The organism is Cupriavidus sp. 96C5-1, assembly GCF_057798855.1.
Window position 1 is genome coordinate 114,763 of record NZ_JBYOJU010000008.1, and the last position, 92,215, is coordinate 206,977.

Sequence of the window (92,215 nt, forward strand, 5' to 3'; positions counted from 1 at the left end):
TTCACCGCCTGCACGATGCATGGCAGGTTGGGGCGCGGATCGAGCAGCCACATCTGCGACTTCATCGCGAACGCGTGGCTGCGCTCCTGCATGATCGAGGAACCTTCGCCGTAGTCTTCGCCGACGATAATCAGCGCGCCGCCGGTGACGCCGCCCGAAGCCAGGTTGGCCAGCGCGTCTGATGCCACGTTGGTGCCCACGGTGGCCTTGAACGTTACCGCGCCGCGCAGCGGGTAGTTGACCGAGGCGGCCAGCGACGCAGCCGCGGTGGCTTCGCTCGCGCTGTTCTCGAAGCGGATGCCATGCTCGGCAAGGATGTCCTGCGCATCGGCCAGCACGTCCATCAGGTGCGAGATCGGCGAGCCCTGGTAGCCAGCCACGTAGGCGACGCCAGATTCCAGCAGCGCCTTGGTGACCGCGAGGATGCCCTCGCCGCTGAATACCTCGCCGGAACCCTGGCGCAACTTCTTGACTTCTTCGGCAAAGGAACGCTCAGCCATGGCTCATCTTCCTGACGTTCACGTTGAGGCGAGACGAATATAGTTTTGGCATAAACAACTCCATAGTCATATGCATGCGCGGAACTCGAGATCACGGGGACGGCTTCCGTTTCCCCCTCAGGCGATTTATACGTTGCTCTGTTGGCCAGCGCGGGCAACGACGATTGGTTCCCGTGCAGATGGCAGCAGCGCCACAGCCAGCGCAGCTGGCAAAGCCAGCAATGGGAACGTAATGCAGTTCCAACTGAAGATCAGGCTTGAGCCGGGCACGTAATCGCCGACGAGCGGGTCGCTCACGGGGCCGAATCGCGTGAAGCTCAGAGCCTGTCCTGTTGCCACGGCCATGCGTATGCAGGGTAGTAACCGGCCACGTATCCGGTGAAGATCAGGGATACCGAGACGCTGCCCACGCCTGCCAACGCGACCAGAAGATAGCTGACGGCAACGGAGTTACGGAACATCGGCATGCCGATGGCGAGAGCACCGATCAGGTAAGGGCGAGTTCCAGTATCACGCCTCGATCAAAGCAAGTACCCGGCACGGGCTACCCGAACCGCGCTGGATCTTGAGCGGCGGGGTGACCAGGACCGCGCCGATCGGCGGCAATTTATCCAGATTGACGAGGCTTGCCAGACCGAACTTGTTGTTGCCGTGCATACTGGAATGACATGGGAACGGTTCCTTGAACGCATAAGCCTGTCCCGCATCGGTACCGATGGCTTCCGTTCCCCAGCCGATTACATCGCGTTCCCTGGCGAGAAAGGCGGGCAAATCAGGATGCCCGCCAGGCGTGTGCCCGCCGTCCTCCCGGATATTCAGGAACTCGGCCGGATCCGCGCGCAGTGACCAATCAGTGCGCATCAGCACCCAAGAACCTGCCTGGATGCGGCCATGCTGCGCTTCCCATTGCTCAACGCGTTCGATGGTCAGCAGGTAATCGGGATTCTCGCGGACTTCTGCGGAAACATCGATTACGCACGCAGGCGCAATGAACTTCTGCACGTCGATGGTATCCGTCGCGTTGTTCGGAAAGTACTTCCCGGTGATCCAGTGTATCGGCGCGTCGAAATGCGTGCCGGTATGCTCGCCACACGAAATGTTGTTCCAGTACCAAGCCGGCCCGCGTTCGTCGAAGTGCGAGATCTCTTCCAGGCGGAAGGGCGCGCTCTGCCCGAACTCAGGCGGCAGCGGAATGATAGGGGTACGTGCATGCAACGTCTGGCTCAGGTCGATCACGCGAATCGCACCGCTCTGCAGTGCTTCTGCAAACTCTACTAGCATCTCGCTACATCCTCCCTCGGTTGACAACGAACAGCGTTTTGGTTCCCTCGACGGCCTTCATGTGAGTTCAAAGCTCGCGACATGCCCGACTCATCTGGTCCGCACTCGCACTGGCACTACGTCGACGCTCCCGTGCTCCGGATGTGCCCGGCATGGGCGAGAACGCGCATAGCGTCATCCAGCTCCAGCGAGACCGCGTCACCAACTTGCATGGCGCTATCGAGACGGGCAATCACCACCGGCCCGGCCGTCGACCTAACCGTGGCCAAGTGCACGTCTTCACCGTGCTGCGCGCCGACGCGATGGCGCACAACCGTTACTTCCTCGACCGTGCCGCCTTCCGCGACCTGCTCTTCCCAGTCCGACGCCCCGCAGTGCGGACAGCTATAGCGCACGGGGAACAGCACCGTGCCACATTGCCGGCAATGAACAACGATAAGGTTCATCTTGCTTCCTTGTCCACCCGATCGAGCACCACAGCGTTCGCGCACATGCCGTAGCGATACTCGACCATGCCATAGCCGCTCACGGCTGCTAGGCGTGCGCCGGCCACCTGTCGTGCACCGGCTTGCCCGCGCAATTGGATAACCGCTTCGACCAACCCATGCATGCCCCCGGCGGCGCCCGCCTGGCCGGCGGACAACTGGCCACCAGACGTATTCATCGGTAAATCATGCGAGGCGATGCGTGCAATCAGGCCACGTAGATCCCCATCCGGCGCAAAGCCGAGATCGGCCAGTTGCACCAGCGCCATGACCGGGTAATCGTCATACACCGATACCAGATCCATGTCCTGCGGGCCGGCGCCGGCCTGCCGCCACAGATCATCCGCCAGCGCGACCAGCCCGGTCTGCAATCCGTCACCGGCCTGTTGATCGAGGTTATAGCGGCATTGCAGCGCCCGCACGCGTACGGCAACCCCGGCGCGGCGGGCCAGATCGGCTCGGGCCACAATTACCGCATTTGCGCCGCAGACCACGGGCACGCAATCGAAGCGGCCCAACGGATCCGCGACCATCGGTGCCGAAAGGTATTCGTCGAGCGTCAGCGGCGCGCGGTATACCGCGCCTGGATTGAGCGCCGCCCAGGCGCGCTGCGCTACGCACAAGGCTCCGTAGTCGTGCCGGGTCAATCCGTGACGACGCGCATGCCGTTGGGTCAGCATGGCGAACAGGCTATTCGGCCCTCCGTGTTCGAGAGGCCTCAGATACGTCCTGGTCGTCACGTTGTAGTTCTCGATCAGTTGCTTGAAATCGGCCGGTGTAAAACGATCGCCGCTGAGCAGAACGATCACCGTTGCGTCGCCGCACTGTATCGCTCGCACGGCATGCTGCAACAGATTGATGGCGCTGGCGCCACCATGACAGTCGTCCATGGACCATCGGGGACTGAGGCCAAGCCGCCAGGCCATATCGATCGCATGATCGGGAGCCAGCGTGAATGACGCCACGCCGAGGCCGTCCACCTCGCTCGCGGTGAGCCCTGATTGGACGAGCGCGGCATTGAACGCCTGCGCCAGCAGATCTGCGGTGCTCCCCTGCGGTGCCTGGCGGCGATATGGCACTTCCACGCCTGCGGCCAACACCACGTCGTCATATTCACTGATCGTCATTCGATGAGTTTGTTGTGTCGCTGCCTGGTCGATCGTCCATAGCGCTCATGCGATGCGAGCGCACTACCACCAATCGAGTTCATGAGCGCTTGAGCCGGTAACCCGAAGCATCCAGATCCCAGGTCTGTTCGGTTATGCCGCGCTCACGCAATTTGTACTTTTGAATCTTTCCGTTTTCGGTTTTTGGCAGGTCAGGCGCAAATTCCAGATACCTCGGCACGGCAAAATAGGGTAACCGCGGTTCACAGAACTGGATCAACTCCATCGGATCGAGCAGCGCATCGCGGCGCAGTACGACCATAGCCATGACCTCATCTTCCGCCAGCGCGGAGTGCACCGCAAATACGGCGGCAGTCTCGACCGCGGGATGGCTGAGAATGACCTGCTCCACCTCGTATGACGAAATGTTCTCGCCGCGGCGGCGAATGGCATCTTTTTGCCGGTCCACGAAGCGGAAATAACCATCCGCTTCGCGCACCACGCGGTCGCCCGTGTGAAACCAGAGGTTGCGCCACGCCTCTACTGTCTTTTCCGGCATGCCGAAGTATCCGGCGGCGAACGCGAACGGTTGCTCGGCGCGCAGAATCAGTTCGCCCGGCTCGCCGTCCGCTACCTGCTGATCACTGTCATTCACCACGCGCGCCTCGAACCCGGCGACCACCTGACCCATATAGCTTGGGCGTTGCTGCTGAATGTCGCCGCCAATCGCGAAATTGGTCTCGGTGGACCCATAGCCATCCAATAGGTGAATGCCGGAGCGCGCCGTGAAGTCCTCCTGGAATTTCCCGGGTACGCCGGGCGCCAGCGCAATGCGTACGGTATGGGCGCGCTCGGCAGTCGCAATCGGGCGCCCCAGCAGAATCGGAACCATGGCGCCGAGCACGAAAGTCACCGTGGCGCGCGTCTCTACGAGGTTATCGAAGAAACGGCTGGCGGAAAACCGACGGTCCGCCACCAGCGTGGCGTCGTGGATCAATGCTTGATAGAAGCTGTTCAGCGCATTCGTATGGAACAGCGGCAGGCACGTGTAAAGGACATCCCCAGCCACCACACCGAGATGACGCCCCGTATAGTGGGCCCACCAATAGAACTGGGCGTGCGGGCAAATCACGCCCTTCGACGGCCCTGAAGTGCCCGAGGTGTACAGGATGGCCAGTGGGTCACCATCCGTCAGCGCAGCAGAAGGGACTGCGGTGCCGAGCGGCGGCATTGGCATGGATTCCCACTGCGATGGCAGCGGAGCTTCGGCCGACACGTCGCCGATCAACCAGATCCGTTCGAGCGCCAGACCAGGGGCATCCAGCGCAGTGACAGCCCCAACCAGATGGGATTCCGCTACCAGCAGACGCGCACCGGAATTCCGCAGAATGTGTTCGAGCTGCAGACCCCGTGAGGCGGTGTTGATAGGTACCACAACCGCACCCAGCCAGGCGCAGCCGAGCACGACCTCCATGAATTCGACGCGGTTGGAACATAGCAAAGCTACGCGGTCGCCGCGCGTGATCCCCAGACTGGCAAGACTGCCCGCCCGCCGGGCTGCAATCGTGCATGCGTCGTTTCCCGTCCACTGCGTAGTGCGATCCGAGAAGAGGGGCGCATCGCCGATACGCGCCGCTCGTGCAGTCAGCAGGGCTGGCAACGTGTACTCTGTCGCGACATCAGGTATGGAATCGAGTGAAACATCCGTAGATTTAATCTGCATTCTCACCTGCGCGCTCTATCAATTTTAATAACTTCGATTGGAAACCTGATGCAGCATCAAAAGCGCATACGGATACCCGTGGCAACGATGCTTGCATTGTCGCCAGGTTGAATCAAGGCAACACCGGCGAGCGAACCGATCGCGTTTTTTTGGTTCAGCACATAGCCAAGGCGGGCATACAGGGCTGTGGTCTTCGACATGTTGTAGTCGTAGCCCAATCCAATCGCGAGCGAATCGCCACTGGCTTTGCCTGCGACGTTGCGATAGACCGCAGAGAACTTGATGACACCGGGCCCCTTTGGAACGCTGAGACCGACCATATGACTGGTCGCGATGAAGTATCCGGCGCGGTCAGGGTTCGTCATGTTGAACTCGTAAGTGGCATTGGTACCGCCAGGGAAGGAATACATCCCGCCGGCACCCAACCACCTGTTCCTCACCGAGGACACGGTCGCGGTAGGATCCGTATTGATAATGTTATAAAACACCCCGAGGTAGAGAGGTCCACTCGCGTACTCAAGTTGAGCCCCGTGGAAGCTGGATTTGGGATATCCTGGCGTGGTCACGCCGCGCGGCGCATGCAGATATTCGAACTGGAAGCCGCCGAGGATCGGAGTGGTGTAGGAGATGGCGTCGCTAATGCGGGAATCGCCGATGGTGGCACCCTTTCCCAGATCGGAACTCAAGCTGACCAGCGATGCAAGGGGCGAGAAGGCCCCAACGCCAAGGAACGGATCGATCGCGATCGACAGCTGGGTTGGATACTGGCGTCCCAACTTGACTCTGCCCCACTGCCGGGAGATCAGCGAGATGTTGGCTTCCCGATTGAAGAGACTGGATTCGCCCTGTGCAGTTGTAGCCCCTGCGCTCCCATTCTTCAACTTGAGCGCGCTCTCCAGGTTGAAAGCCACGGACAGTCCGTTACCCAGGTGTTCAACACCAAGCAGCCCGAAGCGCGAAGTTGCGCCTGCACCGCTCTCTGACTGCAGCAAGCGATTAGTCCCCGCACGCGAATACTGGATGCCTGCATCGGCGACACCATAGAGACTGAGTCCGCCCGATCCCGGCATCGGATCGGGTTTCAGGATTTGGAAAGATTCTGCCGCGGACACGGTAGTTGCAAAGCAAACTGGAAATGCAGCCAAATATCTGGGTATCTGCTTGATCAAGGACACTTCTTCCTCCGGTTTTTATTATCGAATCTTGAGCAGGACGCGACCCCTTCGCGCCCGGCGTGCTGCTGATTTATCTACGAATGCCTGAGCTCTGAGTCCCACGCGGCCGGTGGCGGCGGAATGCCTCGGAGAGTCGGGAATTTGTGAAGTCGCGAACTCGCTTCGACGATATCTGCTGCAATGCTCCGCTGCGGATCACAAGCAGGAACAGAGTCGCATTCGCCCCGGAAACCCGGGAATGCATTTGAGTCCGTAACAGCGGAAATACTCCTTGGGTGCCTGGCTTCCGCTATTCGGGTAACCCAGATCGCATCGTTATGCGAGACCGACGACCGGTACCCTCAGTTGCCAACAATAGTCTTGTACCTCTGGGTCTCGATCTTGATGAGCTCGATGGCGTCTTCGTCGTCACGGGCGGGAACGCCAATCGCATCGTCAAGGTGCCGACGGAACTGCGGGCTGTGTAGCGCGATTTTCAGCGTCGACTTCAGCTTCTCAACCACGGGATCGGGGAGGTTCTTCGGGCCGGCGAGAACAAACCACCCCGTCACATCGTAGCCCTTCAGCAAGGGGTGCTCGGCCACCGCAGGGACGTTCGGGAATTTGGCGGACCTCTCTTTTGTCGTCACCGCGATGGGTACGACCTTACCCGCATCAATCAGGGCCTTCGCCGAAGCGATCCCCATCACGCCAACCTCGATGTTGTTCCCAGCGAGATCAGTACCCAACGGCGAGACGCCACGATAAGGAACGTGGGTCATACGGGTATTGGTTCTTTGCATCAGGGACTCCATTGCATAGTGCAGCATCGAGCCGATACCTGACGTGCCATAACTCAGTGCTCCAGGCGCGCTCCTCATGCGCTTGATAAGATCATCGGTCGTTCGGATACCACTTTTCGGGGAGGCCAGGATCATCGCACCCTGATGCTCCACTACGCCGATGTAGGTGAAATCCTTTGACCCGTCATACGCTTGCTGCGGATTGAACAACTTGGTCGCGACCAACTCGTTCGTGGAACCAAGCAGCAGCGTGTAGCCGTCCGGCGCGGCGCGTGCCACCTTTTGCGCGGCAATCGCTCCCGTTGCGCCACCAAGATTCTCGACAACAACAGTTGCCCCAAGCGCTGTGGAAAGCGCTTGCGCCAGCGCTCTGGCGGCAGCATCGGAAGAGCCCCCCGGGGGGTACCCCACGACGAGCGAGATGGGCTTTGCCGGGTACACACTTTGTCCTTGCGCCATGCCAAAAAGTGAACAAATTCCCAGCATTGCGATGGTGTTAAGAATCGTCTTGAGCTTCATCGGCTTCTCGTGAAATGATCAGAAAGTCTCGGCTTGCGTTCACTGGCTGGACTAGCCGCGTGCGGGGGGAGGCATGACCTCGGGCGGGATCGGGCACACATAGGGACGCTGGCCTCTCTTGCGTTCTAGTTCCTGCCTGGCTTCGCGCAAGGTGTCGGGCGTTCCGGCAAGATCGATCGCCGTGGCGGCCAACGTTTTCGCTGCCAGCAGCATGCCCTTGTGGGCAAGGGATAGCTTCCCCTGGGCCACCATTTGCCATGAATGAAAGCCGGTTCCCCACGCATAGCAGGCGGTCAGGCATTGTGTTGTCGGGACGACCCAGCTGACATCGCCGACATCCGTCGAACCGGTGACGGGGCGCTTGACGTCGGGATGATAGGGAAGGACTTCGGCAATGATGGGTCTTGGATCGCGCAAGGCGGCGGCAAAATGGCGCGAGCTGTTGGCCAGGTCGTCCGCATTCACCGTGTTCTGCATTTTGGCAGCAAAGTCGGTTTCGCTTGCATTGACTTCCAGTCCGCCAATCGCCCGCATGTTGCGATCCAGGATCGCATCGAGCGTGTCATTGTGAAGGATGTTCGAGCAGGCCTTATCGAAGACGATTTCCACGCGCGTGCCCGTCATCAATGCGGCACCTGCGGCAATATCCTTGACGCGTTTGAAGAGATCGATCGCTTCTTCACTGCGTGGCGCACGGATGGTGTATAGAACCTCGGCGAGGACGGGGATGACATTGGTGGACACTCCGCCCGAATTGATGTAGGCAAAATGCACTCGCGCCTCATCAGGCATGTGCTCGCGGAGATAATTGACCCCGATGTTCATCAGTTCCGCCGCGTCCAGCGCACTTCGCCCGAGGTGCGGAGCCAATGCCGCATGGGACGATTTTCCGTGGAATCGGAAATAGGCCTGCACATTGGCCAGGGTGGCATTCATGAACACGGAGTTGGCGACGGACGGATGCCAGCTCAGGGCCACGTCCAGGTCATCGAACAGGCCGTCGCGGGCCATGAAGGTCTTGCCGGCGGCTGCCTCCTCGGCCGGGCACCCGTAGAAGCGGACCGTGGCGTCAATGTTGTTTGCTGCAAAATAGTCTCTTGCGACCACCGCAGCCAGATGCGCCGCAGACCCGAGGAGATGGTGGCCGCAGCCATGGCCGTTACTCGTGGCCGCCCCCGCGGCGGGCATGCAGGTCAGCGCGCCGCTTTCCTGACTCAATCCGGCAAGTGCATCGTACTCCCCGAGAAATCCGATCACGGGTCCTCCCGAGCCGGCTTCGGCGACGAAAGCCGTTGGCATGTTAGCCACGCCACGATTGACCCTGAAGCCCGCCTCCTCGATTAGCGAGGCGTGCAACTCGGCTGAGCGAAACTCCGCATAGCGCATTTCGGCTAGCGACCAAATTTCGTTGGCCAGGGAGATGTATCGGTCTTGCTTCTCTTCGACAAGGTCCACGACACTTGCTATATGCTTCATATACATTCCAGGTGATCTACGGGGCGCATGCCACGGCTCGAAGGGGATGCTGCTTTCTTGGGCGATGCCATATCACCGGGCAAAGCTTATTTGGTTAGGCGGAGGGGCGGTAGGCAGCTATTTGTGTCGCCGTTCACCGTTGGTTGCCCTTGGCTCTCACCCCAATTTTTTGCTCGATATGAAGCTTCATCAACTCCGCGCACTAGTTGCGATCGCCGACAGCGGAAGCATCCGGAATGCGGCCAGGGCCACCTCCCACTCACCGGCCGCTATCACCAAAGCGGTCCGTGAACTGGAAGACGAAGTCGGGGTGACCTTGATCATTCGCGAAACGACGGGCATCACTTTGACCCCCGCCGGGCAGGTTCTTCTGGAACACGCGCGCCTCATGGTAGGTGTGCTGGCGCGCGCCCGGCAGGAAATGGACGTCTTTGCCGGCAAACGGAAGGGGACCCTGGCGGTGGGTATCCCGGCCTGGCTGGGCATGACCTTGCTTGGCGAAATCACCGGCCGCTTCCAGCTTCAGATGCCGGACACCCGGCTCGAGTTCTTCGAGAGCCTGCTTACGGTAACGGTGCCAAAGCTTCGCGATGGCACGCTTGATCTCTCAATAGGGCGAATGTACTTGTCCCAGTCGGAGGAGTTCGTCCAGCTGCCACTCTTCTCGACCGGATACGCCGTGGTGGCGCGAGCTGGCCATCCAATGGTCGAGTGCCGGACGCTACAGGAGCTTAAAGAGGCCACCTGGATTCTGAATCGTGATTTCACGGGAGAATCCGATGGAGTGGTCCAGAGCGCATTCAGCGACTACTGCAGCCGTTACTCTCCCCGGATCCATATCTCGCACTCAAGCGTGATAGCCACGAACCTTATCGCAAGGACGGACTTTCTCAGTCTCATGCCTTGGCCCTTGGCGGAATTATTGGTGGCAAAAGATGGGCTTTGCGTGTTGCCGATCAGAGACGCGTTGCCAGATGCCGGGATCAGCATAACGTATAGGCGTGCAGTGCCATTGGGCGCAGCGGCCAAGTGTTTTATCGACGCAACCATGGCCGTGATACGGGAGTCAGCGAACTCAACGGATCCAGCTAAACGACGCTTCTTTCGCGCGATTGAGTGTTTGCTCGATGACGGCAAGTCAATATGACATAAAGGGCCGCTGGTACTGTTAACCGCGAGGCGAACCTGTTAACCTCGTCCTTTGCGACAACAGGACAGAGGGGATGGGCGAGCCGATCATTGAAGGTAACGGTCCGGTGAAGAGTTCACCGGCTTTCAATTACCCGTAAGTGAGTTGCTTGGGATCTACTAATGACCAACATCTCATATCCACGGAGTGGGGATGATGTTCGTTTTCTTGCCTACGACAACTCCAAGACCAGTCGATGGCAAGACAATCGAGACCGAGTATTCCTGGGAGAACAAGAGTCAGCAAGCATGGTGCACGAGGCAATCCGTGGAAAGTCACGGAAACAACCTTTGCAATCGTTATCACTGGCTAGCGCCGCCTGCCCTATGCTAATCCCGCTGTTGGTTGCAGGCCTGAAAGAAGGGCTTGGTCTGCCACTACAGTGGGTCGTGGCCGACCTTCTTCCGCTGCGCCAGTTTGCGCCCCGCGGCTCGCGTAGCTTCACCCCACCCGGAAATGCTCTGCCGACCGCCCCGCGTTAACGGCCCGCTGCAGCCAGGCTGGCATCTCGCCCTGCCCGTCCCACTTCTGCCCTTCGGCATTGCGGTAGGTGCGCGCCAGCTCGGGCGGCGGCGGCGCCTTCTCGGCGAAGCAGCCCGCCGCCTGCAGGTCGGTCAAGCTCAGGCTGTGCCATCTGCATACGGATCCACACCGTGGCCGCGGCGCGCTCAATCTCAAGAGACATAGGTATAACGTTTTGGGAGTCGGAAGGGTGCAACGACTTGGGCCGCACGATCAGTCGACCTTGCCGGCCGTCCACACCGCCTGCATCGCCTCCATCCGCCGCGCGGCCTCGATGGTCACGTAACGGGTGGTGAGCGACGCGTGGCCGGCGTTCTGCTGCACCACCTCGAGCGGCGCGCCGGCCGCCAGCGCATGGATAAATTGGGTATGACGCAGCCAGTGCGTGCTGGCCGCCTCCAGCCGGGCCGCACCGCACGGATCGGCGAGGCGCAGAGTGCCGGCGCAGTCTGCGAAGAGTCCCTTGATCTGCTTGGCGAGCGTGACGATACCGATGCGGGCGACAACCTCGACGAGGCTAGCGAGCGTGCGCCGGCCCACGGCGCACGCTCGCCCAGGTCAGTGGCATGCCCGAGCAGCGCCACGCCGCCCGAGACCCGGTTGGCGCCCGGAGCGGCCGGGTGGCCGCAAGCGGCCAGGTACGCCCCCAGCCGCGCGATCACCGCCGGCGCCACCGCGCGCTCGGCCTCGGTTTGCTCCTCGATCAACTGGGCTTCGTTAAAAAGGCAAGGCGCGCACCTACGCGCCCATGAGTGCACCCAGCCTAGCCGACTGGGAGCGCTTCGGTTGCAATCATGCGTGATGCCGCCACTGCGGCGGCAAGGAAGAACTGGTCGGGCCACTCGCCCAGCGCCGATCACTCAGGCCGAGGGCGGCCTGCTTGATGCGGTATGCTTGCTCTCACCCATGACTCAGGGACCGCCAGATGCTGATCCGCGAACAAGGCAATCTCGTCAAGCTGATACGCACCGGACGTGACCTCAGCTCGCGCCGGGCACAGCAGACCGTCGTCGGGACGTTCCGGCACAGTGACGGCCCCACCAAGGCGCTGCTTGCCCTGCTCGACGAGGACGAGCAGTCTGCCTTGGCGCGTTGGCTCTCCGCCCAGCACGATCGGCAAGAACAAGCGCAGCACCATCTCGTGCTCGACTCCGCGCATCGCCGTTTGGCCGAGCTCGTCCAGTCCATCGATGCTGCCGCCGAGCGTCTCTCTCCAGACGAGGCGGCCGCGATATGGCACAACCTGAACGAAGTCTCCCGTGCCCTGAACCGGGCAGGCTTTCCTGAACCCAAGCGCAAACGCAAGCCCGCGGCCAACGCTTCCGGGCAAGGCGACCTGCTTGCGCCCCTGTTCTAAACCGGCACGACGACGCCCCCCTCATCGGTAGATCTCACGCCGGTTCCCCAGCCACACCACCGTGATTGAAATGCGGGCAGGATCCCCGTACCATCGGCGAGGCACTCAAAGGCAGAGCCTTTCCGTTCAATACTCAACTGAGGACTTGCGCGGAAGCGGGAACCGCCGCCCCGGGCCTAATGCAGTGGCCTCGTCCGCAATGCGTGGGAGCTACGCTGCCAACCTGCGTAGCGCTTCCGGATGTAGCTCTTGTCCGTTGCCCAATGGGGACTCCAAAACCGCCAGTGGTTCGTCGTGGCGGTCCCGGCAAAGGGTGTACGAGAGTGTGCGCATCATCATCGTTGCTTCTCCCATCAGAGTCGACCATGCGCGCTCTGGTCAGCCTTTGACAACTCATCGTTTCGCAACGCGATGTCCCGTCTCTGCTGGCCAAGCGAAAAGCGGAGTCCGCGGACCTCGGTAGCTATGTAACAAGTCAGGGGGCACAGGATCATGCAATTCTCTGGGCGCGGCGATACGTCGATGTTCTGATCGCGTCCATTGGTCAATAGGAGGCGGCGCCCAGCCATTTGTGCCAGCCGGCCTTGTACACAGTGGTGTCGCCGGGAACCGCTTCCTCCGCGCCTGACTGCGAATCCACTGCGCCCGCGTGCCAATCGACCCTAGCGATCTCCCCGACAACATTGAAGCCCAGAAGGCTTTGGGGCCCCGGCCAGGCCGCCCGGCTTGTCCGGAATGCTCGCGACTCAGACTTCCGCTTGATCCACGAGCAGTTCCATCGCCGTTTCTCCTTGCTCAACTTGTTCGGTGCAAGAGGCCGCTCCCCATATCGGCTTAGTATCCTGCCGTGGCGCACCGTCCATTGGATGAGTGCTCAACCAGAAACGTCTTCTTACGGCAAACGGCGGACGTGCCTTGATGCCATGGCTTTAGTGGTAGACCAGCACGGGGATCTTGCTATGGGTCAGCACCTTCAGCGTCTCGCTGCCGATCAGCAAGCCTTGTACGCCGCGCCGTCCATGCGACGCCATCACGATCAGGTCGCAGCCTTTGTCTTCGGCCGCTTTGATGATGGCCTCGTATGGGTGATCGTTGACTACATAGGTCGTCTCGCAAGGTACACCGGCGGCGCCGGCCTCCCGTGCAATGCCCTTCAGGTATCGCGTCGCTTCTTCCCACGCCGCATTGACATATTCCTCGCGGGTGTCGGTCAGCATTTCCACCTGATAGGTCAGCACGTGGTAATCCGGACAGACTCGTACTGCGGTGGCGCGGGCATTCATGTCGCGCGCCAATACGAGTGCCTTGTGGAAAGCCGCTTCGGCCAACGCAGATCCATCAACCGTCAGCAGAAGATGCTTGAACATTTTGCCCTCCTTGCTCTGTACGCTCACGCTTGGTGCCCATTCGCCGCCCTGTGCACAAGGCGCCTAACAGGCGCCAAGGCATTCTTGATGGCTATCAAATACCCATCATCTAATTGGAGTATAGGTGCCGAAAGCCTCACGTCAACTGAGGGGGCGGGACATAATCGGTCACAAGCCCGAAGGCGATCGGGGATGTCGCCAAGACGACATTGCCGCTGACGTCGGACATCACGCTCGACCTGCGCACGACGGACCAGGTGGTGGAACAGGCCGAAGCTGATTGACGTGGCCTTGTGCAGGCGTCATACGCGATTTGGCGCTTCGATACGCAACTGAGCGCTGTTCAGGGTAATCATGGCGAAGTGAATCAGTACCGGCAAAGAACCGGGCCTTCGTCAAGGCACGCTTCGGACCACCGCCGACGCGACACCGGCCTTTTCGTCAAATTCCCAGCCCGGTGTCACTTGCGCTCACACGAGTCAGCTGCAATCAGGGGGGCCGCCCACGCGCAAATCGCCCATACTGTGAGTGGGCCGCCGACCCGCGGCGGCTGCAAGCGCGGCCCGGCCATGACCCCGGGGACGCAAAGGAGCACAGATCGACATGCCTACCTATGAAGAAGGACGCCTGGCGGCCATCGCAGTCAGGCTGGCGCTGTCCTCGGGACTTCCTCCTGTGAACGCAAAAGCCGCACTGGATCTGGCAAGCAGAATGATCGGCGACCAGTTGACCACGCCTCCTGCTCAAAACAAGGAGCCTTGCGTATCGTCCGTAGCCCGCGGACCTCTCTGCGGGCGCCCGGGAAAGCTGGCATCGTAGTCCTTACCGCCGCGCATCACGGTTCGTTACGCGCTCGACCTATCCAGGAATGCGCCTGCAACTACACTTCAAGCGGGCGCACTTCCCAGGACAATCGCACCGATGTAGTTCGTGTAGACTGCGCCGGCTTTGTGCGCGGCCCCTAGTACCCGCTCCAGATCCGGCCCCGAAATCGTGCACTGAAAAAGGCCGGAGCTCTTCGAGCCGCAAGCGCTCAAATGCAGGCGCAGCAGATCCCATGCGAGCCTCACCCGCTTGACGAACCGGTTGCCACGGGCGACATATCGACACTTGTTGAACAAGCTGCTCTAGAGGAAGGCGCCGGGTTACTGGTAATTGGCACACACGGCCGTCGCGGTATGCTTCAATTGCTGCTTGCAGCGTCGCCAAGGACTGGTCCGACATTCCAATCTCCCTCCACTTCTGTCTACAACGATCAAATGGTGGTCATCGGGTGCGCAGCAAGTCACGGTGAGACGCGTGGCGACTGGCTCTCACAGTGTCTATGAAGATAGCGAGTCTTCGCCCTTGATCGTGGAATTCGAGAGCGATCTCGAATGCGGCCTGTTCAGCCGAGTGTCGGCATAACAGCGCTGTGAAGCAAAGACAGGTAGAAGCTCTGGTTGGCGCGGCATGCCTGAATCTCACGTCACCAGCGGTGCCCCATGGGCAGACAGCCAGTCGCGAGCGCATACACATGCTCACACGGATAACGGATGCTGCCGGCCACGGGCTGCGGCGGGCAGTCCCGCTCTGCCCTGCGGCTGCCGCACCTCGCCGGAGGAGATTCATCGGACCAAGGCTCTCAATGGCCCGTATCTGCGCCTCATCCCGGACAAACAACGAGCCAGCGAACCCCAGGGCATTGACCGAAATACCTTCAACGCATTCCCTGGATCAAGCAGCCCTGCGGACATGACCAGCAGGTTGTACGGCGCAGACTGGCGTAGTCCGCGGTCGACATCGACCGCCCGCACGCCAACCGCATCGAGCAGTGCGCGGTAGCGCTTGCGCGGCGTGCACGCCATCTCGTGCACGAGCGCCGCAAACAGAACCAGTGGCGCCAACGCAAGCGCAAATGCCAAGTCGGGGACGGCGCCCGGCGATCCGCGCCGACTCCAGCAAGAGGCCGATCGGCAGCGCCAGGCAACTCTCGGCGAACAGCTGCACGAATTGCAGATGTTTGTGGACCTGGCTCGCTCCCGCGGCTGCTCCGCCGTTGCCCCGCGGCAAGCTTCAGCCCTTGCTCAGGATCGTCATTGCCTTGTTCGCATCGTCGAGCGAGTCCACCGACACGTACGCGACAAACTGCGCCCCAATGACGGAGGCAGAGAATCCGCGTAGATTGATTTCGCCTTTCGCAAGCTTGCGGGTCAGCTCGGCCACAATGCCGGGCCGGTCCCCGCCCATGATACGCACCGAATGCAGGCTGTGCGTGACATTAAACCCAGCCTGGGCAGCTGCACGGATTTCCCTGTCGTTCTGCAGCGGTGTCACGAACACGACACCCTTGCCGGGGTCCTCCGGCGTGCGGCGCGCAATCGCGAACTGCAGGTCCGCGCCGGCATCGCGCAAGGTCTCCAGTACCTCCGCAAGGCCGCCGGGCCGGTCCGGTATGGTTGCCGCCCACACGTCCACGCGTTCCACGAGAAGATCGTTGGTCATTGCTCATTCTCCAAAGGTCACCACTACGAATCTAGCGCATGGCGGCCGACAGGCAAGCTCTGGGCTCGGTGGACAGCGGCAGGCCGATTTCCTGGCAACTCCCCGTGCCCGAACTTAATATGGAGTAGTCGTTTCAGGCAGTTATCGCAGGATAGTGGTACCGACACTACCCGGACGGATGCCATGGAAAGTGAAGGGGAATCGTCATGTCTGAAGGCAAATCGCCACGCCATGCTGCAGAGCAGGAATCGGCCGATGTGTCCGAGGCCGAAATTGCGGTCCATTGGCCCGAGGAGGACTACGTCCTGCCGGCCGGCCAGTTCATTGCGCAGGCCTATCTGACCGACCCGGGCGTTTTCGAACGCTTCTCCCTCGATCGTTTCCCCGAGTGCTTCAAGGAGTTCGCAGACCTGCTGGACTGGTACAAATACTGGGAAACGACCGTGGATACCAGCGCCCCGCCGTTCTGGCGCTGGTTCGTCGGCGGCAGGATCAACGCCTGCCACAACTGCGTGGATCGCCACCTCGCCGCGTACAGGAACAAGACCGCGATTCATTTTGTGCCGGAGCCGGAGCATGAGGCGGTGCATCACCTCACCTACCAGGAGCTCTTTGTTCGCGTCAATGAGCTGGCCGCCCTGCTGCGCGAGTTCTGCGACCTGAAGGCCGGCGACCGCGTCACGCTGCATATGCCCATGGTGGCCGAACTGCCCATCACCATGCTCGCATGCGCGCGCATTGGCGTGATTCATTCGCAGGTATTCAGCGGCTTCAGTGGAACGGCCTGCGCCGAGCGCATCGCGGACTCCGAGAGCCGGCTGCTGATCACCATGGACGCCTATCACCGCAGCGGTGAATTGCTCGATCACAAGGAAAAGGCCGACATTGCCGTGGCAGAGGCCGCCAGCGCCGGCCAGCAGGTAGAGAAGGTCCTGATCTGGCAACGCTACCCGGGCAAGTATTCCAGTGCCGCCAGACTGGTAAAGGGCCGCGACGTCATTCTCAATGACGTGCTCGCCGGGTTCCGCGGCAGGCGTGTCGAGCCCGAGCCGATGCCGGCGGAGGCACCGCTGTTCCTGATGTACACGAGCGGCACCACGGGCCGGCCCAAGGGCTGCCAGCATTCCACCGGCGGCTATCTTTCCTACGTGGCATGGACCTCGAAGTACATCCAGGATATCCACCCCGAGGACGTCTACTGGTGCATGGCCGATATTGGCTGGATCACCGGGCATTCCTACATCGTCTATGGCCCGCTCGCGCTCGCCGCCTCGTCTGTCGTCTACGAGGGCGTGCCGACCTGGCCCGACGCAGGCCGGCCCTGGCGTATTGCAGAAAGCCTTGGCGTCAATATCTTCCACACTTCGCCCACCGCAATCCGCGCGCTGCGACGCAACGGGCCCGACGAGCCGGCGAAGTACAACTACCATTTCAAGCACATGACCACGGTCGGCGAGCCGATCGAGCCCGAAGTCTGGAAGTGGTACCACCGTGAAGTAGGCAAGGGCGAGGCGGTCATCGTGGACACCTGGTGGCAAACCGAGAATGGCGGCTTCCTCTGCAGCACGCTGCCGGGCATCCATCCGATGAAGCCCGGCAGCACGGGCCCGGGAATTCCGGGCATTCATCCGGTGATCTTTGACGAGGAAGGCAAGGAGATCCCGGCCGGCTCGGGCAAAGCGGGCAATATCTGCATCCGCAATCCCTGGCCGGGCATATTCCAGACCGTCTGGAAGGATCCGGACCGCTACGTGCGCCAGTACTATGCGCGCTATTGCAAGAATCCCGACAGCAAGGACTGGCGCGACTGGCCGTATATGGCGGGCGATGGCGCAATGCAGGCGGCGGACGGCTACTTTCGCATCCTTGGCCGCATCGACGACGTGATCAACGTTTCCGGCCATCGCCTCGGCACCAAGGAGATCGAATCGGCAGCACTGCTGGTGTCCGAGGTCGCCGAGGCAGCGGTGGTGCCGGTGGCCGACGAGGTCAAGGGCAAGGTGCCTGATCTCTATGTGTCACTCAAGCCGGGACTGTTGCCATCCACGAAGATCGCGAACAAGGTCTCGGCCGCCGTGGTATCCCAGATTGGCGCGATTGCGCGTCCGCATCGGGTCGTGATTGTTCCCGACATGCCCAAGACACGCTCGGGCAAGATCATGCGCCGCGTGCTGGCGGCGATCTCCAACCGGCAGGAGCCTGGCGACGTGTCCACGCTTGCCAATCCAGAGGTCGTCGAGAGGATCAGGGCGCTGGCAACATAGGACGACTACGGCCGTCAATGTCTGACAGCATTGTCAGGTGCGGGCTCGGTCGCGTAAGATGAAACTCTGAGGAAGATTATCGTAATAGTGTTGCAAACTTGATGGGCGCAGCCATGCTGGAGATCCCGCAATCTAGGCGCGCGTGGTCGTCATCCATCTTCCCCCTTATCGAGGCCACGGCGCAAACCGAGGCCCCAATTTTTCTTATCTTATGCGTGGCTCGCTTGCTGATGCAAGGCCGTTCCCAAATAGCTGGACAGAGGCCGCAGCAACGCAAGTTCCGAGTTATTGATCGGGCGGTGGCGTAGGATCGGTGAAGGTCTGCTCGACGAAGTAGCGCAATTGGCCCAGATCAGTTTTCGCGTATGCCGCTGTGGTCTGCACCGAGGCATGGCCGAGCAGCGCCTGTGCGGCGGGCAGCGGTACCTGGTTGGCGACCACCGGCGTGCGGGCGTGAGCGTGGCCAGTGCGTGCTGGCCGCCGCCAGCCGCGCCGCACCGCGCGGGTCGGCGAAGCGCAGCATGCCGGCGCACGCAGCGAAGAATCCCTTGACCTGCTTGGCGAGCGTGACGGTACCGATGCCGGCAGCAACCTCGACGAGGCTAGCGAGCGTGCGCCGGCCCACGGCGCACGCTCGCCCAGGTCAGTGGCATGCACGAGCAGCGCCACGCCGCCCGAGACCCGGTTGGCGCCCGGATCGGCCGGGTGGCCGCAAGCGGCCAAGTACGCCCCCAGCCGCGCGATCACCGCCGGCGGCCCCGGCACCCGGCGCAGCTTGTTGCCCTTGGCCACCACTTCCGGCCACCAGCCCTCGATCCGCGCCATGGTGCCGGGGCGCTCTTCAGCTCGTGGATGCCCTGCCAGGGAGTACCGAATAGCACTACTTATCGGTGAGGCAGCGGTACAGGTCCGCCAACACGCCGCCAGCGTACGATTGGGCGCGCGAATTGAGCGCCCCTCGACTGGGCGCCCAAACCGACTCCATGGAGTTGACCCGTTTTCTTGGACACCCCCTATCTTGAACCGAAGGAGGTGCCCGCCATGCACATGCATCGAATGCCGTATGCCGCGGCGTTCCGGCAACAGATGATTGACCTCGTCCAGGCCGACCATACGCCGGAAGACCTGGCCAAGAAACTTGAACCCGCCGCGCAGACCATTTACAACTGAGTCGCGCAAGCAATCGCGATGCGGCAAGCGTCACAATGGCATCACCACGGTCGAGCGCGAGGAACAGACGCGGGTGCGCCGCAACGTCAAACAGCTCGAGGTGGAGAAAAATGATACTGGCAAAAATCGCGGCCTGGTTTGCCCGGGAGACCGGAACAGTCCCCGAACGAAAATGGCCGCACAAAAATAGTCATGGCAACCGCTTTTGGTTTTGTATAATGAAATCTATTTCATTGAGCGAAATCATTGTATGGAGAATCTTGCGGAGACGAAACTGGCGGCGCATGTTACCGCCCTGCAACTCGCCCCCCTTGCGCAGACCACCCGGGACCGCCTCGCTCAAGCCTTGCTCGACTGGTTCACGGCCGGCTGGTCGGCGAGCCCGATGCCACTGGCGGCGACCATGCGCACGCTGGCCCAGGATTGCACGCCTGGCGAGGGGCATGCCGCGGTGTTCGGCGGGTGCGGCATGGCGGCGCCCGGCGCGGCGTTCGCCAACGCCGCAATCGCGCATCTTCGCGAAATCGACGATGCCCATCGGGCGGCCATGTTGCATCCGGGTGTTATCGCCATTTCGCCGGTGCTGGCGCTGGCTGCCGGGCGTGGCCTGAGCCAACGCCGCGTGGCCGACGCCATCGTGGCCGGCTATGAGGTATCGCTGCGTGTAGGCGAAGCGCTTGGCCCCCGGCATGCGGCCAGCTTCCACGCCACCGCCACCGCCGGCGCGGTGGGTGCCGCGGCAGCGGCCGGCGTGGCGCTAGGTTTGACGACGAAACAGTTGCACCACGCCATGGGCATCGGCGCCACGCAGGCGGCCGGCCTCTGGCAATTGGTCGATGACGACGCCCACGAGTCAAAGTCGCTCCACCCGGCCTTCGCGGTGCGCAACGGTATCCATGCCGCGTTTGCTGCGTGCGCCGGGCTGCCCGGTGCGCGGGCCTTCATGACAGGCAAGCGTGGGCTCTACGCGCTACTGGCCGGCGATGGGCCGCTGGAGGCGCTGGACGGGGACCTGGACGCGCCCGAGCGCATCAACACGGCGACCATTAAGGCATGGCCATGCTGCGCGCAGCTCTTTACGCCGCTGGATGCCACCCGGGCGCTGATGGACGCGCACGCGTTCATGCCGGAGGATATCACCTCGGTCGAGGTGGCGATCTTTCCCCACGCACTCAAGATCGCCGGAGTGATCTGGCCCACCAAGCCCGCCGAGACCTGCTTTAGCCTGCGCTACTTGCTTGCCACGCTATTGCTCAAGGGCAACGTGGGCATCGAGGAGATGGAAACCCCGGAGTTGGGATCGCCGACGCTGCTCGCGCTGGCGAACAGGATCCAGGTCACGACCAACGACGATTTCCAGCTTGCGTTCCCGCACAAGCGTCCCGCCCGCGTCACCATCGTGCTGCGCGATGGCCGGCGCGTTAGCGCGCTGCGCGAGTTGCGGCGCGGCGATCCGGAAGACCCCTTCGACTGGGCCGCGCTGCAGACCCGCATGCGCGCCTTCGCGCCCGCCATGGACGATGCCACGGCTTCCCGCATCGCCGGCTGGTGCGCCGGTTTTGCCGATGCGGGTAGGGACCAAGCATCCTGCACGGTGGCGCCAGCGCTATTTGGAGCGGCCGTGCAGCGCTGAGTCGCTCAGTGGCCGGCGGAAGGCCTGGTGTTGAAACCCTGCAGCGCCAGTTCGCGGCGCACTATGTCTACGGCCTTCAACTGGGCTTCCTCGCTATGGCGCGAGGCGAGCCCGATCACCACCAGCGCGCCCAGGAAAGTGCCGTCGCTCTCAAATACCGGCAGCGCCACCGAGGCCATCTCGGCCACGCGCTCGGAACGCGTCATCGCATAGCCCTTCTCGTGGATGGCTTTCGCCTGCGGTGTGTCGCCGCCGGTGAAAGCATTAAGCACGTGCGCCGAGGACCCGCCGTCGGCCAAGCGGATACGCGTGCCGACCTCCACATGATGTCGCACTTCCTTCGACGTGTTTTCACGGAATAGGCAGACGCGCTCGTTGCCGCTGCGCACATAGAAGGCCACCGTTTCGCCGGTTTCCCGCATGGTGTTGTGCAACACCGGCTGCATGCGCGTGCCGAGATCGAAGGTGCTGCGGTAGAGCATGCCCATATGCAGCAGGGCCGGTCCTGGCGCATAGCTGCCGCTGTCGAAACGGTGCACCATGCGCGCGCGCGTCAGCACGCCGAGCAGGCGCAGCAGCGTGGCCTTGTCCAGCCCTGTGCATTCGGCGAGCTCCCGCAGCGACAGGCGCAAGCGCTCCTCGCTGAAGCATTCGAGGATGGCGATGCCGCGCTCCAGCACGCCGGCCGGCGGCTTGGGCGTGTCTGCAACGCCGCCGTCTTGTTCGCTTTCGGTAACGTCGACTGACTCAGTGGCAGCCAATGCCTTGGCCTTGGCGCCCGCGGACGTTTTGGTGTGTGAAGTCTTCATGTTTTCGGCGCATGTTGGCCACGAAATCCGCGCTTGACACGGGTTTCCTGACTCTCTATAGTTTTGTTCATTAAAACATATTTCATTCAATGAAACAACAAGCGGCGACCAGGCAAGGCGTTGGCCCGAGCGTTTCAGGCATGTCGGACAGCAAGGAGCCTTACCTCCGCTGCAGACTATTGTCGCTGATCGCAAGCCGCTCCCCTGGCAGGCGCAGCGACATTTACCTGAGGCTTCCAGTCCATGCAATCCGGGAGTGATTCCTTTCTCGCTTTGCTGTCCGGCATCGTCGGCACAGCCAACGTCCTCACGCGGGATGTAGATATGGCGCGCTATGTCTCAGACTGGCGCCGCAACTATCCGGGTGCCGCGCGCGCCGTGGTACGGCCAGCTAGCACCAGCGAGGTCGTCCGTGTGGTGGCGGCGTGCGGCTTGCACGGCGTGCCGCTGGTGCCGCAGGGCGGCAATACCGGGCTGGTCGGCGGTTCCACGCCAGATGCTTCGCGCACGGAAGTGGTCTTGAGCCTTGGCCGCATGACCGCAGTGCGCGGCGTCGATCCGCTCAACAACACCATGACGCTGGAAGCGGGCTGCACCGTGCTGGCGGCGCAGGAAGCCGCCGCCGCGCAGGGCCGGCTGTTCCCGTTGTCGCTGGCCTCGGAAGGCAGCGCCACCGTGGGCGGCGTTTTGTCGACCAATGCCGGCGGCGAGCAGGTGCTGCGCTATGGCAATACGCGCGAACTGACCCTTGGCGTTGAAGTGGTGCTGGCAGACGGCCAGGTGCTCGACAGCTTGGCGGGCCTGCGCAAGGACAATACCGGCTACGACCTCAAGCAGCTCTTCATCGGCAGCGAGGGCACGCTGGGCGTGGTGACGGCCGTCACCTTCAAGCTGTTCCCGCCGCCCCGTACTGTCATCACCGCCTGGATGGCGGTGCGCGATCCGCAAGCCGCAGTGGAGATGCTGAGCCGCCTGACCGGCGCCGTGGGCGAGCGGGTCACCGCCTTCGAGCTGATCGGCCGCGAGGCGCTGTCGCAGGTGCTCGCGCACCCGCTGGCGGGCATGCGCGACCCGCTGCCGGACAACTGTGCCTGGGCGGTGCTGTTCGATGTGTCCGAGACCTCGCCGCGGCTCGATCCGCGTCCGGCGGTGGAAGACGTACTGGGCGAGGCCATGGAAGACGGCCTGGTTGCCGACGCCGTGATCGCCGCGTCCGAGCGGCAGGCCCACGAACTGTGGGCGCTGCGCGATCACGTGCCCGAAGCCCAACGCCTGTGCGGTCCGTCGATCAAGCACGACATCTGCGTGGCAACCTCGCTGATTCCCGTCTTTATTGCCGAAGCCGGCGCCGCGCTGGAGCAGGCGATGCCCGGCATCCGCCCGGTGTGCTTCGGCCATGTGGGCGACGGCAACCTGCACTACAACCAGAGCAAGCCCGCCGGCATGGCCGACGATGCCTTCCGTGCGCGCGAGGACGAGGTGCACGAGTTGGTCCACGCCGTGGTTGCGCGCTTGCATGGCTCGATTTCCGCCGAGCACGGCATCGGCCGCCTCAAGCAAGCCGCGCTGCTGCGGTACAAGTCGCCGGTGGCGCTCGACCTGATGGCGCGCGTCAAGACCGCGCTGGATCCCCTGAACACCTTCAACCCCGGGCGCGTGCTGCCGCGCGAGCGCGTGTCCCCGGCCACGTCTTCCTCTCACCGCTAGGACTCCCCATGCCCGTTTCCGTATTCGATATGCAATCGCTCCAGCATCTGTGGGGCACCGAGGAACTGCGCGCCATCTTCTCCGAGGACAACCGCGTGCAGAAGTGGCTGGACTTCGAGGCCGCGCTGGCCGCCGCGCAGGCGGAGCTTGGCATCATCCCGGAGACTGCGGCCAGGGATATCGCCGCGCAGGCAAAGATCGAGAATATCGACCTGGCGCAGATGTCCGCCGAGATCCGCCGCATCAAGCATTCGCTGGTGCCTGCGCTCAAGCAGCTGCAGGCGCGCTGCTCGCGCGAGAATGGCGAGTGGGTGCACTTCGGCGCCACCACGCAGGACGTGGTCGACACGGGCGTGGCGCTGCAGCTCAAGGAGTTCCATGCGGTGGTGATGCGCGACATGAAGGCAGTCGGCACCGAACTGTCGCGTCTGGCCGGCGCCCACCGCGACACGCCCATGGCAGGCCGCACCCATGGCGTGCAAGCGCTGCCGATCACCTTTGGCCACAAGTGCGCGATCTGGCTCGACGAACTCGGGCGCCACCACCAGCGCCTGAAGGAATGCGAAGCGCGCGTGCTGGTCGGCATGGTGGCTGGCGCGGTTGGCAGCCAGGCGTCGCTCGGCGAGCAGGCGGCAGAAGTCGAACGCCGCACGCTAGCCAAGCTCGGCCTCGGCACGCCGGCGATCAGCTGGGCCCCGGCGCGCGACCGTTTCACCGAATACGCGCTGCTGCTGGCCATGATCGGCTCCACGCTGTCGAAGATCGGCAACGAGCTGTTCAATATGCAGCGCAACGAATTCTCCGAAGTGGAAGAGGCCTTCTCCGATGGCAAGCTGGGTTCCTCCACCATGCCGCACAAGCGCAACCCCACCTCGGCCGAGAACCTGGCGGGCCTGTCGCGGCCACTGCGCTACAGCGCCGCCATGATGCTCGAAGGCATGGTGCAGGAAGGCGAGCGCGACGGCATTGCCTGGAAGATGGAATGGAAGGCGCTGCCGGAGTGCTGCATGATCGCCGGCGCCATGCTGTTCCAGGCCAGGAACCTGCTGGCCGGCCTGCGCGTGGATGCCGCCAGCATGGCCACCAACCTCGACCGCATGCGCGGCTACCTGCTGTCCGAGCACGTCATGATCGAGCTTGGCGCCCGCGTGGGCAAGCAGACCGCGCACGAGTGGATCTACGAAGCGTCGATGCATGGCATCAGCCACAAGCTCGACTTTGCCGAGGCCATGCGCGGCCACAAGCACCTGGCCGAAGTGCTCGGCGAAGCGGAAATCGTACGCCTGACCGACCCCGCCGGCTACCTGGGGCAGTGCGCTGCCGCGGTTGACCGCGTGATCGCGCAGCAGCAAAGCGGCTGGCTCGGCCACTGAGCCGGCACGGCACGCATCCCATAACAGGCGGAGGCGACAGACACCATGGCAAGTTCTTTTCCCGGCGCGCGCGGGCTGTGCCGCGCGGCGCTGGCCCTGCTGCTCGGCGCAGCGGGCTTCGCGCAAACCGCGCAGGCCGCGTATCCCGACCAGCCCATCAAGCTGGTGGTCGGCTTTCCGCCGGGCGGTGGCGGCGATCTCTACGGCCGCCTGATCGCCAACGCCATGAGCAAGTCGCTGGGGCAGACCGTGGTGGTGGAGAACCGGGCCGGCGCGGGCGGCAACATCGCCGCCGACGTGGTCGCCAAGTCCAGGCCGGACGGCTACACCATCCTGCTGGCGATGAGCGGCAACCTGGCCGTATCCCCCGCGCTGAAGCCGTCCACGCTGCCGTACAAGGTGCCCGACGACTTCACGCCGATCGGGCTGATCCTCGAGGCGCCGCACGGCCTGTTCGTGGCCGGCAATTCGAAGTTCCCCGATGCCAGGACGGTGCTGGCCACCGCGAGGAAGCGCACGCTCAGCTTTGCCTCCACCGGCACCGGCGCCGCCGCGCATATCGGCATGGAGATGGTCAAGCAGCGCGCCGGCGTCGACATGCTGCACGTGCCCTACAAGGGCTCTGGCCCCGCCATCACGGACCTGATCGGCGGCCAGGTAGACATGTTCTTCGCCACGGCGTCGCCGCTGATGGGACAGGTCAGGCAGGGCCAGTTGCGCGTGCTCGCTCTGACCGGCGCGCAGCGCAGCCCCGCGCTGCCCGAGGTGCCCACCTTCAAGGAGCTCGGCGTCGACGTGGTGGTGACGCAGTGGTACGGCCTGGCCGCGCCGGCGGGCACGCCGCAGGCCGTGGTGAAGACGCTGTCCGAGCATCTTTCCCGCGCGCTGGAGCAGCCGGACGTGCAGCAGGCCATCCGCAAGGACGCGGCCATGGAACGCAAGCTGCCGCTGGATGCTTTCCGCCGCTACATCGTCGAAGACATCGCGCGCTACAAGAGCGCCGCCACGCCTGAACTGCTCACGCAGATCGCGCAATAACGGATTGCGGATCCCCTGCCTGTCTCGAAAATGGATGTCGATAAAGGATGCCACCATGCTGCAGAACTGGACTGAAACGCTCTCCAACAACCGCAAGGCCGCCGGCCAGCTGGCGGCGCACAACCCGCAGATGCTGACCGCCTTCCGCGCACTGAACGAAGCGCAGGGCGCCACCGGCACGCTGGACGCCAAGACCCGCGAACTGATCGCGCTGGCGGTCGCCGTCACCACCCGCTGCGACGGCTGCATAGCCGCTCACGCGGCGGCGGCGCGCAAGGCCGGCGTCACGGAGGCGGAATTGGCCGAGGCGCTGGGCACCGCCATCGCGCTGAACGCGGGCGCCGCCTACGTCTACTCCCTGCGCGCGATGGACGCGCTGGATACTTTCAAGGAATAAGCAGAGCACATGCCCATGACCTACCAGACCCTGATTTCCGCCAATGCACTGGCGCGCGAGCTCGACGGCGCGCAGCCGGGCTCCCTGCTGGTGCTCGACTGCAGCTTCGAGTTGACCGATGCGCAGGCTGGCCGGCGCGCCTACGACGCCGGTCATATTCCAGGGGCCCGCTACGTGCACCTGGAAGACACGCTGAGTGCGCCAAAGAACGGCCGCAACGGCCGCCATCCGCTTCCCGCGCCAGAAGCCTTCGTGCGCGCGCTGGCAGCCCTCGGCGCCGGCGACCATACCCAGGTGGTGGCCTACGACAACGCCGGCGGCATGTACGCTGCGCGCCTGTGGTGGATGTTGCGCTGGATCGGCCACGGCACCGTGGCCGTCCTGGATGGCGGCCTGGCCGCCTGGAATGCGGCGGGCCTGCCCCTCGCCGGCGAAGCGCCGCCGCCGCCAGTGGCCGGCACCCTGAGCCTGCGTGCGCCACTGGCCGGCACGGTCTCCTACGGGACGCTGTGCGCCAACCTGGACAGCGGCGAACGGCTGGTGCTCGACGCGCGCGCGCCAGACCGCTTCCGCGGCGAGAACGAGACCATGGATCCCGTCGGCGGCCATATTCCCGGCGCGCGCAACCGCCTGTTCCGCGACAACCTCGACGCCAGCGGCAACTTCAAGCCCGCCGCCCGGCTGCGCGAGGAACTCCTGGCGCTGGTGGACGGACGCCAGCCCGCCGAACTCGTCAGCCAGTGCGGTTCGGGCGTGACCGCTTGCCACAACCTGCTGGCGCTGGAGATCGCAGGCTTGCCCGGCGCCGTGCTGTACCCCGGCTCGTGGAGTGAATGGTGCGCCCAGCCCGGCGCGCGTATCGCCACAGGCGCGGCCACCTGAGGCGAACGGCCCTGTGCGCGGCAGGCATGACTCTGCCGATAGCCGAGCCGGCCGCGCGCCGCTGAATTCCGCATCCGGACCCGCTTACCGACGATAGATCGCACCGGCCGGATGTCGCCAGACAAGACAGACATCGTGAGGAGACAACCCGAGATGCATTGCCCTGATTCCCTGTTTCGCCGCGTCAGCCGTCATGCCGCGAGCTTGGCAGCGTGCTGCGCCGTGGCCGCCGTGCTGGGCACCCTTGGCGCCGGCAGCGCACTGGCCGCGTATCCCGACCAGCCGATCCGCCTGGTGATCGGCTTTCCGCCCGGCGGCGGTGGCGACCTGTACGGCCGCACGCTGGCCAACGAACTGTCCCGCCAGATCGGCCAGACGGTAGTGGTGGACAACAAGCCCGGCGCCGGCGGCAATATCGCCGCCGAAAGCGTGGCGCGTGCCAAGCCCGACGGCTACACGCTGCTGCTGGCGATGAGCGGCAACCTGGGCAGCGCGCCGGCCATCCGCGCCAACCTGCCTTACCGTGTGCCAGAGGATTTCGTGCTGATCAGCCAACTGGTGGAAACGCCGTTCGGCCTGCTGGTGAGCGCCAATTCCAGGTTCAAGACGATCCAGGACTATGTGGCGCAGGCGCGCAAGGGCAAGACCACCTATGCCTCCACCGGTACCGGCGGCGCGGCGCAGATCACCATGGAAATGGTCAAGCAGCAGGCCAATCTCGACATCCTGCATATCCCGTACAAAGGCTCGGGGCCGGCTGTGACCGACCTGATCGGTGGTCAGGTCGACAGCCTGTTCGCACCCTATACCCCGCTGATGGGCCAGGTCTCCGCTGGCAAGCTGCGCCTGCTGGCGATCAGCGCGGCCAAGCGCATTCCCGCGATGCCGGATGTGCCGACGCTCAAGGAGTCCGGCATCGACGTGACGATGACGCAGTGGTACGGCCTGGCCGCGCCCGCGGGCACGCCCAAGGAGGTGGTCGACACGCTGGCGCGCCATGTCAAGACCGCGCTCCAGCAGCCGGACCTGCTGCGCGTCTACCGCGCCGACGGCGCACAGGAGTCCACGCTCAGCGGCGACGCGTTCCGCAAGTTCGTCGTGGGCGACATCGCCAGGTACCGCCGCGCGGTCGAACGTGGCCACCTGACGGCGGAGTAGGACGCCCATGGACCGGGTCGATTGCGCAGTCGTCGGCGCGGGGGTGGTGGGCCTGGCGGTGGCGCGGGCGCTGGCGATCGCAGGCCGCGAAGTGGTGATCGTGGAAAGCGAGGGCGCGTTCGGCACCGAGACCAGCTCGCGTAACTCCGAAGTCATCCACGCCGGCCTGGGCTATCCGGCCGGTTCGCACAAGGCCCGGCTCTGCGTGCGCGGGCGCGCGCTGCTGTACCGCTATGCCGAAGCGCGCGGCATCGGCCATCGCCGCATCGGCAAGCTGATCGTCGCTGCGGACGAGGACGAACTGCCGGGGCTGGAGAAGTACGAGAAGCTCGGCGCGGCAGCCGGTGTGGCCGACCTGCAGCGGCTCAGCGCGGATGAGGTCAGGCAGCGCGAGCCTGCGGTGCGCGCCATTGCCGGGCTGTGGTCACCCTCCACGGGGATCGTCGACAGCCATGGGCTGATGCTGTCGTACCTGGGCGATGCCGAGGCCCACGGTGCCGTGCTGGCGCTGCGCTCGCCGGTCGAGGGCGGCATCGCCACCGGGGATGGCATCGTGCTGCGCGTCGGCGGCGACAACCCTGCCGAGTTGCTGTGCGGCACCGTGGTCAATGCCGCGGGACTCGGCGCGCAGCAATTCGCGCACCGGCTCGAAGGCATGCCGGGGGCCCTGGTGCCGCCGCTGCACTACGCGATCGGCCACTACTTCACGCTTAGCGGTGCCTCGCCTTTCCGCCATCTGGTCTATCCGGTCTCGCGCGACGCGTCGGCACGAGTGCATGCCACGCTGGATCTCGCCGGCGCCTGCCGCTTCGGCCCCGACCATGCGTGGATCGACAGCAAGGACTATCGATTCGACGAACGCCGTGCGAAGGCCTTCTATCGCGGTATCCGACGCTATTGGCCGTCGCTCCCCGATGGCGCGCTGGTGCCCGGCTATACCGGCATCCGACCGCGCATCGCCGGCCCCGATGCGCCGCTGACCACCGCGGCTGCGGACTTCGTCTTCCAGGGCGAGGCCGTCCACGGCGTACGCGGCCTCGTCAACTTGTTCGGCATCGAGTCGCCGGGGCTGACCTCGTCGCTCGCGATCGGCGAGTATGTGGCTTCGCTGGTTGCCTGAGTAAGCCGTACGCTGAATCTTCTTATCCCCTGTCATCCGCTGTTATTCCGCTGTTATTCCGCTGCCATTCCGCTGCTATTCCGCCACCGCATGAGCCTAAAACCTATGTCCGCATCTCTTTCCGCTTCCAGCATCGCGTCCGGATCCGAAGCCCGCCCCGCCATGCGCCCGCACAGCGCGCATTGGGGCGTCTTCTCCGCGAGCTGGCAGGATGGCGCCCTGGTGGTACGGCCGCATCCGGACGACCCCGATCCCAATCCGCTGATCGGCAACTTCACCAATGCGTTGCGCCATCCGGCGCGGGTGACCATGCCGATGGTAAGGCGAGGCTGGCTGGAGCGCGGCCCCGGGCCCGATCCCCTGCGCGGCCTGGACACCTTCGTGCCGATGCAGTGGGACGAAGTGCTGGACCGGCTCGCCGCCGAACTGCAGCGCGTCAAGCAGCGCCATGGCGCCCAGGCGGTGTTCGGCGGCTCCTACGGCTGGTCCAGCGCCGGCCGCTTTCATCATGCGCAGAGCCAGGTGCACCGCTTCCTCAATACCTCGCTGGGCGGCTACGTGCGCTCGGTGAACAGCTACAGTGCTGGCGCCTCCGCGGTGATTCTGCCGCATATCCTCGGTAGCATGGACGACGTGGCCCGGCGCAACGTGACCTGGGAACAGATCGTCGAGCATACCGACGTGGTGCTGGCCTTCGGCGGCATGGCGCTGAAGAATTCGCGCGTGGCGAGCGGCGGCATCAGCCGGCATATCGAGCGGGACTCGATGCGCGCGGCCGCGGCGCGCGGCTGCCGCTTCGTCTCGGTCAGCCCGCTGCGCACCGATTTTCCGCCCGAAGCCAAGGCCGATTGGCTCGCGGCCAAGCCCGGCACCGATACGGCCCTGATGCTGGGCCTGCTGCACGAATTGGTGAGCAGCGGCCTGCACGACCGCGACTTCCTCGCCCGCTATTGCGAAGGCTGGCCGGAATTCGAGGACTACCTGATGGGCCGCGCCGACGGCACGCCGAAAACCGCCGCCTGGGCCGCCAGCATTTGCGGCCTGCCCGGGCGCGCCATCGCCGAACTGGCGGCGGCTTTGCCCGGCAAGCGCGTGCTGGTGGTGGTGGCGCACTCGCTGCAACGCGCCGAGCACGGCGAGCAACCGGTATGGATGGCCGCCGTACTGGCCGCGGCACTCGGCCAGCTTGGCCTGCCTGGCGGTGGCTACAACTACGCGCTGGGTACGCTGGCGCACTACGGCAAGCGGACCAATGCCGTGCCAGTAGCCGCACTGCCGCAAGGCACCAACGGCGTGAAGGACTTTATCCCGGTCGCGCGCATCGCAGACATGCTGCTGCACCCTGGCGAGGCGTTCGACTACAACGGGCAGCGCCGCATCTACCCGCACATCCGGATGGCCTATTGGGCCGGCGGCAATCCTTTCCACCATCACCAGGACCTGAACCGGCTGCGCGAAGCTTTCCGCCGGCTCGATACCTTCGTCGTCCATGAGATCGCCTGGACCGCGACAGCGCGGCATGCCGATATCGTGCTGCCCTGTACGCTGACACTGGAGCGAGAGGATATCGGTGCGGCGCCGACCGATCCGCTAATGGTTGCCATGCACCGCATCGCCGAGCCGCATGGACTCGCGCGCGATGACTACGACATCTTCGCCGATCTTGCCGAACGCCTGGGCACACGCGAGGCGTTCACCGAAGGCCGCACCAGTGGGCAGTGGCTACGCCACCTTTACGAGCGCACCCGTACCGCGCTGGCCGCACAGGAACTGGAAGCGCCGGATTTCGATACGTTCTGGGAGCGCGGCGAGATGTTGCTGCCGCAGCAGGCGGACGATGGCGGCATCCTGCGCGCCTTCCGCGAGGATCCTTCTCGCCATCCCCTACCTACTCCGAGTGGCAAGGTGCAGATATCCTCCCCCACTATCGCCGGCTTCGGCTATGCCGACTGCCCCGGCCATCCGGCATGGCTGCCCCCAGAGGATGGTCCCACCACGTCGCATCCCCTCACATTGATCTCCAATCAGCCCGCCACGCGGCTGCACAGCCAACTGGACTTCGGCACACACAGCGCAAGCCAGAAACGCGACGGACGTGAGGTTTGCACCATAAACTCAGCCGATGCCGCCGCGCGCGGCATCGCCGACGGCGATTTCGTGCGGCTATATAACGGTCGCGGCGCATGTCTGGCAAGCGCCGCGCTCTCCGATTCCGTGATGCCGGGCGTGGTCCAGTTACCGACTGGCGCCTGGTATGATCCGGCAATCGATGCGAGCGGACGCCAAATATGCACGCATGGCAACCCTAATGTGCTGACACGCGACAAAGGCACGTCGTCCCTGGCGCAAGGCTGTACCGGCCAGCTCACTGCTATCCAGGTGGAGCGCTTGAATGAAACGCCACCGCCGATGCGCGCCTTTGAGCCACCAGAGGTTAGCTGAGGTGATGGTGGCTACAGCGACCTGCAGATGGACCTGGGTAAGGCCGCGCGGGCAGGCTCAGGATGCGGTCCAAGTGATAGATCGCGTGCGTTCAATCGCCATGGATTAGGTGAACAAGTTTGCGGAAGCGAAGGAACATCAAAATACAGACCTCGCGGTAAAGCGCGCGGGTTTCCGGAAACTACGTCGTGATTCCCGACGCGTTGGGTCAGTGTGGATTCGAAGGCCCCGCACTCGATGACAGGGGAAGCCCAGTGCGCCCGTCATCATGAGAACCGACACGCTCATCACGTGCCGGACAAACATATCCGACAGTAAGGCCGCGTCTTGCAACCGGGGACGGCGGTTCATGATGCAGCGCTCAGCCGGCTCGAAGGCCTTTGAGCGGGAACGTCAACGCGAAACGGATGGCAGCGATCACCACCAACGCTTCACCGCCGTTGGTGGGCCTCATGAACAGACATCGGCGCCCTTCAAGGCTTGGGCAGCGTTTACTTCATCGCCGGTCATCGCCACCACCAGGCCATCACTCCGGAGCGCCAGAACCTGAGGTAGCAGCCAGCTGCCGCCCACCGTGGTGGTGGCGCTGACCTATTGACCGAGGCCCTGGGAGACGCGGTCCATGAGCACTGGACGCTCACTCGCCTCAAGCGCCGACACAGCTCACTGGGCCCTGCGCCAAGGCCGCCCGGCCGGCCGTGGCTCCCGCCGCCAAAGCTGTGACTGTGACCAACCCAGCGAACAGAAATCGGCGCTCGTGCCATGCGATCCCCGCCGCGTGTGGGAATACCCCGTCGTCTCGCTTGCGCATGGCCATAGCTTGCTCCACCATCGTTAGTGAACGGCAGCGCCATGGGAAGCGTCGAATTCGACTCGATATCTCAAACAGGATGCGGCTCACGCTGCCCACCACGGTCACCGATGATTCCCGGACCAGGCTCAGAAACGGGCTCACACCGATGACGGGCCGGTCATCGCGGCGCTGCCGTTCCCTTTATAGTGCAGAACCGTTCCTTCGCGAACGCCGGGCGCATCCATGGGATTGGGAGACTCAGAACTTCAAGGTCTCACCTGCCGCGATGCGGATCCGGTCAGCCGATTGCCGGGCGCGGCGCATGATGTCGCGCGTGTCGTAGGCCTCCAGCCTCCCGTTGCGCTTCACGATGCGCCCGTCGACCATCACGGTGTCGACGTTGGCGGCACTGCCGCTCTGCACGATCGCCGTCTCGATGTTGCCGATCGGTCCCATGTTCAGGTCCTGGGTGCGCACCAGGATGATGTCGGCGCGCTTGCCTTCGGTGATCGAGCCGGTGACGTCGCCGAGCCCCATGGCGACGGCGCCGTTGATCGTTGCCATCTCGATCACCTCCGGCACGCTGACTGCCTTCGATCGCTCGCTCGGCGTTCCGGCCCAGGGCACGCCGAGATTCCAGGTGAAGCGCATCGCTTCGAACATGTCCGGCGGTGCGATGGAGGTCGCATCGCTCGACAGCGAGATGGTCAGGCCTGCACTGCGCATCGCGAAGAGGGCGGCACGCGCATCGCCGGTGCTGCTGAGGCGTAGCTCGGAGTGCGTGGCAAAGGACAGTGGCGTCTTCGTGCGTGCCATCGCTCCCAGGTCGGCCGCGCTGGCGGGCACGTAGTGGGCGATCATGAAATCCGGTCCCAGATAGCCGCGCCGCTCGTAGTCGACGGCATCGACGTTGTTTGGCGCCTCCTGCGGCGCATGGATCGCAACAGGCAGCCCGATTGCCTTGGCGAACTTCATCTCCTCGTGGAAGACCACGTCGGTGCTCTGCTGCGGACCCCGCAGGTTCAGCCCCAAGTGCACCAGCCCGTCGAAGGGCGAGCGCTCGCCGAACCATTCGCGCCGCACGCGCGCCAGGTCTTCGTAGCGGTTGACCTCGTCGACAGACAGCTTGTCGACGTGGCCGTAAGAGTAGCGCGCCCGCAGCAGCGAATGCTGGTGCGCGCGCAGTTCGGCGTCGGCGTGTGCAGGCGAGCGCGTGTTGTGCGACCAGTTGTGCACGGTGGTAGTCCCGCCGTTCGCCAGTTCGGCGCAGCCCAGCAGCACGCTGTTGTAGAAGTCCTCGGGCGTGTACAGGCCCGAGGTCGCGATCTTGGCGGGGTAGTAGGAGAAGCCGCCATCAAGGGCGGTGAAGCTGCGGCCGAGCGCGCTCCACATGTGATAGTGGGAATTAACGAAGCCTGGCATGACGATGCGATCCGTGGCATCGATGATCTCGGCGCCGGAGGTGCTCAACCCACGGCCGATCTTCTCGATCACGCCGTTGCGCACCAGGACGTCCGCGCGCGGTAGCACGCCCGTGGCGCGGTCGACCGTGATGACAGCGCCGTTGCGGATCAGGTAGGTGCGCCGGCGTGCACCGGGCGATCCGACCGGATGTGCCGAGCCGGCCGACACGGAAGCCGAGCCGACGAGCGCCGGCGCACCGGTGGCGGCGACCATCGTGGCTCCGAGGAACCGGATGAAGTCTCTCTTGGTTGTTTTCATGTCTTGGCCCATGTGCAGGAGGTTGAAGGAAGGAAAGGAACGAAGGAATGCCCGGTCAGCGCGCGTTGAGAAAGAAGGCGCCGGTCATCGCGAGCCCCGTCAGCACGACGAAGCCGCGCACCATGCCCGGCTTCAACCGCCGCGCTGCGGTGCCGCCGACATAGCCGCCGAGCGTGGCGCCGGCCGCCATCCACAGCGCATGCGTCCAGACGATCGCGCCGCTGGCCGCGTAAATGGCGACGGCGATCAGCGTCAGGATCGCGGAGACGAAGTTCTTGATGCCGTTCATGCGGCCCATGTCCGTTTGCCCCAGCGTGCCGAGGACCGCCAGCAGCAGGATGCCAAGGCCGCCGTTGAAGTAGCCGCCGTAGATCGCCACCGCGACGATGCCCAGGTCCGCGATCCACAGGCGCCGCTGTTTCGCCGTGTCGGCCCGGCGGCGTACCAGCTTCGGTCCGATCACGAAGAGTTGCGTCGCGGCCAGCAGCAGCCACGGCACGATGCGGCCGAAGACCTGGTTGGAGGTCGATAGCAGCAACGCTGCGCCGGCCGCACCGCCTAGCACCGAGAGCACGCCCAGCCGGACGAGCGACGGCGACATCGGCTCCGACAGTTCTCGGCGCAGTGCCCAGGCGCCGGCCAGGTAACCCGGCAGCAGCGCAGCGGTCCCAGTGGCGTTGGCCGATACCAGCGGCACGCCCATCAGCGCCAGCGCCGGCAGGGTCAAGAAGCTGCCGCCGCCCGCCACGGAATTGAGCGCGCCAGCCAATGCCGCGGCGCCGCCGAGCAACGCCCAGTCGAGCAGCGTCACGGCTTGCGCGCCGGAAGCGACATGCGTTCGATGCGCAGCAGCATCGTGAGCACCACGCCGATGGTCGCAAGCAGCGTGATCTGCGCCAATCCGGCGATGTTCCAGCCGAAGCGCGCGGCGATGCCACCGATGATGTAGCCCGCGAAGGCGCCCGCGCCGTACAGCGTGGTGACGAACACGCCTGTGGCGCGGTTCGTGAGCGAGGCGCGCACCGCCTTGATGTGATAGCCGGCCAGGTTCACGTACAACACGCCACTCACCACCAGGCCCCACGCGAAGGACAGGGCGGACTGCACCAGAATTCCGGTGGGCCCCGAGAACAGCAGGAAGCCCAGCAGCCCGGTACCCGCGAAGCTCAGCGAAAGCACCAGCTTGGGATGGAAGCGGTCGCCCAGCCAGCCGCCGAAGATGGAGGCGAACACGCCGAAGCCGAAGATGCTCATGACGCGGCCCGCGTCCGAGGGCGTGTAGTGCAAGTGCTCGCGCAGGAAGGTTGGGTACATGCCGAGGTAGCCATAGATGCAAAGCCCGCCGATCACGCTCATCGCGGTCAGCAGCACGGTATTGCGGTTCCACATGGTGGTCGCGCCGCGCTGGTCGTTGCGCGCATCCGCAGCCGACGCATTCTCGGTCATTCGCTTGCTCAAGGTGATGGCGATCAGCGCCATGGCCGCGAAGCCAGCCACCCCGAACACCACCAGGGGCATGCGCCAGTCGCGCTGCGCGCCGATCAGGTGCCCACCGAGCAGCGGCCCCACGATCGAGCCGATACCGAAGGAGAAGTTGATGGCCCCCACCGCGGTCGAGCGGTAGCGTGCGAAGTAGCTCGCCGCGACCGCGATCACCACCGTGAGCTGCATCGCCTCGCCGATGCCCGTGGCGGCGCGGTAGGCGATCATGTCGGCGAAGCTGTGCGAGTAGGCCGTGAGCAAGGTTCCCAGCGAGAAGATCGCGATGCCGATCTGCAGCACCGTCTTGCGTGACAGCCGCGCCAGCAGGTAGCCGGTGGGCACACCAGCCACCGCCATGCCAAGCGTGAATATGGTCGACAGCAAGCCGGTTTCGGCCAGGCCGAAGCCAAACTCCTTGCGCACGTCCGCGGCGATCAGCGGAAAGATCTGCCGGTCCATCGCGTTGAGCGCATAGGATCCGAGCAGCACCAGGAACATCCCAATCTCCAGCGCGGTAATGGGCGCCTCGCAGCGCGCATCGCCGGCCAGGGGAATAGCCGAGGTTGAGGAATGCACGATGTGTCTCCTTCTCGTCGAGCGAGAAATTGTTCTGAAGTTCTTTCCCCGGCGTTGCGCCCGGGGGACGTCATGCGGCAGTACCTGCCGCGCCGTACCAGTCGAGAATCTGCTCGCCAGTGAAGAAGGCGACGTCGTCGCGTGCGTGGATGTGCGCCAGCGCCTCGCGGAAGTAACGCAGGCGGTGCGGCGCGCCCATGATGTACGGGTGCACCACCAGCGCCATGACTCTGGCCGAATCCTTCGCGTCGGCATAGAGCTGTTCGAACTGGTCGATGGCGCGGTCGCGATACTCGCTGGCCTTGTGGTGCTGGATCAGCATCATCGCCACGTCGTTGCATTCCTGGGTGTAGGGCACGTTCACGATCGACCCGCCGTCGCGCGTCTTCAGCCGAACCGGCTGGTCGTCGAGCACCCAGTCGCAGACGTACTCGTAGCCCTGCTCCGCCAGGATGTCGGGTGTGTGCCAAGTCTCGGTGAGGCCCGGGCCCAGCCAGCCGCGCGGTCGCTTGCCGGTGTAGGCGCGGATCGCCTCGGTGGTCTTGGCGATGTCCTCGGCCTCGTCTGAAACCTTCTGCATGTTGCGTTGGCCAAAGCCGTGGCCGATAAACTCCCACTGGCGCGCCTTCGCCGCCTTGGCGATAGGCTCGTAGGCCGCGATGGCCGAGCCGTTGATGGCAAGCGTCGCGCCGATGCCGAGCGCGTCGATCACCTCCAGCATGCGCCAGAAGCCGACCCGGTTGCCGTACTCGTGCCAGGCCCAGTTCGGGATGTCTGGCATCGGCGAACCTCCCGCCGGTGGCGTGAGCACGGTGCGGGGCATAGTCTCGTTGATGTCCCATTCCTCGACATTGACGATGACCCAGACGCCCAGGCGTTTGCCGGCAGGCAGCTTGAGTGCGGGACGGTCCGCGATGGCCGAGTACGAGATGCGTTCGAGTGGTTTCATGGTGTCTCCTGTGTGCTTTGCGGGGCTCAGACGATCTCGACCTGCAGGGGGGCGAGTCCTTCGATGCGCCCGACGAGCCTGTCGCCGCGTTGCACCGGGCCGACCCCTTCGGGCGTGCCGGTGAAAATCAGGTCACCGGGCAGCAGACGGTACTGCTTCGACAACTCGCTGACGATCTCGTGGACATTCCAGATCATCTTTTCGAGTACCGAGTCCTGCCGCACAGCGCCGTTCACTGAGAGATTGAGCGCCCCCGACCGGATGTGCCCGACCTTCGCCACGGGATGGATCGGGCCGCAGGGTGCCGAGTGATCGAAGGACTTGCCCTGCTCCCACGGCAGGCCACGCTTGTTGCACTCGCGCTGGCGGTCGCGGCGCGTCATGTCGAGCCCGGCGGCGTAGCCGAAGACATGGTCCAGTGCCGTGTCCGGTGACACGGCCGACGCCTCGCTGCCGATGGCCACGACGAGTTCGAACTCGAACTGGAAGTCGTCCGTCAGCGTCGGATAGGGCACGCGGCTGTCGGTCATCACGGCGTCGGTCGGCTTCTGGAAGAAGAACGGCGGATCGCGCTCATCGCCCTCCTTCATCTCGCGGATGTGGGCGAGGTAGTTACGCCCCACACAATAGATGCGCCGCACCGGAAACTGTCGGCCGCTGCCGACGATGTCGATGAAGACAGGGGTGACCTGCAGGGCTTCTGCCGCCAAGGCCGTGCTGGCCGTACTGTTGCGTGGCATGGGATTTGTCTCTCCGAAAGGTTTGAAAAGGAGTGGTTAGAGTCTACAAACGGGCCCGCCCGGCCTCAACGCACAGGCTTGCGCAAAGATGTGCAATCCTTGCGATCTTGCCTGTCTACGCGGTTGCAACGGTTGAGGCCGCCCAGGCGGCGCTGTTGGCCTTCGAGCAAAACGACTGGAGCAAACGCTACCTCCCGATTACAACCTCCTGGCATCGCGACTGGGACCGCGTGATTCCATTCTTTGCGTTCCCACCGGCCATCCGCAAGATCATCTACATCACGAATGCCATCGAGAGCATCAACGCGCAACTGCGCAAGATCATCAAGACCCGCAGACACCCCTCGAGCAATGAAGGGGCCACTAAGCTCCTATGGCTAGTCTTGCGCAACATCACCTGCAAGTGGGGCAGCGCCACGCACGACCGGAAAGCCGCCATGAACCAGTTCGAGATCCTCTACGAGGATCGCTTCACACAACCCCATCGCTGAGATAGGATATAACGATATGCCGGGCTGACTGCCCGGCAAGCCTATTAGCCTTGCACACAGATACCCAGACGCCCCCGTGTCCACCCCGCCATGCAACCAGCGCCCCCTTTCGACGATCCGCTAACAGTGCCGCTCACGCGCCGCGCTGGTGCGACGCGTGCTGCCATCATCAACTACACGATGGCGGCCCGGGCGCAGCGCGCCTACTTCGGCATCCACAACCAGAGCAACTGCCTGCCGAACCCTGTGCCGCACCGCCACGAGTACTTCCAGATCTACGTCAACACCCGGGGCGAAACCATGCATTACATCGGCGGCGCCCAGCGCCCTATCGGCCCCGGCACGCTGAGTTTCGTTCTGCCCTTCCAGGTCCACTACATCCCGAATACCGCCGACGGCGTGTTCCACGTGATCAACATCAGCAAGGACTACCTGCTGCCGTCGCTGGATCTCGACGTCTTCGAATTGTCGGAAGTGCCGCTCGCGCGCGCGCCGGAACTCGCGCCCTTCCGCTTCCAGCATTGCCTGGACTTCCGCTTTGACGAGACCGAGACCCAATACCTGCACGAACTGTGCGAGCGCATGGCGCAGGAGGCCCAGCAGCCGTCGGGAGAAGACACTGCCAGCCACCTTCTGATCCGCAGCCATCTACTGAATCTCATCGGCATGGTGTGGCGCCGCTACGGCGACGAGTTCCGCCTCTGCGAGTCGCAGGGAAAGGTCCTGCAGTCGTATAAGCCGGCCGTGCTGCGCTGCATCCGCTACATCACCCAGAACCTCTCGCAGGAGTTGATCCTAGGTGATGCGGCGCAGGCCAGCCATGTGTCGGCCACGCACTTGGCTCACCTGCTGAAGAACGAGACTGGCAAGACCTTCCTGGAACTCGTGACTGAACGGAGGATAGAGCAAGCAAAGACTCTTTTGGTTTTCACTTCTGACTCGGCTGCTGAAATCGGGGAAAGCACAGGGTTCGGTGAACCAGCGCATTTCGCACGTCGTTTTCGACAGATCGTGGGTTCGACACCTACAGCCTATCGGCGGCGATTCCAGCAGGAGGGTATGCAGACTTGGGTCGAGTAGCCTAGGGTTTCACTCCGCACTTCACAACGCAGCCTTTTCTCGATGCATCGAGATCGAAGTTCAATCGTCTGTGATGATCAAAGGGCAGGCATAGCGAAGGAGAAATGTCAGGGGCGCCGAAATTGGACACCCGAGACTAGCCCGAAGGTGACAAGAACTGAAGTGGTCATCGCTATTCCAAGGGCAACGCTTGATGGCAAGCAGGAGGCCGTAAGCGCCAATGCCGAGCAGAATCCAGCGAGACTCACTGTGCCGAGTATTGCTGAGTGCAACAGTGCAGTGACACTGGCCGCGCCATACTTCTGATGCACAGTCAACGCCACCAAGGCGTAACCAATGGGGAATGCAAGCAGAAGGCCAGCTCCTACTGCCCCAAGCCAGCCGGCTGCAGTGGTTATGAGCGCGACGAGCACGCCGGCGAACATACCTCGCATTGCGAGCAGCGCAATTCCTGCCTTCCTCTTCAGCGGTGCCTGATGCGTAGCGAACTTCGCTCCGAGGCGAAAGCAGACGCCGGTAGCAGCAATGAACAGAATGACGCCAATCAATGGCCGCGCCGGAAAGAGCTGAAACGAGAATGCGGCCAACAACCACGTGGCCATGGCACAGCCGAGGGCGATCCAGGGCGACGCTCTGCCTGCTACAACGATGTAGGCCAGCAGAAAGAACTGCGTGGCACACAGCGAGAGCAACGCATACGACGCTGCCTGCGCGACGAATGCCTCGGATGCTTGCGCAGCCAGGAAGTAGAAGCCCGGCCCGAGAATGACAGGCAGCCCGGCCAAGGCGCCCCCGACAAGCGGCCCGAATACGCCCACCGCCCAAGAGACGGCAATCACCACGACCGCCGTGGCGATCATTCTTACTGCCAGTGCTTCAAGCGGGATTTGGGAAAAAATTGATGCCAGCATCGTCATCTCTGTCTCTGTGACGCCTTCCACAACTCGATGATGAGCGATCCAATTGTTCTTGACGCTCCAGAGCCGACATCGTACATTATCTGGAATGATCATTCCAGTATGACGGTTTGCCATGCGTACCAAAGAATTCGAACCTGATGAAATCGCCGATGCCGCCATGCGCGTGTTCTGGGAGCGTGGTTATGCCGCAACCTCGATGCAGGATCTTGTCGAAGGCACCGGTCTGTCTCGCAGCAGCATTTACAGCACCTTCGAGAACAAACAAGGGCTCTATCAGCAGGCACTGCGCCGCTACCAGGCCGTGACCACGGCCAACGTGGAGTTGTTGGCTGGTCCTGGCTCCGTCAGGGATTTGGTCCGGCAGTTGCTGATGCGCATCTTGGAGGATGAGTTGGGCGATCCGCAGCGGCGGGGCTGCCTCGTTGCCAATGCGACACTAGAACTGGCAGGCCATGATGAGGCAGTCGCCGAACTGGTGGCACACAATTTCCAGCGTCTGCAGAAGGCACTGGAAAAGCTGATCGTCCGGGGGCAGCAATCAGGCGAGGTCGCCGCCGAGAAGAACCCGCGTGCGCTGGCCCGTTTCTTCGTCAACACCATGCAGGGGCTGCGGGTATTGAGCAAAGGCAGTCCCGCGCAGCAACGTCGCCATTGCCTACTGGATGTGATCGACGTGGCGCTCGACACGCTGTAGCCCCCACCTGGCATCCCGGCACATCGGTGCGCGCCGGGATGCCGGGTTTTTGTTTGGCCAAAATTGGAATGATCGTTCCCATTAGAAGTTCTTCATCCACCATCAAAAGGAGTTCACATGAGCACCAACCAAAGCATCACCATCGCTGTCCTCGGCACCGGCCTGATCGGCGCCCCCGTTGCGCGCAACCTGCACAAGCAGGGGTTCAGAGTGCATGCCTGGAATCGCACTGCCGCCAAGGCAAAGGCTTTGGTGGCCGATGGCATCCTGGCATTCGACAGCCCGGCCGATGCGCTACGCGGTGCCGACATCATCGTGACCGTGCTCAAGGACGGCCCCAGCATCCAGGAAGCCCTGCAAGCCGCCGCACCGGCCTTGAACAAGGGAGTCATCTGGCTGCAACTGAGCACGGTTGGCATCGAGAGCATCGAAACCCTGTCGGCATTGGCCGAACAGCATGGGCTGGTGTTCTATGACGCCCCCGTGCAAGGCACCCGCCAGCCGGCCGAACTGGCGCAACTCATCATTCTGGCGTCCGGCCCGGTCGAGCAGCGTGCAGCCGCGCAGTCCGTCTTCGACGCCATCGGCAAGCGCACGCTGTGGGTATCGGAGCAAACGGGTGCCAGCAGCCGCCTGAAGCTCGCGCTCAACAACTGGGCCTTTGCGCTGACCCACGGCCTTGCTGAGAGCCTGGCGCTTGCCAAGGGGCTGGGCGTCGATCCGGCGCTGGTGGTGGATGTGGTCACGGGCGGGCCGATGGACAGCGGCTATTTCCAGGCCAAGGCCGCCGCCATCCTGGCCGAGAACTACACCGCCAGTTTCTCCATCGTCAATGCGGTGAAGGACGCCCGACTGGTGGTCGATGCCGCCGCCCAGGCCGGCGTGCAGGTGGATGCGGCGCAGGCCGGTCTACAGCGCTTCGAGCGTGCGCTGGAAGCCGGGCACGGTGACAAGGACATGGCGGCGTCCTATCTCGCCTGACCTGCACGGGAACGACAACAGCATGCGCATCCAAAATCATGAAACGTTCACAGCAACACCTGCTGCAACCGCTGAGGGGCTACCCGTCTGGAACCTGCTGGCGTTCACGATGGCAGGCTTCCTCGCCATCATGACTGAGACCATGCCGGCGGGCCTACTGCCGCAGATCGGCCAGGGCCTGGGCGTTACCGAAGCCCTGGCAGGCCAGTTGGTAACGCTCTATGCGCTTGGGTCGGTGCTGGCGGCGATCCCGGTCATCGCCGCCACGCGCAGCTGGAACCGCAGGCCATTGTTCCTGCTGGCCATCGGCGGCCTGATGGTGTTCAACACCATCACGGCCTTGTCCGCCCACTACGGGCTGACCTTGGCCGCGCGCTTCGTCGCGGGCATGGCTGCCGGCGTGGTGTGGGGACTGCTGGCCGGCTATGCGCGGCGCATGGTGCCCCCGCATCTGCAGGGGCGCGCGCTGGCGGTGGCCGGTGTCGGCCAGCCCATCGCCTTGTCCATCGGCGTGCCGTTGGGAACATGGCTGGGCACTATGTTCGACTGGCGCGGCGTGTTCTGGATCATGTCGGCGCTTTCGCTGCTGCTGTTCGTCTGGGTGCGGCTGGTGGTGCCGGATTTCGCGGGCCAATCCGCGAGACAGCGCCTGCCGATCCGGCGCATCTTCCTGATGCCCGGTATCCGCCCGGTACTGCTAGCGCTGTTCGCCTGGATATTGGCGCACAACATTCTCTACACCTACATCGCGCCCTTCTTGGCGTCCGTGGGGCTAGGGCATCGCGTGGATGCCGTACTGCTGCTGTTCGGTGTGACGTCCATCGTGGGGATATGGATCACCGGCCTGCTGGTGGATCGCTGGCTGCGCATGCTGACTCTGTTCAGCTTGGGCGTGTTTACCGTGGCAGCGCTGGTGCTCGTTTTCTCCGGCGGTTCGGCGCTGGCTGTGCTGCTGGGCATTGCGACGTGGGGGCTGACGTTTGGCGGCGCACCGACGCTGCTGCAAACCGCACTGGCCGATACAGCGGGCGATGGCGCCGACGTGGCGCAATCCATGCTGGTAACGATCTTCAACCTCGCAGTGGCCGGTGGTGGTGTCGTGGGCGGTGTGCTGCTCGAACGCCTGGGACCGGCGTCATTCCCGTGGACGATGGCGGTACTGGCGCTGCTGGGCCTGTCGGTGGTCTGGTCGGCCAGTGTGCACGGCTTCCGGCCAGGCGGTCGCGTCGCAGCATCTTGATCGAGTGCATTCCATGGCGACGACCGCAATGAACACGTGGCGCGATGTGGCGCTGATCGCTCTCTCGCCGGCGATCTGAGGATCAAGCAATCTGGTGCCTTCGGAAGGGTTGCCTCCGGATCAGCCCTTCACGACAGCGCTCATCCGTGCTCCGCCAGCTTGCTGCGCACGCGCTAGGTGCCAGCCCTTCAAGACTGGCTGCGCCTGCTGGTACTAGGCGCACTTCTTTCAGGCAGCTGGCGAGTGTCTTCGCCGTGCAGTAAACGATTGCGCGGACCCGACAGTGACAGCGCTATTTCATTCGACGTCATTCTATTTCAAAAGGTATTTTCATGACCAATCCCATTCAACGTGCCATCGAATCTCGCACGTCCGTCAATCACTATCAACTCGGCCGCCCCCTGAGCGATGAGGTCATCGCGTCATTGGTCGCCCAGGCAACTCAGGCACCTTCTGCCTACAACATGCAGAACTGGCGATTCATCGCAGTGCGATCGGAGGACGCCAAGATCCGCTTGACATCGGCGGCCTACGGGCAGCAGAAGGTGGTGGATGCTTCCGTCGCATTCATCGTTTGTGGATCGCTGGCCGCACATACACAACTGGCTGCCGCGCTCCAGCCCAGCGTGGATGCAGGCATCATGGCACAACACATGGTCGATGGATGGGTGGTCCAAGCCAGTGCTTCACATGAGCGCGATCCCGTTTTGCAGCGCGATGAAGCCATCCGCTCGGCTTCGCTGGCGGCGATGACATTGATGTTGGCTGCGCAAGGTATGGCGTTAGGCTCATGCGCGATGGTGGGCTTCGATGCAGCAGAAGTAAGCCGGGAATTCAATCTCGATGCCACCGAACTTCCCGTCGTCATCGTGACGGTCGGCTATCCGGCGGCTGGCAACTGGCCGCAGAAGCCGCGCAAGCCATTGTCCGAAGTCCTCAACATCGTTTGAGGATTCGGAGATGGACAAAGTCGACGAGAACCACTGCCCTCTTAGACAATCGCCCCCCCAGGGAATGTTTGCTCTATGAATCTTAAGCCATGCGACCGGCCTAGCCACCTGCAGCATGCAAAGACTTACGCCCCTGACGGCACGCCCGAACGCGTTTCGGAAACGATTTGATGAAAGCACTTTTGGCTGTTGGCCACAGGTCGACCTCCGTCTAGCGCGTGGCTCAGCGCGCGTCCATCGGAGTCAGTTCGCTCGCACAGTCATGGAAGTGCGCTTGATCAGCCAGTGCCGTGGGGCGTAGCCGGCCTCGCTTCGGCGCACGCGCGGACAGCCATGGTCCATGGCACTCGCTCCGCCTGATCGGCCGCGTAACGTCAACCCACCCGGGAATGCTCCGCCGACTGCCCCGCATTGACAGCCCGCTGCAACCAGGCCGGCATCTCACGCTGCCCGTCCCATTTCTGCCCTTCGGCGTTGCGGTAGATGCCGGCTCCCGAGCCGGCGGCGGTGGCACCACGACGGCAAAGCAGCCGGCTGCCTGCAGGTCGGCCAAGGTCAGGCCGTACCTGGCCATCTGCACACGGACCCACACCGTGGCTGCGGCGCGCTCAATCTCAAGGGACATAGGTATAACGTCTTGGGAGTAGGAAAGGTGCAATGATTTGGGACGCACAATCAGTCGGCCTTGCCGGCGTTCCACACCGCCTGCATCGCTTCCATCCGACGCGCCGCCTCGGTAGTCACGTAGCGCGTGGTGGTGGCCTACGTCCTTGCTCGTCTCAAGCACGGCATCACAGTCCTGTAGGGGCTTCTTATCGGCGCTCTTTAGGGGTGCCTCACGTTAGTTTTCGAGTTCAGCTTTGGGCGCTACGTTCAGCACAAGCCGTGGGCCGAATAGCTCGAAGCGTACACCTTCAAAGGAGGCAACATCTGGTCTGTTGTCCTTCTCGTCACCTTTCTAGCGCCTTCCGCAGCAGTTCTGCTTCATGCAAAGTCGATGCATGCAAAGAGCGGCGCCTGATCCTCGGGGTTGGGACCAGAGTCATGGGCATCTCCACGAATCACATCGTCCAGACCGAATACGAGCATGATGGGAAGCGAGCGTGAAAGGCCGCCTTAGCGCAAGTGGCTTGGCTCACTGCACAATCTGTTTCAGTCCTGCAACAACCTGGCTCGGGAACTGACGAAATAGGCACGCCGCAAACACTGCTGCCTCCCTCGAGTGGCGGGGGCGCGTTGGTTTGACCTGTCTCTGGCCGGGAGGCCGCTGTAAAAGGAATCCCCCGAGGCTATTACTCGGGGGAGATGCTTGGTTTGTGGCTGTGGGTGCTGAGCGCAGACCATGTGTTCTTTGGCGGACCCTTCTGTCGTTCCTTACATGCTGTGCTGAACCAGTCCATCGCGGTTGGTGATTCTCGCGCCATCGGTGAATACGTCTCGTCTATCTGTGACTCTCGCCCCATCTGAATAGACGTCAAACTTTGCGCTCTTCCCCCCGTCTGAATATGGGTCTCGCGGCCCCACCACGCTAGCGCCGTCCGTGTATACATCTCGCGCCCCGTTGCCGGCATAGGCTACTCCGGCGCCAAGCGCTGCGCCCGCCGCAGCGAGCAGTAAGACTGTCTTTACCATTTTTCCTCACCTCCTGTCAGGTGGTTGCAAGAACACCGACACGAACTCTCTTCGCTTCGGCGCCGCAGCTTTGTACGACTCCAATGTATGCCCTGACGGTAAGGGTATGAATAAGGTCTTTTTCCGAAAAGAGGCTAGGGGATTGCCCTATTGGATGGGCAGGACGGACTCCGTCCTATTGGGCACGGCTGCCAAGGTCGACAATGTCAGGCAAGCCCGTGCATTGCTGCACGGCGAGGTTAAGCGACCCGATCGCTCACGCGCAACTGCATGCGCTATCTGGCCTGAGCAATCTGTGGATGATGCGCCATCGACCGCTGCCGGGTGCCAAGGACCAACTGCGCCAGGCTTCTGGCTGAAGGCCCGACGCCAGGCACGACAATGCTCGCGCTCGTGCGGAATCTGGTCCAACCCGGGCCGTATAGCTCATCGAACCCATCGGCTACGCTTACCGCACAGGGGAGTTCTGACGTAGATTCATAGTAATCCCATGGCACCGTGGATTCTCGGAGCTTCGTCTAGCACCGATTCGGTGCAAACTCGTGATTTGCCACGGGTGCATCGGAGGCTTTCGCAAGCGTATTGTCATTGCGGCTAACGAGAAGATGACTGGATGTAGCAGGGGCTGTGCCCAGAACTTGAAGCGAACCATGTTCATCATTCCGCGCAACTCGAGGCTTCGCCTCTTCGTTCACACCGGATTTGTCGCATTGGCGTACTACGCAGGTGCAAAGCTGGGGCTTGGTTATGCGGTAGTGGGCGGTGCAGTGTCTCTGGTGTGGCCTTCCAGCGGCATCGCCCTCGTTGCGCTGCTCGTTATGGGCTTCGCAGTTGCCCCCGGAATTGCCATTGGCTCCGTTTTGGCCAACATATCGGTGGGCGTGCCCCTACCAGTGGCCATGGTGATTGGCCTGGGTGCGACGGCTGCAGCCTTGACGGCTACATTATTGTTAAAGCGGGTAGCCCGATTCCAGATCGCCCTTGACCGCGTCAAGGACGTGTTAGCTTTCATCGCCTTGGCTGCGACGGTCAGCACCGCAGTGAGTGCGCTGATCGGTGCGACCGCCCTCTTTGCAGGGGGCCTGGTGTCAGTCACCGAGTACGGGGCAGCCGTTCTGAAATGGTGGCTCGGCGACATGATGGGGGTGCTCGTGGTGGCCCCGCCGCTACTCAGCTTGCTCACGATTCCGAGCCTCATCCGCTCCGCAAAGCAGGCCGTGGAAGCGTGCGGACTGACCGTTGCGATCTTCTGGGTGAGTTACGTCATCTTCGGCACCACCGAACTTGCCGGGCACAGCTACTATCCGGCAGCCTTGGCGATCTTTCCATTCATTATCTGGGCGGCTCTCCGCTTCGATCACTTGGGCACCAGCCTCTCAACCTTGCTGGTTTCAATCGTGGCCATCTGGGGCACCACGAACGGCACCGGTCCCTTCGCCGCCGAATCTCCGGTGGATAGCCTCGTGAGATGGTGCGCCTTCGCCAATGTCTTGGCAGTAACCGGACTGCTGCTGGTGGCGGCACATGCTCAGGAAAAGCGCATCCATAGCCTCCTGCTGGCATCCCATGTCGAGTTGGAACGGCGCGTGCAAGAGCGAACCCGAGACTTAGAGCTAGCAAACAATGAACTGAAACAGGAAATGGTGCGACGTCGTCTGCTGGAGACAGAACTGGTCCGAATCGGCGATCAGCGGCAGAGACTCATCGGCCAAGAACTGCATGACGGCCTCGGGCAGCACCTCACCAGCTTGGGCTTCTACTGCGCCACCTTGAATCAAGAACTACAGAAGCATAGCCACCCAGCCGCCGCGAAGGCGGCTACCATCGTCGAATTGGTGAAGCAGGCGTCCTTGATGACTCGCAAGATAGCCCATGGCCTGGACCCGGTTGCCATGGAATCTGGTGGCCTTACGGTCGCCTTGCAAGGGTTGGCACGGACGACCCGCGCGCTGAATGGCATAAGCTGCACGCTCCGCATCGAGTCAAATGTGGACTTACTGGATCCGCCGATGCAGATTAACCTTTACCGTGCAGCACAGGAAGCCGTCAATAACGCGCTGAAATATAGCCAGGGCCGTCACATTTGGATTGACTTGGAGCGCGAAGGCGGAATGCAGAGGCTTTCCATCAGTGACGACGGGATGGGGGTCGACCTGGAACAAATGGAGCGTGCCTCGGGACTGGGACTTCACAACCTGCGCCACCGGGCGAGCCTCCTGGGCGGCTCTTGCATGGTCACCCGCAATGCTTTGGGTGGTACCACGGTTGCCATCAGCTATCCGATACCGGAGAGTCCAGGACATGACAGGGAAGCCATCTAGCCTGGGCCGCGCGACTCAGATCCTGATCGTGGATGACCACCCCATCATCCGGGAGGGATTAACCCACTTGCTGAATCTGCATGAGGATCTTCACGTCTGCAGTGCGGCCGGCAGTGCTGAAGACGCTCTGGCGGCGATGGCCTGCCCGCCTGACATGGCCATTGTGGACCTCAGTCTGCACTCGAACTCCGGCCTGGATCTTGTCAAAACGCTCCGGCAACACTATCCAAAGCTGGCAATCCTCGTCCTCAGCATGCATGACGAAACCTTGTTTGCCGAACGCGCACTGCGGGCTGGAGCAAACGGGTATCTGATGAAACTCGAGGCCACTGAGCATATTATGAACGCCATCCGCGAGGTGTTGGCTGGTAACATTTACCTGAGCGCAGCAATGCATGAAAAGTTGGCGCGGGCTCTGACGGTTCCCCAAAAAATTCCGGCGGGCTCAATCGCGAGCCTTTCAGAACGGGAGTTTGAGGTCCTGCACCTGATCGGACTCGGCTTCAGCACCCGCGAGATCGCCGAGAAACTGAGTCGGAGTATCAAGACCATCGAGGCACATCAGGCCAACATTAAGGAAAAGTTGAATATTCCTAACGGTAAGGAACTGATGCGCTTCGCCATTCAGTGGATCGAGATCCAATAGGGCCGAGTCCACCGGAAATTTGGCGGCAAAGGGACTGGTACCATTCGTTGTGCCCCAGATGGCCACGATTGAGACCAGCAAGGGGCGACCAGTACAGCTGGCAAGGTCAGCACGCAGCAGGTCAATATGACGCTATCCGATGCGATCCAGAGCTTTGCATTCTGACGCGCAGGGCGCCGGCAATGGCGGCACTCTGAATCAATAAGAGGGAAAAAATGATCGCACTGGCCGCCACGCTCGTGAGTGGCTGCACTGTTTACACTCCAGGTGTGGCCGTGGGGGCACCCGCCGCCGTGGTCACTCAGGGGCTGCGTAACACCAACGGCCCTGACGCGGTGGACCGCGACAAGGGGCGTGCGTGCGCCGGAGACCGTGCCGCAATGCGCTCGGGTCCCCGCCACAGCAAGGCCCATTCGCACCGCAGCAAGCATTAGTCAACCGGCGCCCCGTGCAACGCACCAGCGGTCCGTCGACGCGCCAGATGCAGTTGTCCGGGGACTAGCGCTAGCGGCTCCCAGGTTGGCTGTGCAACAGGCACTGCGCAGCCAACCTCCCAAGGACACGCGGTTCCCTAGCCCTCGCGATCTTTTCATGCATCCTTTGATGACTGTCGTCGCTACATCTCGGCCGGCATGCACATGCATGACATGGGCCAATCGAGTCCGGCCGGTCGCGTAACGTCAACCCACCGGGATGCTCCGCCGACTGCCCCGCGTTGACCGCCCGCTGCAACCAGGCCGGCATCTCTCCCTGCCCGTCCCATTGCTGCCCTTCGGCGTTGCGGTAGGTGCGCGCCGGCTCGGAAGCCGGCGGCGGTGGCGCCACGACGGCAAAACAGCCGGCTGCCTGCAGGTCGGCCAAGGTCAGGCCGTGCCTGGCCATCTGCACACGGATTCACACCGTGGCCGCAGCGCGCTCAATCTCAAGAGACATAAGTATCAGATTTTGGGAGTCGGAAAGGTGCAACGATTTGGGCCGCACAATCAGTCGGCCTTGCCGGCGTTCCATCGTCCTGCTGGCTTCAGCGCCGCCTCACGGGCCGTTTTGGTCGGATCATACTAATTACCCTTCATTCCGATCCGTCTGTATTACCATTCTTCCCGGTGCGCCGCGACTCCAGTTCTCGCCGCGTCTTGGCTAGCTCCTTAGCTAGCAGTTTTTCATCAGGCAGCACGGTCTGGTACTCGGCAGCTAGCACCTTATTGGGCAGACCTTCCAATGCATAGTGGGCCTCTGATGCACCTTTTTCGGCGCAAAGGATCAACCCCACCGGTGGGTTTTCTCCAGGCTTCATCCAGTGTTCGCGCGCATAATTGAGATACAGGTGCATCTGCCCTGCGTCTGCGTAGCTGAACTTGCCCACCTTGAGGTCGATCACCAATAGGCACTTGAGTCTACGGTGAAAGAAAAGGAGATCGACGCGAAACCAACTGTCGTCAATGCGCAGCCGGCGCTGGCGCCCGATGAAGGCAAAGTCATCGCCCAGTTCGAGCAGGAAGTCAGCCAGATGTCGGATCAATGCGTCTTCGAGGTCGGATTCGGAATACTCGTCCTTTAGGTCGAGAAACTCCAGAACGAACGGGTCTTTGATGGCCTCCTCTGGCGTGATCGCATCACTAGCTTCGGCCAGCTCACCTTTTTCCAGCATGCTAGCCTTGTTGCGCGACAGGGCGGTACGTTCATAGAACTGGGTGCTGATTTGCCGATCAAGTTGCCGTACCGACCAGCCCCCACGCAAGGTTTCGGTTTCATAGAAATGGCGCGCTTGCTCATTTTTGACCGACAACAGACGCACATAGGCCGACCAAGGCAAGGGAAAGGCCTTGGCAAGGGCGGCTAGATCAATCGCATTGCGCCGCAGTGAGTCCGAAAGCACGGTACCCACTGAAATCGCAGACAGCGTCTGCGACTTTCGAGCGCGCGGCAATTTCGCAGACGCTGTCTGCGAAATCCGCTCAGGGGGCCACTCCTGGTAAAAGGAACGCATCTGCTCCAAGTTGCGCTCGGAAAAACCTCGCCCAAATCGGGTCGACAAGTCGGCAGACAGCCGCTTGAGCAGTGCTTGCCCATAGGCGGCTCGATCTTGCCCGCCTTGCTCGAACTCGACGATACGGCGACCGATTTCCCAGTAGGTTGCTGTCATCAGTGCATTGATACTGCGCGCGGCGACACGACGAGCGCTCTCCAGCAAGGCGACGATGTCGCCGTGGATGCCGCTGTAGGCGGGACTGGTGGATACGAGGTCGGTCATGCCTCGACCTCGTTCAGAAGCACCTCGATTTTGCACGGCAGGTGCATCACCTCAACCTCGAGGCCTCGCAGGTCCGTGAGGAGCGCGTCGGGCAACTTACCACGGGCCACGCAGGAATCCGTCCAGCGAGCCTTTACAAGGTCCGTGCCAAGATGGACGCTCATTGCACGATTCGGTTTCTCCACAAACGCTCCAGTTACCTCTAGTTCGAGTACGACGATTTGTGCACATGGCACTGTGCGCACATTGTAACGGCGGTTAGCGCGCCGCCCCACGCGCTGGGTCGGCAGTCGCCCGGTGAGGTAGCGGCCTATCCCGTGGCGCGGTAGACAAATCCCCCACTCTCGTCCTCAGGCCGGCCCGGGCTTGAACTTGGTTTTCGTCACCGGCGCCCGGCGCCTGGGCGATACCAGGCGCCGGGCCGCGGTGGCTTCCGCATCGGCCCGCTCGGCGCGCCGGACTGCCATCTCCAGTTCCGCCTCCAGCCTGCCCTGCACCGCCTGCCCCTCCGCCAGCGCCTGTTGCGCCTGCGCCAGTTGCCGGCTGAGCGTGTCGCGCTCGGCCTGCTGCCTTGCCCGTTCCTCGGCACTGGCCACGGCGGCGTCCTGCGCCCGCGCTTGCACCGCCGCCAACTCAGCGCGCAGGTCCGCGAACGCCTGCTCGGCCTTCTGGCGCAGCGTGCGTTCCTGGTCGATCTCGCGCAGCGCGCGGCGCTCAGTGGCCTCCGCCCGTTCCTGCGCCACGACCACCTGCTCGCGGGTGCGCTCCAGCTCCGTCGAGAATTGGCTACGCAGCTCCCCCAGTTGCCGCTCGAGCGCCTCGATCTGGCGCCGGCCCTCCTCCTGGCGCGCCCGCGCGGCCGCGTGGGCCTGGCGCTCGGCCTCCAATTCGCCTTGCAGCCGATCCACGATACCGCCTATCCCGCGCTGCCGGCTGAGCCTACCGCCGGCGAACTGGAGGCTGCGTTCACGCCAACACCGACCGAGATCCGCTTCGCGCGCAGCCAGTCTCGTCGGGCCTCAACGTCTGTCCTGATTCTCGTGCAGCTCAAACTGCTGCAGCGCCTTGGCTACTTCCCCATGCTGGCTGATGTGCCACCTATCGTGATCGATCACGTCCGCGCCGCACTGCGAGCCCCTGCCCTGTCCCGCGCAACAGTCAAGCTCTACGATGCCTCTGGCACACGCTCCCGGCATCAGAAGTTGCTACGCGGGTACCTCCACATTCGGCCGGCCGAGGCCAACACGCTGAAATGGCTGGAGGCGCTCGCAACCGATGCGGTGCACACCAAGGTCGAATTGCCCGACATCGTCAACGTGCTGATCGAAGAGCTGATCCGGGTACGGTGCGAACTGCCGCCACTTGCCAGCCTGCACCGAATGGCGACACAGGCCCGCAGCCGGTGCAATGACGCCATCTATCGCGCCATTTCGGATTCGCTCTGATCGCCCGGATTGAGGCGTTGTTTAACGGTCAGGTCGGCAAATCCGTGGGAGCAGCTCAAACGCGAGCCCAAGCGCCCTGCCGCGCGCGAAATCGCAAGCTTCCTCAAACACATCCAGTCCCTGCGGACCCTTGCCGAGGGTCTGCCGCAGGCGCCGGCCTCGCTTTCCGTGAGCAAACGGACGCAACTGGTGACGGAGGCCCGGGCGCTTGACATTGCTGAGTTCAGGTCGCTCAAGCCAGCCAAACGATACACGTTGGCAGTGCTCTTCATTCACGCGCAGTTGCAGAAGGCGCTCGATGATGTTGCGGAAATCTTCATCAAGGTCATGCGCAAGCTCGAGTCCCTCGCCAGGACCCGGCTGCAGCAAAATCAGCTCGCGCATGCGGACACATTGGAAGACCTGGTCCGCCAGTTCCGTGATGTGCTGCAGGTCCTGGTGGATGACGGCATTGCCGACATTTTCCGGCTGGATAAGGTGCGTGAAGTGCTCGGCAACGATGCAGCGGGCGCGCTTGCCCACTGCAATGAGCATATCGCGTACGCTGGCAACTTCGATCTACCATTCATGCTGGATTGGGGCGTGCTGATATGTCTGCGTATGACCTACATCCGTTGGCGATACCGAGTCATGGGTGGCAGCCATTGCGCCTCCTGCAATAAAAGAAAGGACTAGTACGAGATTTACGGTCCCACGCATGGTTTGCATTCGATAAGATCAGTGGACAGCACGCAGCGACTTGAACCCCAGCCGCGGCCATGGGCCTACGCCAGACGCTGCGAGAATTGCAGAAGCCTCGTCTGCAGATGCAATCAGTATGTCTGTGAGCATGTCTTGTTGACTCAATTGGAAGCTGGCATATGACCGCTCCCGGCAAGCGGCGGCTCGCCGCCCGATTCATGGAGTGAGCGCACACCAAGCTTGAAAGCTTGGTACGCTACTTTGATCCCAAAGTAGATGATGCCCTCGAATTACGATCCGTTCAGTCCTAGCTCGCATGAAAAAGCCGCCCGGGCCGGCGCCAGACCTTTGCGATGCCTCAATAGGCCCGCTCGACCTCGATCTTGCCGGCCCCGAACGTACTTGCCGTCCTCCTGGATGACCTTGGCCTGTGGCATTAGGCATAGTGGTACTCAAAGTGGAAGCGTGCCTGGCGCCATTTGCCGCCACTGCAGAACTCGAACACCGTGTTTTGATCTTCGTAGCCCTCGAACTCCCTTGCCAGCTGGCCTTGTTCGATAACGCCCATGACGACTTGCTCCTGGATGCCCGGCGTGGACAGTACACCGATGATACGGATCTAGCACTTTCTCTTGCTACCATACGGAGGGGGCGTTCTAGATCTTTCAATCACGCTCACTCCAGCAGCGCTGGTATCCGCCCCCCGCACGCATCCGCCAGGTCCGCTCGCTGGCGTACGCCTGGAAGTGGCGCTGGATCTGCGGGCACAGCGTGGTGTCGCCAGCCACGCCTGCGCACCCGAGCGGGCAGCCTTATTACCCAGCCCCCTCTTGGCCCGGTGGTTCGCTTGGCGTCACCCCACCCGGAAATGCTCCGCCGACTGCCCCGCATTGACCGCCCGCCGCAGCCAATCGGGCATCTCGCCCTGCCCATCCCAGCTCATTCCCTGGGCGTTTCGGTAGCAGACCGGCGGCGGAGGGGGCGGGAGTGGCGGCGGATCGAAGCACCCCGCCGCCTCCAGCTCTTCCATCGTCAGCCCATAGTCAGCCATCTGGGCCTGGACCCAGCGGATCGCATCCGCCCGCTCATTGTCAATTGCCGTCGTTGCCATCGCTGCCGTCATCCGGGTTCAGGGCGGCCGTAGGCGTACCCTGTTCTTCGCCCTGCTTTTTGCTATGTGCTTGCTTCTCGGTCGGCGCCGGACCGCCGGTCTTGCGCCGCCGCCCGCCAGCACCCTCTCCCCGCTCGCGTGGGGCCCCCTCAATTCTGCCAGCAACTGGCGCGCCAGCGCCGCCTCAGCTTCGGCGCGCTCGGCCCAGCGCTGCACTGCGGCGAGGTCGGCCATGCCTCTCCATCATGCTGGCGAGCGGGCACTACGCGATGCTCGAAGATGGCAAGGGGCTCTCGCTGGTGCCGTGAAAGCCGGTGGTAGAGCAGCGGCTAGGGCGGCAGCTTGCCGCCACAGTGAGCGGAGGTGGAGCGTCGTGGGAAGTGGGGCAACAGCTCGGACAATCAATCGCTTGAGTGCTGAAGTTCTACGGAATCGGTGGCTTACCGCCTATATGGGAATACGCGTCACAGCCTTGATTTCCCGCAACGCCAGACTGGATTGGATGGACGCGACGCCTGACTGGCGGCGAAGCACATCTTCAATGAAGCGACCGTAGCTCTCGAGATCCGTTGCGAGCACCGTCAATACATAGTCCGCTTCCCTAGATAGCCGCGCTGCAAACGACGGACTCTAACTAAACGTAACGTCCTGAGCCCACCGCTGACACGCTCTTTCCGCAGCGTCGCGCCAGCACACATTATGACGCCAGGGGCCGAAACCTCAAGCGCGCCGCCACGGGGCGAAGTCCCCTCAGTGTCCAGCCACTTCGCCGAGTCAACCATGCGGCTGTCCCTCTGCCATGAGCACCCAACATGCCTAAGACTGCTTTGGTGGAGCCGTTCTGGTGCGGCACAGAAAACGAAATCTGAGTATCGAAAATTGCGACCTGGATGGGAGAGCCAGCCGCCGCTACCAAGCCTTGCGTCACGTTGGGAATTCAATTCATCAGTCCCGGCGCGCCCACCCACCATGGTCCACTGCGTGGGCAGCGTGGAGTGGTCCACGACGGTGCTCTCACTCTGAATTTTTGGGAGATCGTTGGCCGCACTACGTTCGAATGCCAGGGTTGCGCTGTGCTTCGGCAACGATCGGGGTCGAACAAGCTTGGCCACAGTCCGGCCAGTCGCGCGACGTCACCCCACCCGAAAATGCTCCGCCGACTGTCCCGCGTTGACGGCCCGCTGCAACCAGGCCGGCATCTCGCCCTGCCCGTCCCATTTCTGCCCTTCGGCGTTGCGGTAGGTGCGCGTTGGCTCTGGAACCACCGGCCGGCACGACGGCAATGCACCCTGCTGCCTGCAGGTCGGTCAAGGTCAGGCCGTGCCTGGCCATCTGCGCACGGATCCACACCGTGGCCGCGGCGCGCTCAATCTCAAGAAACATAGGTATAACGTTTTGGAAGTCAGAAAGGTGCAATGATTTGGGGGCGGGCGATCATTCGCCCTTGCCGACAGGCCTCGCGCAGCAGCGTGGGCGTTTTTAGGGCGGGCAGCTGGCGCCAGGCATGCGCTCGAGGCTGCCTGAGCCTATTCCCAGCCATTTGACGCCCCCAAGATTCCATGGCTAACTCTCATCACCCCATGTCTAAGAAGAGAGCCCACCATGACCCTTCACACATGGCTGGCCTTTATCGGCGCCAGCATCATCATCCTGCTCATCCCCGGCCCGACCATCCTGCTTGTGATTGGTGATTCGCTGGCCAACCGCGGCCGCTCGGCCTGGAGCACGGTCGCGGGCGTGGCAGCTGGCGATACGACCGCGATGGCAGTCTCGTTGGCCGGTGCGGGCGCCCTGCTGGCAGCCTCGGCCGCGGCGTTTGCGGCGCTCAAGCTCGTCGGCGGCTCGTACCTCGTATATCTGGGCATCAAGTCCATCGTGAGCGCCCGCCGCTTGCGCGACAACGCGCCCGAAGCCGCCATCCCCATGCAGCAGAGATCCGCGCGCCGCCGCTTCCTGTCGGCGTGGACGGTAACCGCGCTGAACCCCAAGAGCATCGTCTTCTTTGTCGCCTTCGTGCCGCAGTTCATGTCGGCCGATCAGGCCTTCCTGTCGCAAAGCGTGATCCTGCTGCCGACCTTCGTGTGCCTAGCCGCCGCCAACGCGTCGATGTATGCGCTGGCCGCCAAGCTGCTCGCCAAGCGACTGACCAGCGTGGCCGCGCAGCGCCGCTTCGGCTACACCGGCGGCGCGGTCATGGTGAGCGCGGGCACGCTCACGCTGGGCATGCAATCGGCCTGATCGCATCGCGGGCCGAGGCCAGCACGATGGCCCGCAGCCACCTCCACGCCGCGCCCGCCAGCTTGCACGGCCATCACCGCGTCACCAACGTAGCCGTCCAGTCATTGATGAGCTAGCTTATCAATGACTGGAATTCCATGTCGGCACGGGACAGCACAGATCCCAACTCAGGTGCTGAGTATAGTCAGCGTTTCAACGCGGCCCTGCTGGCGCATTTGGCGTGAGGAACCCAGGACATTTGTGATGCTCGCCATTCCTCTCGAGCAAATGTTTGAGCCGATATGACGCTCGAATGGAGTTGATTGGCAGTACCGAGTGCACTGTTCTATCGGGTGCAACAAGTTTTGCGGCATGGATCTGCGCAAGCGCAGAGAACATCTAATTCGAAATATCCGAAATTGCGACCGCACTGAGCCGAGAAAGTCCTAGTTTGGAAGTCCTTCCTATGATCAGCGTCCCTCGATGGCTATAAGTGACGTATGAGGCACTATTTGTTCTGAGTGAGAGGGATGGTGCGATTTTCACATATGAAAGTTACGAGTCGATACTCTCGAAAATGCGCCTATTGCGGCACGTACGAGGGATCGAATGGCCGAATACAGGATTCGATACAACGGGCGAGCGGCCGCTCGGAAGCATCCGCAGATTCTTTACTGTGCATCGCCTCGCGCGACGCTCGAAGCGGGTGCGCAGACGCCGAAATGCTTGTAGTCAGGCATGGGTGCGCTCTACCACCCAGCGAACCCTGCCGAGACCGCTGCCATGTGGTTGACCACGCCGGCCGATCGAGGTTGGAATGCCAGCGGCGTGCAGCGGCCGGCGGTATTTGTCGTGGTCGTAGACGCGATCGGCGTAGATTCGACCGGGCTTACGCAGGGCGCGGCCTCGGCATCCCCGGATAGCGGGAATCGCTTCAATGAGGGGCAAGAGTTGGGTGATGTCGTTACGGTTCGCCCCGGTCAGGATGACCGCGCTCGGCGTGCCGTTGGCGTCAGTGGCGACGTGGTGTCTGGAACCTAGTCGCGCGCGGTCGGTGGGGTTCGGTCCTGTTCTTGGCCAGCCCCAACCGCACGAACTGAAGAGGAGTCGATGATGACGCGCGAGAAATCGATGCGATCGGCCGCACGCAGCTTTGCCAGCAGGATCTCGTGCAGGCGATCCCATACCCCCGCACTTTGCCAATCGCGTAGCCGGCGCCAGCAACTGACTCCAGAACCGCAATCCATTCCGCTGGGCAGTTCGTTCCAGCGGATGCCGCTTCTCAGCACAAGCAGGATGCCGGTCAATGCGGCCCGATCCGACACCGGCATAATCAATAACTTAGGCGTGAGCCCCCGCGTCGCTGCCGGGCTTGCGAACCGTCGCATATTGCATCGAAATCAAAGCTTCCCTTGTAGTGCAAGATTGTCCGCTTTCTGAAGCGCCCCCCTAAAGGCTGGTTCTAGACAGTGCGGGCAACTTGTTCGGCACGATCACCGCAAGCAACCTTGGCACGGTAATCGAACGTTGCGTGCCTTGCTCCCAACAATTATTGAAATACTATGTACCGTGCGTGATATCCGACGCGCACACTGGCCCCTTTTTCTTTGGGTGGCTCTGTCGGCGCTGCGCCCCCACCGGTGAAAACGCGCTGGATATACTTCGCATTACTGAGGATGCCGCGGCCCTCTGTGGTAGTCACTTTGAAGAGTACCCAGCGAGCGTCTTGTCTCTCAGGCGCGGGAACAGTCTTCTCAATTGTTCCGCGCGCCATACTGCCATCCGAAGCGCGCCAGGCAGGGCCAGACAAGAGTTCTACGCGTACGGGGTCTGCCTGCGGGCCGCGACCTGCAACAGGTTTGAGAATAGCCGTGGTCCCCGTCGACTGCCACGCCAAGGCTCCCGTCTCAGCGCTTTCGACTGTTTCGTACGTCTCGGTTGCTTCGCCCTCCAGGACTGCCGCCTGTACAAGCCCCTGCGGCGGCGCGAGCGCGTTCAGAGCCATCCTTGGCAATGCGCGAACGCTTTCCTCGTCTTCATAGCGTTGCGCCAGGAGAGGCTCTCCCACCTGTGGCTGAGGCTGAAAAGGTCGCTTCTTATGGAGCTTGAGTCCAAGTTCATATGCCCTTAGCTCTCCGGCTCCGGTCGCGACAAAGACTTTGCCGTCGCCGATGGTGGGCGGAACCCAATGGCTGCTAGCAGGAAAGTCAGTATCCCAAAGCGGCTGCAAGGTCTCCGCGTGGAGTGCGTAAAGGTGGCCGGTAGTCATCCTCACGGTGCCGACAGGCAAAGCAGCCCAGACGACACCACTGTTTGCCGCGTTGCCGTTGGCCGAAACCGACATCATCCCTCCCGGCATAAGTGCCTGAAGGGCCAGGACAGTGCCCTGTCGAAAATTGGGCTCCTCGACTCTTTGTGTGGCAGTATTGAAGCGATAGAGTCGCAAGTAATCTTTCTCGCCCCAGACGTAGAGGTAGCCGTACTTCGGATCCGGCCCGCGCCAGTAAGTCGGCGACCCATGGAGATGCGGTCCGCTGTCAAACGTTTGGTCGCGTTGTGTGGGGTCATATTGATTGGTTGCCGCCGTGATCCGTTGGATCAGGCTCATGGAGCTCCGATTCATCAGGTACAGATAGCCGGTCTTTCCGCCTCCAATGACGAGATTGAACCCCGGAAGGGTCATTGCTCCTCCCGAGCCGAGGTCGGCGTCGTTTGCTTCCAGCGTCGTCGCATTCTGTGGCACAAACACCGAGGGCACGAGCGAATTTCCCGAAGGCGTCAGCTTAACAAAAGTGTCGCCGAACTTGTAATGAAGGGGGTCGGCGGCAGCATTGCCGATAAGGAAGTAGGTGTTTCCGTCGGGGTCGGCTGCCAACCCTCCTCCAGCTTGCCAAATCCCAGCACCTTCGGCTCGGTGCGACGTGAAGGGATTCGTCGGCACAGTCGCATCTCTCGAAGTGTTGAAGGCGCCTTGGAAGGCGAGGTCGCCTGCGCGATAGCGGAGTACCCAGCCGTGGTACTCAACGATCTCCTCGCGAAAGCGCATACCAAAGCCAAGATAAACTGAGCCGTGATCTAACAGCAGCGCGACACGATCCACCTGGTTCTTGGGTGTGAAGGTCACCGATGTGCCGTCGCTGCGATAGAGTGACGCCTCCACGGGCACCCTGGCGAGTTCGCTGCCGTCGCGATAATCGAGTACTACAAGCCAGTAGGCCACATCCAGTTTGGCCAACTCGTCCTCATAGGTCATGCAAGCGGGATCGGGATGATTGCTGTCGGGGCAATTTGCCGTATCCTGCGCCTGATTCTTTGTGCTGAAGAGCACATACATGCGGTGTCCGCCGACGTCGATGACGGGCGTAGCGCTGATGAACCGCGCCAGGGGCCGCTGGCCGGGATTGCTGTCGAGCAACACTTTGGACCACTTTTCCGTGCCGGTATCGGCGTCGAGCGCATAGACCATGTTTGAAGTGGTCGCAAGAAACAAGCCGTTGGCGCGGCCATTCTTGAAATCCACGCTTCGCACATACAGCGGTTGTGCGAGGATACCGCCATTTACCGAGTGCGTGTACTTGAGCCGCATGCCTCGGGTACTGACCTGGGATGGTGTCAAGGTCGTTTCGTGAAGGTAAGCCCCGGTACGGTAGTTGTCGTTATGCTGCGTGACAACGTTTTCAGCGCCATCGCAGCCCACCGTCAATTGATTTGACGGTGGGCTGATGATGTTGCCAACGTATTGAATCGCCGCGAGGACATCACCCGCGTTCAGGTTTATCCCGCTTCCCACCGCCAGCTTTAGATTGCCCGGTACTGCACCGCCATACCCAATCACCGACCCGCCACGCAGGAGGACGACGTTGGCATTTGGGACGGTGTTGTCGACCGATACAAAGTGACTTCCCTCGCAGATGGGTGCGCCGAGAACGGGCGCCGGCAGGTCGTTCGTAGGATCGACCGGGCTGGATGGCGGGCTGGTCGAACACAGCTTTTGTCTCCCCGTGACCCCAGGCGGAGCGGGTTTGATGGTAGGAGCGACGTGAGTCCAGTTATCGGCGGCCGTCGCGAGGCCATCAGCGATTGGCGCACCTTGTTGGATCAGGACTTCAGCCCCGACAAAAAGCTTGTGCATCACTACGATGTCGCTGCCAATCACAGGCGCGTCAACCGCGGGAATCGTAAGCGGACTCGGCTCGGGTTTGACGATCACGGGCTGCGAACCGTTACTGGTGACGGTCTTGGCGGGATCGTTGGGACAGGCGATCTGGACGGCCGTACTGTGGTGACCCGAAACCAAACTGTTGGTACCGATTGGTTCCCAGCCGCCGGTGGCTTCCCCCTCGCCGATTACCTTGCCAGTCTCCACATCCTTGACTTCCACGTGCGTGCTTGGCACCAAGTTGCCGACTGGCACCTCGCGCCCGCAAGCATACAGGTCCGGGCCGACTACCGGCGTGGTCAAAGCCGGGTACGAACTAACCTTCGCGGGATCGTACGAGGGGCTGCTACTGACTCCGCCTACGGTCTGGGTCGCCATAATGAGCTCGCCGAGTGCCAAGGGTCGATTTAGTTTGATCTCGGCATAGCCGACGTCAGGTATATCCTGGCCGACAAGATGAGGCTGGCCGCTGGCGAATACCCTTACCGTTGCGCCTGGAACAAACCCATACACGTAAATCTTCAGCGCGCATTCGTGAATCTCGGCCTGAACGCTGGGCGGCGAGAGGCTCGCGTTGTTGCGTACGGGAAACTTCGGGTTGATCGTTGGACCCTCCGCGTAAGCTCCTGCCGCGAGTAAGGTGACGCAAGCCCACAGCACGAGAGCCCATGGAACGAACCTTCTCCGAATCCTGTTTGCCTCACCACCCTGATCCTGCGCCATCCGACTGCGCAGCAGGTTCCAGTTGACACTGTGCCGGTAGGCTATAGCAGAAAAACGGGCCCTCCTCCCCGGCCTGAATGCGGGATCAGGGGGCAGCGTTGCAAGGGGATCAGTGTCGACCAGCATGTTCACCACCCGTTTTGTCCTTCGTTATAGACGATAGACGCGAACTTGCATCGGTGACCGTCGAGAGTTCGTCGGCAGGTGGAGTCTCCTCGATCACTGTGACGCTATTTTCAACACCGATTTGTGATTTTTACTAAGCCCATGAAAATATTGTCTTTTAGCACGAGCCGCCAACGTGGGTGGCAAATCGAGTGTATCAAAAATGAAGCAATTTAAATTCCATTTAAATCAGATGTAATAATTATTCATCAAGACAATTTCATCTGATTTCTATCATATCGATACGAAGAAAAATGGATGGAGCCATAACAATGAATCATTATTGGCTCCACTTACTTAGCATTAAGGTCAAATTAACTCAATTTCATACCAGAGAGGTGTGTCTTAATTTGTCGGTCGAGCCTGGACATGCGCCACTGCCGTCGGTGCGGCATTGATGCGCAGCAGGCTGCGAGGAGCGCTATTCCGATGATTGGACAATCGCGCGCCTTTCTGGACACCCTCCGACTGGTTGACAGGATTGCCCGCTGCGACGCACCGGTGCTGATCGAGGGCGAGACCGGCACGGGCAAGGAACTGGCAGCCCGCGCCATCCACTATGGCGGAAGCAAGCGCGATGGACCTTTTGTCCCCGTCAATTGCGGCGCAATCCCGGAAATGCTGGTCGAGAACGAGTTGTTCGGCCACAAGCGCGGAGCCTTTACTGATGCGCACGTGGACCAAACCGGACTTGTCGCGCTTGCGCGCAGCGGTACCCTGTTTCTCGACGAAGTGGACGCCTTGCCACAGAAGGCGCAAGTATCCCTCCTGCGGTTTCTTCAGGACCGCGAGTACCGGCCGCTCGGGGCGTCGGAGAGCCGTCGTGCCGATGTGCGCGTGATCGCTGCCACCAATGCGGATCTCGATGCGCGGGTGGAAGCTGGACTCTTCCGCCTCGACCTCCTGTTCCGACTGCGCATTATGGTGCTGGCCTTGCCGCCCCTGCGCGCACGTGAGGGGGATGTCGAACTGCTGTCAGCTGATTTTCTGCGAGTGTGTGCGGAGCGCTATGGTGGCGGCGTCAAGACGCTCCATCCCGCAACCCTTGCCTGGATGAGTGGCTACCGCTGGCCGGGAAATATACGCGAGTTGGAGAACTTCATTTGCCGTGAGTATTTGCTGGCGGATGGCCCTACGATCTTCTTCTCCGCTCCGAATGGCTTCGAACCGCGGATATTCCGCGATCCCGGGCAGGGCCGGCCAGTAGCCGGCTACGAGGACTTCAAGACTGCCAAAAGCCGGGTAATCACCGAGTTCGAGTTGCGCTACCTGACGCAGACCCTGCATGCGGCCGACGGCAACGTCACAAGGGCGGCAAAGCTGGCAGGCAAGGAGCGGCGCGCCTTCGGCAAGCTGCTTAAGAAGCATGGCATTGCTCCTGCCCGGCCCTCGCTTGGATACCTGGGTCAGGAATGACCCGCTGCCGGGTCAACTCCGCGCCTCGGCAGCGTTTTGGCGTGGAGCCATGTCTGACCGGCGCAAGCAGGGACTCCATGCCGTCTCCGACTGCGCCCTTGCGGGTCAACGTTGCCCCGCCCGCCGCCTAGCGCCTTGCCGCATCGCCTTGACAGAGCGCGCCTGGTCGGGAATGCGGACGCTGGAACGCCGTTTGCTTTGACCTAACAGCGAATATTGGATGCCCAGTGGAAAGCGAAGAGGCGCGTCTCGCGCGAGTCCGTGCGTCGATCCTGTCTTACCTTGCGCGCCACCCCGATGCCGCGGACACCGTCGAGGGCATCCTGAACTGGTGGTTGCACGGCGAGCAGGCGAGCGTGCAAAGGAACGACGTGGAGCGTGCGCTGATGCGGTTGGTAGCGGAAGGAAAGGTGACGATCCGACGACTGGCGGACCAGGCGGTCCTGTTCAGCAGCACGCAAGGATCGCTTCGGACCTGATGCCTATGGAGCGAGGGGCAGACGAAGGCGGGCATCCTGATGCCCCAGGGGATCGATGCCACGAATCTTCCGGACTGCCACGCCTGCTGGCGCCAGGCCCGCCCTGTTTCGGCGACTGTGAGCAGACGGCAAGCAGCTAGACCATTGGACCTACAGGAATCACCACTTCCTACGTTGCTGAAATCGCATCGCCCGAGGAGTCTTCCATGCCAGCAGTTAGTACGAGTTACCCGAATTTGCGCGCCAGTCTTCATGCCGATTTCGAGCATGTGCCAGACCAGCGCATCGAGGCGATACTGGCGACGCATGGTATCGACGCGGAGATGGCCGAAGGTTTCTTCAGCGATCTCGGAAAGGTGGTATCCAGCGTTGGCAAGGCAGCGCTTGGTGCAGCGCCAACAATACTGCCTATCGCCGGCACCGTGCTTGGCACTGCGGTAGGTGGCCCACTCGGGGCGTCCCTCGGTGGAGCGCTTGGGCGCGCGGCGGGCGGCGCCATTGGGGCGGCGACGCGACCCAGTGGCGGCGGCGCCATCGGCGGCGTCCTGGGTGCGCTCGCCGGTGCAGGCGGCTCGCCGGCGGCGGGGAAGTTGCTGCAGACGGTTCTGCGCCCTGAAACGCTTGGGGCGCTGATGTCGATGGCCATGGGTTCTGCGGGCAGGCGCAGCGTTCCCGTGGGTGGTATGCCAGTGCCCGTTGGCGCCTTCACCAATCTGCTTGGCGTGCTCGCGAACCAGGCTGCGGCAGAGTACAACACGGCGATTGCCAGCGCCAGCGACAGCGTGCCGATGTATATGCGCGACTATGCCGGAGAGAGCGTCGGCGACCCTGCAGTGCCGGCGCATCGAGCCGAGGCGCTGTATGAGCTCCTCGAGAGCACGCCGCTCGAGCCGGATAGCCGGCCAGCCGGCCGGCCGTGGCGCAGCGGAACGGATGCGACCGAAGCCTCCGAAGCGGCGGAGGCCGCTGAATCCGCGGAAGCCGAGATGTGGGAGATGCTCGAACTGATCGATAGTTTCGAATCCGATTAGTTTGGAGTGACTGGTATGGACTGGAGTGGCCATGGACATCCGATCGCTATTACTCACCATGTACGCGTCGCAGATGGGGACTGAGGCAAACCCGCAGGCCGCCCAGTTGCTGGCTGCGCTGGGCGGAGGCAATGGCCCGTCCGCGCCACCTCTACACGAGTTGCTCGACAACCTCGCGGAGCAGAATCCTTTGGCTCGCCTCCTTTCGCAGCAGCTGCGCGAGACTGATGCGATGCGGCAGGGCGGCGCGTCCACGGTGCTTGACGGGCTGGTGACGCCGGTAGACGAGGAGCCCGCAGCGGGGCCCCGGCTGGAGGCCATACGGGAGTTGCAGGAACGGCTCGAGGGCGTGCTTGCCGAAACGCGGCGGCTACGCGAGCGCAACGAGGCGCTCGCATGGGCACTGGGCGCTTGTCCACTCTGCTGGGGAGACGACCAGGAATGCCGGTCGTGCCGAGGACGGGGCAGGTCGGGATTCTCAATGCCGGACCCCGATGCTTTCCTCGACTATGTACTGCCTGCCGCGCGGATGTGGCGGCAGCAGAAGTCCGGAGATGGGGGGGCGGCGATGCGCACGCGTGTATCGCCAGACACACCAACGGGAACAGATGCTGAAAGGAGGTAAAGATGCCGTACGAATCTGAAGTAGCCGAATTGCTGGAGGGCTTCGAGTCCGAGGGGATAAGCGAATGGGGCGAGGCGGCCCGCCGTACCAGCGCCCCGCGTACCGCATCCGGGCGTGGTCTCGCTCCGCCGCCGCCGCCGTCAAAGAACTATGTGGCCATGAGTGACCTGCGTGCGGCGCTCGAGAAAGTAGGCACACAGATCAAGACCAACTCCGATGCGATCGCCTCTGTCAGCGCGAAGCTGAATGCGACCACGGTCACGCTCAAGAAGGAGTTTGAAGCGCGCAAGAAGGAAGGCGAAACGGCGCGCAAGGATACGAATCAAAAGGTATCGATGCTCGCGTTGCTTCCGCTGCTGATCCAACCGCCGACCTACACCATTCCACAGGGTTCGGTTAGTGCCAACGTTCCACCCGCTCCGGTGCAACTGCCACCGCCAGCAACGAGCATGATGAATGCGCTGCTGCCAGTGCTGCTGGTTGGCGGCCTGGGTACCGGTGGGCCTGGTGGGAGCGAAGGTGGCATGGATAACACAATGCTGCTAGTGCTGGCCCTCGTGCTGGCGAATCCTGCACGCTCGTGAGTTCGGGAGGCACCGGCCATGCGCTTCAATCCAGTAGGCTTCGCCGTCGGCATCGCGGTCGCCCGGCGGTACAACGCGCCTCAGGCGGCCGCCATGCCAATTGCCCTGTTCACCGGGATCACGGGCTTCACGCCCATGGGTATCGTGCTTGCGTTTGCATTGGCACAAAGAAGTGCGGCGCCCACGGTGGCGCCTGTGGCCACTTCGCCGGCGGCCGGTACACCGGCAGCCGGTTCGCCTGCGGCTGCGCCGCAGCTATCGGTGCCTGCCCTGCAGCCACCGAACGACGTGAAAGCCGTTATGGAAAGGCGCGACGGTCGACACGTTGTGAAGATTGTCTGGAGCCCCATTCCCGCGGCATCTGGCTACAAAGTGATTGCCTATGTTCAGTCGCGAGGCGGACAACTGACTGCCATTGAAGAGATAAGGTTGCTTGATACGCAAGAGGCCACCGTCGGCAATCAACTGGTAGTTGAACGGCCTGTGCCGCCGGATATTGACCCCAAGCAGATCGTGGCGACCCACAAGTACGCGGTTGCCGTCATGAATTCGGTTGGGGATTTCGGCCAGGAGAGCACGCCCGTGGGGGTGGGGTAGCACAAAAGGGGATAAGCACACCTAACGGACGGTCTGGCGGCCTGCCAGGCGGGCGTGCCGGGTAGCGTGCCATTTGCGCACCCGTACTCATGTCAAGGAGAGCCTGGCATGGATCCGGATCTCTGGGAACTGTTTGAAGACGGCGAGGCAGGCGACGAAGTGGCTGCCATCATCAGACTGGGCAGCCATGCGGTGTTTCCACCAGGCGTGCGGGTCCTGACGCAGTTCGGGGATATCGTCACGGTCCGCATGGCTCGTGGCGATATCCCGCGACTGAACGATGCCGCCGAAGTGGCCGATATGGTTGCCGGCGACAGCTACTTCGGACCGGATGTCGAGCTGGACGCTGATGGCGAATCCGGACCGGTCTCCACTGAGATGCGCAGTACCGACCAGCGACGGCCCTCGGGCCTGGAAGCGACAGGCCGGGGCGTGGTCGTAGGGGTGGTGGACTGGGGCTTCGATTTCGCGCACCCCGATTTCCGGCATCCGGATGGCAGCACGCGCATCATCGCCTTGTGGGACCAGCGCGCTTCCGGCTTGCCCACGCCGCCACAGCCGTTCGGCTATGGCAGGCTTCACGACCGCGAGGCGATCGACGCCGCGCTGCGCGAGAAGAATCCCTATGCCGCGCTTGGCTACCACCCGGCCGACGCGGATACCGGACGCGGCTGCCACGGTACCCATGTTGCCAGCATTGCCGCAGGCAGCGGCGGTGAGGGCCGGCCTGCGGGGATCGCACCCGAGGCCGAACTTGTCTTCGTCCACAATGCACCTTGGGGCGAGAACACCTCCGAAAAACTCGGGGATTCCGTTACGCTGCTGGAGGCCATCGACTTCATTGCGCGCGTAGCGGGCGATCGTCCCTGGGTGGTCAACCTGAGCATGGGCCGGCATGGCGAGCAGCATGACGGCACCACGGGGACGGAACATGGCCTTGACGCCGCAGTACGGGGTGCGCCCGGGCGTGCCATCTGCATGAGCGCCGGCAACTACTTCGACAAGCGGATTCATGCCTCGGGGCAGTTGCGCCCGACCGAGCAGCGGCAATTCGTGTGGGAGATCAATGAAGGCGATCCCACCAACAATGAGCTCGAGGTCTGGTACTCATGGCGCGACGCGCTCGTCGTGGAAATCCGGGCGCCGCAGGGTCTGCTTACACGCGCTGCCCCAGGTGAACGCGCCACGCTGCATGTGGCAGGCAAGGAGGTGGGCAATATCTACCACCGGGCGCGGGAGCCCAACAGTCTTGACAATCACATCGACATCTTCCTGTATGCGGCAGCACCGGCCGGGCCATGGAGCGTGACGCTGATCGCCACGGATGTTGTGGATGGCCGCTTCCATGCCTGGATCGAGCGCGACGCAGGCTGTGCCAGGTGCCAGTCCCGCTTTCGCGCGGAAGACGCGGTACCGACTTCGACCACCGGCACCATCTGCAATGGCCTGCGCACAATCGCGGTGGGAGCCTATGATCGCCACGACCCGGAATTGCGTGTGGCGCATTTCAGCAGTGTTGGCCCGACGCGGGATGGCCGCCTGAAGCCGGACCTTTGCGCCCCGGGCGTTGCCGTCCTGGCTGCGCGCTCGGCGCCCCGTGAAGGCGGCGACGACGTGCCGAAGGTCACGCTGATGTCGGGAACCAGCATGGCCGCGCCGCACGTCACCGGGACGGTGGCGCTGATGTTCCAGGCCTCGCCGCGCCGCCTGCGCATCGACGAGACGCGCAACCTGCTCCTTGAAAGCGCGGCGAAGGTTTCGGTACCGGAGGACTTTCCAGACCGTGTCGGCATCGGCTACCTCGATGTGGAGGCTGCGGTCGAAGCCGCCCGCAAGCTCCGCGATAGGAGCCTGACATCCACCTCGGCGGCAGAGCCCGTGGTTGCCAGCGTGGGGCGTGCGCCGGCGGCTGGCACGCCACATCTCGATGCTCCGATAGCCGGTGAACTGGCGCCGCTGCTGGAAGCCATCGCCGTACGGACCAGCCCTGCCTACATCCGCTGGGTCCAGTCGTCACTCAATACCGTCGATGGCGCAGGCCTTGCCATAGATGGTATCCTGGGACCGCGCACCGGCGCGGCCATCAGGCGGTTCCAGGCCGAACACCCTCCGCTGGCCATCGACGGACTGGTGGGGCCGGCAACTCAAGCCGCGCTCGTCTCGGCAGGCGTGGCGCCGCCTCCAGAGGGGGCCGACCAGCCGCCAGTGGCGCCGCAGCCCACATCAGTGCCAGTGCCATGCGGCACACTGACCGTATGGATCAACGCCTTCATTCCGCGCGACGTGCCTGGCTACACCTTCACGGTCCCCGCCGGTCCCCATGCGGGTAAGACAGCTATCCCTTGTCCGGTAATTGCGCTGCCCCTCAATCCGCACTGCCTAAGCCGGGGATACCTGACTGACCAACGCGGCTTCGACGACAACGCGGGCGCCAGTGCACGCATGCGTTCGATGGCTGAAATCAGACTGATGCCGCCCACGCTCATTCGCCATCCTTCGAATGTGGAGCACGCCACGTCCGGGACAACAGAGATCGACAAGACGAGCGGTGCGGTGACGTGTCGAATGCTGGCAGACATGTCCCGCTGCAGCTTCAGCGATCTTCACGTCGAACCCGACCTGTCAGCACCGTTTTCCGCGAATTTCTTCATCAGGTTGCGCATAAAGGGTGCGGCTTCCGATCCCTGTGTGAACGCGGCGGCGGATATTGATTACGTGGGCGAGATCACCATCTTCTGCGCGCCGCGCGCCAATTTGGTCGAGGTGGCGTTCTCGGGCAAAATCGATAGCTTCCCGGCATTCGAGATGTATGCGAGCTTGAACGGCGTGACAAAGATGCTGTTTCGCGTGCCGCCACCGCCGGGTAACACCGTCGAGAACCTGTTGTTCGGGCCGAGCACGCCCGTCAGCGGACGCGTGCGTTTCGAGAACTGCCGGCCGGTTGGGGCCGATGGTCCGAGTATCCAGTCCGCCGAGACGGCTTCGGAACAGATCGATCCTCTGAGTCTTGTGCTGGGCGCCAATATTGCTGCATTTTCCGCACGGCCCGCCGTGGTGCCGGCGCCTGCGCCTGAGACTTATCATACGGAGGTGGCCGGCGAGGTGTCGGTCGTCGCCGACGCGGCAACCTTGCCAGGGGCGGACGCGCAGGTCGAGACGGTAACGGAAGGCACTCCGAGAGAGCGCAACGCGGACGTGCCGTTGGTGAGCGCGGGCTGCCGTTGCGGGGACAAGGCATTGGTAGCAGGCCATGCCAGTACGGAGGCAGGCTTCGCAAGCATGGGGACCGATACCGAATTGTGGGGCATGGAAGCGCTCGAGGCGGTTGACGCTGCCGCAACTTTGCGTCAGGCAGGCATCGTCGAGCCGGTGGCGCTGACAGCCAGCAGTCCTCTGAACATGATCGGCGGCGGCGTCACGCCAAGCATTGCCGCCATCGCGCGCGGTGAGATACCAGCTGCGACCGTGTTCGATGCCATAATAGGCGGCAACGTCATTCTCCGCCAGACGATCGAACATGCGTTGATGACCATCGCCGGGCCGAACGAATTACTGTCTGTGCCGCTGCAGGCTGGCGACCTCGTGATACGTAGGGCGCTGGGTGAAGGTCCAGTCGCCCATATCTTCGCTGTGGTGGACTCGACCCTGCGCGGCGCGCATGAGCTAGGCGCGCTTGGCTTGATGGGTGAAGTGCCTGGCGATGGCTGGTTTGTCCATGTGGCGGAAAACGGCTGGCGTCCGCGCCCTACCGCCGATGGCTTCGCTCGACGTATCTTGAATGCGGATCGCCGCGTGCCATTCGACGAGGTGATCCTGCGGCAGCGCGTAGGCAGCATCACCGGCGCAGGAGGTGTTGGCGAGAGGGAGGGCGATACCCCTGGCGTGGACTGCTCAGGCATTACCGTGACTTGCGGGAACACGCAGCCCGCATCTGACAGGGTTCGTTCCAAGGGGCTGCCGGACGGCGATTTTCTCGATCGCACCGAGGGCGATCGGGCTGTCAACTTGGCACTCCAGTTGATCGACTACGATGTCAATGCTTACCTGCCACGCAAGGTGCGCCATGCCGAAGCGCTGACGAGGATTCGCGAGTTCATCGTCGACCGTTCGGTTGCGACATCGCAGGATATTGCCGTCACCATTACTGGTATGGCCAGCAGGACGGGGACTCGGCAATACAACCTTGAATTGTCGTGCCGAAGAGCCCTGTGTGTGGCGGAGAATCTCCGCGCCTCGCTTGGATTCTTCAAGGGTGTGCTGGAGCGCGTGCAAATCAACCCGTCCGGCCAGGGCTTCACCCGCGCGACCTGTCGCGATGGCGACTGCGAACTGGGGGAATGGCGCTCTGTGCTGGTCCAGGTTCACGCGCCCGGTAAAGCGCCTCGCCCGATACCACCGGTCGATCCCGGATGGGACAAGTACAGCATCCGCTGCTGTGCGTTTCACACAAAGGGCCTGCTCGAGGATACGCTGGACAATCTGCTCAGAAAGGGCATGCCGAATGTGCCTGCTCCACTTAAGGGTCCCCTCGAAGCATTGCTCAAGAAGGGGCTGAGCAAACTGGCCGATCTCATCCTGAAAGAACTTCCGAAAGTGAAACTCTTGAGCGAAAGCCTCAGTGAGTTCCTGCTGCTGTTCCCCGGCGAACTGATCAGCGAGGCAGGCGTTTTCGAGATCCAGGAGCGTGAACGAGACAATCCGCGGAAGCTGACGCTATGCTATGCGGGCATCGGCCTGAGAATCAAGCTTCCGGACAAGCTCGATGATGATCTGCTGGATAGCTTGATAGGAAATGCTGGCGTCCTGCGCTTGCTGCCAGATGCAGTGAAGAAGGTGCTTAAGGACATTATCCGGAAGCTGGCATCGCAAGGCTTGCGACCCATCGAAAGCGATACCCCGGGTACTCCCTCGACCTTCGACCTCACCCACCCGCGCCAGATTGGCATGTTCAAGGGCAAAGTGCAGGTTGGCAAAGCCGTCGTGCCGTTGGGGCAGGTCGATGTGGAGTTTGCTTCAGCGGCCTGGATGCGCCCCGACCCACTCCAACGGCCGCACATTGCACGATGCAGCACGTCGTGCAGCAGTAGCGGGCTGTTCGTCAAGGTTGGGGACGGCACTGGGTTTGAGATCCTCTCGGTCTCGAGCGGGGAATTGGGCCCCGGCATGTGCGAGTGCGGATCGGATGCATGAAACTGATCAGATAAAACCTGTCACGCATTGGACATCTGCGAGGAGGCCCGCCATGATAAATGCTGGGCGCAGGCGATCGAGCTCTCGACCGGCGCTGCGGTCCCGGTCCGCACAACCCTTTTAAGACGATAATTTCAATCAAATCCGCAGAGGCCGTCGGTCGCCCCCCCGCGCAGCTTGTTCACAGGCTTATCCCGTGGCGCGGTCGAAAATCCTCGCCCCCTCCTCCTCAGGCCGGCCCGGGCTTAAGCTCGGTGCGCGTCACCGACGCCCGGCGCCTATCTGGCGGCGTGTCGTGGTGGCTTCTGCATCGGCCCGCTCGGCGCACCGTACGCTCGCGGGTGCGCTCCAGCTCCGACGAGTTTGGGTACGCAGCTCCAGCAACTCGAGCGCCTTCCTCCTGGGGCTCGTCGCACTTTTTTGCGCAAAATCCGGCGGTTTTGGTCAGGAAATCCGTAGGGATCAAGGACTTGTCAAATTGCCTGCCTCGCGAAAGAGGCGGGCCTGCGGAGCCTTGCTGCATGCGACCCTCTGCGAAATTACCGCGAGATTTTGCGCAAGAAGTACGGATACCCCAATGAAGGTCGCGGCTGGAGGAGCTTCATCACCATGTCACCCTGTATATTGTTGCCTATGACTCCCTCGTCGCTATGCGCCTCAGTCAGAGCAACTCGGGGCCATCGTACTTCCCGAGCACTTTCTGGCGGTACGCACAGGGAATGCTTATCTATCAAGAACTTACAAACACTCCGGCAGCGTGTGATTCATTGCGCCGAAAAACCTTGCTACAGGCGGGGCTGCGGTCCGCTACCGCCATTTTTTTCACGGAAAGTACGATGACCCCTTGGAGGGCCATTCTGACGGCGGCGCTACCCGGCTCCCGACAGGTCACGCGGGCGAATTCTTGGGGTGTGTGAAGAGGTAACGTGCCTGGATAGCGCGCAACGCAACCTGACTCCGATCGGGCCCTAGCGCAGACGCGACTTATCGTGCACACAAGATCATTCGGCGAGTGTGACGCGATGCCTTACTTTGAGCAAACAAGTTTGTCAGCTCTATGTGACCTATCCGATGTACCAGGCCTGACATTATTCACATCACTCGGTCTGCTCGACGCGGAAATGTTCCACCGTCTGACCCGCATTGACCGCCCGCCGCAGCCAGTCCGGCATCTCGTCCGTCCCGTCCCAGCTCAGCCCCTCGGCATTGCGGTAGCAGACCGGGCGCGGGCTCGGTGGCGGCGCAAAGCACCTGCCCGCCCCCAACGTTTCCATCGTCAGCCCGTACTCGAGCATCTACGCCCGGATCCAGCGGATCGCGTCCGCCCGCTCAATTTCCGTTGCTATCGTTGCCGTCGCGTGGGTTGAGGGGGAGCGCCGGCGCAGCCGATTCTTCATTCGCGATCGGCCCTTGGGCACCGGCCTTCCGCCGTGCGCCCCTCCGCTCGCGCGGCACCACGCGCAATTCTGCCAGTAGCTGGCGCGCCAGCGCCGCTTCGGCTCCGGCCCGCTCGGCCCGGCGCTGCCCGCCCAGCCTCCAGCCGCGCCTGGGTCGCGGCATGCGCTTGCCGCTCGGCATGACGCGCCACTGATGTTCACCTTGTACCCCCTACGGTGAGCGCCCTTGGGGAGGATATTCACCAAGGCTGGGCGCGTGCGAAGGGCACTTGCGGGGAGGTCCCGGCCCAGCCGCATGCCGGCCACATACGCGCCGACCGTGATTCCGGAGTTAAATAGTCGCACGGAGCGTGAACTGTAGACTGCTTAGGTTCACTGCGAGCTCAGGACTCCATACACCGGGCACGCGGCGCCTCGTCAGGATCCGCAGCGTCTTCGGAAACAGCTCGATTCTGCAGCCGACTGTGCATCGCCTCGCATCGGATCAACATCGTTGCCGCAGGATCCTCTTTACCGCCGGCACCGCCAGCTTCCGCAGTGACCCGCAGATATACTTGCCGGGAAACGAGGGCGACAATCACAATGATGGCGCCGACGCCGAAGGCTCGGACTGCAACTTGGAGGTATTGCCCCATGGCTAAATCGGACCGCATAGCAGGAGGTGACGGGCAGTGAGACTACACGAGGATGTCTCGGGACGGTGCCACGCCGTTGCAGGATTGACAGAATACGTTTCGCCGCGACTGGGTTGAATAGCACGTTGAGTGACAGCGCATGGCGGTACTGAAGAGAATGTCCCGAAAATCGATCACGGCCTTACCGAACGGCCACTACTGGGCCACGCCACACGCGCCCTTCCCGCTGGACGGTCCCAACGGCCATGAGGAGGTTTTTCCTGGCGCCCAATGCGTCAGTGACGGCAAATGGGTCACCTTCTATAAGGACGGGGAAGAAGTATGGGCGTGCAATGCCGTGTATGCTGCCGCCCACTTCGACTTTGCACCGGTTCCCACCCACCGTTCGCCGACGGACAACTGAGGGTCGGACCGTTCCCCAGGCCGTGGGGTACGTTTCGACAAACAGTCGAGTTCATTTTTCACGGACCGGGCGTTATGTTAAACCGATCCATCGCCCTCCCTCATTCGCGGACGCGTTGGTTTGCATAAATTTGTTTCTGCTACCGGAATCGGGCGCCCACGGCCGTCAAGCTGGGTGGCCTACTCCTTCGGTGGGGGAAGCGCGCTAGCGATTCCTCCGTAAACTACGGCTGGTATAAAGTGATGATATATGCCTAAATAGTCACAATACAAGAGCGCATCATGCCTAGGGTCATTCTTCGCATCGCTATCTTCTTTGGGATAGCGCTTTCGGTTGCTCAGCCAACTCTCGCATCGGACATCGTCTGTGAGACGAATTTCCGGTCGAACCCAGCTCAGTGCGCTGACGTGGCGTCAGGCAGTGCGGACTGTTACGCAAATGGCGGCGTCAGGTCGAAAGGCGAGCGCCTCATTTGCGACTACGCCATGCTCGCCAACGGCTATGAGCGCATTTACGAAGACCAGCAAAAGCTACTTCGCCAAGGAAAAATCTCCGAGTCCGAAGTCGCAGCTTGGCGCGCAAAACGAGATGCCTGTGACTCAGTGAGCTGCTTGGATGGCGTCTTTGCTGAGTGGGGTCAGCGCTCAGACCGTCGGAACATCGTTCAAATTGCGCCCACGACAATTTCTAGCGCGCCCCCCGCCGCACAGAAGGCGCCGGAAGCGGAAACGTTCCCTGTCCGGCGATTCGATGCGTCTCCTTCCGGACAGCTTCCCGCTAACACAGGGCCACAAGCTGAGGCGCCGCCGGTCACCGTTGAGATTGCGGCTGTTCCAGAGACAGACACCATTGAGGCCGCGAGCTCCATTCAATCGGCAACTGCACCGTCCACCAAAAGTGATTCCAGCCCGCTGGCAAATCTCATGTGGCTGGGATTCATCGGCATAGTTATCGCCCAGGCCCTGACGCCGAAGCGCGATCGAAGATTCAAGACCGGATACAAGAACAACAGGACCGTGCCCACCGCAGTCCCCATTCTCTATGGTTTGTCGGTAGTGGCGCTTCTACTTGGCTTCCTTGTGAAGTAGCATGCAACGAACCATTCCGCTACGAGCCGCAGACATGTTGAACTCGAAACAAGGTAAATATCATGACTGACCAAATCTCATTCGGCACCGACAGTTTTGCAGACAACCCGGAACCGCGTTGCCCCTGCCTTCTGCTGCTGGATGTTTCGGGCTCCATGTCGGGCCGACCGATCGATGAATTGAATGCGGGTCTGACCACGTTCAAGGACGAATTGGCAGCTGACTCGCTGGCGATGAAACGCGTCGAAGTTGGCATCATCACCTTCGGTCCGGTCCGCACCGAGGCACATTTCCAGACTGCCGCATCCTTCTACCCCCCGAATCTGACGTCACAAGGTGACACTCCGATGGGCGAAGCGATCCGCCAAGGCATCGCAATGGTCAACGAACGGAAGGCGGAGTACCGCCGCAATGGCATCGCCTACTATCGTCCATGGATTTGGCTGATTACCGACGGCGGCCCGACCGACGAGTGGCAATCTGCAGCCGCCCAAATTCGGGAAGGTGAAGCTTCGAAGAACTTCGCTTTCTTCGCTGTCGGCGTGCAGGGCGCGAACATGGACGTTCTTCGCCAGATTAGCGTTCGCGAGCCTCTGTCGCTTCAAGGCCTGAAGTTCCGCGAGCTCTTTACGTGGCTGTCCAGTTCCATGCGCTCCGTTTCCCAGTCAACGCCGGGTACGGAAGTCAAACTTGACTCCCCCGCAGGCTGGGCTTCGGTGTGACCTGGGCAACCGTATACGCCTCCGTCATCGGAACATCTCACGTAGCGGCCGGCACTCCTTGTGAGGATAGCTGCTACGCGAATGTCGAAAGCGACTTCCACGGACGGCCGGTCCTAGTAGCTCTGGTAGCAGATGGCGCGGGAAGCGCTGCCCACGGTGGCACCGGGGCTGAACGCGCCATCGAGAGCGCAGCCTCGGCCATTCTGAAGCAGATTCAGCAGATCGAGTACTGCTTAAACGAAGAGTTCGCGACCAATTGTGTCATCGCAGTTCGCGAGCGACTTTATGCCGATGCGAATGCCGAGGGAAACGTTGCACGCGACTACGCCTGCACGTTCCTGGGTCTAGTATCCAATGGTTCAATCACTGTGTTGTTCCAGATAGGCGACGGCGGCATAGTCGTCGACATCGGTGAAGGACTTACTTTGGCGGTAGAGCCCATGTCCGGCGAATACGCGAATCAGACCTACTTCGTCACAGACATGGATGCGCTGGATCATCTCTCCGTGAAGGTTCTGCCTGGTAGCGTCCAGTACGCAGCTGCATTCAGCGATGGCATCCAGCGGCTTGCTTTGAACCTCGAGGTTAACGAGCCGCACGCACCATTCTTCGCTCCGTTTTTCGGAACAATGGACAAGATGTCGATGGACAAAGTGCCGGACTTGGAGGGGCCCTTGCGAGATTTTCTGGGCAGCCAGGCCGTGAACGAGCGGACAGATGACGACAAGACACTGGTTCTTGTTGCGGCCAAGCAGTAGTAGCAATGACTAAGACGTTGTTTGATGCCAAGGGCAATTCTATCCGTCTGGGACGTGAGATTGGACGCGGCGGGGAAGGATCCGTTTTCGACGTTGACGGCCACCCTGGCCTGGTTGCCAAGGTTTATCACAGCGCATTGAGCTCTGGCAGACAGTCAAAGCTCGCACACATGGTCTCGACTGTCGACAAATCGATTCTCGGGTATGCAGCCTGGCCTCAGGAAACTCTGCATGTACAGCGCAATGGCGCGATAAACGGATTCCTGATGGACAAGGTTGTGAATCGCCAGCCGATTCACATGCTGTACTCCCCTGCGCACCGCAAGCAAGAGTACCCTCGGGCCGCGTGGGATTTTCTGGTGTTCGCTGCGCGAAATACTGCCGCGGCATTTTCCACAATCCATTCACATGGTCATGTGATTGGCGATGTCAATCAGGGCAATGTCGTCGTTGGAGGCGACAGCAAGGTCTCGCTCATCGACTGCGACTCGTTCCAGGTCAACGCGAATGGAAAGCTGCATCTCTGCGAGGTAGGTGTTCCACACTACACGCCGCCGGAGCTCCAGGGCACGACTGCGTTCGACAAGGTTCCACGCACCGCGAATCACGATAACTTCGGGCTCGCGCTACTTGTCTTTCATCTGCTGTTCGGCGGGCGACACCCCTTTTCCGGCGTGCCGCTCCGCAATGATGTCGGAAATCAGCTTGAGGCGGATATCAAGGCATTCCGCTTCGCATACAGTCACAACTCACGCGCCCGAGGGCTCGAGCCGCCACCCAGGTCTGTAACGCTAGCGCTAGTACCTCCGACGTTTGGAAATTTATTCGAGCGCGCCTTTACAGAACCTGGGGCATCGGGAGCTGGACGACCAACTGCCTCCGAATGGGTAAGCGCTCTCGACCAGCTTCGTGCTGGAACGAAGAAGTGCAGTGCATCCTCGATGCATATTTACCCTACTGCCCTCAAGACATGCCCATGGTGCGACCTGGATTCGAAGGGGGTGGTGTACTTCATCGATACGCAGGTTCATCAGCACGCAGGTAGCTCGGACTTCCATTTGGCTCGGGTATGGGCAGCGATTGAAGCAATTCCGGCGCCCGTGGCAATCGCGATGCCGACGTCGAGTTTCCAGGCAGTACCCCAACCGCTACCCGCCGAATGCCAATCGGCGCGGAACAGTGCCCTGTTCGCCCGGACCGTCATTATTGCGCTGGGGATCATCGCCACCATCGCTAAGCCAGCGCTCCTCATTATCGCGCTGATGCTCGGTGGTCTCGCATGGATGCTCTTCGGCAAGATTAACTATGGTCCCGAACGAGATCGCCGCGCTCAGCAGTTAATCGCCGCCGAACGGCGTTGGAACTCCGTCACCGGGCGGTGGGACGCCGAAACAGGCCCAGGGGGCTTTGCAAAGACGAAGTCGGAGCTTTCTCGCCTGAAAGCCGAGTACGAGTCGCTCGGAGCTAAGGAGCAGCAGGGCATCGAAGAGCTCAAGAGGACCGCAGAGCACCGGCAGAAACAGCGTTACTTGGAGCGCTTCTTCATCTCGGACGCAGGAATCTCTGGAGTGGGGCCGGGACGCACTGCGACCCTCGCATCGCACGGCATCGAAACCGCTGCAGATGTCACCGCGTCGCGCATCAAGAATATCAAGGGCTTCGGTGAAAGCCTCACTCGCTCCCTTGTTGACTGGAAGAAGCAGAAGGAACTCGGGTTCCGGTTCAACGCTAGTGCAGCCGTCACGCCAGCTGACATTGCTACCGTACGGAACAAGTTCATGGTAGCGAAGGTTCAGATTGAGAAATCGCTTAGCGCAGGACCGGAGCAGCTTAAGCGATACAGAACGGAGCAGCAGAACCGAGCCGCATCGCTCCAAAATGCGGTTCTGGAAGCGGCAGCCGACCTGGCGCAGGCACGCGCAGACCTCGCAGCACTGTAGCGCGATTACCCCTGGCCTTCAACTCTCAGCCCCAGCAGATACGTTAGTAACTCTCATGAACACAATGGTGGCAATCCTTAGCACTGCGTTCGCAGCCCTCTTCATCGGACTGGTCCTTGGGTACTTCGCGGCGCGAAGCCGCGCGACGGCCATGTCACAGCTTGCTGCCGCGGAGGCGAAGGCTTCGATGCAAGTTGAGATAGCCTCGCTGACGGAGAAGTTGAACTCGGTATCGACGACCCTTCAGGATGAGAAGCTACAGCATTCCTCGTTCCGTGACACTGCCGAAACGTGGCGAAAGTCGCTCGACCAGGCTACCAACGACATGGCAACTCTATCTGAACGCGCTAGCCGCGTGCCAATGCTTGAAGGACGGATGGCCACGCAAGCTTCCACTATCGACGGTCTCGAAGCTGAGCTGCGCAAGCTCTCATCGGAAAACGGACAGCAAGCTGAGAAGGCTGTCCAGTTGGCAGCACAACTGATGGACGAGCGAAGCGTACATAGCAAGCTGCAAGCCCGGAACGATGAACTCTCCACTGAACTTCGTCGCTCAGAAGAATTGAGGGCGGCTTTCGAACAAACTGCGATCCGCGTCCCAAATCTGGAAACTCAGCTTGAGGCTACGCGCGCGGAGCTCGAGTCGACAAAGGACGCCAGTGCGGCGGCGAAGAAGTCGTCCAGCAGCGAGATCTCTCGGCTAGCCGCCCAGCTCGCCGCGGAGCAAGAAATCTCGACGCGGCGGAATGTTCAGCTGTCGGACACTCAGACTGCAAAAGCGATGCTTGATAGCAAGGTCATCTCGCTATCCACAGACCTCAGCGAGTTGCGCACCCGAACGGATGATGAGCGACAGCATGCTGCTGAGAAGCTCCAGCTTCTAGTCGAAGCGAAAGAGCAGCTCTCGAATCAATTCAAGACCTTGGCAAATGACATATTGGAGGAGAAGGCGAAGCGTTTCTCGGAGCAAAACCAAGCGACGATTGGCCAGCTTCTGGAACCGTTGAAGACACAACTTACCGAGTTCAAGGGGAAGGTCGAGGAGGTCTATGTCCAGGAGGGCAAGGATCGCTCAGCGCTGTCCGAGCAGGTGAAACAGCTCTTCAATATGAATCAGACGTTGAGCCAGGAAGCGAAGAACCTCACGTCGGCACTGAAAGGCCAAGCCAAGACTCAGGGTAACTGGGGCGAACTTATCCTCGAACGGGTCTTGGAGGCATCTGGTCTTCGTAAGGGCCAAGAGTACAGGGTTCAAGATACGCAGGTGCGCGAAGACGGAACTCGTGCGCAGCCAGACGTTATCATTGAGCTGCCCGAAGACCGGAAGCTCGTCGTCGATGCGAAGGTCTCCTTGGTCGCCTATGAGAGATTTTTTTCCGCAGAGACCGACGAACAGCGAGCTATTGCGCTCCGTCAGCATCTGGATTCCGTTCGTTCCCACATCAAGGGTCTGTCCGAGAAACGATATCAGGCCCTGTATGGGATTCAGTCTCTAGACTTCGTTCTGGCGTTCGTACCCATCGAGCCGGCATTCATGGTCGCGGTAACCAACGACAGCGAACTCTTCATGGACGCTTGGCAGAAGAGCGTTCTGCTTGTCAGCCCGTCTACGCTGCTCTTCGTCGTTAGAACCGTTGCTCACCTTTGGCGCCAGGAGTATCAGAGCAGAAATGCGCAGGACATCGCGAAGCGTGGCGCCGAGCTGTACGACAAGCTATGCGGATTTGTTGGCGATCTGCAAAAGGTTGGCGAGAAGCTGGGGCAGGCAAAGGCAGCGTATGACGATGCCCATAGCAAGCTGGCCACCGGCAAGGGAAATGCGATTCGGCAAGCTGAGTGTTGCGTGCCTTGGGGGTGAAGCCGGGGAAGAACTTGCCTTCCGCGTTGGTTGAGGGCGCTCGCGCCGATGACGAGATCATTGTGCCGCCCTTTGCGGAACTTCCTTCGGCGTCGCCTAGCGAGCCCAATAATTTGGCTGGGAACGCCTAATTTCGATGCCTCAGAATATCCGCCCAGTCCCAAACACGACCTTCTGCCTTGTGTGCAGACATCGCCAGCAACTCATGCTGGCACCACAACCGATTTCCTGGGGCAGGTACAAGGCGGACCGGCGGCGCAGATACGACCATATCGAGCGGCTGTGCCGCCGGTCCATCGACTGGGACCTGATCCAACGACACTATCCCGACATGATGCGCGTTGCCGTCTCGATCAAGGCCGGCAAGATGACGCCGTCGACCATCCTACGCCGGCTGGGTTCAGAGAGCACGAAGAACAAGCTTTACTTTGTGTTCCGGGAACTGGGCCGCGTCATCCGTACGCTGTTCTTGCTGAAGTACCTGAACGACTCGGAGCTCCGGCGCACCATTCATGCTGCGACGAACAAGAGTGAGCAGTTCAATGACTTCGCGCAGTGATGTTTGGTGGCGACGGGATCATCGCCGAAAATCTGCGGCACGAACAGCGCAAGGTGATCAAGTACAACCAACTGGTCGCCAACATGGTCGTCCTCCACAACGTTCAGTGGATGTCACGCAAGCTGAAGGATTTGCAGGAACGCGGGCACCCGGTGAATGCCGAAGTGCTGAAGGCGCTGTCGCCATACCGCCGCGAGCATGTCAACCGGTTCGGCGATTACCTACTCGACTTGCAGCGGCGCGTGCTGCCGCTCGATCCATCGATCGATTTCCTATTCAAATCAGCAGCTTAGCAGAAATGTGGCGGATTTTTTGCGAATCCCGGCCATCCCTCATGCCATGGTGGAAAATGGCACGGCGTTGGCTTACACCACTGTGTTCATGCAGGCGTGCCAAATGCGATTTCATAGAGCCAAGCCCGTCCGACACCGCGACTTGTCTCCTTGGCGTACTGGCTCGCGAACGGAAAAATGATGCTCGCAGGCGTCCCTATCAGATGATTCAGGTAGAACATTGCAAATCCAACCGCCTGGGGCTTCGTGGCAAGAGGGCTCAGGTAAACATTCGAGATGCGTTGCTGTCGCGCGCCAATTTTAGCTAGGGCTTCGCTTAGCACAATGTAGGTAATAAATGGGTCGTTGGCACTCGCATATGCTAGCTGTTCATCAGGCACACGGAGCGGGGCATCCGCGACCTTATGAAGTCGGATCAAGCTCTCCTGATACATGTCTGCACTAAGCGACGGCAGGCTTAACAGCTGGACCAATCGTGCATTACTTTTGTTGGCGATCACATGGCTAATCAGGTCGTGGTCATAGCCTGCCCCCACGATCAGAACGTCATCAGCCATATCCACAGAATGGACGCCCTCGTATCCATTGATCTGGCGGACCTCAACGACATCAGAGGAGAATATCGTATCTGCCTTGCGCATGTACTGCGAAGGTTCCGTGTAGACCAGATCAAACTTCGTGACCCCTGAAGCCTTCAAGTAGTTCATCAGGAATATAAGATGCGGCCGCATGAACCCGGTAATGTCTATACAGAGGCTGATTCCCGCCTGAAGAGGTGGATCGATCTGGCTCAACGCGTCTAGGACGAAATCTGCTTCCGAAATCGCGGCTGACGTGAGCATGGGCGCACTGACAGGAAGCTCCGAATCATTGAATCGGTACTCATTGTGAATGATCCAGTATTTGCGCGTTGCCTCGATTCGATTGAAGGTATTGGCGATGCGTTCACTGAGATTGAAGGCTGAAACCAAAATATCGTATTTCCGACCCTCAGGCAGAAGGCGCTTTCCAGGGCCGGCAAGATAGAGCGCAACATTAGAGACCATCGAAAAGCCCCGTCTGCCGCTTGTCGCCGCCCGAACTGATGCAGTCAAGTAATTTTGGAAGATTCATAGTCTCGACCCTGGCATTAATCGCCTGCTGTGTCTTTGCGTTATCCAGTTCCGCAAGCACAAACTCAGCGAAATCGCCCTTCAATTCTATTGTTCCTCTTCGTGACTCCGATATGCCCCAGCGCGCTGCCAGCATAGGATTGACCTGGAACTTCCAAAGCACTCGATCATCGTTCTTAGCACTTGAGCTGCCACTGACCCGCACAAAGAAGGACCAGTTTTCAGCCATCTTCAATGCCCTAACCGCGCCATCAGATAGTGCCTCCGGATTTACGAGGAAGCAGCATAGATCGCATTCCGACGGATTGTCGCTATAGCGGATCGAGCGAAGCAAGGTTGCCAGATGTTCGACAGCGTTGCGCACAAGGGAACCGTGTGCATCAGGCTGTGCGTCCTCCCAAAACCATTCCGCGGCATCCTGAATACCTTGAACCTGAGCCCCAACGGATATCGGGCCCCGAACGAACGGCTCTTCACCTGCAAACCTTGACCTTCGGTAGATATGCTTGAGCAAGCTCAGCAGGTTTCTCGGCACGCCCTGGGAAAGCCGCACTAGCGTCTTGAATCCAGCATAGATCGGCTTGCGCCCATAGTCGCGGAAGAGCTGCGAAAGAAGATCCGAAGAAAAATGACTATACAGTTCGTAATAGCTAGGGGCAGCCTGAGGACCTTGGTCAAGTAGGGCCGCCGACTCAGCACGGATAGCCTTTGCGAGTGCCAGCACGTCGCAACCTCTGGAGAGTCGCTTATAGAACGCGAGTAGGTTGACCTTCTCCAGTAACGGATGGGAGCGGAGTTCAAGCTGCTCGACGAGCGCTTGCGCGATTTTTTCGTCTCCGATGATGCGGGTAGCAGCCGTCCGAAAGCGCGCCATGTGTGGCCGCTCTATACCGGCCGCATCCCTAGCTGCGACTATGTCCAAAGCCACTTCTTGGTAATAGTTCTCGGAGGAAAGTTCAGCAAACTGAAGCGGGAGCGAGTCCTCTTTTAGTGCTGGAGAGGAGTGGACAGCCTCGAGGCGCTTCAGCACCAGTCTTGCAGCCAATGTCTCGTACTGAACAAGGTCCTCCCTGAGGCGGGCGTCTAGTACAACTGCCTCATACTCGGCCTCCCGCTTGATTGGCTCACCAGAACCCAAGGTCTTGTAAGTCTTGATGCCGTAAAGCCGAGCACCGATTCTTAGCGTGACGTTACCTTTGCGGTACCTCACCAAGGTATTCAGGAAACACTGTTGCTGCTCAGTGAAATTCTCTACTTCATCAATGAGATAGACAAAAGCAGTGTTCTCCGCTAACGGACATAGCTCAGCTACGATCCTTGGGACACCAAACACAAGATCCCCCGGATTGAAGGTCACTTCAATTCCACTCAGCTGCCTCGTGATGGCGGTGTTGTTCACAACCAAGTCTACATTGCTGCGTAGTGAACTTAAGTAGGAAATGAGGTCGTCATATCCGGTGATGGATATCGCTGGGGTGACGTGCATCAGAGCTAGCGCCCTATCAACGAATGCTTGGTTCCATTCCGGGGACAGTAGCTCGCCGTCGGCCAATGCCGGACGTAATGAAGCCAGCAAACAACCGACAAGCCACAGCTCAAACGAGTAGGCAAACACTGCCTCCCACACATCATCGCTCTGCCCCTTACCAGAAAAACGATGGACATTTAGCCCGTCGGCATTTGTATAAATACCTAGGTACTTCTCTTCCGCGATTGCGGCTCGAAGATTCGAATGACGCAACTCTTGTACGGTTGAAGAGCAATAGCGCAGCAGGTGTGTCTTACCACTACCTTTCCCCCCCAACAGCAACATCGGCATTAGCGATGTTGGCTTAAGAAAGTCAACCAAACTGTGCTTCTCGCTCGCCACATCCACCCAGTACTCTTTGACCTGTCGGTCCGAATAGTCGGATGCCTTAGTGAGATCAAAGGGGTTTTCGCGTTGATGGTCGCTTGATATGTTTCTCATATTTTTGGATACCTGCGGAATATAGGGTACCAAGGTTCACGCGAGCCGTTCTGTTGGTCGCACCAGATAACCGGCAAAGTGTTATCGGGCGTGTTATGGAAGAAGCCAAGCAGTAGCTGACTTCCCAAATAGCCCAGAGGATGGCCTGGCATGATCGTCTCGCCATAGACAGAAGCCACTGCGACCAGCAAATCGGCATCGAGGCCGGATGGTAGGCCCAACAGGTATCGCGAACCGGGTGAGGCCCACTTATAGCTCTCATCCAATTCATACACTGCGCCGCATCGCTGACCGAATACAGTCTCGGTTCTGACCCGTTCAAGGCCCGCGGTAGTGGCGAAAAGTGAAAAATAGAAAAGCTCGACGTCAAGCTTCTCGGCAATAAGGTCAGGCAGCAAGTCTTTTGAATAGCGTACTGCAGTCTCGCCGCTACCGCACATGTCGTCGAGGAAGATATACCGCTTCACATCGGCATGTCTTGCCACTCTCTTGCGACCCGAATCCTCGGCAGCGGTCTTATAGATCTGGGCTGAGTCCAAAAAGGCTTCCTTGCCAAGCAAGTTCTCCTGCCGGAAATAGTACAAGAGATGCACGCCGCTCTCCGACGGATTGCCAACCCCAAGAAAGCGTGTGGCCGCCCGCTCCTCGGCCATCCGCCTCAAAAACTCGGCTTCGCTCGCCACTTGTGCCCGGACTTCTTGAGCTAGCGGTAGCAGGAAAAGCTCTCGGTACAGCGCCTTCAGCAGTACTCGAATCTCACGGGCCCCGAAATACATAAACTGCGATAGGAGGTACATAGCATGCAATCGCTCAAGATCCGCGCTTGCCCCTGTGCGACCAACGAAATTCCCCAGCCAATTTTCTACTGCAGGGCCGTTGGCATTTCCTTCCCAAACTCGCTCGTCTAACGTAACGAGGCGGGTTCCAAGCGCCTCCCACAGCGCCATTTGATCATTATTTAGTGTCGGCGGTGCTGTTAGCATCTCAGATCATTTCTGGAAAACTAGAACCCACTCGCGGGTAATTACGCTGGCCGTCTTGTTTCGTTTGGTCATGAGCCCACGTGACTTGATCTCATCTACCATCTTGATATCCAAACGAAACCCTAGCGCCAGGAGGATCGAACAGAGGTATTCGGAAGACAGGAACTTCTCACCGCATACTTCATTGTTGCCAATGACCAGGACAAGCCGTCCGCCAGGCTTTAGCACCGTGTGCAGTTGCGCCAGTACGCCCTCCATCTCATTGATGTAGGTCGCGCAAATAGCCGCACGTGTAGGATTCTTCTTCCGGACCCGTGCAATGACGCGATTAGCAGCGGGGACAGATGTTATAGGAGCCGCATCAACGTGACTTTTAGGCAGGTGCTCCCTTCCGATCGTCACATTCTCGAGTGGCTTCAACTCGCCGTCTTGCGCAATACCGAGCCAGCCGAGGCACAGGCTTGACGCTCTGATATATTTTTGAGCGCCTGCATAGGGTGGCGACGTAATCACAAGGTCGACAGAGTCTGGTGCGAGTGCGCCGCCCGAATCAGACGTGAGGCAGCGCGCGTCGGGACCAGCAATGTGCAACTGCGGTTGCACGGGAGCAAGCGCGGCGAGTTCCCTAATACGCTTTGTGTTCGCTGAAAACTGGTCACAGAAGCGCTGCCAAACATTCTCAGGCGCCTTTTCGGCGAACCCTCGTTTCGCCAAGACCGGCACGGAGAGTCGAGGATCGGCGTTGCTAACTCGCCGAACTGTCGCAGAGAAGGTCACCTCAAACAGCCGCCGCAATTCCGCAGATGACTCACCTTCGATCGCTGCTTTCAGGCGAGAGAGGCCACGAATGACTTCTGGCCGGAACCATTTGTCCACGTTTACAACCGCGGGGTGTTGGAGAGTTCGCGAACGTCGGAAGCGTGATATGAGACTTGCCAGGGCCGAGTCAAATTCCCGGACAGGGGGAACGCAGACCTTCGCTTCTGCAATTAAACGTGCAAGCGGGTTGGTATCCGCGTAAGCGGCCGAACGACCGGATAGACAGGATTCCAGTGCGACGGTACCCGATCCACCAAAGGGATCGAGAACAAGCCCACCCGCCTTGCACATGGATTCAGACGCCAAAAAAAAGTGAGCGATATGCGGCAGCAACTTTGCCGGATAGGGATGCAGATAGTGAGTGGCACGCTCGCCGACTTTCAACCAAGGAACGAGTTCGCGGAACGAGACAGGGATCGTCCTCCGTGTCCGCTGGTATCTATTAATCAAGGCCTCAATCTTGGCACCCGTATCAACTGGAAAGGCGACTCGCTGTGGATTCCGTTCCCGCGTTCGATAGGACGCGAGCTCGCCGTCAAGCTCATCCAGTACAGAAGGTCGGTCTTTTTCTAGATGCACGCGCAATTATTCCATCACCTCTGTTGGCTTCCATGGTCCTCGAAGACTCGATGCCCGCGCATCGGGGACAGCGATATTGGCTCAGCGGAGCGAGCCCCTCTCTCCCCGGCGCACCATTATAGACTGAGCGACATGAAGCCCATATGGATCGCTTGGGCAATCATGGCTAGGCCTTCTTGAGGGTCGCCCGGAATTCGCAAAAACCCGCCACATCTCTCAGCAACCCTCTGATTTTGCTGAATTCCCCAGCACTCTGGCACCCCAATTTGGGCTTGAAGGCTCTTATCGGACCCGGAAGAACTCCACACTCTGCCCCGCATTGACCGCCCGCTTGAGCCACGACGGCATCTCGCCCTGCCCGTCCCAGCTCAGCCCCTCGGCGTTGCGATAGCAGACCGGACGCGTGATCGGTGGCGACGGCGGCGGATCAAAGCACCCCGCTGCCTCCAGTTCCCCCATCGTCAGCCCATAGTTGGCCATCTGGGCCTGGATCCGGCGGATCGCGTCGACCCACTCTCGTTTAGTTGCCATCGTTGCCGTCATCGGGTGCAGGCGCGCCCTGTTCTTCGTCCTGTCCTTCCTTCGCGGTCGCTGCCGCCCCCCGGCCTTGCGCCGCCGTCCACCACCCCCGTCCCGCTCGCGCGGCGCCACGCGCAATTCTGCCAGCAGCTGGCGCGCCAGCGCCGCCTCTGCAGCGTCTGACGGTAGGCATCGGGGCCAGCGCGCGCGGTCTTCAACTCTTCCTCCAGGAATGCGCGCGGCCAGCGAGCGCGTCGCGATCAGCCCGGTAGGCCTGCCGGATGCACCGAAATCCGCAAGCTGGGCAGCCTATTGGGCAAACTGCAGGCACTTTCGCCTTGTTCATCAAGGCGAACGCAGCGACGCAAATCTGCTGTGTTGGCGCGACCGTTCGCAGCATGGGTGCCGCAACTACCAGCGAAAATGCCGCGGCTATAGGCGCACCAAAAGGCATAATGCGCGTCTGTCCATACGTGCCCATATGATCGAGCCCACCCTTATCCGCGTCGGAGAAACGTTTTACGACATCTCGCACCTGGCGCCAACCCAGCATACCGTCTATGTGCTGGTGCGTAACAACATTGCCAAAGTGCCGGTGAGGGTCTCGTACACTAACCACTGCTATAGCAGGACGCCGCGCCTTGACGAGCACATTCCCGCCGGGCATGAAATATACGATGGCAGGAAGCTCCGGATGTTCTGCAAGCGGCGCCATCGGCTGTCGGCGTATTTGCCGAAGATCATGATTGATCTGCTTCAAGGCGAGACCGATCTATGGGTCGCCGCTGGCGGCAATTTCCTGCAGATCGAACTGGTGGACGATGTTGAAGGCGAGCCGCCGACCACGATTGAGTACAACATCATCCTGCGCATGGAGCGGTACAAGCCAGACGGTGATCAGAAGCACGTCATGGTGCGCGTTGAGACGGCCTTTCCCGAAGACATCAACTATGAGAAGCCGTTCCTGAAGAAGTCCTACAAGGTCGCCCGTATCTTGGCTGCCAAGTGGGAAGACCGCGACTATCGCGAGCCGGAACCGAAGCCCGGCAAGGGGAGAGGGAAAAGCAAGAAGAAGCGCTAGAAAAGCAAACGCCCCCTGCGGTGAGGGGGCGTTCAGGAATAGGTCGCGGGGGCCTCTCTTGGATATCCCACTCCCGGTGGGACCTTGATGGAGAGCACCAAGGCGGCGCTTAGCTTTTGAGGCTGGACACCCCGCTATCGACTAAGCCTTTCCGGTCCTCTCGGACTGGACCTCCCGCGGGCTTTCGGCTTTCACCTCAGCAGGGGGGAGGATTTAGGAAACTGCTCGGAAATGCACACCGAATCACATAGCGAATTCCGTTAGCAACTCCAATGGCTTGATCATAATTGATCAAGCGTCTCATTGCAATGCAATCGCCCAAAACTATCGTGCAATGCAACCACTTTTGACGCTGGGAATCTCCGCCTAGATGCCACGGCGCCTGGGTTCAAGCACCATCTCTGATCGCAAAATGCAAAACGGCCGCTTGCGCCATAAAGTGTCCTAAAAGCCACTCAGCGAACCTGTTACGTTTGCGCCCTCGCAAACCTGCCGGGGGCGTAGCGCCAGGGCGTTTCACCCTTGATCCAGCTTGGGCTCGAGCCTTCTATATAGAGCCTCTCGCGGCGTTTCCCGACCATGCCTTCAAGCCCCAATGAGAGAACTTACTGATAGGGTCACTCCCCATCCTCCGCATAGCCATAAAAGATAACATTTAGGCACTTTTTGAGAGGTGCCCCAGACGCTCTTTGCGTGCAACAAACGGCTCACCTCGGACATTCTTTCCGCTCGCATAAAGCACATCGGCCACGCAATAGACCATGCGATCGGCGCCCTCAAACCAGCTTCGCCGGCGGACTCTTGTATGAAGGCAGTTGAAATCGCTTCGCCCAATCGCGCCCAGCACGCAAACCTGGCGGCCTGCGCTTGCTAACGCAAACGCAGAACCCAAAGCCCTACTCGGGCACAGCGCAGAAAGGCGCGGCCGAGAGCTCATTCTCCTTCCACTTGCTAGTCGCCAGCGCGGACGAAGTATTTCGGGAAGAACCGCCGGGTCTCACCTAGAGGGTTGGCCACTATTCGTCAAAAAATCCGCCGCACCTCCGGCTAACCATTTGATTTCAAATCGGAACTCCCCTTGACGGCGGGCCCCGTGACTCCCGCGACGGGCACGCGGAAATGTCCCCCAATCCCCCCGGCGTTGACTGCCCGCTGCAACCAGTCCGGCATGGCACCGCGGCCGTCCCAGCTCTGCCCCTGTGCGTTGCGGTAGCGCACCGCTCCTTGCGCTGGGATCGGCGGCGGCTCGGCAAAGCAGCCCGCCGCTTGCAGGTCGGTCAAAGTCAGGCCGTGCTGGGCCATCTGGATGCGGATCCTGGTAATCGCTTGCGCGCGCTCGATTTCGATCGACATGGTGTAGGTGAATGGATTTAGGGGCGGCGCCGGATCCCGCGTGATGCCGTCTGGCGGCAGCGCTGGATTTCGGGGTTGTTCCAGGTGATGGCTGCAGCGGGAATCCGCGCTGGCGGGAGGACGTGGCCGTCGCGCTCACTGCTTAAATTTTAGTCAAACCCGCTGATGCCGTCGGCACTCGGCCCCCGCGCGGCTTGTCCACAGGCTTATCCCAGCGAGCGGTGGACAATTTCTATCCCGCTCCTGTTCTCAGGCCGGCCCGGGCTTGAACTTGGTTTTCGTCACCGGCGCCCGGCGCCTGGGCGATACCAGGCGCCGGGCCGCGGTGGCTTCCGCATCGGCCCGCTCGGCGCGCCGGACTGCCATCTCCAGTTCCGCCTCCAGCCTGCCCTGCACCGCCTGCCCCTCCGCCAGCGCCTGTTGCGCCTGTGCCAGTTGCCGGCTGAGCGTGTCGCGCTCGGCCTGCTGCCTTGCCCGTTCCTCGGCACTGGCCACGGCGGCGTCCTGCGCCCGCGCTTGCACCGCCGCCAACTCAGCGCGCAGGTCCGCGAACGCCTGCTCGGCCTTCTGGCGCAGCGTGCGTTCCTGGTCGATCTCGCGCAGCGCGCGGCGCTCGGTGGCCTCGGCGCGTTCCTGCGCCACGGCCACCTGCTCGCGGGTGCGCTCCAGATCCGCCGAGAATTGGCTACGCATCTCCCTCAGTTGCCGCTCGAGCGCCTCGATCTGGCGCCGGCCCTCCTCCTGGCGCGCCCGCGCGGCCGCGTGGGCCTGGCGCTCGGCGTCCAGTTCCCCCTGTAGCGCCGCCCGCCCTTGCTGGGCGGCATCGAAGTCCGCCTGTACGGCGGCGGTCTCCTGCTCGGCCACGACCACCGCGGCGCGCGCCTGGTCGCGCTGCGCCTCCGCCTCGCTCGCCTGCAGCCGCGCTTCGGCCCGCAAGGCGGCCAACTCACTGCTAGCGGCCGCGTTGGCGGCCTGCCAGATCGACTGCACGGCGTCGGCGGCGATCGACTTGAGCGCATCCGGCAGCCCGGGCTGGTCGATGGTCACGCGCATCTTGCCGCGCAGGTCCGCCCAGAACTGCGCCAGCACCTCGGTGGGCGTGCCCATGCTGCCCTTGCGCACGAGTCCGTAGAGCTTGTTGGCGGTGGGCGTGATGCCATAGCGGAAGAACAGCAAGGCGCAGACCTCGCGGTAGAGCGCGCGGGTCTCGGGGAACTGCGCGCGCAGGGTCGCCACGTCGGCGGCGAGCGTGGCCTGCAAGGCGGCGTCGGACGATGGGGATTCAGGGCTGGCGGTCATGTTTGGGCGGCACACAAGATCAGTTTACTTAAATATTACTACGTAATACGTTAATTTATTGAATAATTTTACAAATCTTTAGACATAACTGCGCTTCTGTCTATAATTACGCCTGAACTCATCTCTACACCGTGCCGCCCCTTGGAACTCGTCGCTAGCCCCCTCGCCGCCCTGCCCGCCACCCCACTCGAGCGCCTGGCCCTGCCTGCCGACCTCTCCGGCGCCGCCGGCAGCAACCGGGCCCGCGGCGGCACCCCGCAGATCGCGGCCGCCGATGATCTGGCCGCCGTCACCGCCTGGCTGGCCCGCTACACCGATACCCCGGCGACCCTGCAGACCTACCGGCGCGAGACCGAGCGGCTGCTGCTGTGGGCCGTGCTCCAGCGCGGCAAGCCGCTGTCGTCGCTGACCCATGAGGATCTCCTGTTGTACGAGCGCTTTCTGGCTGACCCGCAGCCGGCCTGGCGCTGGGTCATGGCATCGCGCAAGAAACTCGCGCGCAGCCATCCGGACTGGCGCCCCTTCGCCGGCGCCCTGTCCTCACTCAGCACGCGGCACGCCATGGTGATCCTCAATGCCCTGTTCGCCTGGCTAGTCGAGGCCGGCTACCTGGCCGGCAACCCGTTGTCGCTGGCGCGCCGCCGCCGCGGGCAGGCCAAGCCCCGCATCACGCGCTACCTCAGTCACGAACTGTGGCAGGCGGTCAAGGACACCATCGAGGCCATGCCGGGTGCGAGCGACACCGCCACCGAGCGCGAGCGCCTGCACGCGGCGCGCTGCCGCTGGCTCTTTTCCGTGCTCTATCTCGGTGGGCTACGGGCGGCGGAGGTGGCCGAGACGCGCATGGGGGCATTTTTTTGCCGGCGCGATGTCCACGGGGTGGAGCGCTGGTGGCTGGAGGTGACCGGCAAGGGCAATAAGACGCGGCTGGTGCCGGCCACCGACGAGCTGGTGGCAGAACTGGCGCGCTACCGCCGCGCCCACGGCCTGCCGCCCAG

71 protein-coding genes and 10 pseudogenes (1 of these 81 cut by a window edge) are annotated in these 92,215 nt (G+C 61.9%); 40 read left to right on the plus strand and 41 right to left on the minus strand.

The window, feature by feature from the left end; all coding sequences use genetic code 11:
* From AC3FOF_RS12335 to AC3FOF_RS12375, 9 genes are all read right to left on the minus strand, one after another.
* Nucleotides 1-500: the 5' end (the start) of a thiamine pyrophosphate-dependent enzyme gene (locus AC3FOF_RS12335; protein WP_488726747.1), read on the minus strand. The gene continues 1,705 nt to the left of window position 1, outside the view; 500 of the gene's 2,205 nt are visible here — the first part of the coding sequence; the start codon lies at nt 498-500; its stop codon lies off the left edge, out of view.
* Nucleotides 501-817: 317 nt separating this feature from the next.
* Nucleotides 818-961, minus strand: coding sequence for a hypothetical protein (locus AC3FOF_RS12340; RefSeq protein WP_488726748.1), 144 nt, complete (start codon nt 959-961; stop codon nt 818-820).
* A gap of 49 nt (nt 962-1,010) precedes the next feature.
* A complete protein-coding gene (locus AC3FOF_RS12345; RefSeq protein ID WP_488726749.1) occupies nt 1,011-1,781 on the minus strand; it encodes a cyclase family protein in 771 nt (256 codons plus the stop codon).
* Between the two features lie 116 nt (nt 1,782-1,897).
* On the minus strand, nt 1,898-2,227 hold the full coding sequence (locus tag AC3FOF_RS12350; RefSeq protein ID WP_488726750.1) for a Zn-ribbon domain-containing OB-fold protein: 330 nt from the start codon (nt 2,225-2,227) through the stop codon (nt 1,898-1,900).
* The gene (locus AC3FOF_RS12355) at nt 2,224-3,393 is read right to left on the minus strand and encodes a thiolase family protein (protein ID WP_488726751.1); all 1,170 of its coding nucleotides are present in this window, start codon (nt 3,391-3,393) and stop codon (nt 2,224-2,226) included. The genes AC3FOF_RS12350 and AC3FOF_RS12355 overlap by 4 nt, the downstream gene beginning before the upstream one ends.
* 79 nt (nt 3,394-3,472) lie before the next feature.
* Nucleotides 3,473-5,095, minus strand: coding sequence for an ATP-dependent acyl-CoA ligase (locus AC3FOF_RS12360; RefSeq protein WP_488726752.1), 1,623 nt, complete (start codon nt 5,093-5,095; stop codon nt 3,473-3,475).
* Nucleotides 5,096-5,151: 56 nt separating this feature from the next.
* Complete coding sequence (locus AC3FOF_RS12365; RefSeq protein WP_488726753.1) at nt 5,152-6,264, minus strand: porin; 1,113 nt, start codon at nt 6,262-6,264, stop codon at nt 5,152-5,154.
* A gap of 347 nt (nt 6,265-6,611) precedes the next feature.
* Entirely contained in the window at nt 6,612-7,571 is a 960-nt protein-coding gene (locus AC3FOF_RS12370) for a Bug family tripartite tricarboxylate transporter substrate binding protein (RefSeq protein WP_488726754.1), read from the minus strand.
* Nucleotides 7,572-7,622: 51 nt separating this feature from the next.
* Entirely contained in the window at nt 7,623-9,047 is a 1,425-nt protein-coding gene (locus AC3FOF_RS12375; RefSeq protein ID WP_488726755.1) for an amidohydrolase, read from the minus strand.
* Between the two features lie 178 nt (nt 9,048-9,225).
* Between AC3FOF_RS12375 and AC3FOF_RS12380 the strand changes: the two genes are divergently transcribed.
* Nucleotides 9,226-10,194, plus strand: a complete 969-nt coding sequence (locus AC3FOF_RS12380) for a LysR family transcriptional regulator (RefSeq protein ID WP_488726756.1) — start codon at nt 9,226-9,228, stop codon at nt 10,192-10,194.
* Nucleotides 10,195-10,677: 483 nt separating this feature from the next.
* Here AC3FOF_RS12380 and AC3FOF_RS12385 read toward each other — a convergent pair.
* Both AC3FOF_RS12385 and AC3FOF_RS12390 read right to left on the minus strand, forming a co-directional pair.
* Nucleotides 10,678-10,921, minus strand: a pseudogene (locus tag AC3FOF_RS12385) (H-NS family nucleoid-associated regulatory protein).
* 50 nt (nt 10,922-10,971) lie between these two features.
* Nucleotides 10,972-11,298, minus strand: coding sequence for a hypothetical protein (locus AC3FOF_RS12390; protein ID WP_488726757.1), 327 nt, complete (start codon nt 11,296-11,298; stop codon nt 10,972-10,974).
* A gap of 385 nt (nt 11,299-11,683) precedes the next feature.
* Here AC3FOF_RS12390 and AC3FOF_RS12395 point away from each other — a divergent pair, with 385 nt between their 5' ends.
* Entirely contained in the window at nt 11,684-12,115 is a 432-nt protein-coding gene (locus AC3FOF_RS12395) for a hypothetical protein (RefSeq protein WP_488726758.1), read from the plus strand.
* 929 nt (nt 12,116-13,044) lie between these two features.
* Here the strand turns inward: AC3FOF_RS12395 and AC3FOF_RS12400 are convergent.
* From AC3FOF_RS12400 to AC3FOF_RS12415, 4 genes are all read right to left on the minus strand, one after another.
* Complete coding sequence (locus AC3FOF_RS12400; RefSeq protein ID WP_488726759.1) at nt 13,045-13,482, minus strand: universal stress protein; 438 nt, start codon at nt 13,480-13,482, stop codon at nt 13,045-13,047.
* A gap of 1,266 nt (nt 13,483-14,748) precedes the next feature.
* Nucleotides 14,749-15,177: a hypothetical protein gene (locus AC3FOF_RS12405; protein WP_488726811.1), complete on the minus strand. Its 429-nt coding sequence runs from the start codon at nt 15,175-15,177 to the stop codon at nt 14,749-14,751.
* A gap of 21 nt (nt 15,178-15,198) precedes the next feature.
* On the minus strand, nt 15,199-15,534 hold the full coding sequence (locus tag AC3FOF_RS12410) for a hypothetical protein (protein ID WP_488726760.1): 336 nt from the start codon (nt 15,532-15,534) through the stop codon (nt 15,199-15,201).
* Between the two features lie 3 nt (nt 15,535-15,537).
* Complete coding sequence (locus tag AC3FOF_RS12415) at nt 15,538-15,966, minus strand: ACT domain-containing protein (RefSeq protein ID WP_488726761.1); 429 nt, start codon at nt 15,964-15,966, stop codon at nt 15,538-15,540.
* Between the two features lie 206 nt (nt 15,967-16,172).
* On the opposite strand from AC3FOF_RS12415, the gene acs reads away from it, so the two are divergent.
* Nucleotides 16,173-18,230, plus strand: coding sequence for an acetate--CoA ligase (acs, locus tag AC3FOF_RS12420; protein WP_488726762.1), 2,058 nt, complete (start codon nt 16,173-16,175; stop codon nt 18,228-18,230).
* 285 nt (nt 18,231-18,515) lie between these two features.
* Here the strand turns inward: acs and AC3FOF_RS12425 are convergent, their stop codons facing one another.
* Nucleotides 18,516-19,055 (minus strand): hypothetical protein, encoded by a 540-nt coding sequence (locus tag AC3FOF_RS12425; RefSeq protein WP_488726763.1) that lies wholly within the window; start codon nt 19,053-19,055, stop codon nt 18,516-18,518.
* Nucleotides 19,056-19,232: 177 nt separating this feature from the next.
* On the opposite strand from AC3FOF_RS12425, the gene AC3FOF_RS12430 reads away from it, so the two are divergent.
* Nucleotides 19,233-19,400 carry a hypothetical protein gene (locus AC3FOF_RS12430; protein WP_488726764.1) on the plus strand — a complete coding sequence of 56 codons (168 nt, stop codon included), beginning with the start codon at nt 19,233-19,235 and terminating at the stop codon, nt 19,398-19,400.
* 250 nt (nt 19,401-19,650) lie between these two features.
* Entirely contained in the window at nt 19,651-21,033 is a 1,383-nt protein-coding gene (locus AC3FOF_RS12435; RefSeq protein WP_488726765.1) for an MmgE/PrpD family protein, read from the plus strand.
* Nucleotides 21,034-21,038: 5 nt separating this feature from the next.
* On the opposite strand, the gene AC3FOF_RS12440 is transcribed toward AC3FOF_RS12435, so the two are convergent.
* Nucleotides 21,039-21,842, minus strand: coding sequence for an IclR family transcriptional regulator (locus AC3FOF_RS12440; protein ID WP_276267952.1), 804 nt, complete (start codon nt 21,840-21,842; stop codon nt 21,039-21,041).
* Between the two features lie 243 nt (nt 21,843-22,085).
* On the opposite strand from AC3FOF_RS12440, the gene AC3FOF_RS12445 reads away from it, so the two are divergent.
* From AC3FOF_RS12445 to AC3FOF_RS12480, 8 genes are all read left to right on the plus strand, one after another.
* On the plus strand, nt 22,086-23,549 hold the full coding sequence (locus AC3FOF_RS12445; RefSeq protein WP_488726766.1) for an FAD-binding oxidoreductase: 1,464 nt from the start codon (nt 22,086-22,088) through the stop codon (nt 23,547-23,549).
* Nucleotides 23,550-23,557: 8 nt separating this feature from the next.
* Nucleotides 23,558-24,922, plus strand: a complete 1,365-nt coding sequence (gene purB, locus AC3FOF_RS12450; RefSeq protein ID WP_488726767.1) for an adenylosuccinate lyase — start codon at nt 23,558-23,560, stop codon at nt 24,920-24,922.
* Between the two features lie 45 nt (nt 24,923-24,967).
* Nucleotides 24,968-25,960: a Bug family tripartite tricarboxylate transporter substrate binding protein gene (locus AC3FOF_RS12455; RefSeq protein WP_488726768.1), complete on the plus strand. Its 993-nt coding sequence runs from the start codon at nt 24,968-24,970 to the stop codon at nt 25,958-25,960.
* A 55-nt stretch (nt 25,961-26,015) separates the two neighbouring features.
* On the plus strand, nt 26,016-26,357 hold the full coding sequence (locus AC3FOF_RS12460) for a carboxymuconolactone decarboxylase family protein (protein WP_035815155.1): 342 nt from the start codon (nt 26,016-26,018) through the stop codon (nt 26,355-26,357).
* A gap of 9 nt (nt 26,358-26,366) precedes the next feature.
* Nucleotides 26,367-27,239, plus strand: a complete 873-nt coding sequence (locus AC3FOF_RS12465) for a sulfurtransferase (protein ID WP_488726769.1) — start codon at nt 26,367-26,369, stop codon at nt 27,237-27,239.
* Between the two features lie 153 nt (nt 27,240-27,392).
* Nucleotides 27,393-28,397, plus strand: a complete 1,005-nt coding sequence (locus AC3FOF_RS12470) for a Bug family tripartite tricarboxylate transporter substrate binding protein (RefSeq protein ID WP_276267947.1) — start codon at nt 27,393-27,395, stop codon at nt 28,395-28,397.
* A 7-nt stretch (nt 28,398-28,404) separates the two neighbouring features.
* Nucleotides 28,405-29,517, plus strand: a complete 1,113-nt coding sequence (locus AC3FOF_RS12475; RefSeq protein WP_488726770.1) for an NAD(P)/FAD-dependent oxidoreductase — start codon at nt 28,405-28,407, stop codon at nt 29,515-29,517.
* 105 nt (nt 29,518-29,622) lie between these two features.
* The gene (locus AC3FOF_RS12480) at nt 29,623-31,959 is read left to right on the plus strand and encodes a molybdopterin guanine dinucleotide-containing S/N-oxide reductase (RefSeq protein WP_488726771.1); all 2,337 of its coding nucleotides are present in this window, start codon (nt 29,623-29,625) and stop codon (nt 31,957-31,959) included.
* Between the two features lie 1,051 nt (nt 31,960-33,010).
* Here the strand turns inward: AC3FOF_RS12480 and AC3FOF_RS12485 are convergent.
* The 5 genes from AC3FOF_RS12485 to AC3FOF_RS12505 form a co-directional block, all read right to left on the minus strand.
* Nucleotides 33,011-34,474: an amidohydrolase family protein gene (locus AC3FOF_RS12485; protein ID WP_488726772.1), complete on the minus strand. Its 1,464-nt coding sequence runs from the start codon at nt 34,472-34,474 to the stop codon at nt 33,011-33,013.
* Nucleotides 34,475-34,529: 55 nt separating this feature from the next.
* Nucleotides 34,530-35,279, minus strand: a complete 750-nt coding sequence (locus tag AC3FOF_RS12490) for a sulfite exporter TauE/SafE family protein (RefSeq protein WP_488726812.1) — start codon at nt 35,277-35,279, stop codon at nt 34,530-34,532.
* Between the two features lie 2 nt (nt 35,280-35,281).
* The gene (locus tag AC3FOF_RS12495) at nt 35,282-36,532 is read right to left on the minus strand and encodes an MFS transporter (RefSeq protein WP_488726773.1); all 1,251 of its coding nucleotides are present in this window, start codon (nt 36,530-36,532) and stop codon (nt 35,282-35,284) included.
* A 70-nt stretch (nt 36,533-36,602) separates the two neighbouring features.
* Nucleotides 36,603-37,481: a polysaccharide deacetylase family protein gene (locus tag AC3FOF_RS12500; RefSeq protein WP_276267942.1), complete on the minus strand. Its 879-nt coding sequence runs from the start codon at nt 37,479-37,481 to the stop codon at nt 36,603-36,605.
* A 26-nt stretch (nt 37,482-37,507) separates the two neighbouring features.
* Nucleotides 37,508-38,221 (minus strand): fumarylacetoacetate hydrolase family protein, encoded by a 714-nt coding sequence (locus AC3FOF_RS12505; protein ID WP_488726774.1) that lies wholly within the window; start codon nt 38,219-38,221, stop codon nt 37,508-37,510.
* 101 nt (nt 38,222-38,322) lie between these two features.
* Here AC3FOF_RS12505 and AC3FOF_RS12510 point away from each other — a divergent pair.
* Nucleotides 38,323-38,712, plus strand: a pseudogene (locus AC3FOF_RS12510) (transposase); the annotation flags it as partial.
* A 90-nt stretch (nt 38,713-38,802) separates the two neighbouring features.
* On the plus strand, nt 38,803-39,792 hold the full coding sequence (locus tag AC3FOF_RS12515) for a helix-turn-helix transcriptional regulator (RefSeq protein WP_488726775.1): 990 nt from the start codon (nt 38,803-38,805) through the stop codon (nt 39,790-39,792).
* Nucleotides 39,793-39,899: 107 nt separating this feature from the next.
* On the opposite strand, the gene AC3FOF_RS12520 is transcribed toward AC3FOF_RS12515, so the two are convergent.
* Nucleotides 39,900-40,805 (minus strand): hypothetical protein, encoded by a 906-nt coding sequence (locus AC3FOF_RS12520; protein WP_488726776.1) that lies wholly within the window; start codon nt 40,803-40,805, stop codon nt 39,900-39,902.
* Between the two features lie 19 nt (nt 40,806-40,824).
* On the opposite strand from AC3FOF_RS12520, the gene AC3FOF_RS12525 reads away from it, so the two are divergent.
* From AC3FOF_RS12525 to AC3FOF_RS12540, 4 genes are all read left to right on the plus strand, one after another.
* A complete protein-coding gene (locus AC3FOF_RS12525; RefSeq protein ID WP_488726777.1) occupies nt 40,825-41,406 on the plus strand; it encodes a TetR/AcrR family transcriptional regulator in 582 nt (193 codons plus the stop codon).
* Nucleotides 41,407-41,523: 117 nt separating this feature from the next.
* Nucleotides 41,524-42,387, plus strand: coding sequence for an NAD(P)-dependent oxidoreductase (locus AC3FOF_RS12530; RefSeq protein ID WP_488726778.1), 864 nt, complete (start codon nt 41,524-41,526; stop codon nt 42,385-42,387).
* 109 nt (nt 42,388-42,496) lie between these two features.
* Nucleotides 42,497-43,627: an MFS transporter gene (locus tag AC3FOF_RS12535; protein WP_488726779.1), complete on the plus strand. Its 1,131-nt coding sequence runs from the start codon at nt 42,497-42,499 to the stop codon at nt 43,625-43,627.
* Between the two features lie 332 nt (nt 43,628-43,959).
* Nucleotides 43,960-44,577, plus strand: a complete 618-nt coding sequence (locus tag AC3FOF_RS12540) for a nitroreductase family protein (protein ID WP_276267935.1) — start codon at nt 43,960-43,962, stop codon at nt 44,575-44,577.
* Nucleotides 44,578-44,951: 374 nt separating this feature from the next.
* Here AC3FOF_RS12540 and AC3FOF_RS12545 read toward each other — a convergent pair.
* Nucleotides 44,952-45,202: pseudogene (locus tag AC3FOF_RS12545) on the minus strand (H-NS histone family protein).
* 1,657 nt (nt 45,203-46,859) lie between these two features.
* On the opposite strand from AC3FOF_RS12545, the gene AC3FOF_RS12550 reads away from it, so the two are divergent.
* Nucleotides 46,860-48,530, plus strand: coding sequence for an MASE1 domain-containing protein (locus AC3FOF_RS12550; protein WP_488726780.1), 1,671 nt, complete (start codon nt 46,860-46,862; stop codon nt 48,528-48,530).
* The gene (locus AC3FOF_RS12555; RefSeq protein ID WP_017229377.1) at nt 48,511-49,176 is read left to right on the plus strand and encodes a response regulator; all 666 of its coding nucleotides are present in this window, start codon (nt 48,511-48,513) and stop codon (nt 49,174-49,176) included. Before AC3FOF_RS12550 ends, AC3FOF_RS12555 begins: the two co-directional genes overlap by 20 nt.
* 696 nt (nt 49,177-49,872) lie before the next feature.
* Here AC3FOF_RS12555 and AC3FOF_RS12560 read toward each other — a convergent pair.
* The 3 genes and pseudogenes from AC3FOF_RS12560 to AC3FOF_RS12570 form a co-directional block, all read right to left on the minus strand.
* Nucleotides 49,873-50,058, minus strand: a pseudogene (locus tag AC3FOF_RS12560) (H-NS family nucleoid-associated regulatory protein); the annotation flags it as partial.
* A gap of 187 nt (nt 50,059-50,245) precedes the next feature.
* Nucleotides 50,246-51,427, minus strand: a complete 1,182-nt coding sequence (locus AC3FOF_RS12565) for a DUF1016 domain-containing protein (protein ID WP_017229375.1) — start codon at nt 51,425-51,427, stop codon at nt 50,246-50,248.
* Nucleotides 51,428-51,777: 350 nt separating this feature from the next.
* Nucleotides 51,778-52,335 carry a hypothetical protein gene (locus AC3FOF_RS12570; protein WP_488726781.1) on the minus strand — a complete coding sequence of 186 codons (558 nt, stop codon included), beginning with the start codon at nt 52,333-52,335 and terminating at the stop codon, nt 51,778-51,780.
* Here AC3FOF_RS12570 and AC3FOF_RS12575 point away from each other — a divergent pair.
* Nucleotides 52,321-53,445: pseudogene (locus AC3FOF_RS12575) on the plus strand (DUF4158 domain-containing protein); the annotation flags it as partial. The gene AC3FOF_RS12570 and the pseudogene AC3FOF_RS12575 sit on opposite strands and share 15 nt — an antisense overlap.
* A gap of 544 nt (nt 53,446-53,989) precedes the next feature.
* On the opposite strand, the gene AC3FOF_RS12580 reads toward AC3FOF_RS12575, so the two are convergent.
* A complete protein-coding gene (locus AC3FOF_RS12580; protein WP_488726693.1) occupies nt 53,990-54,121 on the minus strand; it encodes a hypothetical protein in 132 nt (43 codons plus the stop codon).
* Between the two features lie 285 nt (nt 54,122-54,406).
* Nucleotides 54,407-54,664, minus strand: a complete 258-nt coding sequence (locus AC3FOF_RS12585) for an H-NS family nucleoid-associated regulatory protein (protein ID WP_488726782.1) — start codon at nt 54,662-54,664, stop codon at nt 54,407-54,409.
* Between the two features lie 239 nt (nt 54,665-54,903).
* Between AC3FOF_RS12585 and AC3FOF_RS12590 the strand changes: the two are divergent.
* Nucleotides 54,904-55,077 (plus strand): annotated as a pseudogene (locus AC3FOF_RS12590) (DUF3363 domain-containing protein); the annotation flags it as partial.
* Nucleotides 55,078-55,111: 34 nt separating this feature from the next.
* Here the strand turns inward: AC3FOF_RS12590 and AC3FOF_RS12595 are convergent.
* Nucleotides 55,112-55,264 (minus strand): annotated as a pseudogene (locus AC3FOF_RS12595) (Lrp/AsnC ligand binding domain-containing protein); the annotation flags it as partial.
* A gap of 533 nt (nt 55,265-55,797) precedes the next feature.
* Nucleotides 55,798-56,047, minus strand: a pseudogene (locus AC3FOF_RS12600) (H-NS family nucleoid-associated regulatory protein).
* 219 nt (nt 56,048-56,266) lie between these two features.
* Here AC3FOF_RS12600 and AC3FOF_RS12605 point away from each other — a divergent pair.
* Nucleotides 56,267-56,902: a LysE family translocator gene (locus AC3FOF_RS12605; protein WP_488726783.1), complete on the plus strand. Its 636-nt coding sequence runs from the start codon at nt 56,267-56,269 to the stop codon at nt 56,900-56,902.
* Between the two features lie 714 nt (nt 56,903-57,616).
* Here AC3FOF_RS12605 and AC3FOF_RS12610 read toward each other — a convergent pair.
* Nucleotides 57,617-58,209 (minus strand): annotated as a pseudogene (locus AC3FOF_RS12610) (IS5 family transposase); the annotation flags it as partial.
* Nucleotides 58,210-58,430: 221 nt separating this feature from the next.
* Entirely contained in the window at nt 58,431-61,889 is a 3,459-nt protein-coding gene (locus AC3FOF_RS12615; protein WP_488726813.1) for a DUF3455 domain-containing protein, read from the minus strand.
* Nucleotides 61,890-62,357: 468 nt separating this feature from the next.
* Between AC3FOF_RS12615 and AC3FOF_RS12620 the strand changes: the two genes are divergently transcribed.
* From AC3FOF_RS12620 to AC3FOF_RS12650, 7 genes are all read left to right on the plus strand, one after another.
* A complete protein-coding gene (locus AC3FOF_RS12620; RefSeq protein WP_488726784.1) occupies nt 62,358-63,344 on the plus strand; it encodes a sigma 54-interacting transcriptional regulator in 987 nt (328 codons plus the stop codon).
* A gap of 227 nt (nt 63,345-63,571) precedes the next feature.
* Complete coding sequence (locus AC3FOF_RS12625; protein ID WP_488726785.1) at nt 63,572-63,823, plus strand: hypothetical protein; 252 nt, start codon at nt 63,572-63,574, stop codon at nt 63,821-63,823.
* A 206-nt stretch (nt 63,824-64,029) separates the two neighbouring features.
* A complete protein-coding gene (locus AC3FOF_RS12630) occupies nt 64,030-64,854 on the plus strand; it encodes a hypothetical protein (RefSeq protein WP_488726786.1) in 825 nt (274 codons plus the stop codon).
* A 31-nt stretch (nt 64,855-64,885) separates the two neighbouring features.
* On the plus strand, nt 64,886-65,479 hold the full coding sequence (locus AC3FOF_RS12635) for a hypothetical protein (RefSeq protein WP_488726787.1): 594 nt from the start codon (nt 64,886-64,888) through the stop codon (nt 65,477-65,479).
* Nucleotides 65,480-65,481: 2 nt separating this feature from the next.
* Complete coding sequence (locus AC3FOF_RS12640; protein ID WP_488726788.1) at nt 65,482-66,063, plus strand: hypothetical protein; 582 nt, start codon at nt 65,482-65,484, stop codon at nt 66,061-66,063.
* Between the two features lie 18 nt (nt 66,064-66,081).
* Entirely contained in the window at nt 66,082-66,660 is a 579-nt protein-coding gene (locus AC3FOF_RS12645) for a hypothetical protein (RefSeq protein ID WP_488726789.1), read from the plus strand.
* A 108-nt stretch (nt 66,661-66,768) separates the two neighbouring features.
* On the plus strand, nt 66,769-71,850 hold the full coding sequence (locus AC3FOF_RS12650; protein ID WP_488726790.1) for a S8 family serine peptidase: 5,082 nt from the start codon (nt 66,769-66,771) through the stop codon (nt 71,848-71,850).
* Nucleotides 71,851-72,947: 1,097 nt separating this feature from the next.
* On the opposite strand, the gene AC3FOF_RS12655 is transcribed toward AC3FOF_RS12650, so the two are convergent.
* Complete coding sequence (locus AC3FOF_RS12655) at nt 72,948-73,145, minus strand: H-NS histone family protein (RefSeq protein ID WP_488726791.1); 198 nt, start codon at nt 73,143-73,145, stop codon at nt 72,948-72,950.
* A gap of 876 nt (nt 73,146-74,021) precedes the next feature.
* Between AC3FOF_RS12655 and AC3FOF_RS12660 the strand changes: the two genes are divergently transcribed.
* The 7 genes and pseudogenes from AC3FOF_RS12660 to AC3FOF_RS12690 all read left to right on the plus strand — a co-directional run.
* Nucleotides 74,022-74,285, plus strand: coding sequence for a hypothetical protein (locus AC3FOF_RS12660; RefSeq protein WP_488726792.1), 264 nt, complete (start codon nt 74,022-74,024; stop codon nt 74,283-74,285).
* Between the two features lie 281 nt (nt 74,286-74,566).
* Nucleotides 74,567-75,373 (plus strand): hypothetical protein, encoded by an 807-nt coding sequence (locus tag AC3FOF_RS12665; RefSeq protein ID WP_488726793.1) that lies wholly within the window; start codon nt 74,567-74,569, stop codon nt 75,371-75,373.
* A gap of 62 nt (nt 75,374-75,435) precedes the next feature.
* The gene (locus tag AC3FOF_RS12670; RefSeq protein ID WP_488726794.1) at nt 75,436-76,095 is read left to right on the plus strand and encodes a vWA domain-containing protein; all 660 of its coding nucleotides are present in this window, start codon (nt 75,436-75,438) and stop codon (nt 76,093-76,095) included.
* A complete protein-coding gene (locus AC3FOF_RS12675) occupies nt 76,092-76,853 on the plus strand; it encodes a PP2C family serine/threonine-protein phosphatase (protein ID WP_488726795.1) in 762 nt (253 codons plus the stop codon). The genes AC3FOF_RS12670 and AC3FOF_RS12675 overlap by 4 nt, the downstream gene beginning before the upstream one ends.
* A 5-nt stretch (nt 76,854-76,858) precedes the next feature.
* Nucleotides 76,859-78,793, plus strand: a complete 1,935-nt coding sequence (locus tag AC3FOF_RS12680) for a helix-hairpin-helix domain-containing protein (protein WP_488726796.1) — start codon at nt 76,859-76,861, stop codon at nt 78,791-78,793.
* Between the two features lie 55 nt (nt 78,794-78,848).
* The gene (locus tag AC3FOF_RS12685; RefSeq protein ID WP_488726797.1) at nt 78,849-80,651 is read left to right on the plus strand and encodes a DNA recombination protein RmuC; all 1,803 of its coding nucleotides are present in this window, start codon (nt 78,849-78,851) and stop codon (nt 80,649-80,651) included.
* A gap of 256 nt (nt 80,652-80,907) precedes the next feature.
* Nucleotides 80,908-81,503 (plus strand): annotated as a pseudogene (locus AC3FOF_RS12690) (Tn3 family transposase); the annotation flags it as partial.
* A gap of 86 nt (nt 81,504-81,589) precedes the next feature.
* Here the strand turns inward: AC3FOF_RS12690 and AC3FOF_RS12695 are convergent.
* From AC3FOF_RS12695 to AC3FOF_RS12715, 5 genes are all read right to left on the minus strand, one after another.
* The gene (locus AC3FOF_RS12695) at nt 81,590-82,549 is read right to left on the minus strand and encodes a hypothetical protein (RefSeq protein ID WP_488726798.1); all 960 of its coding nucleotides are present in this window, start codon (nt 82,547-82,549) and stop codon (nt 81,590-81,592) included.
* Nucleotides 82,539-84,584, minus strand: a complete 2,046-nt coding sequence (locus AC3FOF_RS12700; protein ID WP_488726799.1) for an ORC-CDC6 family AAA ATPase — start codon at nt 84,582-84,584, stop codon at nt 82,539-82,541. Before AC3FOF_RS12700 ends, AC3FOF_RS12695 begins: the two co-directional genes overlap by 11 nt.
* Complete coding sequence (locus tag AC3FOF_RS12705) at nt 84,581-85,567, minus strand: phosphoribosyltransferase-like protein (protein ID WP_488726800.1); 987 nt, start codon at nt 85,565-85,567, stop codon at nt 84,581-84,583. Before AC3FOF_RS12705 ends, AC3FOF_RS12700 begins: the two co-directional genes overlap by 4 nt.
* Before the next feature lie 6 nt (nt 85,568-85,573).
* Nucleotides 85,574-86,965, minus strand: coding sequence for a hypothetical protein (locus AC3FOF_RS12710; RefSeq protein ID WP_488726801.1), 1,392 nt, complete (start codon nt 86,963-86,965; stop codon nt 85,574-85,576).
* A 282-nt stretch (nt 86,966-87,247) separates the two neighbouring features.
* Nucleotides 87,248-87,496: an H-NS histone family protein gene (locus AC3FOF_RS12715; RefSeq protein WP_488726802.1), complete on the minus strand. Its 249-nt coding sequence runs from the start codon at nt 87,494-87,496 to the stop codon at nt 87,248-87,250.
* 469 nt (nt 87,497-87,965) lie between these two features.
* Between AC3FOF_RS12715 and AC3FOF_RS12720 the strand changes: the two genes are divergently transcribed.
* Nucleotides 87,966-88,565 carry a hypothetical protein gene (locus AC3FOF_RS12720; RefSeq protein WP_488726803.1) on the plus strand — a complete coding sequence of 200 codons (600 nt, stop codon included), beginning with the start codon at nt 87,966-87,968 and terminating at the stop codon, nt 88,563-88,565.
* 1,047 nt (nt 88,566-89,612) lie between these two features.
* Here the strand turns inward: AC3FOF_RS12720 and AC3FOF_RS12725 are convergent.
* Nucleotides 89,613-89,918: an H-NS histone family protein gene (locus tag AC3FOF_RS12725; protein ID WP_488726804.1), complete on the minus strand. Its 306-nt coding sequence runs from the start codon at nt 89,916-89,918 to the stop codon at nt 89,613-89,615.
* Nucleotides 89,919-90,167: 249 nt separating this feature from the next.
* A complete protein-coding gene (locus AC3FOF_RS12730; RefSeq protein WP_488726805.1) occupies nt 90,168-91,217 on the minus strand; it encodes a DNA-binding protein in 1,050 nt (349 codons plus the stop codon).
* A gap of 141 nt (nt 91,218-91,358) precedes the next feature.
* Here AC3FOF_RS12730 and AC3FOF_RS12735 point away from each other — a divergent pair.
* Nucleotides 91,359-92,215: tyrosine-type recombinase/integrase (locus tag AC3FOF_RS12735; protein ID WP_488726806.1), on the plus strand; the 857-nt coding region annotated here is incomplete at its 3' end.

What these genes read in the sequence shown, in the direction of transcription:
- AC3FOF_RS12555 (WP_017229377.1), top strand. Translation starts at nt 48,511, where the DNA reads ATGACAGGGAAGCCATCTAGCCTGGGCCGCGCGACTCAGATCCTGATC.
- AC3FOF_RS12525 (WP_488726777.1), top strand. Translation starts at nt 40,825, where the DNA reads ATGCGTACCAAAGAATTCGAACCTGATGAAATCGCCGATGCCGCCATG.
- AC3FOF_RS12630 (WP_488726786.1), top strand. Translation starts at nt 64,030, where the DNA reads ATGCCAGCAGTTAGTACGAGTTACCCGAATTTGCGCGCCAGTCTTCAT.
- AC3FOF_RS12720 (WP_488726803.1), top strand. Translation starts at nt 87,966, where the DNA reads ATGATCGAGCCCACCCTTATCCGCGTCGGAGAAACGTTTTACGACATC.
- acs (WP_488726762.1), top strand. Translation starts at nt 16,173, where the DNA reads ATGTCTGAAGGCAAATCGCCACGCCATGCTGCAGAGCAGGAATCGGCC.
- AC3FOF_RS12440 (WP_276267952.1), bottom strand. Translation starts at nt 21,842, where the DNA reads ATGAAGACTTCACACACCAAAACGTCCGCGGGCGCCAAGGCCAAGGCA.
- AC3FOF_RS12730 (WP_488726805.1), bottom strand. Translation starts at nt 91,217, where the DNA reads ATGACCGCCAGCCCTGAATCCCCATCGTCCGACGCCGCCTTGCAGGCC.
- AC3FOF_RS12350 (WP_488726750.1), bottom strand. Translation starts at nt 2,227, where the DNA reads ATGAACCTTATCGTTGTTCATTGCCGGCAATGTGGCACGGTGCTGTTC.
- AC3FOF_RS12455 (WP_488726768.1), top strand. Translation starts at nt 24,968, where the DNA reads ATGGCAAGTTCTTTTCCCGGCGCGCGCGGGCTGTGCCGCGCGGCGCTG.
- AC3FOF_RS12435 (WP_488726765.1), top strand. Translation starts at nt 19,651, where the DNA reads ATGGAGAATCTTGCGGAGACGAAACTGGCGGCGCATGTTACCGCCCTG.
- AC3FOF_RS12635 (WP_488726787.1), top strand. Translation starts at nt 64,886, where the DNA reads ATGGACATCCGATCGCTATTACTCACCATGTACGCGTCGCAGATGGGG.
- AC3FOF_RS12645 (WP_488726789.1), top strand. Translation starts at nt 66,082, where the DNA reads ATGCGCTTCAATCCAGTAGGCTTCGCCGTCGGCATCGCGGTCGCCCGG.
- AC3FOF_RS12380 (WP_488726756.1), top strand. Translation starts at nt 9,226, where the DNA reads ATGAAGCTTCATCAACTCCGCGCACTAGTTGCGATCGCCGACAGCGGA.
- AC3FOF_RS12670 (WP_488726794.1), top strand. Translation starts at nt 75,436, where the DNA reads ATGACTGACCAAATCTCATTCGGCACCGACAGTTTTGCAGACAACCCG.
- AC3FOF_RS12660 (WP_488726792.1), top strand. Translation starts at nt 74,022, where the DNA reads ATGGCGGTACTGAAGAGAATGTCCCGAAAATCGATCACGGCCTTACCG.
- AC3FOF_RS12680 (WP_488726796.1), top strand. Translation starts at nt 76,859, where the DNA reads ATGACTAAGACGTTGTTTGATGCCAAGGGCAATTCTATCCGTCTGGGA.
- AC3FOF_RS12415 (WP_488726761.1), bottom strand. Translation starts at nt 15,966, where the DNA reads ATGACCAACGATCTTCTCGTGGAACGCGTGGACGTGTGGGCGGCAACC.
- AC3FOF_RS12605 (WP_488726783.1), top strand. Translation starts at nt 56,267, where the DNA reads ATGACCCTTCACACATGGCTGGCCTTTATCGGCGCCAGCATCATCATC.
- AC3FOF_RS12540 (WP_276267935.1), top strand. Translation starts at nt 43,960, where the DNA reads ATGACCAATCCCATTCAACGTGCCATCGAATCTCGCACGTCCGTCAAT.
- AC3FOF_RS12400 (WP_488726759.1), bottom strand. Translation starts at nt 13,482, where the DNA reads ATGTTCAAGCATCTTCTGCTGACGGTTGATGGATCTGCGTTGGCCGAA.
- AC3FOF_RS12505 (WP_488726774.1), bottom strand. Translation starts at nt 38,221, where the DNA reads ATGCCACGCAACAGTACGGCCAGCACGGCCTTGGCGGCAGAAGCCCTG.
- AC3FOF_RS12445 (WP_488726766.1), top strand. Translation starts at nt 22,086, where the DNA reads ATGCAATCCGGGAGTGATTCCTTTCTCGCTTTGCTGTCCGGCATCGTC.
- AC3FOF_RS12620 (WP_488726784.1), top strand. Translation starts at nt 62,358, where the DNA reads ATGATTGGACAATCGCGCGCCTTTCTGGACACCCTCCGACTGGTTGAC.
- AC3FOF_RS12615 (WP_488726813.1), bottom strand. Translation starts at nt 61,889, where the DNA reads ATGCTGGTCGACACTGATCCCCTTGCAACGCTGCCCCCTGATCCCGCA.
- AC3FOF_RS12425 (WP_488726763.1), bottom strand. Translation starts at nt 19,055, where the DNA reads ATGGCGCGGATCGAGGGCTGGTGGCCGGAAGTGGTGGCCAAGGGCAAC.
- AC3FOF_RS12695 (WP_488726798.1), bottom strand. Translation starts at nt 82,549, where the DNA reads ATGGTCTCTAATGTTGCGCTCTATCTTGCCGGCCCTGGAAAGCGCCTT.
- AC3FOF_RS12715 (WP_488726802.1), bottom strand. Translation starts at nt 87,496, where the DNA reads ATGGCAACTAAACGAGAGTGGGTCGACGCGATCCGCCGGATCCAGGCC.
- AC3FOF_RS12640 (WP_488726788.1), top strand. Translation starts at nt 65,482, where the DNA reads ATGCCGTACGAATCTGAAGTAGCCGAATTGCTGGAGGGCTTCGAGTCC.
- AC3FOF_RS12530 (WP_488726778.1), top strand. Translation starts at nt 41,524, where the DNA reads ATGAGCACCAACCAAAGCATCACCATCGCTGTCCTCGGCACCGGCCTG.
- AC3FOF_RS12585 (WP_488726782.1), bottom strand. Translation starts at nt 54,664, where the DNA reads ATGGCAACGACGGCAATTGACAATGAGCGGGCGGATGCGATCCGCTGG.
- AC3FOF_RS12465 (WP_488726769.1), top strand. Translation starts at nt 26,367, where the DNA reads ATGCCCATGACCTACCAGACCCTGATTTCCGCCAATGCACTGGCGCGC.
- AC3FOF_RS12475 (WP_488726770.1), top strand. Translation starts at nt 28,405, where the DNA reads ATGGACCGGGTCGATTGCGCAGTCGTCGGCGCGGGGGTGGTGGGCCTG.
- AC3FOF_RS12520 (WP_488726776.1), bottom strand. Translation starts at nt 40,805, where the DNA reads ATGATCATTCCAGATAATGTACGATGTCGGCTCTGGAGCGTCAAGAAC.
- AC3FOF_RS12725 (WP_488726804.1), bottom strand. Translation starts at nt 89,918, where the DNA reads ATGTCGATCGAAATCGAGCGCGCGCAAGCGATTACCAGGATCCGCATC.
- AC3FOF_RS12340 (WP_488726748.1), bottom strand. Translation starts at nt 961, where the DNA reads ATGTTCCGTAACTCCGTTGCCGTCAGCTATCTTCTGGTCGCGTTGGCA.
- AC3FOF_RS12370 (WP_488726754.1), bottom strand. Translation starts at nt 7,571, where the DNA reads ATGAAGCTCAAGACGATTCTTAACACCATCGCAATGCTGGGAATTTGT.
- AC3FOF_RS12665 (WP_488726793.1), top strand. Translation starts at nt 74,567, where the DNA reads ATGCCTAGGGTCATTCTTCGCATCGCTATCTTCTTTGGGATAGCGCTT.
- AC3FOF_RS12500 (WP_276267942.1), bottom strand. Translation starts at nt 37,481, where the DNA reads ATGAAACCACTCGAACGCATCTCGTACTCGGCCATCGCGGACCGTCCC.
- AC3FOF_RS12705 (WP_488726800.1), bottom strand. Translation starts at nt 85,567, where the DNA reads ATGCTAACAGCACCGCCGACACTAAATAATGATCAAATGGCGCTGTGG.
- AC3FOF_RS12535 (WP_488726779.1), top strand. Translation starts at nt 42,497, where the DNA reads ATGGCAGGCTTCCTCGCCATCATGACTGAGACCATGCCGGCGGGCCTA.
- AC3FOF_RS12375 (WP_488726755.1), bottom strand. Translation starts at nt 9,047, where the DNA reads ATGAAGCATATAGCAAGTGTCGTGGACCTTGTCGAAGAGAAGCAAGAC.
- AC3FOF_RS12485 (WP_488726772.1), bottom strand. Translation starts at nt 34,474, where the DNA reads ATGAAAACAACCAAGAGAGACTTCATCCGGTTCCTCGGAGCCACGATG.
- AC3FOF_RS12565 (WP_017229375.1), bottom strand. Translation starts at nt 51,427, where the DNA reads ATGACCGACCTCGTATCCACCAGTCCCGCCTACAGCGGCATCCACGGC.
- purB (WP_488726767.1), top strand. Translation starts at nt 23,558, where the DNA reads ATGCCCGTTTCCGTATTCGATATGCAATCGCTCCAGCATCTGTGGGGC.
- AC3FOF_RS12460 (WP_035815155.1), top strand. Translation starts at nt 26,016, where the DNA reads ATGCTGCAGAACTGGACTGAAACGCTCTCCAACAACCGCAAGGCCGCC.
- AC3FOF_RS12685 (WP_488726797.1), top strand. Translation starts at nt 78,849, where the DNA reads ATGAACACAATGGTGGCAATCCTTAGCACTGCGTTCGCAGCCCTCTTC.
- AC3FOF_RS12655 (WP_488726791.1), bottom strand. Translation starts at nt 73,145, where the DNA reads ATGCTCGAGTACGGGCTGACGATGGAAACGTTGGGGGCGGGCAGGTGC.
- AC3FOF_RS12470 (WP_276267947.1), top strand. Translation starts at nt 27,393, where the DNA reads ATGCATTGCCCTGATTCCCTGTTTCGCCGCGTCAGCCGTCATGCCGCG.
- AC3FOF_RS12345 (WP_488726749.1), bottom strand. Translation starts at nt 1,781, where the DNA reads ATGCTAGTAGAGTTTGCAGAAGCACTGCAGAGCGGTGCGATTCGCGTG.
- AC3FOF_RS12700 (WP_488726799.1), bottom strand. Translation starts at nt 84,584, where the DNA reads ATGAGAAACATATCAAGCGACCATCAACGCGAAAACCCCTTTGATCTC.
- AC3FOF_RS12515 (WP_488726775.1), top strand. Translation starts at nt 38,803, where the DNA reads ATGCAACCAGCGCCCCCTTTCGACGATCCGCTAACAGTGCCGCTCACG.
- AC3FOF_RS12580 (WP_488726693.1), bottom strand. Translation starts at nt 54,121, where the DNA reads ATGGGCGTTATCGAACAAGGCCAGCTGGCAAGGGAGTTCGAGGGCTAC.
- AC3FOF_RS12480 (WP_488726771.1), top strand. Translation starts at nt 29,623, where the DNA reads ATGTCCGCATCTCTTTCCGCTTCCAGCATCGCGTCCGGATCCGAAGCC.
- AC3FOF_RS12650 (WP_488726790.1), top strand. Translation starts at nt 66,769, where the DNA reads ATGGATCCGGATCTCTGGGAACTGTTTGAAGACGGCGAGGCAGGCGAC.
- AC3FOF_RS12355 (WP_488726751.1), bottom strand. Translation starts at nt 3,393, where the DNA reads ATGACGATCAGTGAATATGACGACGTGGTGTTGGCCGCAGGCGTGGAA.
- AC3FOF_RS12360 (WP_488726752.1), bottom strand. Translation starts at nt 5,095, where the DNA reads ATGCAGATTAAATCTACGGATGTTTCACTCGATTCCATACCTGATGTC.
- AC3FOF_RS12550 (WP_488726780.1), top strand. Translation starts at nt 46,860, where the DNA reads ATGTTCATCATTCCGCGCAACTCGAGGCTTCGCCTCTTCGTTCACACC.
- AC3FOF_RS12395 (WP_488726758.1), top strand. Translation starts at nt 11,684, where the DNA reads ATGCTGATCCGCGAACAAGGCAATCTCGTCAAGCTGATACGCACCGGA.